Here is a 110,192-nt window from a genome sequence, read left to right on the forward strand (position 1 = left end):
GTTTCCCTATATGCTGACTATTTTAGCTACTAACTCATGACTAAAGTCACGAGTGTGCGTAGCTATTTTTTAATCAAGCCTTTATTTTTCATAACATCTAAAATTCTTGTTGTATTAGATTTATCCTTACATGATTTTTCGCACAAATCTATTTGAGAAATCCCATCTTGTTCCCATAGAAATCTTAATAAAGCATAATGATCAGTTGTTATGTCATATCCATTTTGCTTAAACATTTTTTTTAAATCTTCTTTTACTTTCAATGAAGTACTTATTAATTTACTTGTAACTTCATATAATTTCTCAAAATCTCTCATATTACCTCCATCTAAATAATACCTTGCGCCTCCCATCTATCAATTATTCCTTTATATTGCTCAATATTTTTAAATGCCATTGGCTTTAAAATAATATTCATAGCAATAAAGTCGTAGATTTGAGAAAACACAGGTGGATTTTTCTTTTCCTCTATACAATAAACAAATTTTTTAGATACTTTTTGTATCTTTGACTCTACTCTTTCAACTATAGGATTTTGATTAAATCCAATCTTTACAGATAAATGACCACAAACATAACCTCCTGAATCTAAAACCATTGATTTCATAAAAGAAATAGCTTTTGAACCACGAGCATTTTCATATGCTGTAACCGCTATACATGGTTTATGATACAATAGTCGCTCTAACATCATATGAGCTCTATCTGTAAACACCTTAAAAAGACCAGTTACACTACTTCCATAAGTTGGACTACCAAATATAACGCCATCACTCTTAGTAATTATATCATGAATATACTCTACTTTATCATTTTGATTAATACACTTACCTATTTTATAACAATTTAAACAACCAATGCAATATGATGGATTGACTTCACTTAGATTAAAAAAATTGATTTTGACATTTGGTTTAATTCTTTTTATATCTTTGCATAAATGATTCAAAACCTTTGATGTTGCACCGTTTTTTCTAGGGCTTCCGTTTATAACTGTAATTATCATAATTTATACCTCCATTTTAGTTGTTATATCAACAATAAGTATATCAACCGTTTTTTTAACTGTCAATATAATCCTTAATTTTATTTTTTTACCATATCTATATAGCTTAATCACTCATGCCTCTAAAGCTTAATTGATGCTATTTATATTTAAATACATGTACTTTCTAGATGACTGAAAATGAACTATTTAAAAAAATTGACAAACCAAACTAATGATAATATACTTTATGTATTACAAATGTAAGTATAAGGAGGTATCTTATGAAAAAACTACCACAGATTTCAGAAGCAGAATATCAAGTAATGAAAATTATCTGGAAATATGCTCCTATTAGTACGAATGAAGTGATTGAAAAGCTAGTAAAAACAAGTAAATGGAGTCCTAAGACTATTCAGACAATGTTGTTGCGTTTGGTTAAAAAGGGAGCTTTGACATATGAAAAAAATAGCAGAGTTTTTGTTTATACTCCAATTGTTAAAGAAGAAGAGTATGTAGCTACAGAAAGTAGTTCTTTTTTAAATCGTTTTTATAATGGCACTCTTAACTCTATGGTACTAAATTTTTTAGAGAATGATAAATTATCAGAAGATGATATAGAGGAATTAAGACATATTTTAGATAAAAGGAAAACTAAGGAGGATAAGTAAATATGTACGCTCCATTTTTTATGCGATTTTTACTTAGCACACTAACCTTATCTTTTTTAATTATTATAATCCTACTTGCTAAAAAAATATTTAGAAAACATATTTCTGCAATGTATCAATATAATATTGGGTTTATATTACTTATAATGTTAATAATCCCATTTATTCCGCTTAAATACATTAATCATTTAAATATATTTAGCTATATATCTAGTTTTACTCATATTGAAAATAGTACAGCAAATACTTCTATTGTAAAAAATTCTTCAGACAATATAATTAATAATTCAAATGCATTAAAAGATTTTTCAGTATCTTTGAATCAATTTAATTTTGATAATTTAAATATTTTATTGCTAACATTATGGATAATTGGAATTACAATCATGATAATTATTACAGTTCATTGTAATTTTAAAATAAGAAATATAAAAAAATCAGTACAGATTTTAGAAGATGAAGAGATTCTTTCACTTTTTAAGCACTGTAAAAAAATTATAGGTTTAGATAAGGATTTTATATTATGTAAATCGTCTATTATAAATACGCCTATTACATTTGGATACTTTAGACCACATATTATATTACCAAGTGAATCTATATCTAAATTATCTTTAAAAGACATACGATATATTTTACTTCATGAATTACAACACTCTAAAAACAAAGATATTTTAGTAAACTATATAATATGTTTTTTCCAAATATTATATTGGTTTAATCCTCTTGTCTGGTATGCACTTAAAGAAATGAGATTAGACCGTGAGATTGCATGTGATATTTCAGTTTTAAAGAGACTTGATGAAAATAGCTACATAGAGTATGGACATACCATAATAAATTTTATAGATAATCTCTCAAAACCATCTAATCTCACACTTACTTCAGATATTGGTGGTTCAAAAAATCAAATAAAAAGACGTATATTAAAGATAAGAGATTTCCAAATTGAGTCAAAAACTTTAAAACTTAAAAGCATTTTAATTTTTACAATAGTAGCTTTAATTGTATTTGGAAATAGCTCTACACTATCCATTATGGCAGATGTCAATGAAAAATATAATCTTATAAGTAATCAAACTTTATATGAAGATTTAAGTCAGTATTTTAAGGGTTTTGATGGAAGTTTTGTAATGTATGATTTAAAGTCTAATCAGTATCATATTTACAATGAAGAAAAAAGTAAAATGAGAATTTCACCAGACTCTACTTATAAAATTTATAGTGCTTTGTTGGGATTAGAAAATGGTGTAATAACAAGAGATAATTCATACATTCATTGGAATGGGAAGTATCACGCTAATGATTCTTGGAATAAAGACCATGACTTATTTTCTGCTATGGAAAACTCTGTTAACTGGTATTTTCAAGATTTAGACAAAAAAAATGGTATAAAAGACATACAAACTTATCTAGAAAAAATTAACTATGGAAATCGTGATATTTCATCTGGGATATCAAACTATTGGCTAGAATCTTCTTTGAAAATCTCACCTATTGAACAGGTAAATTTACTTAAAGATTTTTATACAAATAAATTTGAATTTAGAGATGATAATATAAAAACTGTAAAAGATTCATTATTGATATCTAAAGAAGCTGGAGTATCACTTTATGGGAAAACTGGTACTGCTAATATAAATGGAAAAGATGTAAATGGTTGGTTTATAGGTTATGTAGAAAAAGATGGAAATGCTTATTTATTTGCAACAAACATTCAAAGTAAAGATTATTCTAATGGTAGCACAGCAGCCAAAATAACATTATCTATTTTAAATGATAAAAAAATATATAAGACAAATTAATGCAAATATACTTTTTAATACATTTTCTTTAAGATTTAAAAACTTCACATAATATTCAAATTAACTCTCTATAAAATTCATATACAAGGGTTATTATATAAACATAGAAGATAGTAAAACTAGCTTAAAAACATAATATAATACCCTATATAAATAGTGGCAACTCTCCCTCACATCCTCAATTGTTGCCACTATTTTATTTTTTGAACTAATAAAAGACTTCATCATATAGTGAAGTCTTTTATTAATTTGACTTTTATCTAAAAATAAGATGTCAAAAATATAAATCCCAAATACATCATATTAATCTTCAAATACTGATTTTATAATAGGTATAACATAATGGCTTCCTCCACGATGCTTCACATCTTCAACCATAGCTAATGCTAGATACTGTTTGTCACTATCTTCATCAACTGTAAACGCATTAAACCATCCAAGCTCTGTTCCAGTAGTATCATCTTTTGATGCTTTAATTTCTGCTGTACCAGTTTTTCCAGCAATAGTAATTCCTTCAGTTTTAGCACCATGACCTGTTCCATTAGGATTTTCAATAACTTGAATTAAGTCATCACATATAATTTTCACAGACTCTTTAGAAAACACATCTTTTTTCCAGAATTCAGCCTGTGGATTTTCTTTAAATTCAAGATAAGGCTTTATCATACTTCCATCATTGACAAAAGTTGAATATATTGATGCCATATGTACTGGATTTACAAGTACTTTACCTTGACCATACCCACTATCTGCTAATTGTATTTCTGTATCAAATTTATTGTCAGTACCAAATTTTGAAGAAGCTAATCCAAATTCAAATGGTATACTTTCTTCAAATCCTAGTTTTAACAGTTCTTTTGATAATACATTTTCACCTATTTTTAATGCTGCTTTGGCAAAATAAATATTATCAGAATAAATCAATGCATTTTTCATATTTACAGTATTTCCATAATCCTTTAATGTAGTTACCTTATAACTTCCCCAACTAGAATCTTTTTGCCAACTAAGACCACTATGACCAAAATTTTCATTAGGATTAATCTTTCCTGTTGTTATTCCAATACCAGCAGTAACTGGTTTAAAAGAAGACCCTGGACATAGTCTGGCTTTAAATCTATTATACATTGGTTTATTTTCATTTTCATTGAGTTCTTTCCATCTATCCTCTGACATACCTAGTATAAATTCATTTGGATTGTATGATGGACTACTTATAAGAGATAAAATCTCTCCTGTTTTAGGATTCATAACCACTGCACAACCCTTATCATTTTTCAACTGGTCATATAATTTACTCTGTAGCTTTGAATCAATAGTCAGTTTGACATCTTCCCCATCTTGCTTTGGAACAATTGCTAAAGTTTCTTTTTTATCTCCATATCTATCAGCTATAATAATCTCACACCCATCAATACCACGTATTCTGTCTTCTAATAGACTTTCTAAACCAATTTTACCGATTATGCTATTAGCATTGTAGTTCTTTCCCTTTTTTTCTTTTAATATTTCTGCATTCACATTTTGAACATACCCAGTTAAATGGCTAGCTTTTTCACCTAGTGGATATGCTCTTACCTCTGTATTAGATATTTTAACTCCTGAAATGCTAAGTAGTGATTCTTGTAATAATTTATCTTTTCCTTTTACAGAGCCATCTGGATTTTCTTCTATTTTTTCAATAGTTTTTATAGGGACCATTGAGTTTTCTTTTACCCAAGATGCATCTAATTTTTTTTGGATTTGCTCAACTGGTATATCTAGTAAATCAGATAGTTTTTTTAGGTCTTCTACATTATTACTCATCTTTCCAGGCACTAATCCTATAACAGATGCAAGACCTTTCCCAGCAAGTACTTCACCATTTCTATCTAAAATATTTCCTCTTTTAGCTTTAAGTGTTGATACTAGAACCTTATTATCATTTTCAAGTTCTGGAAATATAACGTTTGACTGCCATCTTATTTTATAGTTTTTTTGTTTGTCTTTAGTCAATAATACTTCATTTGAAAATGAGATTTTTCCTGCTAAAGTGTCTATTTTAGAATCATAATTTATTTTTGTACCTTCCTTTTCATCTTTTTTAATATCCTTAATATCAATACTTATATTATGTGCACTAATTCCTCCGTATATTTTTTTATTTCTAGAGATAAAATCTTCTTTTTTGTTTTCTAGTTTACTTTTTTCGTCTAATAGATTGTACATTTTTTCATATTGTCTTTCATTTGCGAAAGACATATACTGTTTTAATAGTTCATCTGGTTTGATTTTATTAAATCCATTCAATGCAAATTTAGTTGTAATACCAATAATAACTACAACTAAACAGATTAAAGCACCAAAGATTAATAATTTTTTTGTTTTTATCTTTTTTTTCATACAAACCCCCTTATTCTTCAATATATTACATATGTAAGCTTTAAAATGAAAATACTCCCATAAATACATCAACTATCTATTTTTTATTATTTTATTGTTTTTAAATATCCTAATAAAAAAAATATATATTAAAATAACATAATTGATAGTAATTTATATATTACATACGTAAGTTTTAAAAGTCAATATTATTATTACTATTTTAATAAACTTTCATCTTAATTTAAAAATAAATTAGAGTTATTTTATTTACTAACCATTTTATTTGCTGGCTGTTTTATACTATATAAATTTAAATTGACAAAGCGACACAAATGTCTTATAATTAAAAACGACATACATGTCGCAAAGGAGGAAAATCTATGGCAACAAAAGGAATGCAAACTAAACAATTTATTATTGATACTTCAATAAAGTTATTTTCTGAAAAAGGCTACAGTAATGTAACTATGAAAGATGTTTGTGAGGCATGTAATTTAAGTCGTGGTGGTCTATACAGACATTTTAATTCAACAAAAGAAATTTTTATTGATATGTTAAATTCTCATAAAGATAATGCTAAAAATTTATTAGATGAAAGTATCAAGGAAGATATATCAGCTAGGCAGATGTTAGAGTATTTTCTTAATCAACAAAAGTCAGAAATACAAAGTGAATACTCTGGATTAGATTTTGCAATCCATGAATTTGCTTTTGTAGAAAAAGACCAGCGTGATTATATGAACAAAAGATATAATTCAGCCATTACAATGCTTTCGAAGTTAATTGATTATGGGCAATCTAAAGGTGAATTTAAAAAATGTAATTCTATGACACTTGCAACACACATAATGTTCTTGTTTGATAGTATGAAGACATCAGCACCTGTTTTAGTACTTACAGATGACGATATTGATAAGCAAATAAATCTTATAAAGGATATGGTGATTTTATATGAATAAACAACAATTCCATAAAATTGACTTACAAAACTGGGAACGATATACACATTTTTATTATTTTTCAAAGATGACAAATGTAGGATTTGATTTAACTATAGAAATAGATATTACTCGTTTACTTGATGAAACGAAAAAGAGAAATATCAAATTTTATCCAGCATATCTATATATAGTAACAACTTGTTTAAATCGATATAAAGAACTAAAGATTGCATATGATGAAAATGAACTTGGATATTGGGACACTTTAACTCCATTTTATGCAATTTTTCATGATGATAATAAAACTTTTTCATCAATATGGACAGAATACAATAAAGATTTTTCAATATTCTATAAAAGTTATTTAAATGATATTGAACAATATGGAAAAAATTATGGTTTTTTAGCAAAACCTAATCCTCCAAAAAATTGCTATACTGTTTCATGTCTTCCATGGATTAGTTTTAAAAGCTTTACTGTACATAATCATGGTCTTGAAAATTATTTTTTCCCTACAATTGAATCAGGCAAATATTATCAAAAAGATGAAAAAATACTTCTCCCTCTTTCTATAACAGTACATCATGCAGCTACTGATGGATACCATGTAAGTTGTTTTATTGATGATATACAAAAAATGTGCTTTAATACTGATACATGGTTATTCTAAAAAATAATCTGTATTATAGACATATATTATAATATTTATAATCTAAAATAAACAATCACATTACATGAATAAGATAATGTGATTGTTTACTTATACTCATATTTTTACTTATTTTAATTATAATTATTTATTTTTTCTTCAATTTTATTTAGTTCTCAATTTTATTTAAATACTTTACTCTCTTAGTACATCCCACAGTTAACAAAACTAAAACTACTATTATTGATGTTAAAATATAAATATAGTTCATATTAGAAAACCATCCTTTACCATCTTCCATGTAAGTCGAAATACTTATAAACCATCGTATTGGACTTATGATACTCATATTTTGCAACATAGCAGGCATTTTATCAATTGGAATAAATGAACCACCAATAAGTGATAGTATAAGAGATATACCAGTAGCAAATAAATTTGCATACATCTCCTTATTAAACAATGAAGATACAAATGTTCCAAAAGAAGTTGCCAAAGCCGATATCCATACACCCATTAAAAGTAAATTTATATAACTGATACTAATATCAATATTAAGCAATTTAATGATAGTTATTGAAACTAAATATTGAAAATATGTGATTGCAAAGTTATATAGTATATTCCCTAACACATATCCTCTTATATTTTGTGGTGAATATAATATTCTTGTAAATGTACCTGAATTTTTATCTTTAATAATCATTGATGCTGTAACAGTAGAGGTTATCATTAAAAATAATACAATAAAAGCAATTATTCTTTGCAAAACGCCTAAGGTGTTTTCTTGTAGTTTATTTATATTTATAGGTGTTGAATCTTCTTTATATGATTCTATTAAATACTCTAATATATTATTTGTATTTTTATCTTTTATCGAATACAGTTTGAAATTACCCTTATTGAAATATATAACAGCAGAATATTTTCCAGTTATAATATCAGTTTTGACTGTTTTAAAGTCTGCAATTTCAACATCAATTCCTTGAGTGCTTTTTAATGCCTTAACCATATCTGTATAAATCTTCTTTTCAGATTTATTTAAAACTTGTTCATTTTTATACTCACTCAAAATACCAATATTAAAAGATGGTTTACTTATGTAATTTGCTAGTACTCCAAGTATTACTATAATTATTGGAAATAAGAGTATAACTAAAAAACCCGATTTTTTATTTATATTTCTTTTAAAATTATTATTAAAAATACCTATTAAGTTCACTATATAAATGCCTCCCTTTTAAATAATTTGACTGTAAGTACTGTCATTAAAATACTTATCATTACAAATATAGATGATATATTAAAAAGGGGTTGTAAGCTATCATCATAAATACAAGTAACTATACTCCTATTGACCCAAGTTAATGGTGATATATTAATTGCTAATGAAACAACTGGATTTAATGAACTAACTGGAAAAAATACGCCTCCTAAGAAACCAAAAATCACTATTGGTATATTAATGATATTACGTAGTATATCTAAGTTTTTGCATGCAAGACCTAAAAACAAACCTATAGCTGATACTACAGTTGACTCACACACTAAAAGAAAAATAATAGCTAAAAAATTTCCACCAAAACTTATCTGAAAAACGCCTTTTATTATAACTAAAGTTATTAAATTACACAGTGAAAGTATAATTGTGCAAGAGAAAAGTTTTGAAAGTACTAACTCTTTTATGGAAATCGGAGAGATCATATAACGATAGGATGTATTAGAAATTTTCTCATCTTGTGCAGCATATGAAACACTAATGATTCCCATAAGAACACAAAATGGTATTGTGACAATAGTATAATAGTTATATGATGTAAATTCTGTTCCATAAGACTTTGATGTTAAATATCCTAATAACATTATGATTATTAATGGAAAAACAATATTATAAAATAAAATAAAAAAATCTTTACTTCTTCGCTTGATTCCTAATCTAAACAATGGCAAAAAATATCTCATATATTATTCCTCCAAATCTCTCAAATTTGTACCTGTAAGATATAAAAAAATATCCTCCAGTGTCTTGCAACCAAGTTTTAAATACTTATCTTTATATAAGTTCTTATCTAAATCTTCTAAAATTACTCCTTTATCAATTAAAACAATCCTATTACATAAAGCTTCTATTTCCTCCATATAGTGACTAGTATAAATAACTGTTGTACCATTCTTATTAATCGTTTTAATTGCTTCCATAATCTTATTTCTCGATTGAGGGTCAATTCCAACTGTTGGCTCATCCATAATGAGAATTTTAGGGCTATGTGCGATTGCACAAGCTATATTTAATCTACGTTTCATTCCTCCAGAAAATTTTGATGGTAGTTCTTTATGTCTACCCCAAAGTTCAACAAACTCCAAAGCCTCTTTAGTTCGAGATTTAAGTTCATTTCCTCTAAAACCATACAATGAACAAAAGAATTTAACATTATCATATGCACTTAGGTCTTCATATATCGCCAGCTCTTGTGGTACAACACCAAGAGCACTTTTAAAGATATTTTGCTGAGTTCTGATACTTTTACCCCTATAATATATATCTCCACTATCTGGAGATACAATTGTAGTAAACATATTAATAGATGTGCTTTTTCCTGCTCCATTTGGTCCAATAAAACCTAAAATATCTCCTTCTAGTATTTTAAAACTCTCTCCTGATACAACTTCCTTATTGTTATATCTTTTAGATAACTTTTCAATCTCTAATAGTACATTTTCCATTTATAAAACCTCCTAATATTTTAACCAATATTATATATCCAATGTTGTATATATTATTTTTTTAAAACACGAGTCTTTGACTCGTGCTATTATAAATAAACTTATTTTTTATTTTGTAATTTTAGTATTATTTTATCTATATTCTCGATAGCTTTGTCTGGATTATTAATTATTTCATCTCTAAGTTTTTGAACCTCTAATAGTTCACTTGTTGCCTCATTTTCAAATAAAAAATCGTCTTCTATATTTGAAAAATCTATAGATTTAATTACGTTCTGTGTTTCATAACCAACAGATATATACTTATCAATATTATTGAGTATTTCCTCATGCCATAGTATTTGATAATTCAAATTATCTATTGTCATATCAAAGGCAATTCTTTCTGTTGGAAGACTTTTTTTATCAATATTTTTAATTTCTTTCCAGTTTTCCCAATACTTTTTCTGCTCTATCAGATGCTTTATATGCTTTTCAAGATTGATTTGTATAGTATCTCTTGGTAATACATCTAAAATATTATACAATAGGAATTTATTTGAACCTACTGGAACTATAGGCATCTGTAATTCTTTTTGTAGCTCTTCTTTTAACTCCACTTTACCACTTTGTGTAATCTCATAAATCTTACGAATTCTAGCACCAGTTTTTTCTTCTCTCAAAACTCTGACTGCCCCATCTTTTTCTAGCTTTGTCAATGCATAGTAAATCGAACCTGATTGTATTTTTGTCCATCTATCTGCACCAGAAACCTGTAAAAATTTTTGAATCTCATATCCATGTGTTGGCTTAATATTTAAATAATATAAAATTAAAGTACGTATCAGAAAAATTCACCACCTTATACTCTATCTTGGATATTATATTATCACCAACGTTGTATATAGTCAATAGTTGTTATTTAAATAAATATATCATGACTTACTATTTTTATTGTTTAGCACAAGGAATCCCATGAGACATACATATCCAATTGTATTTTAAATTTTCTATCTCACTTACAGATTTCATCATTTTTTCAGAATCCCAGTTCCACAGATTAGGATATGGGATTATATTTCCTTTCTTATTCTTAACTAAATCTCCTGCAAACAATACATCTTCAAAAAGCATACATACATGTCCTGGTGTATGTCCAGGAGTATGAATAATTTTTATATTCCCGACTTGCATATTATTTCCATAAGGCTCTACATCTTTAATAATTCTTTTTGAAATTGTCTTTCCAATAAATTTTTTAAATCCAGGTCTATCCTTCTTCCCTATAATAAAAGGTATATCTTCCATATGAGCCCACACTTTTGCTCCTGTATGTTCTTTCAATAACTTAATATTAGATATATGGTCAACATCATGATGAGTCAGTAAAATATGCTTAATATCAGTTAGTTGAATCCCAAGTGTTTTTAATTCTTTAATTATACTATTCCCCATAAAAGGAAGTCCTGTATCTATCAATGTAATCTCTTCATCAAACACAATAAAACAATTTGCACCACGAGTACTATCTAACAACAATACATTTTCTTTTATTTTCATAAATAAATCCCCCTTATTTTATATTTTACCTATATAATTAATTAGTAAAGTTATAATAAATTATAGTGCTTTACATTAACTTTATTTTTAAAAAGTATACTATCGTTATACAAGTATACCATCAGTATATATTCTTATCAATATAATCAGTAGAAAGGAGTATTTTATATGTCGGAATTATCAAGAAGAGATAAAGAAAAAATCCAAAGAGAAAATGAAATTATTGTTAAAGCAGAAAAATTATTTTGTCTTAATGGATTTGATAACACTTCTATGAATGAACTAGCAAAAGAAGTAGAATATACAAAACGTACTATATATAAGTATTTTTCATGCAAAGAAGATTTATTTTTTGCTGTTGTACTAAGAGGGTATAAAAGACTTTGGGATAGTGTTAAAATAGAAAGTTCAAAAGGTAAAACTGGATTTGAAAAATTAAAATTTTCATATTCTGCATTTCATAAATTTTATTGTAAGGAGCCTTCTTTACTAGCTTTAATGGGAATGATTGGACTTTTACAATCTAAAAATTCAGACTTAGAGATACCTTTTAAAGAAAAGTTTTTTTCTTTCAATAAGTTTATGTTTGAAGAAATACAAGAACTATTTGAAATGGGAAAAGTTGATGGAAGTATTAGGTCAGATATTGAGATACCTACTCTTATGTATTCATCAATATTTACACTTACAGGATTTTTTAATTTATTATCTATAACAGGAAAATCGTATATCAACAATTTTAATATAGAAGAGAAAAAATTTATTGAAACCACACTTGGTCTTTTAATAGATTCACTTAAAGCGTAGTTTTAATTTATAAGTTTTTGACAGGGATTTTATTTTACACTATAAATTTTTTTAAATGAAAGGGCTGAAAATAAATGGCAAAAATACTTCTTTTAGAAGATGATGATACAATTGCATTTGGAATAAAAACTTCCCTAGAAAAGAAAAAACATGTAGTTTGTTGTTATAGTACAATTACTGAAGCTAAGAAAAAATTTGACAAAGATATCGATTTAATTCTACTTGATTTAAATTTACCTGATGGGATTGGATATGAATTTTGTAAATATGTTAAAAATATAAGAGATACTCCAGTGATATTTTTGACAGTGCGTGATGATGAAAAAGATATTGTACAAGGTCTGGATATGGGTGCAGACGACTATGTGGTTAAGCCATTCTTGCTTTCAGTACTTCAATCTAGAATTAATGCTGTACTTAGGCGTACTCATTCTAACACTACTAGCACTCTTACATGTGAAAATATAAAATTGAATAAAGATGAAGTTAAAGTATATTTGGATAATATTGAAATCCCTTTGACAGCAGGAGAATACAAACTACTCCTAAGCTTAATGGAAAATAAAAATAAAGCACTTACTCGTGCAAAACTATTAGAAATGCTCTGGGATATAGATGGCAACTTTGTAAATGATAATACTCTTACTGTTACAATAAAGCGACTTAGAGAAAAACTAAAAAATCCATCCTGCATAAAAACCTTGAGAGGTATAGGATATAGAATGGAGGACAGCTAGTGAAAACTCCAAGAAATATCAATAATACTGTTGTTTTTATAGTATTCTGCTTAGCTATCACTATTTTGTTAAGTATAATTCTAACAACTATAACTTCTTCTGAAGAATATAATATGATATCTAAAACCATTGGTACATCATATCAACTTAACCCTAAATCTACAGAACATATTTTAGAATCACTAAAAAATTCAAGTTCTCATGACTTTAATGTAGGAAATGAGATTTTATTAAAACATGGTTATACTAAAAATACATTTTGGTATAAAAACTTTTTTTATTTCATTATAGTATCCTTTGTTATAGTGTCAACAATGGCTATAGTAGTGTTCATAATTCAGTATAGAAAAAAAAGACATAATATGATTAGAATCAATACTCTTACTCACTATTTGGAAGAAGTCAATTTAGGGAAAGAATCCATACTTTTACGATGTGAAGATGAGTTTTCACATCTTGAAGACGAGATATATAAAACTGTGGGAGAACTTCGTTGCTCAAAAGAATTTGCTTTAAAAGAAAGACAAACTCTTTCAGATAATCTTGCAGATATTGCACATCAACTTAAAACTCCAATTACTTCTATGTCGCTTATGGCACAATTACTTGCAGAAAGTTGTCCAGATGAAGAAATAGATTACCTTAATAGACTTACAAACCAAATATTAAGATTAGAAAGATTGGTGTCATCTTTACTTACTTTGTCAAAATTAGATGCAAGTACTTTAATATTTGAAAATAAACTTATAGATGTCCATTCTCTTCTTACTAATGCTGTTGAACCTATAGAAGGAATTTTAAAAGAAAAAAATCAGACATTTATTATTAAAGACTCTTCGTTCGTAGAATTTGAGATTGATATTAACTGGACTTTGGAAGCTCTTTTAAATATTCTTAAAAACTGTAGTGAACATGTAGAAGATGGTGGACAGATTGTTGCTTATTATAGTAAAAACCCTCTATACATTGAAATTATTATAGAGGATAATGGGAAAGGTTTTGCTCAAGAAGACCTACCATATATTTTTAATCGATTTTATCGTGGTAAAAATGCTAGTAAAGACAGCATTGGTATAGGTCTTGCTCTATCAAAGTCTATTATAGAAGGTCAAAATGGTACTATACATGCAGAAAATTGTCATCATGGTGGTGCACGATTCATAATTAAGTTTTATACATAAAAGACTGGATTATAGGAGAACACCTATAATCCAGTTACATTATATCCTATTTATCTATCATTTACACATTATCTATCACTTACACACAATATTCTTTAAAGTTGCTTTTAAAAAATATTCAATAAATCTTGTTTATATTGTCTCATTTTTTATAGATTCTACTATGTTTTCACTCTTTAATTGTTTACATCCCATAGTATACGACGCTATTACTACAATAAGTATCAATATGGTAAAGCTCGTCACTATGGATATTGGTGCAAATAATAAGTACTCCATAAAACTTATTTCATTTATATGGATGAAAGCATACAGTATAGCTATTTGCACAGGAATACTGAGTAATAATGGTGTAAGACCAAAAAATAATCCTTCTAGGATAAGCATCTTTTTCATACCCTTTGGAGACAATCCTGCAGAACGTAACATAGCAAATTCTTGTCGTCTACTTCTAAGATTCCCTGAAACAGTCGCCCATACATTTGATAAACCAATTGCAGCTAATAATGCTGTAATAAATCCTACTATCAAATTCATAGTTATTTGTCCACTCTCACTTAATTCTTCATTTTCTACAACATCATTAATACTATAATCACCTGACCCATAATATTTATTGCAAATAGATTCAAACTCTTTTCTTACTTTAGAAATATTATCATGATTATCTATTTTAAATAACCCTGTTATTCTATTTGATTTTAATCTACGGTTTTCATGATAGTTTTTGGACACATCCTGTACTATAGACATTGGTACTATTTGAATTAAGGTGTATCTACCAAGATTTTCTGCTATTTGTGGAAGTGTATCTGTAATAGTTCCTACTTTCATATTAAAAGTATAATTTCCCTCATCTTCATCATATACCTTTTCATTTAATGTAATGTTATCTCCTACAGAAAGATTTAAATAATCTATATATACTTTATCCCTACGTGTACTACGCTCAACATCTTCCTCACGATTATATACAATCGAAATCGGATTTTTTGTATCATAATATGGTTTTGGGTCTATAGAAAGTTGTTTACAATATTTTGCAAAACTCTCATCATCAAGTCCAATCATAGTTGAAGTAATACGAAACTTACCATCACGTTCTATAGGAGCATATTTTTTAGCTGAGACTATCTTTTTAAATCCTCCACTCTTTGCAAGCTCTTTTGAAGCGTCTTTTTCAGTTAACCAAGTGATTGCAGACATTTTTAGATAATATAATGAACTCTCTACACCTTGTGTACTGTTTAATTGTTCTAAAAACTGTTTTTCTGCAGGTTCACTATTTTCCAGATGCAATGATATATCCCTTTGATTAGCATAAATATCACTACCATAAACACGCTCTGCACCTCTTTGACATGCAATTATATTTAGAAAGCTCGTCAACAATAAAAAAGAAAGTGTTAAAGATATTGTTGCGGTACGATAAGATTTTTTACGGGAACGAAGCGCATTTACTGCAAGCTCTCCTTCTATACCAAATAAGTTTGTTAGTGAATATTTATGTGACTTTTTGATTTTAATACTATCACCTTGTCTAATTGCTTCTATAGGTGATATTTTTGATACTTTACGCGCTGGGATAAGTGCAGAAATCCATACTGTTATTATTGTAAGTAAAACAGCTGGCAAGAAAGCAATAACACCATAAGTAAAGATTACCTGTTGATTATTATTAACAGTATCGACTGAATTAATATAACTTACAAGACCCTTACACAATGCCCATCCTAAAAATAAGCCTATAGGCAAAGGAATAATTGTCAATAAAAACCCTTCAAAAACCACAGACTTTTTAATCTGCTTTGGTGATGCTCCAATACTAGCTAGTATACCCAATTGAGTAAGTCTAGCATTTGCTGATAGTGCAAAAGCATTATAAATCACCAGTACAAATACGGCTACTGTAAAGATTGCTATTGTTAGATACATAATAGGTGTTGAAAATTTTTCTATACTGTTCATAGATGCTTTCTGCTCTGGAGAAAAAACTAACATTTTTAAAAGATAATTACTATTATACTTAAGATTGTATTTTCCATATTCATTCATTTTCCATCCTAATGATTTAGCAAGCTTTGGAAGCTCTTTATATGTATCTCTAATATTTTTAAATCGTAAATATACAGTAATATTATCACTAGGCTTTATACTTGCTCTATCAAGATAACCAAGAGCTGTATATGCAGGTACAACTGATGAAGTAGTAACATCTATTTTCCCTACTATTGTCAACGTAGTCTCTGAAATCTTCTTAAAACTTTCACCTTTAGATTTTGGAGCTACGGGTTCAAGAAGATTTCCATTTAAAACCCTATCTCCTATTGGTATAGTAATCTTATCACCAATTTTTACATTTGGATTACTCTCAAAATATTGTTTTGATAGTGCAATTTCATTAGCATTATTTGGTCGATGACCCTCTAGTATAGTGTCTTTCTCTGGCATAGAATTCCAATATTCTGAGGTAGCATTTCTATAAATTATGTAATCCCTTTTATCATCGTCAATTTTACCTACATACCACTGTCCTTTAATCATCACATCATCAACTGAAGAGAAATTTTCAATTAATGATAAGTCACTTCCATGAGTTTCATCAAATAACTCTCCATGCCAATTACCTTCTTTCTCAATTGAAAGCCTTATAAAATCACTCCACATTGTATATAATAGTCCACACAAAGAAGACATCATAGTTGTAGTAAGTAATATAGCTAACATTATAGCCATACTACTGCGCTTATTACGACGTACAAAATCTAAGGTGTATTCTTGAAGAATATTCATTTCTTCACCACCTTTTCAGAAACTATCATACCATCTTCCATAGTTATAATACGATTTGCTTCTAATGCTATTTTTTCATCATGAGTAATAAGAAGTATTGTTTGATTAAATCGTTTATTTGATAAGTTTAGTAAATCTACAATTTCTTCAGAATTTTTTCTATCAAGATTACCTGTTGGTTCATCTGCTAATAAAATAGCTGGTCTATATATTAAACTTCTAGCTATAGCTACTCTTTGCTGTTGTCCACCTGAAAGTTGACCTGGAAGATGTTTAAGCCTATCAGTTAATCCAAGTGTAGATACAATTTCAGAAAACCTATCTTCATCCACTTTCCTTTTATCAAGTAACATTGGTAATAATATATTTTTTCTAACATCAAGAGTAGGTATAAGATTATAAAATTGATATATAAGCCCTACTTTTCTACGTCGAAAAATTGCCAATGCTTCCTCTTTTAAGCTTGCTATTTCAGTGTCTTCAATATAAATTTTTCCAGATGTAGGTCTATCTACTCCTCCAAGCATATGAAGTAATGTAGATTTTCCAGAACCAGAGGCTCCTACTATAGATACAAAATCACCTTTTTGAACTGATAAATTCAAATTATTAAGAGCTATCACCATGGTTTGATTTGAGCCATATGTCTTTGTTAAATTTTCACATTTTAGTATTTCCATATACAATCATCTCCTTTATAGTTAAAGTTTAGCAATCCAAAATGACATTATAGTGACACACCAAACTAAATGTTGACACTCTTTTAAAATACTCTTTTCAATTAAATATGATACTTTACATAAACACCTTATAATTTTTAACCAATATAAGATTATTTTTTATTAAATTTTGTTCATATCTTTTTACATCTACTTAAGATAATATAAATAAAATAAAAACTATGCAATATATTTATCAATTCATTGCATAGTTCCTTAAATTTACCTATATTTTAGTATAAAGTTATGTCTATTATATAGCACTATAATATTTCTTAATTATATCAATTGCAATCTCTTTTACTTTTGGTCCTCCAATTTCTTTATTAGAATCATCTGATTTAATAGCAAAGTAATATGTATCATCTTCATTTTCTACCATACCAACAAACCATGCATCAACACATTGCTTCTTTTCATCAAATCCTGTTCCAGTTTTACCATATACATTCATTTTCTTATCATTTATATCTATTTTCATAATGTCCTTCAAGAGATTAATATTCTCTTTTTTAAAGCTTGTATCACCCTCAAAAATTTTAGCTAATACTTGTGTTTGCTCTTTAGGAGATATTTTTAATGAAGATTCTAACCAGAACCCATTTAAATCTTTACTTCCATTTTTTAAATTTCCTTCCCACTCACTAATGTCACAATTTCCATATTTTAGATTATCTAGTGTGTTTTGAACAAATTTAGCATCAACTTGATTCATCAGTTTTCTATGATACCAAACACAAGATGCTTTAAATGCTTCTTCTAGATTAAGATTTCTATTCCAATCTTCAATCTCATAAATTGTGCCATTATACCCCATAACTGATTCTTTTGAGTTTACTATTCCCTTTTCTAGACCAATTAATGTTGAAATTATTTTGAAAGTAGAACAAGGTGAAGCCCTTGTTTCAATTAATTCTTTATTGTATATGTTATATTCTTTATTTTTACTACTGTAAAAAATAGCTCCTCCACTAATATCTTTAAAACAATCACTATAATCAACTACATTAACTTTATCTTTTTTCTCCTGTGTACTATCTTTAGCCTCCAATTCATTTGATTTAAAATTTGTATTGTTACTCTTAATATTTTGTTCTTTATTATTTTGATTACTTCCCATTAGATATTTTGCTATAAGCACAATGACTAATAGAATAATTATTAAAATAAAACTTGTTTTTCTTTTCATACCTTACTACTTCCTAATATGTATATCTATAATCCTCCTCTAATATTATAAAAACCACTATTATAACTATCAGTAACATTATTCTCTCCTTTCAATCAGTAAAATTATATCTGAATACACACCTAAAACTTACTATTGTAGTATTTAAAATATTACAATAGTAAGTTTTAAAAGTCAAGTTATTTAAATCTTTTAAACTCGCTCATTTTTACTAAATTTTAAATAAGTTCTATGATAGGATTTTTGTTTTTTATATGTAACATCACTAATTAATACTGTTTACAATGTAAACAAATTTAAAAATAATATCTGTAATATAGCAGAATATATCAGGAAAATAGGTTTTAATCTTATTATAATATAACTACATAATATAATTACGCTACTCAAATATATAAAGAAAGGACTTAGTATTTATGTCATATATCATAATAAAAGGACTTACACATAATAATTTAAAAAACATATCACTTAAACTTCCCAAAAACAAAATCATTGTCTTTACTGGAGTTTCTGGCTCTGGAAAATCAAGTATTGTATTTGACACAATTGCAGCAGAATCACAAAGACAAATGAATGAAACATATTCAGCATTTATTAGAGGTCGACTTCCAAAATACAAAAAACCTCATGTAGAACTGATTGATAATTTAACTGCTTCTGTAATCGTGGACCAGTCTCCTCTTGGTGGCAATGCACGTTCTACAGTAGGAACTATAAGCGATTTGTATTCTTCACTAACAATATGAGCAAACACACCAAAGAAAAGTCGGAAAGACTTATAACTGATGAGGAATGTCCTCAATGTAATGGAAAAAGATTAAATAAAGATGCACTTAACTGCACTATTTTAGGGTATTCTATAGCAGATATGGGTAATATGGAATTTACTGAACTTTATAATTTACTCTCTCAAATAAATGATAAAAAAGTTGAAACAGTTGTCAACGCTCTTACTGATGGCTTAAAAAGAATGATTGATATTGGACTTCCTTATTTACATCTAAATAGGGAATCAACTTCTCTATCTGGAGGAGAAGCCCAGAGATTAAAACTTGTACGCTATATGGGAAGTAGTCTCACAGGTCTAACTTATATTTTTGATGAACCCAGCACTGGAATGCACCCAAGAGATGTATATTGTATGAATCAATTATTAAAAAAACTTAGAGACAGAGGAAATACAGTTTTGGTAGTAGAGCATGATAAAGATGTCATATCTATAGCCGATGAGATTATAGATATTGGCCCAAATGCTGGTAAACATGGGGGAAATATTATATTTCAAGGTACCTATAATGAATTACTTCTAGCAAATACACTTACTTCAAAAGCTATGAATTTATCATTATCTCTAAACTCTAATACTCGTAAAGCAAAAAGCTTTCTTCCCATTAGAGGAGCTTGTTTGCATAATCTAAAAAATGTTGATATAGATATACCAGTTGGAATCATGACAGTTGTTACTGGAGTTGCTGGTTCTGGTAAAAGTACTTTGATTTCTCGTATTTTTGCAAAAAAATATGAAAAAGATGTTATTAAAATTGACCAAAACCCTATCACAACTACAAATCGCTCTATGCCAGCTACATTTCTTGGTTTTTTTGATGAAATAAGAAAACTTTTTGCTAAGGAAAATACTGTTGGCGAAAGTTTATTCAGCTTTAATTCTAAAGGGGCTTGTCCTATTTGTAATGGAAAAGGAGTACTTGTTACAGAACTGGTATTTATGTACCCTGTTGTTAACACATGTGAAGCTTGTAAAGGTACTCGATATAATGAAGAAGTCCTGTCTAAATTGTACAAGGGTAAAAATATAGTTGAAGTTCTTTCTATGACAGTGGATGAATCTCTTGAATTCTTTACAGAAAAGAAACTTTGCAAAATACTACAAACTATGAAAGATGTAGGATTATCTTATATGACTTTAGGGCAGCCACTTAGTACACTGTCTGTTGGAGAATGTCAAAGAATTAAACTAGCAAAAAATCTTAATAAAAAAGGTAATACTATAACATCAGACTTTCTTAGAAAATCAATAAAAAAATAAGAATAATGGTGTAAATAAAACTACAGAATAAATGCTTTTTCATTTTAAAAAATATATATTAAAGTATGAAATAAGAATATGCATAATTATATATTTTATTTATGGCTTGTACAGTTCTAATTACCTCAAATAGTACTGCTGATATTTTGTTAATTCTATAGAAGATACTTTAATCTATAGAATTAACAAAATGATTAACAAAATAATTGGTAAAATAAAAAAATTTCAACAAATACAATTATATACACAAACGTTAAACTTGTATAATTGAATAATTTATAGAGTAATCTTAGGTAAGCTTATATAAACTATATATATCTCAATTAAGTTCTATCAACTGCGTTAAATTTCCAGTGTATGTAAGCTTAAGTCTATGCATAGCCCGTGTACAAGCAATATATAATAAACTACGGTCGTAATCATTGTAATATGTTTTATTATTTACTGAAGGAATAACAACTTCATCAAACTCCAACCCTTTTGACATTTTAATAGAAGTAATTGATACGCCTTTTACAAAACTAGAGCTTTCAGGAGATATTAAATTAACATCATATTCTTGCTTAATAACATCATAGATTGCTTTAGCCTCACTGTTGGTTTTTAGTATAATACCAAGGGTAGCATTGTTGCTTTCCTCAAACTGCTCAATCTCCATTTTTATCTTATCTATCTCATCTTGTTCATTGATGCATTTAATTAAAACTGGCTCCTCACCATGTCTTTCAATAACTTCCAGTGAAATTATATTTTGAATTTTCTTGGCAAAATTAATAATCTCAAAAGTAGAACGATAACTCTTATTTAACATTACTAGCTCTCCACCATCATAAATCTGCACCATATCATCTAACGTATGTAGATGATTAGGGTTGATTAGTTGTCCAAAATCTCCAAGGATAGTCTTTTTACATTTGAAAAGCAAGTTTATTACAGCATATTGAATAGGAGTATAATCTTGCATTTCATCAATAACAATGTGTCTTATCACTTTGTCTTCTTGTAATCCTTCATAGGCAGCATGAAGATATATAAATGGATACACATCTGCCCACTCCAGAGTCTTCTTTGATGGCATTACAAACATATCTTGAATATTCATCTGTTTGAAGAAGTCCTTATACAGTGCCAGAGTATTTTTTATTGTTAGCATTCCATTTAGACTTTTCAGTATATTTTTTACTTTTGGTAAGTCTTCTTCCATAATATTATCTGATTCAAATCTATAATGAATATCTTCTGCTACCATCTCCAGTCTTTGCTTAACTGGATATTTGTTATATGCATCAAATCTTCTTCGTATCCAGTCACTTGTAGCTGTAAAACTTCCAAAAGTATAATCTTTAGGAATAAAGACCATATTTGGCATTTGCTTTATGTATTTGTCCATAAGCTTTAAAAAATCAAGTGTAGACTTGAAACGTACTCTTTCATCCCATTGTACATCATTTATTTCCAGAGAATCTTTTTCTCCTTCAAAATCAATAATTCGTTCTAATTGAACTTCGGCTATATCTTCAAAACTTAATTCACATAGGGGTTCTTCTCCTAGCTCAGGAAGTACATTAGAAATATAGTCACCAAAGACTTTATTAGGTGATAGAATAATTACATTATTTGCTGATATCTTATCTTTAAATCGATAAAGAAGAAAAGCAATTCGATGTAATGCTATAGATGTTTTTCCAGAACCAGCTACTCCTTGAATAATGAGAGTGTCAGCCTTGTCATTTCTAATAATTTGATTTTGCTCTTTTTGTATTGTTGAAATGATGGATTTCATCTTTTCATCTGAAGTATTACTAAGTTCCTGTTGAAGAATATCATCTTGTATATTCATAGAACTTTCAAGTACATATTCCAGTGTTCCATTTTTAATTTTAAACTGTCGTTTACGTGTTATTTCTCCATCTATCCATCCTAGTGGTGCATTATACCCTGCTGGCCCTATCTTACAATCATAAAACATACTGGCCATTGGAGAACGCCAATCGAGTATTAGAAGTTCATTTTCATAATCAAATGCAAATCGACCAATATAATACTTTGAATCATCATCTTCATCTTTTAGTTTAAAATCTATCCTAGCAAAATATGGCGAATCTTTCATTTTAGCAATCTTGTCTCGAACTTTTACCATAAAAGCCCCATAACTATCTATTTGCTTTAGTGCCAGTTCATTCTGAAACATTTCATGTGGGTCTATCTCTCCACGATTCTTTACCATATATAATTTAGCATCCATGTAATCTCTATCAAGTTTATCAACTGAATTTTCTGCTTTCTCCAAAGCATTATCCAACTTGTTATTTATATCTATAAGATATGAAATCTCATCTGGAAAAGATGTTTTTAACTCTATCTTTTGTTCAGATATATTATGTTTAGAAACAGATGTGATAGAATTACAACTTTCTAATTGCTGATTTTTAGACATTTGAACCCTCCTTGTCAACTGAGTATTATCTTAAATCATTATACTGAATTGAACTTTAAATTTTTTAATCATTCTTGCTCTTTGGTTCAAATTTAGTTAGCTCATTAGTACTATTCATTGTCTTTATCATTTTCAGAAGACAGAACAAATTTTTGAGTAGGATACCCAAATTCAGTCAGTAATTCAGCTTCTGCAAAACCTAACTTCTTTATCATATTCCGATGTCCTGTATCAGCTTTATCTCCTTCTCTAAAAGTTGTGATTGAGATAGATGTATCTATCAAAAAATTCTCAATAACCTTTTTCAGAAACACCTGTGCAATATCTGAATTACGATATTGAGGGTGTATTCCAAAAAAGTCAATACTTCCAGTTTCTTTATTAAATATCATATTTGCAATAGCAATGTTATTAAATTTTAATATCAAGGCTCTTTCTTCCAAAATATATTGTTTTAATTGAGAGATATACTCTTCCTCCTGTAAATTTGGAAAGCCATCTATAACCAATCTGACTAAATTCATCCATAATGGTATATCAGATATCTTAGCAAGTGTAATATCTTTTTCTAATTCCGATATATTTTTTGAAAATAAATTATCTTTTTTCAAAACAAATCTTAGCTGCAAAGGATAAAATTCTTGTTCTTTTCGATATTTATTTGGAGATTTTTTATACATATCTTTAAATACAGAAGTAAATGCTTGTTGACTTTCATAGCCAGCTATCAATGCAATTTCAATAATCGATTTTTTAGAAAATACTAATAGTTTTGCTGCCTCTGTGAGTTTTCTTCGTTTTATATAATCATGCATTGTCAAACCAACAGAAGTTGTGAAAGTTCTATGTAGATGATATTTTGAATAATGAACAGCATTAGCAACTATATCTAAATCCAGCTTTTCTGATAAATGTTCCTCTATATAATCAATAGCAGTTATAACATTATTTACTTTATAAAACATTGCAGCTCTCCTCCTTTTATCCATGAGACATTATATCAGTTACTTCTTAGTCATATTTAATAAATCTTGCTCTTTTTTATAATGTAAAAATTATTGTTTATACGTCTATCTCATCCTATAACCTATTTTCAAATTTTCTTACATATTCCTAACTTAATAATATCCACTTCTTCATATAATATAATCATAAAAAAGTAAAGTAGAGTATTTCATTTGAGATTCTTAATATTCTCTTGAAATACTCTTCTTTATATAAATACTTCTTTATTTTTAAATATACACTTAATTTATTTAGCTTAAAATAAAATTTCAACTTTTAAATTTACTATCTTTTCTTCTATTCTTTAATTAAAGACTCCAATCCTTTAATTTGCAATAGATTTTCGTTTAATAAAGCTAAAAATTTGTCTATTGTTTCCTGTTTATTAGATTCTTTAACTAAGTAGTAAATAAATCTATCTGGTGGTGCATCCTTTATATAATGTACTTCAATATTAGATATTTCCTTAAGATGATATGCTACTGACACTGGCACAATTGCCCATACATTTTCTTGTCTCATAAAATATTCTAAAAGAGACATCTGGTCTAAAAATACTTTAGGTTGAAGAGTTGAGCGAAACCAAAAATTATGCCACAAATCATATTCAGGATTCCATGGAAGTCTTATTTCATCCGCAACATCTAAAACAGATGGGTGCAATTCCCCATTGTATTTTGAGCCATAACTTGTTACCAGTAACATGGCTTCTTTAAATATTGGTATTGTTTCTATGTTATTAAAAAACATATCATCTGAAATAAGGGCTATATCAACTTCACCCTTGGAAACATAATCGTATGCTTCATAAGAATGATAGTTGTAAAAGTTTACAACTTAGTGCGGAAAGCCCACTCCTTTAGGCGTGGGATGGATAGCATAAATAATGTATAAAAAGCATTAACACATACACATAAAATGTTAATATAAGTATATGGAGAATAAATATAGAAGAACTCAAACAACTGTTAGTTTAATTAATTATCATTTTGTATTCTGTCCTAGATACAGAAGAAAAATATTTAATATAGAAGGCTTAGAGGATAGATTTAAAACATTGGTTAAAAATAAGTGTAAAGAGATTGATATTGAAATTATTGCAATCGAATGTGATAAAGACCATACACACATGTTTTTAAATAGCCTTCCAACTTTAAGTCCTTCTGATATAATGCAAAATATAAAAGGTTATACAAGTAAAATATTAAGAGAAGAATTTATTGAATTATCAAAAATGCCTAGTTTATGGACTAGAAGCTATTTTGTATCTACAGAAGAAAATGTATGTAGTGAAACTATTAAAAAATATGTAGAAAATCAGAAAACAAGATATTAGAAAGTGAGGTGAACACTATGTCAAATTATATATTAACATTGCAATTAAAAACAGAAAAGTTTCAAGAAGATATTATATGTAATATTTTTGATAAGTATAGAAAAGTATATAATTCATGTTTATCAGAGCTATTTAAAAGATATAACCACATGATAGAATCTAAGGAGTATCAAGCAAATTGCAAATATAAGGGCAAAGATAGAAATAGAATATTTAGTGATATTAATAAAAAATATAATTTAACAGAGTATTCACTTCATAATTTTGTTAAACCTATTTGTAAATATTATAAACTACATTCTGCCATATCTCAGAAGATAGCTACAAGATGTTTTAATGCTTTTAGTAAGTACATATATCATCAAGCTAAACGGGTTAATTATATTAGATATAATGAATTAACGTCAATAGAAGGGAAACAAAATTCAACTGGTATTAGCTACAAAGATGGTATTATTAAATTTAATAAAATGACTATTCCAGTAATAATAAAGAACAATGACAACTATGCTCAAAGGGCAATTCAAGATAAAATAAAATATTGTAGAATACTTAAAAAAGAAATTAAAGGTAGGACTAAATGGTATGTACAATTAGCTTTACAAGGAGTTCCACCTAAAAAAACAACCAATCAAGGAAAAATAAAAGGGCAAATTGGTTTAAGTAATGTAGGTATAGATATTGGAACTCAAACTATAGCTATATCTAGTAAATGCGATGTTAAGTTATTGGAGTTAGCCCCTAATGTTAATAATATATATAGGCAATTAAAATTAATTCAACGAAAAATGGATAGAAGTAAACGTGCAACTAATCCTAATAAATTCAATGATAATGGTACTATAAAACAAGGAAATAGAGATAAGTGGATATTTAGTAATCACTATATTAAATTAAAAACACTAAGAAAAGAGTTATATAGAAAGCAGGCTGAAATAAGAAAGCAAGACCATTATGTGTTAATTAACAAATTACTAAATTTAGGTGATAAGTTTTATGTTGAAACGATGAGTTATAAAAGACTTCAAACTAGAGCAAAGGATACTACTATTAATGAAAAGACTGGTAGAATCAATAAGAAGAAACGTTTTGGAAAATCATTAGCAAATAAAGCACCATCAATGTTTTTGAATATGTTAGATAACAAGTTAAAATGGAGTGGAGAAAAATTATATAAGATAGATACTGCTAAATGTAGGGCTAGTCAATATAATCACTTTTCAGATGAGTACAATAAGAAGGAATTAAAAGATAGATGGAATAATGGTATGGATATTCAAAGAGATTGCTATTCTGCATTTTTAATAATGAATGTTAATGAAGATTTAAAATCAATCAACAGAGAATTGTGTATTAACACATATGATAACTTTAAAATACTACATGACAAAGAAATAAATAGATTAAAAAAGATAAAATCAAATGGTTATAAATTAATATCTAGTATGGGGATATAAAAACTATACAGGTTGAGAAATGAGCCTAATGTTAACGTTAATGGTATCAACAGATACTTTGTTAATAAAAGTTTTAGGGAATATGATTAGTGATAATATGTTGTAGGTCATGATTCATTATAACTGAGAGTATTGTAGAAATTCATGTAGTACCTAAGAACCCTACACCTTTAGGTGTAGGAGTTTCAGTAAATCTAATTCATACACCACAAGAAGTTTCAAGTATTGCGATATCATACCTAAATATTATTTTTGGTGGATTTATCGCAACATATTTTTATAATTTATTATCAGCAGCCTTGAGAGCTGTTGGAAATACTAAAGTTGCTCTAATTATCTTAATGTTTTCAATGATAATAAATACTATCTTAGATATAATTTTTGTTGCAGTATGTGATTTTGGAATTCAAGGAGCAGCTTTTGCAACTGTACTTTCACAGACTCTTGTATCCATTCTTTGCTTTACTTATATAAGAAAAAACATTTCATTTCTTTTGTTTGGAAGGGAAGATATGAAGTTTGAATGGAAATTACTAAAATTAACTATATCCTATAGTCTAATTTCAGCTCTTCATCAATCCAGTTTATATATTGGAAAATTACTAGTACAGGGAGCTGTAAATCTAATGGGGACAGACATGATTACAGCATATACTGCTACTACAAGAATTGAAGGCTTTGCTAATTCTTTTGGTGATAGTGGTGCTGAGGCTATTTCTATATTTGTCGCACAAAATACTGGAAATGAAAATAGAAAAAGAGCAAAACAAGGATTTTATACAGGATTGATTATCCTAGTGTGTCTAGGAATTGGATTATCTTTGATAATGTATTTCTTTGCAAAGACTACTATTGAATTTATGATGAATAATGCTAATAATAAAATTATGATAAATGGCATAGAGTACATGAAAACTATCGCTATTTTGTATGTTTTGTGTTTTATAGGGAGTTCATTTGTTGGATGGTATAGAGGAAGTGGAAAAGTAAATATTCCTGTGATTGGAACTATCTTACATATATCAATTCGCGTTATTCTTTCTTATTTGTTTATTCAACAATTTGGTTTAAAGACGATTGCATTTGCTACTGGCATAGGGTGGGTTTCTGTTGTAACATTTCAGTATATTATTTTTTATAGGTCAAAAAAATAGAAAGGTGGACTCTATCAAAAGTTCACCTTTTATGTAAATAACTTTTTATTTTTTTTAAGACATATTAATGGATGTAGAATATAAATGATTAATGATGATGTTCGCAATAACCTAGCTCGAGGACCTTTCAAAAATGTTAAAGCTGTAAATAAGAAATACATACATGGCAATAACATAATATACATACTGTCATGACGTTGTACCCCTAGTTTATGTAAAAGAATTCCTTCACAAAACATAAGTAAGAATGATATAAGAAATCCAATCAAGCTATTTTTAGGTGACATGTAATTATATTTATTAGCTACTATCCCTCCAAGTATGAAAAATACAGGGGCAAAAAACACACCATTTCGTGTATAATCTGATACTTCAAAAACATACTCATATAAATTCTTTAATAATGGTAATTTTTCTGAAAAGCCATAATAACTATCACCAAATATAGCAATTACGTAAAGAATAATAGTAATTACAAATGAGTACTTTAAACCTAATTTTTTTACAAGAAAATATGCAATACTTGCTCCAATAATTGATGCAGGAAGATACCATAAATGATATAAAGTCCCATCAAATACAATATCCTTAATAATATTAGGTAACAAATTATTCATGGAAAAATATCCATTGTAAATATTTAAAGGAATATAAATTACAATAGCTATTCCATAGATAAATAATGCATTTTTTAGAAAAGATTTCAATTTATCATAATTATAGTTTGGTAAAATCAAATGTTAGATAATCACAAATAGCTTGGTAACTAATTTTTATAGAAAATAATACTATATTTAATTATCCATCATTTATAATAATCCCCCTAACAAGTCCTTATTATCGCATAACAGGTAGTAACTTTCAATAAAAACGTCTGTCAGTCACTCATTAAATAACAATTTAATCGGTCATATCATAAACAATCCATATAAAAAACAAGTTAACGACCATTCATAGTAAAATGGTCGTTAACTTGTTTTTTATTACAGTTAAACCTATGCATCCACAGACATTCCTAAAATTTTCATGCTGTTTTATTATTTATATAACAGGTAACATCATTTTAGTGAGATATTCACTTGCAGGACGATTTAAATCATTCAAATATTGATAATAGATATCTCCATGAAGTTCATATCCACTGTCCTTCGCCCACGAAAATAATTCTTCAAGTGTAGGGTCTTGCAGTTCATATGGTCCTAAATCAATTGCAGTTATTATTTTCTGTGCTGGAACAATCCTTTGCAAAATCTCATTTTTTCTGTTCATATTATTAGATACAGAATGATTAGTTACAGGAAAACCTACTTCAACATCTAATTTTTCCAAGTCCATGTTATGAAAACATACAATTGGTGCTCCTGCAGACAATATTCCCTTTTCTTCTAGATAGTTGGAAATTTTTCGAAAACTTTGCTGTGAAAACTCTGAAAATTCTACCATAAAGTCAATAGTTTTTCGTATTGCTAAAATGCAATACTCAGGCTGTTCAGCCATCGTTATATTAGATATTCTAGCCATTTCATATCCTCCATTATTTTATTTTTATTTCTTAGCCTCTGTTTTGTAGTTTTTGTTTTTAGTTGCATTTTTTATATTAATAGTATAACAAAACCAATATTATGATGCTTGTCACACAGTGCTCTTATTTTAAGTAGATATATACAAAATAATGGATAATTCAAATAAAAAATAGTTCTGCTTGTTAAATAGCTAGTATTTATCATTTAAAGTCATAAAGAAAAGTAAAATTGACTTTGTAGTTCTTCTAATATATTAATAACATTAAGATTAAACATATTTGTTAAATTGCTTCTTTTATAGGTACCTTCTGCATAAAATTAAGAGATAGTTTGACAACTATCTCTTAAAATAATTCCATTATTTAAATTTAATTAATTCTTATTTTTATTATCAAGTTACTAATATACTAAAACATTCTAACAGTTTTCATCTAATTCACCTAGAATCTTATGAATATGAATCATTAAATATAATTCCTCCTGCCTAGGCAATTCTCTAGAATATTCCTTGTATATATAAGCTCCTATTTTTTTTACACATTCATATTCTTCTTTACAATTTTTGCGTACTTGATTATATATAAAATCTATCTTTTCTTTTGATGGTTCATTAGACAGAAATCTTTGAGAAAAGGCCTTTAGATGCATTACAAATCTCATATAATAAAAGGATTCTTTATTATATACAATAGAAAAGTGATAATGAACTATTTGTAAAATGGCATTTACAATTTTAGCACTTCTCTTATTTCTATCACTATAAGGATTGTCTTGTTGTGCATTTATAAAATGGCCCGCTATATTACCAATTTCCTCTTCTGGTAGTTCTAAACCAAGAACCTCCTTAAAAACAGTAATCGCATATTTTCCTATATCATATTCTTTTGGATTAAATTCTTTAATTTCAAACAAATAGTAATTCTCAATCATTATACCTTCTTTAAATCGTCTCACTGCAAAGGCGATGTGGTCAGTTAAAGCCAAGTATATATGGTTCATAAGTTTTAAGTTGTACTTTTCTATTCCATATGAGATTATCATTTGAGCTATACCAAAGTATTCTGCATCTATTTCTGATGCAAGTTGTATAATACTCTTTTTTATATTTTCATCATGAAGAACGAAAGTTTTTTCTATATCTTCTTTATTTAACTCAGACCCAATCTTATAATTATGACCAATTCCTTTTCCCATCAATATTATTTCTTCGTCATTATCATCCTTTGCAAGTAGCAACGAATTATTTAATACCTTTGTAATGTACATACTAAAAACCTCAATATATTATATTTATTTTATTATTCCATTACTCTCTATGACTTCTTTATACCAATAAAAACTATCTTTCTTTATTCTTTTTAAATCTAAAGTTTCGTGGTCTGTTCTGTTTATATAAACAAGCCCATAACGTTTATTGAAACCTTGTGAAGAACTTAAAAGGTCTGTAAATGACCATAGACAATATCCCATCATCTCTACACCATCTTCAATAGCTAATTTGCATGCATTTATGTGACTGTTTAAATAATCTATACGATAGTCATCATGAATTTTACCATCTTCAAGGACATCTTTAGCTCCAAGCCCATTCTCCGTTATTATAACAGGTAAGTGATACCTTTGCCAATATTCATTTAATGCAACTCTAAGACCTGATGAATCTATTGATGCACCATACTCTGAAGCCTTTAGATTAGGATTTAGCGACATTTTAAATAATCCATACATACTAAAGTCAACTGTTCCTTCTCTTAACCCAAATGGATGTTGTGAATCCTCAGGTAAAGCCTCTGCACAGTTTGTTCTATAATAATTTACAGCTATAAAATCCATTTTAGCTTTTTTAAGTACTTCTTTATCTTCATCTTCCATATGAGGAACTATATTTCTTTTCTCAAGATAATTCATATAATACCCAGGATATTCTCCATAATAATGCATATCAAGCATGTAGTACACTTTAAAGTTATCATTCATTCTTGCAGCATATACATCTTCTGGTTTAGATGTAAGAGGATATGTTACAGATGATGATACTGCTGCTCCAATCTTGCTTCCTTCTATCATTTCATGGCATGCATTAACAGCCAATGCATGGGCTAAACAAAGATTATAATCCATTTGAGCACGCATTTTATCTATCTTCCATGGGTCTGTTTCATTGTATATATTAATTCTCTCTTCTACTCTAACTATTAAATTCTGTTCATTATGAGGTTGCCAATATTTCACTCTATCTCCAAAGTGCTCAAAGCATACTTTGGCAAATCTTTCAAAAGCATAAACAGTCTCTCTACTTTCCCAACCATTATACTTCTCCACTAGTGTAAATGGCAGGTCAAAGTGATATAAAGTTACGAATGGTTCAATGTCACACTCTATTAATTTATCTATTACTTTATTATAAAAATCTAGCCCTTTTTGGTTTATTTCTCCTTCACCATCTGGAATTATTCTTGCCCATGAAATTGAGAAACGATAAGTTTTCATTCCTAATTCTTTCATCAATTCAATATCTTCTTCATAATTATGATAAAAATCTGATGCTACTTTAGTGTCTGCTTGCAAGTGAGACTTTTTAAAAGAATTGTAATCAGCCACTGTTTTTCCTTTATTGTCTTTATCCCAAGCTCCTTCTACTTGAAATGCTGAAGATGATGCTCCCCATAAAAAATTTTTTGGAAATCCTGTATTCATAAATGTCACTCCCTTTATATTAATTTTTTAATCGTTTTATTTATTAATTTATTACGCTGAGTTAATCTTTATAGTTCTAATCAACTTAATTATTAACTAATGAAATTATTTTATCATTTGTAGATACATGACTAGATTTACAAGAAATCACTTGCGCAAAATCAAACGTATTATTTACTATAACTGGTGTAGTTACATCATATCCAGCTTTTTTTATTTCATCTATATCAAAGGTTATCAGTTTAGCACCTTTTTTAACTAAATCGCCCTGATTAACATGTTTTACAAAGTGTTTTCCATTTAACTCTACTGTATTAATTCCAACATGTATTAACATTTCTGCTCCATTATCTAGCTTTAATCCTATTGCATGTAATGTTGGAAATAAAGAAGCTACTTCACAATCAGTAGGAGCTATTATTACTCCTTTTGTAGGTAATACAGCTATACCTTCTCCCATAGCTTTTGATGCAAATACATCATCTTTCACTTCTGATAATTCTATACAATCTCCTTCCACAGGTGAAGTTATATCAATAACGCCATCTTTTGTTTCTACTTTTATAGTAGAGCTATTTCCTTTAGAAGATTCTTCTAAGTCCTCAAACCCAACCAAATAAGTTAAAATTGCTGAACCAAAAAATGCTATAGCACAGCCTCCTAGATAACTTAAAAAACCTAACGCTCCTGCTTCAGCATATACAGGTATAGTTAAAACACCTTGGTTTGCAAATGCGTTACCATAAGAGCCACCCATTCCCATTATGCCACCTCCGATTGCACCACATATTACAGCACATACCATTGGTTTTTTTAACCTAAGATTAGCACCATATATTGCAGGCTCAGTTATACCAAATAGTGCCGTTATAGTTGCAGACATAGAGATTGTCTTTAATCCTTGATTTTTAGTTTTAAAGAATACCCCTAGAGTAGCTCCTGCTTGCGAGAAGTTTGCAGCTCCTGCAAAAGCCAATAAATTCTGTCTTCCTGTTTGAGCAACATCACTTATACCTATTGGTAGTAGTGCTCTATGTGCACCAAATATAACCAATACACACCATAATCCACCTATGAATGCTCCACACAATGCAGGACTTAGTTCATAAATATACTTGTAAACAAAGTTTATAACATTTCCTACGTATATCCCAATTGGTCCAAATAAGAATAATGTTGCAGGTAACATTATAACTAATGATAAAGTTGGAACCATTATTATTTTAATTACTTCAGGTATATACTTTTCCAGTATTTTCTCAACATATGAAAGAGCCCATATAGCAATAATTATTGGAATAACAGATGATGTATATGTGGCCTTTGTTACTGCCAAGCCTAAAAATCTAACTGTTTCTTCTCCTGCCATCAAAGCTGTAAAAGTTGGATAACAAAGTGTTGCCCCTAATACCATAGATATTATTTTATTTGCATTAAACACTTTAGCCGCAGTATACCCTAGTATGATAGGCATAAAATAGAATATAGAATCAGCCATAGCATTTAGAATAATATAACTTTGAGTCTCTTTTATATCTACACCATTTTTATTCATATAATACATAGCAAGAACTGATAAAATACCTTTAATCATACCAACCCCTGCTATAGCAGGTATTGTAGGTGTAAATATTCCAGCTACAGCAGATAATATAGAGTTCATGATACCTTGTTTTTCTTCATTTCCACTTTTCTTATCTATTTCACTTGATTGAGGTACCATTTTTACAACCTCATCATACACCTTTTTTACTTTATTACCAATTACAACTTGTATCTGACCCATACTCTCTACAACAGTTATTACTCCTTCAGTTTTAGATAACTTATCCTTATTGACCTTAGAAGTACTTTTAACTTTGAATCTAAGTCTTGTCATACAGTGAGTAACTTCATTTATATTCTCTTTTCCACCTACATTTTGTAGAATTTCTTGAGCTACTTTTTTATACTCCATATATAAATCCTCCATCTTCAATTATAGGCTTTTTGTTTTTATGGCCAATTAAACAAAAAAATCGAACCAAATAAATAGATTATACCCATAGTACTATATAGGTAACCTATAAAAATTGATTCGATCTTGCCTGCATCACCAGTAACACGTCTACTGTAATATTCAAATTTGTTAACTTTATAGTAACATAAGCGTTTTCTTAATTCAACTATAAAATATAATTTTTCAACAAATAATTCTTATTGTTATATTGAAATTTATTTTTTAAATTTTAAAATACTTGATTTAATAAACAAAATGGTATATTATTTCCATTATAAATATACCACTTGGAGGATAATATGAAAAAAATATTTAATCAAAAATTACTTTTACTTTCTATTGTTGTATTTTTCTGGTTTTCACAATACGTATACATACCTTTTCAAAATCCATATTTAAGTATATGTAACGTATCTACAAACATGATTGGTATAATAATAGGCTCATATGGAATCTCACAATGCTTACTAAGACTTCCTGTTGGAGTTTTTGCAGATTCCGTAAATAAGCATAAACTATTTATACTATCAGGAATTTTATTCGCTGGTTTAGCATCTCTGATAAGAGTTATTTCTCCTAGAGGAGAAGGATTTCTTATAGCTAATATCTTATCTGGAATAGCATCATCGACTTGGATTTCTTACATGGTTCACTACACTGATTTTTTTTCCATAGAACATCAACAAAAAGCTACAAGTACGATAATATTGGTAAACAACCTAGGAATGTTAATTGGATTTGTCATGAGTACCTTATTTTATGAAAAATTAGGAATGGTAAATTTGTGTATTATGAGCGTAATATCTTCAATCATTGGTACTCTTCTAGCCTTAAATGTAAAAAATCATCACTCAAGAAAAACAACCGAAAAAATACCATTTAAGAATTATTTATCTATATGCAAAGATAAAAGACTTGTATTTTTTTCTTTTATGGCATTGATTCAACAAGGCATCCAAATGTCTACAACAATGTCATTTACTACTCAAATTCTTAAAGAACTAGGCTCTAGCTCCACCATTATAGGCTTATCTTCTATATTTTATATGGTATGTGCTGTTGTATCTTCTGGACTTGCTTCTACTAAATTTTGTACAAAACATGGACCAAAATTTTGGATTCCATCAGTATTTTTTTTGATTTCAGTTTATTGCTTTCTAGTTCCAACAGTAAAAAGTATTAATATAATATTTATGCTACAATCGTTACCAGGAATATCTACGGGCATACTTCTTTCTTACCTTACTAGCGAATCTATGAAAAATGTACCAAAGTATCAAAAATCTACTGCAATGGGGTTTTTTCAAGCAGTTTATGCTATAGGAATGTCTATATTTCCAATGCTAGTAGGTAAAATATCAGATTATATTTCAATACAATATGGTTATTTTACCTTAGCTTTTATTGCTGTAATTGCTTCCATATTGTCTTATACATACTATAAAAAATTAAATTTAACTCTTAACTGTGATATAATACAATCATAAAAAAATTATATGTTTAGGAGTTTTTATGACAAATTTAAATGCCACTGAACAAATTATTGATTATATTAAAGAAAATATTCTAAATGGGACTTTTAAAGTTAATAGTAAATTGCCAAGTGAGAGAAAAATTGCTGAATTATTTAATATAAGTAGAATTCCTGTAAGGAATGCTATAGACAAACTTTGTAAAGAAGGAATACTTAGGTCTATTCCCTATTCAAGTCCCATAGTTGAAGGATTTAAAAAAGTTGACCTTTTTTCTGATAACGAAGTTTATAAAAATCATAATATACAAGAATTTTATGTTGAATCTTTAAGAGCAAGACAACTTATAGAAAGTGAAGCCACTAAGTTAGCCATTTTAAATGCTACCTCTGAAGAACTTCAAAGAATAAGATATGCTTACTTGAAATCTGTAGAAGAACTAAACAAAGTTTCTCAAGGCTTAATAGAAGAATGTTATGATGCTGACCTGCAATTTCACAAAGAAATAATTTTAGCTTCTCACAATCCAATTTTTATAAAGTATTATGAACTAATACCTAAAACTGTGTCTTCTAACCAATACTTTGGTTTTAAATATAGAAACTCACTTCAAGATATGATTAGTCATCATCATGAGATAATGATGGCTTTTGATAGTAAAGATGCTAATTTAGGTTATACATCAATGTATAACCATTTAGAGGGAGTTATTCAGTTATTTCAGCGTGATTAAACTTCTATTTATAGGTCTGATAGTTCATACTTATGAGAACTAAATATTTTAATATGTACCACAAAGAGCTTGTTTTAACATACTACTAAACATAGTGTCCAAATAAGCTCTGTTTTACTATTCACAGATTATTTTATTAAGTATTATAATTAATATTAGATTATATATAATCGTTACTTAAAAATAAAATTGACTATAATATAAACAATTATAAAGCATTCTTTTGTAGATTTCTTTTTTCCTAGTTTAGTGTATTTTTAATGATTATCATATCATTTCTTTAATTATGCATATAAAAAACAGCAAATCATGAGAATTTACTGTTTTATATTTTGATATTCAGACTTACTTAATTTGATATTCAGATTTACTTAATCAGCCATAATTTAGCCTTGTAAAATTTGATTAACATCATCAATAGTTATATCCATTCTTGTAGCTATTTCAGTAAGATTCATACCTTGTTCTTGGAATCTATTAACTACTGATTTCATGGACTCACCTATTTCAATTAAATGGTTATCCAAGTCATAAATTCGAACTACCTTTTGCCCCCATGGTGCTTCTTCTACACCATGAAGTAAAGTAACATCATTTCTTTTATTTAGTTTTAATATAAACTCTTCAAAATGTTCTGCTTCAAAAAATATTTCACAGTTATTCTCTTTGCTCTTCATATCTTCTTTTGAAATTCCTGTCAACCAATCAAAGTCTTCTTGTAATGCTAACCCACCCTCAAATACAATGTTTTTTCCATAGTCAACAATAACTTTTAAATCAAATAATTCTTCATAGAATTTACGGGCAATTTTAATATCTTTTACTGCAAATAAACAACCTGCATATTTCATAAGTTACCTCCATTAAAATTAGTACATAGATTATAACATTGTACCAGAAAAAAATATTGTAAAAAACGGACATGCTTTTTGTATTTTTTAAGTCAACAAATGTGAGTGCTCTAAATAAATGTAAGTTCTCTAAATAATAGTAATATACAAAATAAACACTACTTTATAAGCGAATGGATACAAAAGTGCCATCCTGAGTTTCCACATGAACAATCTCAAGTCCCTTGTACTGTTTAAGAACAGACTGACACTCTCGAACGAGTTCCTGTAGAAATTTTTTGGTAATGACTTCCTGATATGGCTCTGGAAGTGATTTTTTAATCTCTGCAATAACCGATTCTGGCAACAAAAGAACTGCAGTATTTGCTAAGAACAGTGGTATGGGTAACCACAAATTTGTTTCTTTTGAGCGGACAATAATGCGCATAAATCTATTCTCCTAGTATTATTTTATAAAAACTTTAACTGTAGTACCATCAGCCGAATCAACCTCTACGATATTTCCAAGTGTTTCATTATCCAGACATTCAAGAATAGAGGTAGTAAGAGCATCTAGGTCTATACCTTGCAAATCTTCATTCTTAATTGGCAACTTACCTGTCATTTTCAATATTTGACGTATAATCTTTACAGGAAGTTGCACATTTACTTTATCACCCTCTGGAGTATCCACAATAATCTTCAACATCTTATTTTCATATGAAGTACTGCTTTGTTTGGTAAAAGCTTGACTATCAAAGTCTTCTGAATAATTCGTAAACTCCTCTTGAGGTGTAGTTTCTTCTAATGCATCAATCAAATCAATTGCCTCTTTGGCAGAGAGCTTTCCCTCCTCTACCATTGTTAAAATTCTCATTTTTTCATCCATATTATTTTCCTCATTTCTGCTCTTCTGCATCCATTCCAACAGAAATAGCCTCGTATTTTGGTGACTACTTCTGGCTATTATCAGGGATAGAGATAGAGCTTCATTTATTTTCTTTCATTTGCTCTAATGCCTCTGCTGGAGAGATTTCTCCTTTTTCCAGTGCATCTAAAATCTCTTTTTTATGTGAATCAGAAGAAGATGTCACATTAGGTTTTCCGTCTAGTTTTTGTATAATATCATCTAACCTAGAACGAACAGTTGGATAAGAAATCTTTAATTCTTTTTCCACTTCTTTTATATTGCCACGACATTTTAAAAATGTTTCTGCAAAGAATAAATCATCTACAGATAGATAGTCAAATGCACTGAGGCAGAAATCATTTTCAATCACTGTATCACAGTTTTCACATTGTAGCTTGACAACTTTAAGTTTTCTTCCACAGACAGGACAGCGGCTGATAACTTGATACATCATATCACCTTCTTTCCATCTAATATCTATAATATAAATCAAAAAATTAATAAAGTCAATATGTATATTAAAATAATTAATATTAATATTAAAATAATTAATATGCCACTAAAATATTAATCAATTTATACTTATAAATTGATTATCGAAATACTAGTTTCTATATCCTTATTTCAAATTCCTTTTTGTTTATAAAAGAATATAATCAAAATACATAAATACCATCATATCCTAAAAATGGGCGACTTTATTACACCCTCCGCAATTCTTCTTTAGAAAATGGCGGCTTTGATTTTACTTCAAAACCGCCATTTTACTAACACCTATGTTTAAGAGCAAGCATTTCTATTACCAAACAACGGTTTTTAACCTTTGAACAGTTGTTCATAAAGTGTTGATTTATATAACCTGATGTTTGTTATAAGCGTGTATAGCAAGAAAAAGAAATATAGGAATTTCAATTATTGCTGCCACTATTATGACATACGGTACCCAAATGCTTGCCTGCCCAATATGCAGATAATTAAAGCTAATTAATTGGTACAATAAACTATTTTGCATACCTACTCCTGCTGATGGTAAGATAAAAGTAAGCCAATTGGCTCCAGCCGAATACGTAAATATTGGAAGTAAGCATGTTACAATAGCAATTTGGATAACAGAAAGTGAATCCTTGCATTTAGCTGATAAAAACAGTGTGAAACTGACAGTTGCCAACAGAGAAATAAGTCCTCCTATTGCCAAGGTAATCTGAAGCTGCCCTAAATTGAGTGCAGGCAAGCTGATAACCGAAAATAGCATCTGCATAGATGTTTTCATACACTCGGTTCCAAATGCTAGATTTGAAATTATCAAATGAATTGAAATACATATGGCGAATGTTGCAGTAAAAATAGTAAGTGCAGCCATAATCTTTGCAATTGCCAATCGAGAATGTCCATGTTTTGTGCAGCGCAAAATGCTATCTGAACCCGTTTGGTATTCATTAGAAAACGTAGGGGTCACAGCCGCCGTACAAAGAATGACTAGAAGAAAAATAAATAGAATAATATAATCAAATGCGTCTCTTGAATATCCAGCGTAAAGCTTAAAAGGCGTATTTACTTCTACATATTTTTGTATAGCATGTTCCTGTGCGGTTGGATATTTCTTTTGCTCCATCTGCATGACATCTTTCAGATGTTGCGTCGTCTGATCATAAAAGCCATCTAATTTATCAGGAGAAATATCCATTAAGCTTATTCCCTCACCAGTTTTTGAATTAGAATAGGCTTCTGGCAGTCTTCCCAATAGAGATTGAATAGGGAATACCTTTTTTATATAAACATCTGTAGGGAATTCACCACTATCAAGGCTGTCTTCTCCATACACCGAAACTGCACTTTGATAGCTATTCAAAGCCTCTTTAAGTTTTTCTGGATTAACTTCTCCATTATTTTCAGAGCGAAGTGATTTTTTATAAGCAATTGCTTCCAGCCCATTTAGCTCTGCTACCTTGTTGCCGTTTTTATCATATTGATTGATATCCTCATACAAGACTGGAAGCCAAGCCATCACCACAGACATGAATAATGCGATAAGTAATAAAATGATAGAACGACGTGATTTCAACACACGTTTTATTTCAAGACGATAAATACGCATCATTTACTTTCCCTCCTCACTGATTTCCTCTTGTGGAAATAACCATAAATATAAATCCTCCAAACGGGGTGGAGCCATTACTGAATCACTTGTTTTGGCTTCATCTGCCAAATAACGAACTGATACCTGATTATTACCTTCACTGCGTTGGTTAATAATACGAAGCTGCATTTCATACATAGGCATCTTTTCAGCAGGTATGATACAATTCCAAACTTTACCTGTAACTTGCTTGACCAATTTATCGGTTGTCCCTACATCAAGAATTCTTCCTGATTTCATAATGGCGTTTTGAGTGGCAATATACTCAATATCAGATACGATATGAGTTGAAATAAGGACAATCCTGTCATGAGAGAACTCTGAAATAAAGTTGCGAAAACGAACCCTCTCTCCAGGGTCAAGCCCAGCCGTTGGTTCATCCATTATTAGAAGTTTAGGGTCGTTCAACATTGCTTGTGCAATTCCCACTCGACGTTTCATTCCACCAGATAACTTGATAATTTTTTTATTTTTAACATCAGTCAAGGTAAGTGTATGTAGCAGGCTATCAATCTTTTTTCTTGTTTCTCTAGCAGGAACATCCTTTAATGCAGACACATACTCCAAATAGTCCTTTACTGTAAAATCTTGAAAGAAGCCAAAATCCTGCGGTAAGAAACCGAATAGATTTCTGTATTCTTCTCCCATCGAATGAATATCCTTACCATCAAAAATAATTTTCCCACTAGTTGGTTTTAGAATATCCGCAATCATTTTCATAAGCGTAGTCTTACCAGCACCATTAGCTCCAAGAAGTCCCCACACGCCAGGTGTAAGATTTAAACAAACATCATCAACTGCGGTTTTATCCTTAAAGTTTTTTTTAAGATTTGTAATTGTCAATTCCATGCCTTTTCTCCTTTTTTATAATACAAAGACAAACGTCCTTGTTCAGTTTTATTTTACTGAACAAGGACGTTTTAAACTTTAATATTAACAGGATAAATTCCTAAGAAAATCCTAATATCCAATTAATGTTTTCCTAAGACTGAGTTGGAAGTAATACAGTAAAACTAATCCTATCATTTTCACTTTGAGCCAAAATTTCTCCGCCATGCAAAAGAATAATTTCATTGGCAATAGAAAGCCCAAGACCTGCACCACCACTATCCGATTTACGAGCCTCATCTAAACGGTTAAATTTTTCAAAAATTGTAGATAATTGTTCTGTTGGAATAGTCTGCCCTTGGTTTTCAAATTTAATTTTAATCTTATCCTGTTCCCTTCGAGCGTAAATCAGAATTTCTGTATTAGGATAGCTGTATGTAACAGCATTTTTGAGCATGTTGTTAAACACTCTAGCTAGTTTTTCAGAATCAGCATAAACCGTCAGATTCTCATTTGCGTTAAGTACAGCAGAATTTCCTTTAGCAGATAATACAGGATAAAATTCATCAATGAGTTGTACAAGCATATAGTATAAATCTACATTTGTTTTTGTTAGTTGAATTTGCTGTGTATTGTACCTCGTGATTTCAAAGAATTCATTAATGAGCTTTTCCAGACGTATAGATTTCTTCAAAGCAATTCCAATATATTTTGCTTTCTGTTCTATTGGTATGTCAGGTGCTTCATCCAGTAGACTTAAATAACCTATTACAGAGGTAAGAGGTGTGCGAATATCATGAGCTAAATACATAACTAATTCATTTTTTTTGTTTTCAGCTTCTTTTACAGCTTGCTGGCTAATCAGAACAGCCATTTTTATTTGGTTCATCTGCTTCTCCATATCTTTGAGTGGTTCAGATAATTCAATGGTGCTGTCATTTGGTTGATATATTGTTTTAGTGGCATTCATTACTTCCTGCAAATATTCCCACGGTTTTTTCCAGTAATGATAAAAAATACAGAAAAAACCTATAATCAAATATAGAAAATAAATGACTTCAACTCTAAGATGTAGCCACGTAAAAAATGTATTTGAAAATCTACTGAATCCATAGTCAAATAATATTGTCAAAACATACCCAACTAAGGTATAAATAATTAAGGTTATACAGAGTTTCATACGTAATTTCTTTTCTATACCATTATTCGTCATTGCTATCACCTCCATATCTATACATTCATTAATTGGATAACAGAAGAACTGTCATCAGCACTAAAAAAAGAACTGCAACGATTCCAGCTAGGGTTGAAATTACTGTATCTGTTTTTTGCTTATCTTTTAGTATTTTCAGCAGTAATGCATATAGACTAATACCAATTATTCCACCGAACATATTGGTGATTAGGTCTGTAATATCTGTACTTCCAATAGCAAGAATATACTGAATCATTTCAAAGATAAAACTGGTTCCAAAAATAATAAGAACTTTATTTTGCAGTTTCATTCTTGATGACAACATAGAAAGTAAAACTCCGAAAGGAATAAAAATTAAAATATTATCTATTACTTCCTTAAAGTGAAACTGTTCTCCAACAGAAGTAGAGTAATGAAAGGGAATCAAGTTGATACTCCTTGTGTAACCTATATCGCTTATTCTGAATTGTAGTTTAAACAATATAATCCATACTAATAAGACTAAATAAAGCATGAATAATACACAACTAATTATTTTTAAATGTTTATTTTTTTTCTTCATAGCGTAACTTTTCCTCTCATCATGTTGAGTTTTAGTTAAATTTTATAACCCACTCCCCATATAGTTTTGATATATTTAGGTTTTTCAATAGTGTCACCCATTTTTTCACGTAAATGTCGTATATGAACGGTGATTGTATTGTTACTTTTGCTATAATACTCATCTTGCCATATTTTATGGAACAATTCCTCAGAACTAACAACATTTCCTTTGTTCTGTAGCAAAATACAAAGTATAGAATACTCTGTTGGTGTAAGTGAAATAGGATTTCCGTCAAGTAGACATTCATATGTCTTAATATTAATTTCTAAACCTGAATAACACAAAACAGAACTTGTATCAGATTCTTCTTGTATATGATTGTACTTTTTGTATCTGCGCAGCTGAGCCTTTACTCTAGCAATTAATTCAAGGGGACGAAAAGGCTTTGTGACATAATCGTCAGCTCCTAAAGTTAATCCTGTAATTTTGTCAGTTTCTTCATCTTTTGCAGTTAACATAATAACTGGAAAAGTGTCCTTCTCACGTATTTTTCGACAAATATCAAATCCATTTACATCAGGCATCATAATATCTAAAATAGCAAGGTCAAGCTCTGTATTTTCTATACAAGCAAGGGCTTCCTTAGCTGAATAATACTTAAATACAATATAATCTTCATTTTGCAGATAGACCTCTATTAAGTCTGCTATATCATGTTCATCATCTACTACAAGAATTTTATCATTCATAACTGTTTTCCTCCTTTCGGGCATATCTAAGATATTTTATTATTATATCAAAAGAATCTTTACTATTTATGATTTTCTGCATAAGAAATTATTAAGAATTTCTTAACCTTATAACTTTTTGTGGCTATCTTTCGGTTTTTCTGCTTCTTTTGGTAGCAACCACATACGACTAGAATGTATAGTGTCTGGTATTCAATTTTCAAACAATCTTGCTGAATAATAATTGATGAAGTAAAGAATGTTGTTTGGATAAATGAAAAAAACACTCCCCCTCAAGAGAATGCTTAGTTATGACTATATAAGATAATGATAGAGAAAGTATAATGATGTTCAAAGATGAATATAAAACACGACTAATGAAAACAACTCATTTTCATTTACTCTAAAATTAAAATCTTCAATTCTTATTATATAAAATTTATGTAATGCTTGTAATTGCTTGTTTTTTAAATTTATAAAATAAAAGTAATGATATAACAGAGATAATAAAAGCTGGAGAAATAACACGTAATGCAGTAATTCCTATAGATTTCATTTCAGCATCAGCATTAAATAAAGTAAGTATTTGTGCTGGAATAAGTTCAAATAAAATCATTCCAAATAGCATTATACAACTTATAATTACAATAGAAATTTTTATTGCTTTTTCAGCTCTAAACCATTTTTTTGCGCCATAGTTATAACCAACAACTGGTCTCAATGCTTGCATAAGCCCGTATGATGGCATATATACGAATGTTTGAAGTTTAAAAAAAATCCCGAATGTTGCAACAGCTGTCTGTGAAATTGTAGCAAGAATACCATTTAATATTGATACCATAATGGAAGGTACCGCCAACATTAATGTTGATGGTATAGAAACGCTATAAATGGCTTTTAAAACGGAACTACTTATACGAAAACCTCGAAAATTTATACGTACTTCTTTTATCTTATATTTTAATATAAAAACTGCCAAAAGCATACCTGCAATCTGTCCTATAACTGTTGCGATAGCTGCTCCACGTACTTCCATAGCAGGAAAACCACATAAGCCAAAAATTAATATAGGGTCTAATATAATATTGGTAATTGCGCCTAGTCCTTGTGTCAACATTGGTAAAGCAGTTTTTCCAGTTGCTACAAAGATATTTTCAATAGCTACCTCAAATAGTAAAGAAAAAGAAAATAAAATAATAATAAAAGCATAATCGTATCCCCATTGGGTTATAGTTGAATCTGATATGAACTGGCTTAAAAAAGGATTTATTAGAAATAATCCTAACAGAATAGAAATGATATAGTGAATCCCTACAAAAACGATACCATGTGTTGCTATTTTATTAGCTACTAATGTTTGTTTTGCTCCTAAGTAACGTGATATACAAGAAGCAAGACTTATTCCGAATCCTAATGCTATTGATAAGATAAGGTTTTGAATTGGATATACTAACGACACTGCTGTAACTGCATCTTGCCCAATTTTAGCAACGAAAATACTGTCTACAATATTATACATAGACATAATTAGATTAGAAATCATTGGAGGAATTGCCATTCTCATCAATAATGGTAATACTGGTTTTTCCTCTAACATATTCAATTGTTCCATAATAAATAACTCTCCTTTAAACTTGATTAATTTATAAATTAGTTTGCAGAGTTATCCATCGATATCTTCCTTGCCATGGACATAGTCTGAATCTCTTTTTTGACGGAAGAATTATATTTTTTTTGTAGTTTACATTACTTGTCAAAAACATAGACTCTCTCTCCTTATAATGGTTACAATGTGTCTTTAAAACTATATCTCAGTGCAATATACTTAAGTTATCGTTTGCCTATTTCTTTTATAGAATTCTCCATTATTGCTTTTACATTTGCACCCTTAATATCCAAATTTTCAGCTTTATAGCATATAACTTCTGGTATTCCATAGAAAATATGGCATAGAGCTTTAATGTAATCATATCCTAAATTATATTCTGAAATTAATCCTCCAGCAGTAGTTACATATATGATTCTTTTAGCTTTACAAAGACCTTGTGCTGTTCCATCTGAGGCATATTTAAAACTTAAGCCACAAACTGTTACAGCTTCAAAATAAATTCGGATAGATGCTGGAAATGTCAAATCCCAATAAGGAGCAGCAATTACTATTTCATCTGCATCCACAAATTGATGAGCATATCTAAACATTGGTGCAGAAAAGTCATGATTTTGAGAATATATATCTCTTTTTTGTAAGGTTTCCCAATTCAAAGGCATAATCTGCTCTCTTTCTAATTTCACTTCCTCAATAATACCATCCATTTTATCTAACACATGTTGAGCTAAAATATATGTACGTGACTCTGGACGCACACAAGCATTTAAAAATAAAATTTTACTCATTTTTTCACCTACAATCTTTGATAAGCACTATTTCCAATAAAGACACAATTGTAGTATATCATATCAATTCTTCTTTTTCTATGATTTCTTTCAGTGCTAGACCTTACTAATTGAAATTTTACATAATAAATCAGCAAACATACTTGCAATACTAATACCTTAGTATCTTACATGTTAGTCTATTGGTACTTATATACAAAATCATATCATAGTGCTACTAATCTTATGTTTAACAAAAAGGAATTACTATCATTGAATAAAAAAAGGTAACAACTATCTCTCTAGTTGCTACCTTCCTAATCATCAATTCTTGAGTTTTGATATACTAAAATTTTTAACTTGAGATTTGAATAACTTTTCAACTTCATCAACTATACTTTGTATATTATTTTCATATTCTAAGTCATAATATACATTTATCTCACCTATACTATTTATACTCATAGAATATTCTTTTCTTTCTATTATACATATACTGCCACAATCTGATAAATCATTCTTATATATTGATTTTAATTGTCTTTTTATCTTAGGAAAATCTATCGCTGGATAAACATTGTTTGGATAAAAACTCTTATCATATATTAACATCTTATCCACCCCTTATCATTCTATTTATAAAAATTTATACCTTATTAAAATCATATTAAACATATTTTTCCATATTTTTATAATTATTATAAAGTCTTCACTCCATCTATTGATATAATCTACTAGAATTATTAGTTGAGGATGTTAGATGTATCTCATATGAATTGGTTATGAATTACATCATAATAAAAACTGAATCTAGACGTGATATCAACGCTGGAATTTTCCAATTTATTTGCTTTATAGCATATATTATATCATTGGCTAAAAATGAAATTGAAATATACAGCACTATACCTGAAATAAGAATTTCTTTTATATCCATCTTACTTTATTTTGAACATAACTAAATATTAGAGTTGCTTTTTTGATTTATTTAATAAAGAAAAAAAGAGCGGAATGAATTTCCACTCTTTTACTATATATAAAAAACTAAATTATTCTTTTACAACATCTTTAGTTGTTTCTTTTTTATAAACACCATCATCCAAAATTGTATTTCCTTTTTCTAGAGTGTCTTTAGTTGTTTCTTTTTTATAAACATCTCCAGATACAGGAGTATCTGCAAATGATTTATTTGCAAGTAATCCAAATCCGCTTAAACCAATTAATCCTGATAATCCTAGAACCATAAATTGTTTTTTTATAATTATTATCTCCTTTTCTTTATCTTATTTTCTAAATAATACCATAATAATGTTTACCAAATGTTTACCATATTTAAAAACTATAAATTCATCTAATTCTTTTATTATCTTTTCTCTTAAACCATTAATCTTATCATTCTCCTTTTTAATTTATTGTATAAAAAAAGACCATCTACAAAGATGACCTTTTGGGTTAATCTATTTTTTTATCTTCTTTATTCTTTTTACCTGCCAATCCTTATCAGTATCTTCCATTATGTATGTTCTAACTATTTCACCACACTCTAAACATAAATCAGAATATACTGTTGCCGCCCCTAGTAAATTGTATCTTAATCCAACATTGCCAGTATCACTTTTTCCTCCCCATTTAATATTTTTTTGAATTTTCTCACTACCGCAGTTAGGACATTTCATGTTTATACCTCCTAGTAATTATTTTCTTTATAAAAAAGTTAGAAATTAACCTAAACCTCTTACTATCTATGCAGCATATTCGTATTTCTTTTTATATTCTCTAACAGCATCATTCCAAGCTGCATCTACAGTTATACCCTTTTTATTAGCAATCTTTTGTGCTATTTCTATTATCTTCATAGCTCTTCTTGATATGTTCATACTTATTCCTCCTAAAGTTCTCATATATTTTATATACAAATATGTATATTTAAATTCATTTAGTATTTATATAACCTTTAGCTTACTTATATATTATCAAAAGTTTGTGTACTGAATGTGAACTGTATTAGAAGAACTTTAGAATTTTAAAAAATAAGAAAATAATATTAAAGCAAATTCATGTCATTATTTTCCATATGCCTATTTTTAATAAATATTGGCAATGTGTTAACAAAATTTTTAAAGAAACATAAGAAGTTACAAAAATAAATAAAATTAAAATTCTGTGAACAATATATAAACTCCAACTTTGTATGTAAAAAAGAAATGGGTGAACGTGTAACAATAAATAGTTTAAAATATTTAAGTAGAGTTGCTAATTATGAACTTGGTATAGATTTTAATTTTCATAGTTTAAGACATACACTTTGCCACCGAAAAACAATTACGGTGGCAAACTGGTGGCAAATCCAACCTTATAACATGATACAAACAGTCGAAACCCTGTTATTCTCTAATAAGTTTAACTACAGTCTCACAATGTGGTGTATTGGGGAACATATCCATACACTTGACCAATTTAATCTCATAACCATAACTCTTAAAATCAACCAAATCAACAACCAAAGACTTAGGATTACAAGAAATATAAACAATCTCCTCTGCACCAAATCCACAAATATCTCTAATAGCATCCTTATGAATACCTGGTCTAGGAGGGTCAACAATGATTAAATCGGGCTTATCTTTCAAATCTTTAACAACCTTAGCCACATCTCCAGCAATAAACTCACAATTAGTAAGTCCATTTAACTTTGCATTCTCATTAGCTGCAACAACAGCTTCCTCAACTATTTCAATACCATACACCTTCTTAGCTGCACCAGCCATAACCTGTCCAATAGACCCAGTCCCACTATATAAATCAAATACAACCTTATCATTGTAATTTCCAATAAAATCCCTAGCAATACTATAAAGAACCTCAGCTCCTTTAGTATTAGTTTGGAAAAATGAGAATGGAGAAATCTTAAATTTAAGCCCTAAAATCTCCTCTTGTATGTAATCTCTTCCATATAAAACTCTCAACTCATCACATTGAACAGCATCTGCCAGACCATCATTAATAGTGTGAAGTACACCTACCAACTCAGCTTTTAAATTAAGTCCTAAAAGCATGTCTTTAAATTCATTCATATTAAAATCTTCCTGAGAAGAAGTAACTATATTAACCATAATCTCATTAGTATGAATCCCTTTTCTAACTACAAGATGTCTTAAATATCCCTTGTGATTCATTGTTCTATAATAAGGAAGATTTTTTTCATTGAAAAATTCCACACTAGATACTAATACTTTTGAGAAGTCTTCATCAACCAACATACATTCTTCAACAGTTTGTATATCTATATGCTTTCCTTTTTTATGAAGTCCTAATGTTAAAGGTCCATTTTTTACTTCATCCCCAAAAGTATACTCCATTTTATTTCTATAGTACTTGTTTTCAGGACTTCCTTCTATTCCTAAAAATTGAAATCCAAATAAGTCTTGCTTTAAAAATAAATCCATAACTTGTTTTTCTTTTATTTCTAATTGCTTTTCATATGGCACTGATAGTAATGTACATCCTCCACATTCTCTAAAGTGCTTACAAGGTATTTCAGTTTCAAGTGGGGAATGTTCAAGCAACTCCATCATCTTAACTTCTGCTTTTTTGCTTCTAACTTTTTTAACAGCAGCTTTTACCTTTTGACCACTTATCCCGCCCTTCATATGAATAACTCTATCTCCAACTTGGCTTAAAGATGTACCTCCAAACTCCATTTTATCTACTTCAAATTCTATAATATCCTTTTTCTTCACAAATTCTCCTCCAATTTACTATAGTGTCTTTATTATCTTTCTTCAATCAATTTTACTTCTTCATCTGTCAACTCTCTATATTCGCCTAACTCTAAACTCTCATCCAACTTTAAATTACCCATAGACAATCTTTTTAAGTATACTACTTTTTTATCTACGCTTTCAAACATTCTTTTAACTTGGTGAAATTTACCTTCATGTATTGTAAGTTCTATCTCTGATTCCTCATCACTCTTTAATATTTTTAACTGAGATGCCATAGTTTTGTACCCATCATCAAGTACTACTCCTTCTGCAAAAGCTTCTATATCTTTTTCAGTCACTATCCCATCAATTTTTGCATAATAAATCTTAGGCACATGCTTCTTAGGCGATAAAACTCTGTGAGAAAGCTTCCCATCATTAGTTAAAACTAATAATCCTTCTGTATCTTTGTCTAATCTTCCAACAGGAAATGGTTCAAATGCTAAGTATGATACATCAATCAAATCTAAAACTGTTGGGTCGTATTTATCTGTAGTCGCTGATATATATCCATCTGGTTTATTCATCATTAAATATATATATTCTCTATAGACAACTTCTTCTCCATTGAATAATATTTCATCATTTTCAGTATCTACTTGAGTCCCTGGGTTTGAAGCTTCACTTCCATTTACTACTACAGACCCTTGCTTACAATATTTCTTTATCTCACTTCTGCTTCCATAACCTAAGTTTGAAAGAATTTTATCTATACGTTGCTTCTTAGCCATTAAAAATGTTCTCCATTCTCATAATATTTTTCTTTTTCAAATAATGTAAATGCTAAATCCATACTTTCAACATCTAAATTATTTCTTATGCTATCAGTTATTATTCTTGCTACTATGTCTTGTACTTCTTGTCCTCTATCAAACCATGCTATCTCGACAAAAGGATATACTTCTACTATTTTACCATCTCTTATTGCAACTGATTTTATACATTCTATCTCAAAGTAATCTCTTGGACATTTTACAGCTTCAACTAAATCATCTATCATTTTTTCACTTATTTTACATATATCATTTTCATGAATTCCTCTTATCTTTATCTGTGGCATATTGACTCTCCTTTATTTTAAACCTTTCTTTATTTTAATTCTTCCTAAATCGTTTCTATTCTTTATTATTCTACCTAATCCTATTATCTTCTATTTAACATTATACTTGTAATTTATAGTTATTACAATTTACTATATACTTTTTTTGATTTAACGTTATAATATAAGTGATGGGTAAATTTTAAAAGTTAATAGGAGGAGTTTAAAATGGCATTAATTACTACAAAAGAAATGTTTAAAAAAGCTTACGAAGGTGGATTTGCTATAGGTGCATTTAACATAAGTGACTTAGAACAATTACAAGGTGTTTTAAAGGCTGCTAAAGCTAAAAATTCTTATGTTATGATACAAGCTTCTATGTCAGCTGTTAAATATGCTGGACCTCATACTTTAGTTGAGATGGTTAAAGCTGCTTCTGATGAAATAGGTGTAGATGTAGCTCTTCACTTAGATCATGGTCCAAATATGGATGCTATTAAAACTTGTATTGATGCTGGTTTCTCTTCAGTTATGATAGATGGATCTCATTTTGACTTTGAAGAAAATGTTAAAATAACTAAAGAAGCTGTTGAATATGCACACTCTAAAGGTGTTGTTGTTGAAGCAGAACTTGGTGTTTTAGCTGGAACAGAAGATGATGTTACTTCTGATGTTCATAAATATACTCAACCTGCTGAAGCAGTTGAATTTGTTGAAAGAACAGGAGTTGATTCATTAGCAATAGCTATAGGAACTTCTCATGGTGCTTTCAAATTCAAAGGAGAAGCTAAATTAAGATTCGACATACTAGAAGAAATCCAAAGTAAATTACCAGGTTTCCCAATAGTTCTTCATGGTGCATCTGCTGTTGACCAAAACGCTGTTGCTACATGTAATGAATTTGGTGGAAATATAGCTGGAGCTAAAGGTGTACCTGTAGACATGTTAAGAAAAGCATCTTCTATGGCTGTTTGTAAAATAAACATGGATACTGACTTAAGACTAGCTATGACTGCTGCTGTTAGAAAATTCTTAGCTGAAAATCCAAAAGAATTTGACCCAAGAAAATACATTGGTGCTGGTAGAGATGCTATACAAGCTGTAGTTGAAAGTAAAATAGATGATGTTTTAGGTTCTACTAACTCTATAAACTAATATAACTTTTAAATATTTATAAAAGAAAAGAGATGACTTAGAATAATTAAAATTATTTTTAAGCCATCTCTTTTAAGTTGTATATAGGTTATGTATTTAAAATTATATTATATTTATTCAAATTACTCTATTAACTTATTTATTAAACTCGAATATATCCACTTTTTATCTTTCTATGTATTGTAGAAGGATATATTCCTATCACTTCGGCTGCCTTTGTTATTGACCCATATTTATTTATAGCTTTACTTATCATTATTTGGTCTACCATTTTATATGCATCATTCAGATTCATAATTCCATTTACCACTATTGGTGATAAATCATCTGATTCGTTATCAATCATATCCAGATTTATAAGCATATTAAATTCATCTTCTCCAATTACGTTTTTGGCTGATAATACTACAAATCTTTCAATAATATTTTTTAACTCTCTTATATTTCCTGGCCAAGAGTATTCTTCCAATAACTCAATAACCTTAGGTGAAACTTCTACTTCTCTATTGTACTTATCATTATAAAGTTTTAAGAAATACTCAACCAATGGAACTATATCTTCTTTTCTTTCTCTAAGTGGTGGTATCTTTACTGGAATAACACTCAATCTATAGTACAAATCTTGTCTAAATTTGAGGTTGTTTCTAAGGTCCTCATGAGAAATATTAGTGGCACTTATATATCTAACATCTATCTTTATAGGTTTACTTCCACCAATTCTAGTAATTGTATTTTCTTGTATGACTCTAAGTAATTTTTTTTGCATTTGCATTGGCAGTTCGCCTATTTCATCCAAGAATATAGTTCCACCATTTGCTTCTTCAAAAAGTCCTTTTTTACCTTTTTTCTTAGCTCCAGTAAAAGAACCTTCTTCATATCCAAAAAACTCTGATTCTAATAATTCATTTGGTATAGCCCCACAGTTTATAGCTATAAAAGGCTTTTCCCTTCTTGAACTATACTTATATATTGTCCTAGCTATAATTTCTTTTCCTACACCTGATTCTCCATTTATAAATATAGAAGAATCTGATGCTGCAGCTCTCTTGACAACTTTTTTTATATTGTCCATAGTCTTACTTTTGCTTATATACTCTGTATCTTCTGATACATCACTATATCTTATCTGAGATTCAAGTTTAATAACCCTTGATATATCTCTTCCTGTAAGTACTCCTCCTGTAAGTTTTCCTTTTGAGTCCCATCTTGGAACAGCTGTATAAGCGATAAGTTTTCCATCAGGATAAACAATATTTCTATAAATCTTTTTCTTTACCTTAAGCATATTTAATATTATTGGTTCTTCAACTAATCCCTGTCTGACAAGATCTGTTATATTTCTACCAAGTACTTCAGTTCTTTTAAAAGGTAAAATCTCATCACTGACAGTATTCATCTTTTCAATTACTCCATCTTTGTTAAATACAACGACAACTTCATCTATATGTTCTATTATATCCTCAACTACTTTGTCAGATATTACAGACTTCTCAAATAAATAAACTATGTTATTTTCATTATCATTATCTTTCATATTATAAATATGTGCAGTCATTCTTAATTCTCTAAAAGCTATTTTCTTTTTATTATTCACCAGTATATCTTTTTTGTCAAAATTTGAATCTAATTCATTTATATTTTTAGGTCTTTTTATATCGAGAAAACTAAAAATATTATCTATTAGATGATTACAGTATATTATTTCGCCTGACTCTTTACATAAAATAGCTGGATTTTCTACATATTCTATAAGCCCTATCAAATTATTATCCATTAATATTCGCACCTTTCATTAAGTAATTTATTGAACTACATACAAAATTTATTGTTTGCTTACAATAAATACTATTAGCACATACAACCAACTCCTTATTTGTCTTTTTTTTAATATCTTCCTTCATTAAAATACAACTTACAGATAATTTTAATGGTCATAGTTTGTTAAAAATTTCATTTTGCTTTTAATTGTATTTTATCACATATTCAGTAATTATTTGTCTATTTAATACAATTTAATTAAAATTAATACTTATTTTTGAAAATAAAGATAATCCTTATAGAATACGACTCACATTTTGTAAGTAATATACATATAAGGATTATCTAGATATCTTGTATTATAAAATTTTATTCAAACAGACTTTTTAATAACTGACAAATACGATTTAGCAATAACCATATTATGTAATAATATTTATGTTACTAACTAATAAGGCTTATTTCATCAGTAGTATTTAGGTACTTGTTACCTATTAAGCTTTTATAGCTTCTAATAAATCATCAACGCTATCTAATTTATCTATAAGCATTGGAACTATTTCATGTAAGTCTCCAACTACTCCATAATCAGCAATTTCTAATATTGGAGCTGCTGGGTTTTTGTTTATAGCAATTATGAAATCTGATGATTGCATACCTGCTAAATGTTGTATTGCTCCTGATATACCACAAGCTATGTATAGGTTTGGTTTAACAGTAGTTCCTGTTTGACCTACTTGGTGAGAATGGTCTATCCATCCAGCATCTACAGCAGCACGAGAAGAACCAACTACTCCACCTAATTTGTCAGCTAATTGTTTAAGCATTTCAAATCCTTCAGGTCCACCTAATCCTAGACCACCTGATACTATAACATTTGCATCTGTAAGAGATACTAAATCTTTTTTACTCTTAACTGTTTCTAAAACAGTAGTTCTTATATCATCTTGAGTTATTTTGTAATCTAATGCTATAACTTTACCAGTTCTTGTTTCGTCTTTTTCAGCTTTATCCATAACACCAGGTCTAACTGTAGACATTTGAGGTCTATGGTTTGGACAAATGATTGTAGCCATTATGTTTCCACCAAATGCTGGACGAGTTTGTTTTATTTTCTTATCTTCTGGGTCTATTTCTAATTTAGTACAGTCTGCTGTTAATCCAGTTCCTACTCTTGAAGCTATTCTAGGTGCTAAGTCTCTACCTATATGAGTTGCTCCGAAAAGCATTATTTCTGGTTTTATTTCATCTATTGCATCTTTTATTACTTTTGTATATGCATCAGTTGTATATTTTTCTAAAAGAGCATCATCTGCAACATAAACTTTATCAGCTCCATAAGAAATCAATTCTTTAGCTAATCCATCAACATCTTTTCCTAATAATACTGCACAAAGTTCTGCATCTACTTCTTTAGCTAATTTTCTTCCTTCTCCTAATAATTCGATAACTACTGGAGTTATTTTTCCATCTCTTTGCTCTGCAAATATCCATACGTTTTTATAAGAACTTAAATCTTTTATATCATTCATAGTTTGTACTCCTCCAACTTATATAATGTGCTTTTGTTTTAGACCTATTATTATTTTGTTAGCTATTTCGTCAGCTTTACCTTCTAAGATTTCTCCTTTTCCTCTTGGTTCAGGAGTAAATGATCTAAATACTTTAGTTGGTGATGCTTTTAAGCCAACTTCTTCTTTATTTACGTCTAAATCATCAATTGTCCAAACTTTTACATCATGTTTATATGCTTTAACTATTTTATCAACAGACATATATCTAGGTGCATTTAATTCTTTTACTGCTGTTAAAAGTACAGGTGTACTTACTTTAATTAATTCATATCCATCTTCTAATTGTCTTTGAACTATTATGTCTTTTCCTTCTATTTTGAAGTCTTGTACATATGTAACTTGAGGAATGTCTAGTTTTTCTGCAATTTGTGGTCCAACTTGTGCAGTATCTCCATCTATTGCTTGTCTTCCTGCAAATATTATATCATAATCGCCTATTTTAGATATTCCTGCTGCGATAGTATTTGATGTAGCCCAAGTATCAGCTCCTCCAAATGCTCTATCACTTAATAATATTGCATCATCAGCCCCCATAGCTAAACACTCTCTTAGCATAAAATCTGCTTGAGGAGGTCCCATTGTTATAACTGTTATAGTTACATCATCATGCTCATCTTTAATTTTTAATGCTTCTTCTAATGCATTTGCATCATCTGGGTTTAATATACTAGGAACCCCATCTCTTATAAGAGTACCTGTTTCTTTATTTATTCTTACTTCGTTAGTATCTGGAACTTGTTTTACGCAAACTAATATTTTCAAAGTCTATACCTCCAATTTCATTAGATTATTTATTATTTTAATACGTTTGATGAAATTACCATTTTTTGAACTTCTGATGTTCCTTCGTATATTGATACGATTCTAGCATCTCTGTAAATTCTTTCTATTTCATAATCTTTTATGAATCCATATCCACCGTGAAGTTGTAATGCTTTATAAGCAACTTCATTTGCAACTTCTGCTGCATAGTATTTAGCCATCGCAGATTCTTGAGCAACTCTCATTCCTGCATCTCTCTTTTGTGCTGCGTCATAAACTAATCCTCTAGCTGCACAAACTTTTGTTTCCATATCAGCTATAGTAAATTGAGTATTTTGGAATTTAGCTATAGGCTTACCAAATTGAACTCTTTGTTTTGTATATTTAACAGCTTCATCTAAAGCACCTTGAGCAATTCCTAAAGCTAAGGCAGCAACACCTATTCTACCTACTTCTAAAGTACCCATTGCTATTTTAAATCCATTACCTTCTTTTCCTATAAGGTTTTCTTTTGGAACTTTAACGTTTTCAAATATTAAGTCAGAAGTTTCAGTTCCTCTTATACCCATCTTATCTTCATGAGCTCCTGTTGAGAAACCATCCCATTTGCTTTCTACTATAAATGCTGATGTCCCTCTAAGACCTTTAGATCTATCTGTAACTGCTATTACTATAGCTATATCGCAGAATGGTCCATTAGTTATGAAAGTTTTTCTACCATTTAATATGTAGTGGTCTCCTACTAATTCTGCTGTTGTTTGTTGTCCACCAGCATCAGAACCAGCTCCTGGCTCAGTTAAACCAAATGCTCCTATTAACTCACCTGTTGCTAAACCTCTTAAGTATTTTTGTTTTTGCTCTTCAGTACCATTGTAAAGTATTGGTAATGTAGCAAGAGAAGAACCAGCTGTTACAAAAGTAGCTGTTGAAGCACATCTTCTAGCTATTTCTTCCATTATGATAGCGTAAGAAACATAACCTGCTCCCCCTCCACCATATTCTTCTGGGATATTACTGCTTATAAATTTTGTCTCAGCTAATTTTTTGATTAATTCCTTAGGCATTACACCTGTTTTATCCATTTCTGCTGGTAAAGTATCTAATTCTTTACTAACAAAATCTCTTACTGCTTTTCTTAAAAGTTCTTGCTCTTTGTTATATAACATAGCTTCCTCCAATTTTCATATTTTATAGTAAATTTATTTTAATGAACTTAAGCTAAACTCATCATCTCAGCAAATGTTTGAATACGAGTTCTTGCTTGTTCATTATTCTGAGTTTGTTGGTCAATTTCAACATATAAAGTAGGTATTCCACTATCTTCTATATCTTTCTTAACTAAAGGATAATCGTATTCTTCTGGGTCACAGAATTTCATCATACAGAAGATAACACCATCTACATCTTTCTTTTTAACTTCATCTACTATAAGTGACCCACGTTTTTTCTTAGGGTCATAAGCTAATGAACAACCTTCTATGTTTGACCATTGTCTTGCTAATCTTTCTAATGCATCATCACCTGCAGGTACATCTGTTCTGAATTGTCTTGTTTCTTGAGCTAAATCATCTGCTACTACTGCTATATTATTGTCTTCTAAAATATCTAATATATCTTTAGAATCTGCTAATATACCTGTCAATAAAACTTTCTTTCCAGAACAGACTTCTTCTGGCATTGCGTTTAATTTTGCTATTAAATCTTTTACTAATTTAGTGTGTTCTTCTTTTCTCATAAAGAATCCACTTTTAATTACTAAGCTTCTTATTGATGGTTTTATAGTATTAGAATGTTTATAAGCTACTTCAACAAAGTCTCTCATAGTTTTTCTATGTTCATTGTAAATTTCTATACTGTCATGAATTTTTGCTTCTTCTATTTCATAACCACATATTTCTTCAAGTTCTCTTTTTACACCTTTGTACTCACTGATTAGGTATTTTACACCAGCTTCAAGTTTTCTGTTTTGTGGGTGTACTAATGATATATATTTTATGTGAGGTACTGCTGATTTCCAGTTTTGTCCTAAACAAATTAATGTGTCACACATACCTGGTATGATAACTCCAGATAATTCATCATATGCACCTTTTAATCCATATTCTAGACATGATTGCATTATTGAACATGCAAATGCAGGGAAATATTGTTTAGCTAAATCTAATTCTGTTTGTCCACCCCATATACCAACTGGAAGCATTCCAGCTGCATGTATAATTTCTTCTGGGCAATAAACTGGGAAACAACCTATAGCTTTTTTACCAGTTGCATTTTTATATTCTTTTACAGCCTTATTTGGATTTTCAACTACTTCTTTCATTTTAGATAAAATAGCTTCCATTATATCTCACCTCTATTAAGTTTTTTTCTTTCTTCCATTACTTCAACTAAACCTTGAATTCTTGTTTCAAATTGAGCATTAGTAAAGGCTCTAGGGTCTGCTTGGTCACCATCAAATCCAGCATATGGTAATCCAGTTTCTTCAGCTGCTCTTCTTTGCATTTCATATTGTATTAAACTCATAAGTTTACAGCTTCTGTTCATATGATAGAATGCTCCATCACATTTACCCTCTACTAAAGAATCAACTCTATATTTTGTCATACGGTCTAAGTTTACATTGTTAAACATAGTACTGTATGCTACTGCCATTCCATCTAAATCATTAACTTCATATTGTAATGCCCAAGCATGTGGGTAAACACTACCTGTCATATTAACTCCAAATTTAGCTAATGTTTTCATTTTATATCCAATATATGGCCAGCAAGGTATACCTTCCATCATTATTCTGTATTTTTCTTCTCCTCTGAAAGAAGATTTTCCAGTTTTCATGTTGTCTTCTAACTCTTCTATAAGTAATTTAAATGCTTCTGTAGTTTCTTTTTTACCTCTAGCACAAACTATTACAGCCATGTAAGTAAATAAATCAAATCCATTCATTGGTGAAGGAGAAGAATCTGCTGGTAAACTCATAGAATATTTCCATAGTCTTCCGTTTTCAGCTGATATTTTCATTACTTCTTCAAATTTCTTAGGGTCAAATTTCTTTCCTGATATAACTTCTAATTGTTTTATAGCTTCTTCAAATTGAGCTTTTATATAGTCTATTCTTGATTGAGTTACTTCATCTTCATTATTGAAAGTTGTATCAATCATTATTAAAGGTATATCCAATTCTCTTGAAATATTTTCATACCATTTTATAACTTGATTACATATATTATTACAGCAAAGTAGGAAATCTGGAGCTGGCATATCTAAAGCTTCGCATCCACCATTTTCTAAAAGACCAAAGTTTGTTCTTGCATATGCACATAGGTCGATAGAATATCCTTTAGATTCAGCCATTTCACATAATTCTAAAGAACCTTTTTTAGCCGCTACCCCAGCTGCTTGATTTTCTGGATATAATACATTTAAGTCAAATACTTCTGCTAACTCTTGAGGAAATACTGATGTTGACCAACCTACAGGTCTTCCTTCTTCTTTAGCTTTAAATGCATTTGCATATTGTTCAGCTAATAAATCGTTTATTACTACTCTAGCTTCTTTTTTTTCAGACATTGTCATCCCTCTTTTTATATATTTTTCACTTCTTTTTGTGATTCTTTTGCTTCATCAAAAGCATATAATGCTGCTCCTAAAGCACCAGTTAATTGAGGTATATCAGGTACAATAATTTCTGTATTGATTTCTCTTGCCATAGCTCTTACAATTCCACTATTTCTGGCAACTCCACCAACCATTACTACGTTTCTTTGTACTCCTATTCTTTTTGCTAGGCTAGAAACTCTCTTTGCTACTGAAGTGTGAATACCTGCTACTATATCTTCAATTTTTGCATTTTCTGATAAGTGTGATATAACTTCAGATTCTGCAAACACTGTGCATGTACTACTTATTGATACTTCATTTTGAGAATTCATAGATATACTTCCGAGTTCAGATACATCAACCTCTATTATTTTTGCCATTACATCTAAAAATCTTCCTGTACCTGCAGCGCATTTGTCATTCATAAGAAAGTTTAGTAATCTTCCATTCTTATCTAGCTTTAGTACTTTAGCATCTTGACCACCTATATCAATAATGGTTCTTGTCTCTGGAATTATGAAGTTTACTCCTCTAGCATGACAACTTAACTCACTTATCTGTTTGTCAGCATCAGAATATTTCATTCTCCCATACCCTGTAACTACTATTTTCTCAATGTCTTCTCTTGCAAGACCTGACTCACTATATAATTTTTCCAAAACTCTTGATGGTCCAGTAGTCCCAGTACCAGAAGATATAGTAGCTGAAGCCACAATATCCTCTCCATCTTTTAAAATTACTCCCTTTGATGCAGTTGAACCTATATCTAATCCCATTGTATACATCTTTAGTATTCTCCTTTCCCAAAATCTAGAAATACTAATTAGTATCTTACAACTTTATCTTCTTTTAAGTTATTTATTTTTGATTCGTCATAGCCTAAAGTTTTTAATACTTCTATAGTATGTTCCCCTACTTTTGGTGCTGGTGTATAATCTTTTATTCCTTCATTTCTAAACATAACTGGAGTATTAACTAAGACACCTGTATTTCCACTATCATATGTCTTCTTAAATAAGAAGTCATTTGCCCAAGCTTGTTCATCATCTAGTAAATCTTCACAGCTTTGGATTTTTTCAAATGGTAAGTCTGCTTCTTCTAATAGAACTGACCACTCATCTAATGTTTTTTCTAACATAGCTTCTCCAACTATCTTAACTAAACCTTCAATGTGATTAACCATTGAATCTATGTTGTTGTATCTGTCATCTTCTAATATATACTCTCTATTTATAACCTTACAGAATTTGCCTAACCACTTGTTGTATTGTATTAAAGCTAATTGAATCCATCTTCCATCTTTACATTTATATGTAGTCATTAATGGGCTGTTTGGATTTTCTCTTGATAAAGGCATTTCATTTCCGTATTGTGCTGTTGTTATCATTGTTCCCATTCCATATATAGCTGTATGGAAAAGACTTACTGTTACTCTTTCACCTATACCAGTTTGACCTTTTTTATGTAATGCTGCTAAACTACCTGCTGCTAATGCTAGACCTGCATAGTGGTCACCAAATCCTGCTGCTGTATTTGCTGGAGATGTTCCTTTTTCCATTACAGATTGGCTAACTCCTCCTCTTGCAAAGTATGCAGTATAGTCAAATCCTGGTTTATCTTTTAAAGGTCCTTTTTCACCATATCCTAATATTTGAGCAAATATTAATCCTGGATACTTATCTTTTATTTGATCATAAGCTATACCCATTTTTTCTAATGCTTGAACTCTAACATTAGTTACAAATATGTCTGCTTCTGATATTAATTTATGTAATATTTCTATTCCTTCTTTTGATTTTATATTAATACTTACACCCTTCTTATTTCCATTTTCTAATTCAAACATAGGGTTTTCATCATCTGATGCTGGAGATTTAAATGTTCCACCCATAACTCTTATTCCATCACCTTCTATAGGCTCAACTTTAATAACATCTGCACCCCAGTCACCTAACATTTTTGCACAACATGGTGCTGCGATGAAACTTGAAAGTTCTACTACCTTAACTCCTTCTAAAAGCATAACGTTTTCCTCCTTAATAGTATCAATTATAAAAATTCAATTAAATCACACATAAAGTACTTTTTTCTGATATTAACTATTTGGTGTCAAAGTTCCTAATCTTATTAAGATAACTTATAAAATTATTAAAAGTTATAAATGATTATTTTTTATATTTTTTATTGTCTTACACCTATATTGTTAAGCATTTATCGTGCCAACTTTATATTTAATCAAAATATCGCTTGATTTGAATGTTTTTTAACAATATACAATTGCATTATTAATTCCATTTCATGGCATTATGCAACTCTCCATTGCATCTTGCTATTTTTTCCATGCATTTAAAAGTTTTTTTTATATATTTTTTTATGAAAAAGCTTGACATTTCAAAAAAAGTTTTCATTGCTAAACTCAAAAACACATGTTATCATTGTAATTAATCAGCAAGTTAGTTAACTAATTTCAGACTTAGATAATTTTTTAATAATATTTAATCTAAAAAATAACAATTTCTTTGATAAATTTTTAAAGCAATTATTCTATTAAATAAAAAATGACTAGATATAAAAATGACACAGGGAAAACAATTTCAAAACTAAATTTTTAACCTTAAAAATTTTGTACAAAAATATAACCTTATATGCTACATATTATTTCTAAATGAAAGATTACCATATAATTTAATAATTACAGGAGGGTATTGATATGAAAATACTAGTATTTGGAGCACGCGATTATGAAGAACCAGTAATAAAACAATGGTCTGAAGAGCATAAGGATGTTCAAGTGGATATTTATCCTGAAAACATGACTGAAGAAAATATCACTAAAGCTAAAGGATATGATGGTATATCTATACAACAAACTAACTATATAGATAATCCTTATATCTATGAAACTTTAAAAGATGCTGGAGTTAAAGTTATAGCTTCAAGAACTGCAGGGGTTGACATGATAGATTTTGATTTAGTTAATAAAAATGAACTTATTGTTACAAATGTTCCTTCTTATTCACCTAATGCAATAGCTGAATTAGCTGTTACTCAAGCTATGAACCTTTTAAGAAAGACTCCTTTAGTAAAGAAAAAAGTCTGTGAAGGTGACTATCGTTGGATAGCTGAACTTCTTGGAACAGAAGTTAGATCTATTACAGTTGGTGTTATAGGTACAGGAAAAATAGGTGCTACTTCTGCAAAATTATTCAAAGGCTTAGGAGCTAATGTAATTGCATTTGACCAATATCCAAATAAAGATTTAAATGATATATTAACTTATAAAGATTCTTTAGAAGACCTTCTTAAAGAAGCTGACCTTATAACATTACATACTCCTTTACTTGAAGGAACAAAACATATGATAAATAAAGATACTTTAGCTATAATGAAGGATGGAGCTTACATAGTAAACACTGGTCGTGGTGGTTTGATTAAGACAGGGGACTTAATAGAAGCACTAGAAGCTGGAAAAATAAGAGCTGCTGCCCTTGATACATTTGAAACTGAAGGATTATTCTTAAATAAAAAAATGAACCCAGGTGAATTAACTGACCCAGAAATAAACAAACTTCTTTCTATGGAACAAGTTATATTTACTCATCACCTTGGATTCTTCACTAGTACAGCGATAGAAAATATAGTTTATTCTAGTTTAAGTAGTGCTGTAGATGTTATAAGCACAGGAACTGCTGCTAACAGAGTAAATTAGTATTTTATAAATATATTTTTTCATTAATTAGCTATTATCTAACAAAATAGCCTTTAATTTCCCAAATATAAGAGAGTCTATTCAATATACATTGAGTATGACTCTCTTATATTGCTTTTCTTCTTTTATATTATTTGCATACACCTACTATTTATTATATTTTATATCGAATTTACAACCATCTTTATAATCATCCTATTAAATTACCCTAATTACAATCTACTTTTCCATCAAAAGACTTTGAATGGGTACAATTCACTTTTTACCAGAAAAATACCAAACAAACTATGAAAATTGTATGATTAATATTAATATATTTATAAGAAAACATTACAAGAATGCTAGTTTGGGATTTTTGAGGAGGGATTATATTGGAAAAAATGAACAAAGCTACTTCTAAAAAGACGACCTGTATCGTCACTTCAGCGTTATTTGCATCTATAATATGTTTGACAATAGCTTATATATTACATATTCCAGTTGGTGGAAACAACGGATATGTTCATATAGGAGATGCCTTTATTTATCTAGCTGCAACTATTTTACCAACAAACTATGCTATAGCGGCCTCTGCAATAGGTGCTGGTCTAGCTGATTTATCTATAGGAGCTGCAATATGGGTAATACCAACTATAATTATAAAGCCAATACTTGTATTATTTTTCACTTCTAAAAGTGACAAGATAATAAACAAAAGAAATATAATTGCTTCATTTGTAGCAGGCATAGTAGGTCTAGTTTTATATATGTTTGCTGAGGGAATAATTATTGGAAGCTTTACGAGTGCTTTCGTAATGAGTTTACTTGGTTTGTTACAACCAATAGGAAGCTTTATTGTGTTTGTACTTCTAGGGATGGCACTTGATAAACTTGATTTTAAAAGACGTTATTTTAACTAAAGACTTAAATTTATGGAGGGAAAATTATGAATATCTTATATACAATTGAAAACAGTATCTATGTAAATATAACTAATACATGTCCATGTAAATGTGTGTTTTGCATAAGAAATGAAAAAGACGAAGTAGCAAATAGTGGTAGCTTATGGTTAGAACACGAACCAAGTATTGATGAAGTAAAAGAAGCCTTTGACAAATATAATTTAGATGAATATGATGAAATTGTATTTTGTGGATATGGTGAACCACTAATGAGAATAAATGAATTAATAGAAGTTGCTAAATTTATAAAGGAAAAAAGTAATATCAAAACAAGAATAAATACAAACGGTCTAAGCGATTTAATACACAATAAAAAAACTGCTATCATGTTAAAAGATGTAATAGATGCAGTATCAATAAGTCTTAATGCTCCAAATAAAGAAGCTTATAATAGAGTTACTCAACCAAAATTTGGAGAAAAATCATTTAACTATATGTTAGATTTCGCAAAGGATTGTAAAAAATATATAAAAGAAGTTGCTTTTTCAGTAGTAGATGAAATATCTCCAGAAGAAATAGAAGAATCTAAACAATTAGCAAAAGAACTTGATATACCATTAAGAGTTAGACATAAGAATTAACAATTATAAATTAGTATTTAAAATTTTAATACAAGATTGACAACATAAAAATAGTGACTATAGGGTTTTTAAAATAAAAGGGAGGCTGTAAGTAGATTTGTGTAAAAACAAATTTACCTATAGCCTTTTATACACTTTCATTATCTCTCTGATTTATCAATTAAAGCAATAATAACCATCCACCAATTAATATCAGAATTGAACCTGGTATTTTCTCCTTAATATTTTCTTTAAATATAAAGTGAGCAAGTATTAAAGTTATTATCATAGATACTTGAGAAAATGGTTCTGCTATACTGAGTTCTAAATTATTTAAAGCAATTAATAATGCTAGATAAGAATACCCATTAATAGCACCACTTAAAATCGAAAGTCCTTTCTTATTACTAAAAATTTCATAGATTACTTTTTGTTTCTTTTTAAATGCTAAAAAAACAAATAGATTTAATCCGACAAAAAAGTAAAGTATCGTTGAATACAGTATAGGAGATACTTGAACATAAAATGCCTTATCTAATACCCTTCCTACGGATTGAAAAAATATGTACAAAAACATCAATCTACATGGTAGATTATTTAAAATGGCAGATGCATTTTTTAATAAAGAGCTTACATTTTTTAATATAAATACTCCACCAATCATAATTATAATTCCTGCAACTTTTGCTAAACTAAAACTCTCACCTAAAAATACAACTGATAAAAGCAATAGAAATAGTGAGTTTAAACTGTTTATTGGAGTTACAAGTGAAACTTCACCAGTTGCTAGAGATGTTACATATGCTACTGACCCAATTGAATAAACTAAGCTACTTATATAGCATGGTAGTAAAAAAGACCAATCTCCAACTTTACTCGTTATACTAAATGGTAGTAAACATACTCCACCTATAAAGAAAAATAAAAATGATGAAGCTATATTTTTATAAATATCACCTTCTTCATCACCTAATAATCTTACAACTACTCTTTCAAAGGCTAATAGCACTACTCTAATTAATAGTGCAAAATAAGATATTATCATTTTTGACCTCACTTAAAAATTAATCTGACTTACTGAATATACTTACTAAATCTCATTATTATAAATCAAATCTACCATATGGGCAAATCTTTTGGGGTTTTCAATGTCTTATGTTTAAATACAGGCACCTTAAGCTTTTCTCCTAATTTACGACATTGTTCTTTATAAGCCCCCTTTAACTTATCATGAAAAACTATACCATCAATTCCACCATCAATACTGTCTACACACTTTTCTAATTTTTCAAATCCATCTTCATTATCATACATTCCACTTACAATCCATTGATTTGGTAATACATGTCCAATTGATATATTGTATTCTCTATTTTTTATAATATCTGCAAAAGAATTTTCAAAGTGAACTCCTCCTACACACAGTAAAGTTTTTATAGACTCATCATTATCAAATACTCTAATTAGAGATTTCGATAATACTTGTATTGCCGTCTTATTATTAAAACTATTACTATTACTTCCTATCTCAATATCTAACATAGGTACAGAATATTCTGTAATTAATTTAGATACTTCCCCATATGTAGTTCCAGACCAGTGAGTTGCTTCTGTTAATGTAGTGAATTCATCAAGAGAGTTTTCATTTTTTATATCTTCAATTGCATTAATTAAGTTTCTAAAATATTTTGGATTTGAATTTCCAAACTCGCCTGTTGGTACATCTCCAATAGTATGAGCTGTTAGAATATTTGCTGGAGCATTCTCTCCTTCATGCCAATTCACAACTCCTGCAAAATCAAAATTTTTGAAATACTTATTTAAAATTGGCAGATAATATTTATAATCATGACTTATTACATTTTCCGTTTTTACAAACTGGAATAAGTTATTATTTTTATCTATAAATTCTAATACAAAATTATCATCAACAATAATATCAGTCTGCTTTAAATCCATTACTTCCTCACAACAGTTAATTACATTCTTAGCCACTGGGTCTTTATCTAAATTATTACAAAAGAAGAAAACTGCTTTTTTGTTATTCATCTATAAATCACACTCCTATTATTCAAATACTAAATACTCTCATACTTAAAATCATCTAAATATCACTATATACTCCATTCAATTATTATACATAATATACTACCATACTTATTTTAGCTACACCTCTACCTGAGTTTCTATATATATGTGATACATCAGCTTTAAATCTTATAGAATTTCCACTAGATACAATATAATCCTCTCCATTTATTTTAATAGTTATTTCACCACTAAAAACTGTAATAAACTCTTGAGTTCCTGGAAGTTCAGCATTTGAATCCAATGTTCCACCCTCTTCTATCTCAATCATAAATATTTCAAATCTTCTTTTAGAATCAAATGGAAATATCGGATAACTTACATATTTTCCATCATCCTCAATAAAATGGTCTACATCCTTTTTATCAACCAATTCTATATCACTTTCTTGTCTTTCCATCAATGATGTAAATGATATTTTTAATCCATTCGTTATTTTCTTGATAGTAGATATAGTTGGATTCACTTCGCATTTTTCAATTTGAGACAACATACTCTTACTTACCCCACTAAGTTGAGAAATTTTATCTAAGCTAAGATGTTTTTCTTTCCTTATCTTTTTTAAATTCTCAGCAATTATTTCATTTAAATTCTGCATAAATTCACCTCTAATATACTTATATAATCCTAAGTATATTTAATTATTTTATCTAAAGACAGTAACTTACTTTAAAATATTTTATTCGATATACTGTACATTATGTTTAATATATAATATTCTTTTAGAAATGTAAATACTATTTTGAAATTTCCTTTAAAAATGAGCAAATAAAAAAGCCAGTAGCCCATATTTTTTAAGCTACTAGCTTTTATTATCATAAAATTATATTTTTATATTTTAACTATAAAACTTAGATGCTCCTATCAGTTGTCTTTTGGAAACAATCTTAGCTAGATTAGCTAATGAAGATATTTTTATATCCTTAAAAGAAACTAAAAATACAAACTTAAAATCAGTGAATTCTTGATTTATATTATATATATCAAAATAGCATCTCAAATTATCAAATAGGTAATTTTCTTGCAAATCTGCCTCTATTTCATCAGTAGCATCTTTTAAATATGCTCTTACATCCTCAAATAAGACATTGAAATAAGACTCATCTATTTCCTCACCTAATTCTTCTAATATTTCTTCTATATCTAAATCATCCATATCAAAAGAATTTCCTGTTAATTGACAATCAAACACCAATATATTCTCCTGATTTATAGTATTTGATATATCTTGTACATATTCAAAATCTGGACGTAATTCTAAAATATCTTTTATCTCACTACTCTTTACATGAATTTTTCCTTTTCTGTTTTCTAGTTTTAAATCTATCATATGCTCCCCCTTTCAATTTATAAGTCTTTTAATTACTTTGTTCTATAATCTTTTTAATATCTATCCAGTTATTAACTCTAATTATGTTTTGATGTTCAATATTTTTATTATAGTTAGTATCTAAAAGTATTACTTTAACACCTGCATCAGCTAATTGGACTGAGTTTAAAGGGTTATCTTCTATAAATATATCACAACTCAGTTCTCTTGCCTTTTCAACTTTATAATCACTTCCTAATAAGTAAACATCTATATCTAAAATTCCTTGTCTAATTAACCAGTTTTTAGTTACATCAGTTAAACATTCATGTCTAGCAGTTACAAAATATAAATTATGCCCCTTAGATAATTCATCTATTACTTCAATAGCTCCTTCTACAATTTCTGCTTCATCATATGAATGTACATACTTATCATTAAATTCTGTATATACATCGCTTATTCCTGAACCATATAATTCTTCCCAATTGTGAGTTATACACTCTGACTCTGTAATGTTTTTATTGAAGATATCATTTAGGTATGGAAGAAAATGATAAGGACTAGTTATTGTTCCATCTATATCAATACATATATTTAATTTGTTCATTTTTACCTCCATGTAACATTTATTGATTTTATTAATCAAATATTATAGCACAGCTTTAATTATAAATCAAAATCACATATATGACTATACCTATATAATACCAAAAAGCTTGCATATTTAAGCAAGCTTTTTATAAATTTTACATTTTCAACTAATATATAAGTTTTTCTAAAGTTGGTTCTACTCCAAATTGTGTTTTTAGTTCTCTATATTCATTTAATGCTTTTTCATTATTTATTTTAGTTTTTATTGCTCTTATCATTAAATTTTTTGGTGTATCTAATGGGGATATGTATTCTACCACAGAAGTATCGTATCCATTTCCTTCTAACAATAAAGTTCTTAAACCATCAGTTATTAAGTCTGCAAATCTAGCTTTAAATACTCCATGTTTTAATATTGGTTCCATAGCTTCATATTTATATTGTCCTAATAACTCCTTATGACAGCATGGTACTACTACTATAGCTTCTGACTTTGCTCTAATCCCTAGTCCTATAGCCATATCTGTTGCTGTATCACAAGCATGTAAGCTTATTACAAGGTCAACATCTCTATTAGGTGTATAATTAGTTAAATCCTCTTTTATAAATAACATATTTTTATAGCCTAAATTTTTAGCCATCTTCTTTGAAGCTTCTATAACTACATCTGAATAATCTATTCCTATAAAATAACAGTTTTTCTTTAATACTTCTTTTATATAGAAGTTTAGTACAAAACTTAGATATGATTTACCACAAGCACAATCTAATATTGTTATACAGTCTTTGTCTTTTATTTCTTTTAAAATATTGTCTATAAGCTCCACAAAGTGGTCTATTTGATTATACTTTCTTATTTTATCGTTTTTTATTTTACCATCTTTTGTAAGTACTCCAATTTCTTTTAAAAGTGCATTTGCTTGTCCTACTTTTACATAGTACTCTCTGTTTTTTATTTGAGATGCTGTAAATTCATCTATTTTTGGTACTTCTTCTTTATTATCTAGATACTTTACATTTACTTTTTTATTGTCTCCTTCTATTACGACAATAGTACCTCTTTCAATATATCTAAATACTAGTGCATCATAATTTTCAGCTTCTTTAGATATAATTTTTAACAATTTACTAAATGTATATAACTCTGATTTGCCTTTAAAATTAAATTTGTACTTACCTTCTTCTTCTGTTGCAATTCCTTTAAATTCTTTTCTTCCTGATTTAAAAACTACTTCTAATTCAATAAAAAAATCTTCATTTTCAAGGTTTCTCTGAGTAATCCCCATAAAAAACATATTTAGTTTTCCTATACTCTGCTTATTCATCCTAATCTCCCTTTTAACTTATCTCTTTAACTCTTATTAATCAATAGTATTTGACCCATCTATTTCTTCATTTAAATCATTCAATCTATTTTTAAAACTTTCTATCTGCTTATCTGATAAATCAAGATACTCAGTTATCTTGCCTATATATTTAGGACTTTTAGTATTTATTAATTTTAAGGCACTATCCATGGACTTTTGTCTAAGTTCATACGCCTTTTTTACATCATCTCTAGCACTGCTTAATACCTTTGTATATTCATCCTTAGAAAGTTCTGGGATTTGCATATTCTCATATTCTTCTATAACTTCTTTACATTTATTTCTAGCATTTGTAACATCTTTTTTTATACTAGATAATTTAGTTATGTTTTTTGCAATATCCTTAGTATAAGGTATACATTCTCTCATTGGTACTAAAGCTACTCTTTCTATATTATAAATTTCTTTCTTGAAAATTCCTATACTTTCTAGGTCTATTTTTTTAATATCTTCACTATCATTTTCTTTACTTGTATAATTATCATTGTTTTCTTCAGTATTTCCTTGTTTTTCTGATTCACTATTTGTTGAAGTATTTCTTTCTAAATCATTATTCTTTGTTACATCTTGTTTATTTTCTTCTTTATTATTTTCTGTACTTTGTGTATTTTTATCTTGTTTTAAATCACTATCTTCTTTTTCATTAAAATTTGATACATATTTTTCATCATACGTCTCATCAGAAATATAATTATGATAATACATAGATTCTTTTATCTTATTAAGTCCACTCATATATATGTTGCTTATCATTATTGTTGTAGCTAACACTACATAAATACTACTGTAGATACAAGACCTCTTAAAATTCTTGTAATTTCTGAATATCACTATCAAAGGAATAAGATATAAAAATATAAAAACTAATATCCACCTCATAAATCGTGTCTCCTTTCTCAAAACCGAAATCCCTCAAATATTTATTTTTAATCGTGTATCTTATAGTATTTACCAATTTATGTTTTTTAATCGTGAACTTTTATTAAATTAAATTCTGTATAATCACAAGATGCTAATATATATTCAACTCCATTTCGAATCCCTTTTAGACCCATTTTAAAAGACTCTTTACCATGCAAGTGACCATAAATCACCTTTTCAACATTATATTCTTCATATAATTTTGTAAACAAAGACTCCTCTAATCTATCATTTGTAGGAGGATAATGAGTGATTACTATTATTTTAGAATAACCTTTTTTATGTGCAGACTCTAATGACAGCCTTAATCTATTTTCTTCTCTTTTATAAACTTTTTCATCCGTCTCATCAAATTTAACATCATTAGGACATATCCAACCTCTGCCTCCACAAATTGCATAATCTCTATATTCATAGAAATTTGTTTGAATAAAACGCATATTTTCATATAGCTTATTCAAACTTGTAACTGTTGTCCACCAATAGTCGTGATTTCCCTTTATAAGTATTTTTTTACCTGGAAGTTCATTTATTATGTCTAAGTCTTTTTTAGCTTCTGATAAATTAATTCCCCAAGACGTATCTCCTAATACTAATACTACATCTTCCTCTGTAACAACCTCTTTCCAATTATCTATAATCTTTTTTTCATGACCATCCCAATTACTGCCAAAGATATTCATTGGCTTATTTACCGATGTTGAAAAATGTAAATCACCTATTGCATATAAACTCATAACATCATTCCTTCCTTGATTAAACTAAATAGGCTGTCTCTTCTTAGAAATTATTTTCCATTAAGAGGCAGCCCCATTAATATTTAGTAAATTTTCTATAAGTAGCTTTATTGAACCACTCTATCATCTACCTTAGTATCCTTATATTGCTCTAATAACATATCTATTTCTTGTTTTAATTCTAAAATTTCGGTTATGTTTTTGTCTGTTTCAGTTCTATCCAACTTTCTTTGATACTGCATAGCTTTATGTGTATCACCTAAGTCATATAACTCTTGTATTCTATTTAGAGTGTCTCTAATTGCTATAGACTTCATTTGATACATAGCCTGAGCTTTCATTATATCCTCTCTTATTTCACTCATTTCTTGGTCTAAGAGAAACGCAGCATCAGAAGCTCTTCTAAGTCTTTCTGCTAGAGTCTCAGGTATGTAATGGTCATATTTATATTTTAATGAATGTTCTATTGTAGCCCAGAAATTCATTGCAAGAGTTCTTATTTGTATTTCACATATAATTTCTTTTGAGCCCGCAATTGAGTTTATAGGATATTTTATTATAACATGATAGCTTCTATAACCACTATCTTTGTAGTTTGTAATATAATCTTTTTCTCCTATTATAGTCATATCGTTTCTTACTTTTATCAAATCAACTATAGAATATATATCTTCAACAAACTGGCACATTATTCTTATACCAGCGATATCATCAATTTCAGTTTCTAAATCTTTTGCATTTAGCCTTTTTAACTTAGATATTATGGAAGATATTTTTTTTGTCCTTCCTGTGACAAATTCTATGGGAGAATATTCGCCTTTTGCTAAATATTCTTTTCTTATATTTTTAAATTTTATTTTCAATTCTTCTACTGCATGTTCATAAGGCGCTAGTATTTCATTCCATTTTTCGTATTCCATATTGCTCACCCTTTATTTGTTTTTTATGACCTTCTTTATTTTATCATAATTTATTTTGTTTTTGTATAGTAAAGCAATTCTCCATCCTCTAAGATATACCCTATTTCGTCTAAATCAATTAGGTAACTTATAACAGATACCAATGAAGATTTAAAAAAATGATACTCTTTATAATTATTGCTTAAATTATTGTTATTTATAATATTTTTTAGTAAAATTTCTAAAGATTTTGGTTTTTCAAGTAACTGTCTTATTTGGTATAAATATTTATCTAAAGCATTCAAATGCTTTTCTATTAATTTATAAGCATCTTCTTTTGATATCACTTGTTTTCCATGACCCAAAACTAAATACTCAAAATCTATACCTTTTAACTTTTCTAATGAGTTCATTTGTTCTTGTATATCATATAAAAATAAGAAATCATATTTTGATAGAATTTCATCTCCTATCAAAAGGTCTCCCACAAAAATCACCTTATCTTTAGTTAAAACAGCTATACTTCCAGGTGTATGTCCCTGAAATTCAATTATATCAAACATTTCATTATTTAATTCCAGCCTACCTCCATCTATAGTTTTATCTATTTCTATATCATCTAACATTTTACTTTTTAAAATATTATCCATAAATATATTGCTTTTCCCCCCAACAATATACTTTGAAAATAATTCTGGGTTTTCTATATATAACTTATCGTATTTTGATGACATTACACACACATCTTTATAATGTTCTTTAAATTGATTACATGCCCCATAGTGGTCATCATGGCCATGAGTATTTATAATATATCTAACTTGTATTTTATTTTCATCCAATACTTTGGTTACTCTTCTGGGCCTCGAACCACATAATCCTGGGTCTATCATAAGTGCTGTATTATCCTCAAACACATATATTCCTGTATTTGTACCACCTTTTATAAAGAAAGTATTCCCTTTTACTTTTGTTAGATTCACCATCTTCACCTCATTTTGACAATATTTATACTACAAGTTATTATTTATTTAATATAAGACTCTAGTAGAATAAGCCTTTTTATTCTATTAATAGTTCTTTTTTTTATTTTAGGTTCTTTAGATATCCTTATTTTTACATTATATGCTAAATCTCTGTAAAATAGCGATTCTATAAAATATTCAACTATACCTCTATCCTTAAAATCTATATCTATAATGCCATTAGAATAAAGTTTTGAATCTAGTATCATAAGTTTATCAAAAAAGCTTAATCTCTCAGATTTGCTCAAATAACCTTTGCCTGGAATAAAGCTTTCACAATAATCTATTCTATAATTTACCACTTCATCATTTATTTCAAATCCAAATTGTCTCTTCATCAACTCTTTATAGTCATTATTTTTCTTAGTGACATTATCTAGATTTTTGTTATAGTCTGCTTTTTTCCAATGTCCAAATAATCTGCAATTTAGTGGTCTAACTTCATATATTAAACACCTATTATCATCGTCTTTGAATGGACATGAATTTTTTTTGGAATACTCTTCAAAATAATAGTCTACTATTTTACTTATACATCTTCTTCTTAAATCCGCTCTATCTTCAAGATAACAAAATATATTCAAAAACTCAATTAAATTTATACCTACTGATTCCATACAACAATTACCACAACCAGAACAATTTCCAGTTGGTAAGGATTCATATACATCATTTAGTTCATTAAAGAGCTTATTTTTAGTGGAATAATCTATACAATTTAAAATATCTTTATTTTTTATACTAGTCATTATTATTACTCCTTGTTATAATTATTAAGTTAATACAAACAATTATTATAACATATTTTTTAAATTTAATCGCATGAGGAGGCATTTTATGAATAGATATACAAAAATCATTAATATGATGGGAAGTTACTATACAAAAGACTTTGAAAAAGAAAAAAAGAATGTAGTAAAAGTTAGAGAAGTTAAAGAAGACACGGTTAAAAAATTTTTCTTACAGGGTGACTGTGAAGTTCTAGTAGTATTTGAAGATACTGGCAAAGAAATACTTATTGACGATTTTTCTCCTGAAGAGGATATCAAAAAATACTTAGGAATAAAATTTATAAATAAAAAAAGATAGTTATTAAAACCAATCATCTAAAATATATAATAATAACTACATGTAGTTATTATTATATATTTTCACAATCAAAAGTTATCTTTTATCTCTTTTTTAGACTTTAAGATAGCTTTTTTTCTATTTTTTGTAAAATAATTCCATAACCCACACTAATATTTCACAAAATGATATAATATAACAAATAGATAAATTTTTTAAGTTTCTTAATACTTAATATTTTGCGAGGTGATTTTATGCAAATTTATTTTAGAGTTAAAGCTGTTGGCAAACGTAGACCTATGCTAGAACTTACCCCCTTTGATTTATCTGACAACATCAATTGCCTAAAAGAGGCTATCTCTGAAATTGTATCTAAAAATGTTCTTGAATATAATGAAAAGACCCCAGAAAAATCAATAATAAGCTTTTTAACTAGTGAAGAGATTGAGTCTCAAGCTACCATTGGAAAAGTTGGATTCGGCTCTATCTACAATGAGAACAAACAATCTGTAGAAAAAGCCATAGAAGTTGCACTACAAGCATTTGAAGATGGAATCTATAAAGTTCTTATAAACGAAGATGTTATTGAAGAACTCAATTCTCCTATAAATTTAAAAGATGGTGATATATTCACTTTTATAAGACTCACTCTACTTGCTGGAAGAATGTTTTAAAATAAATAAATTGGAGGTACATAAATGTCAGAACGTACTAGAGTAGAAAAAAATACTAAAATAATTGAAGATTTTAAAAACAATTTTACTAAATCTTCTTCAAAACCATATTACGACTTAGCTAAATCTCTTTGGGATTGTGTAAAAGATGAATCATACTATTATGATGTAAAAGATGAAAATAAATTCTTAGATATGATAAAAAAATACTATAATTGTTATTACTACGAAATTGAAAGTGTAGACACTTTACTTTCTGGTCCTTTAAAAAATGCCTTAGAATTAATGTTTTCTCCTGAACAAGTGGAAGAACTTTGCCAATTAATTAAAAGAAAATTGAATTATCCATATTCAGGAGGATACTATCGTAAAGGATATCGCTCAAATAGACTTAAAGATTATTTTAGAAGTATAATTAGGCTTATTTCACATTATGTTAGTTTGATATATTATGATTTTTCTGTCTTAGATTATCTTACACTTCCAGATAAAGTTCTTCAATATGACTATATAATGAGTGATAAAATCGCACTAGAAATAGATAAAGGAAATAATGATGTAATCAACGCTTTAGAAGAAGTAATTTTTGGAGAAAATCAAACCGCCCTACTTACTAGACAAATGATAATTGGTATTATGAAAAGTCATAGTGAAAAGTGCTATGAAATGCTTTCTAAACTTCTTTTGGCTGCTAAACAACAAGAAGGCCTTAGACAACAAATTGTAGAAAGTCTAGATGAAGGTACAATTCCTGCATCTGTCTATATGTTAAAAACTATCTTAGATAACAATTTAGAAAGATTTAGTTCTGTTATAAGAGCTTTGGATACATGGACAGGACTTGGTTTTTCAGACCAAAAACCTGGAATAATTCGTAAGTGTTTAGAACTTTCATATAAATCATTGACTGATGAAGAGTTTCGTATAGAGTCAATTAATAGTAATGATAACCTTGAAATTTATTTTGCTTTATGGGCAACTGCAACTTACAATATCTACGATTCCTACTCTCTTATTGAAAAATTACTTTCACATGATGAAAAGTACAAAAAGCTTGTGGCACTTTACTTCTTATCAAACACAGAAAGTACATATTTTAAACACTCTGTTGCATCTAAAAATATTAAAGGTGACGATTTAGAGATACTTGCATGGGTAGTTAGAAACTTCTATGTAGAAAGTTCTGTTGGCTACTATTATAATTGGCAAAACAGAAAAGTTGATTTTGACTTATCAGATTCTCCTATTGATAAAAACTTTGAAGCTAGAAAGGAACAATTTGAAAATCTAAAACATACCTTAGAACTTTTAAATTCAAAAACTAAGGAATTTTCTGGCAGTGTATTTCCATGGTCTTGGGTTGAAATTTCTTCTCACAATATACTTAGATGCATGATGACATTAACAGCATATGATATGAATACTCAATTTATGGATGTTCTAATGGACAACTGTCATCTTATGAGTTCAGATTTAAGAGCTTCACTTATAGCTAATTTTATAAATGAGCCAAAAACAGATAAACAACGTAGTTTCTTATTAGAATGTTTGAGCGATAAGAGTGTTTCCAATAGAGAAATTGTATTAACTTTACTTAAAGAACTTGACTTATCAGATGTAGAGTTAGACAGAATAAACAACTTGCTTACTTTAAAAACAAGTTCCATCAGACAAACAGTAATAAAGATTTTACTTGAACAAGATGATTTAAAGCTAGAAAATATTGCTTCTTCTCTAATAAAATCTTCAAATTCGCAAAAATGTCTTGGAGGACTTGAAATTGTAAACTTATTAAAAGACAATACTGATAGACAAGAGCTATATAATAAACTTATTTTATTAGTGGAAAGTGTTGATAAGTCTAAAAAGAATACATCTCAAGTTCAGATATTAATTGATAATTTATTAGGTAAAGCAAAAAATGATTATTGTAAAGAAAATGGATTTGGCATATACAATCCTGAAAATAAGGTTCAAATTCCTGAACAATTTGATTTTAAATGCGATTCCTCTAGTCCATCAAAACTTAATAAGATTATTTCTAATTTAAGCTTATCTTCTAATGAGGATTCTGTTTCTATATCAACTAAAAAAGAAGCTAAGAAGATTCTCGATGTAGATATAAATAAAATATTAAAAGTATATGAAAAATTTGATGAACTTATCATTGAAAATGCAGATTATGAGTATGAAGTTGAGAGATGGTCAGGTAATATGGATAAAATACTTTTAGGTTACTCTACATATAATCTAACTCCTATTAAACGTATAACTGGAAATAATAAGGATACTATTGATAATTATCCATTAGCTGAGCTTTGGAGAGAAACTAGCAAGAAACTTAATTTAGATTATAAAACAATCCTTGAGATTTTATTTTATAGTATACGCCCATGTGCTTATCATGAGATAGAGAAAAGTTGGTTTTCATCTATATATTCAAATGTCCTTGATGAAAAAAAACAAAAGAAATTATATTCAAAATTAGAGAAATTAAAATTTGATGTTCTTACAAGAAGAATACTTTCAGTATTACTAAATGAATTTGACCAGAAAGAAATGTTTGAATACTGTTTGGATACATATTACAAACTAAGAAACCTATTAACTACTGAACAGTGTAAAAAGCAAAGAGTTGAGTTTACTAAAAACTACTATAGACAAAATGAATACTGCCCTGCTTTAGATGCCCCAATTTTGAACTATTGGCTTGGAAAGGCACATTCATTTATTCATGATGATATTTCATTTACTAAGTTCTTCTACACTACATTTGCAAATTATCAACTTCTAGAATATAAATTCCCATTTTATACTAATATAGATATATTTGCTCGTGCATATGAATTGGGATTAATGACTGAGGAACAAATCAATCGAGAAATTGTAACTGGATACAATGCAACAAATATAGTACGAATTTTAACAAATCCTAGATGGAGTGGTGATACATTAGAAAAACATCCATGGCTTGAAAACAATATAAAAACTGTTACAAATAGGATTATAGAAATTGAATCACGTAGAGGTGATATGCCAACAGAAGTTTCTCATCTAGCTGATAATATACAACATTTTGAAGGTATGAATTATTTTGTAAATATCTTAGTTGCTCTTGGTAAAGAAACTTTCCAGAGAGGATATTCATATGGCAGTAATTATTCAAAAAAAGATGTTTTGAGTTCTCTACTTAAAAATTGTTATCCTACTAAAGAAGATAATTCTAAGGAATTAAAAAATTTACTTAAAACTACTGATATTACTGAATTAAGATTAATAGAAGCTGCTATGTATGCTCCTCAATGGGTAAACATAATTGAAAAATATTTAAACTGGAAAGGTTTAAAGAGTACAATTTGGTATTTCCATGCACATATAAATGAAGGATTCTCTGCTCAAAAAGAATCAGAGGTTGCTCTATTCTCTCCTATATCACCACAGAGTTTCATGGATGGAGCATTTGATGTAGATTGGTTTTTGGATTCATATAAAACTATTGGAGAAGAAAGATTCAATATCCTTTACAAATCAGCTAAATACATAACTAGTGGCGGAAACTCTCACAGACGTGCACAGCTTTATGCTGATGCTACACTTGGAAAGCTTGATAAAGACATGCTGATGAAAGAAATTGAAACAAATAGAAATCAAGATAAATTGAGAAGTTTCTCTTTACTTCCTATGAAAAAAGGTGACCTTAAAGAAGCAACTTTCCGTTATGAATTTATTCAAAAGTTTGCTAAAGAAAGCAAACAATTTGGTGCACAACGTCGTGAAAGTGAATCAAAAGCTTGTGCAATAGCAATGGAAAACTTAGCTAGAAGTGCTGGTTTTGAAGATATCAATCGTATGATGTGGGCTCTTGAAACGGAAAAGCTAAATGAAGTTGCTCATCTGTTTAAACCAAAAGATATTGATGGAACTTCACTTTGGATAGATGTTGATGAAAAAGGAAAAACATCTATAAAAGTCCAAAAAGGCGATAAGGCTTTAAAAAGTGTGCCAAAAGCACTTGCAAAACATCCATATGTACTTGAACTTAAATCAGTACAAAAAGATTTAAAAAGTCAGTATTCTCGCGCAAAACAAAGTTTAGAGCAAGCTATGAAAAATGAAACAGTATTTACAGTTAAGGAAATCTCCAATATTTATAAAAACCCAGTTATTTGTCCTTTAGTTAAAAATCTAGTTTGGGTATGTGATGATACTATTGGATATATATATAATGATAAGTCTAAGTTCTTTATTTGTGATACAACTGGTGAATCTTATAGATTAACTGCAAAAAATAAATTAAAACTTGCACATCCAGTTCATCTATTTGAATCTGGTAAGTGGAGTGAATTCCAACATGACTTATTTGATAAGCAAATTGTTCAACCATTTAAGCAAGTGTTCCGTGAATATTATAGAATAAATGCTGACGAATTGTCTGAAAAAACTATATCTCGTAGATATGCTGGTCATCAAATCCAGCCAAAGAAAACGGTAGCACTTCTTAGAAATCAACTTTGGACTGTTGACTATGAGGAAGGTTTACAAAAAGTATTCTACAAAGAAAATATAGTAGCAAAGATGTTTGCACTTGCAGATTGGTTTTCACCAGCAGACATTGAACCTCCAACTATTGAAACAGTAGAATTCTTTAATAGAAAGACTTATAAAAGCTTAGAACTAGCTTCTATACCTCCAATTCTTTTCTCTGAAGTTATGCGTGATATAGACCTTGTTGTAAGTGTTGCTCATGCTGGTGGTGTTGACCCTGAGACAAGCCACTCTACTGTAGAGATGCGTATAGCTATTGCTAAAGAGCTACTATTATTATTAAAGATTAAAAATGTCAATTTTGAAGGCTCTCATGCTCTTATAACAGGTAATTTAGGCGATTATTCTGTACACATGGGTTCTGGTATTGTACATAAAAAAGGAATGGGTGCTTTAAATATACTTCCTGTACATTCTCAAAGTAGAGGTAAGATATTCCTTCCATTTGCTGACGAAGACCCTAAGACTGCTGAGATTATGTCTAAGATATTATTGCTTACTGAAGATAATAAAATTAAAGACCCTAGTATCTTAAGTAATTTATAAATATAAAACTGTCTCTAAAATATATTGGACTTTCTAATTTTTTAAAGAAAGTCCAATATATTTTACACTATAACTTATATAAATTAGTTCATAATTATAAATAATTTATATAAATCTTTCTTATATATCACCTTCATAGTACTTGCTGTATCACACTAAAAGAAATTTTCCTTCTTCCTTTACTAAAATCTTTTAACCCTATAAAATCTATATAGAAAATCTTTTTCTAGAGATTTGTTTAATATGGCACTTTCTTGAAAATTTATAAACCTTATCTCTAATGAAGATTTATTTATAGGTATAACCTTATGTATAAACCTTAAATTTACTATGTATTGTCTATGAGTCATAAAGAAATTAGGAGGTAGGCGTTTTTTTAAGTCATCAAAGTTCTCATAAAACTTTATTATATCTTCATCTTTAGTATATAGATTAATAGCTCTAGAATTTTTCTCAAACATAACTATATCATCAAAATTAATCATATGTACCTGTTTCCTTATTTTATATACAAAAAGAGTGTCTTCTATAAAATTATTCTTAGCAATTTTATGAGAGTTGATATGGTCTATTGCTATATTAATAGAATCAAGTATTTTTTCTTTTTTAAATGGCTTAACTATAAAATCTATAGGATGCACTTTAAAGCTTTCTAGACTATAATCAGCAAAACCTGTTACAAATACTATATGTATATCCTTATCTATAGAAAGAATTTCTTTAGCAGAATCAATCCCATTTTTATATGGCATATCAATGTCAATAATCAATAAGTCTATTTTCTCATTTTTTATAAATTCAATTGCCTCTATACCATCCTTAACTTTTTTAACATAATCTACATATCCAGACTCTTTAACTATATTTGCTATATCATCTCTTACAATTTTATCATCGTCGCAAATCAAAACTTTTATCACAGACTTTTCTCCTCCTAACTAATAATATTTTGGGATTAAGATTACAAATTCAGTAAAAAAATCATCACTATTTACAAGTATACTATAATCATACTTGTCTAATATGTTTTTAACTAGATGTAACCCATAACCCCTATCTTGCCCTTCTTTAGTACTAAAACCATCCCAAAATATACTTTCAACATTATGTATTTTAGGACCATTATTTTTTATAGCTATAATATACTGAAATTCATCTTCATATGCATGTAATCTTATATATTTCTTTTCCTTTTTTATACCAGACAAAGACTCTATTGCATTGTCTATTATATTTAATAGTACTGAACTCATATCATTAGGTTCAATCTCTAAATTATCCATAAAATCTTGAATGTAGACATCAAAAGATATATCCTTTTCAAGACATTCCTCATATTTTAATGAAGCTATAGCATCTAAATAAGATACTTTTCCATACCTTGAATTTTTTGATTTAAAACTATTTGATATATTCATTATATATTCTTTGGCATCTTCATCTAACCCAGTATTTAATAGAGAATACACTACTTGCAAATGTTTCAAATAGTCATGTTTTTGACTTCTTAATTTGACGATTATATTATCCTTATGATTTATTTTACTATCTAGTTTTTGTAGTTTAGATTCTTGTTCATTGTTATTATTTATCAATCTTATAAATTTAAAGCCTATATAACAACTTAAAATAATTAAAATTAAAAAAAGTATAATATTTAATACTCCTTCAAGTAAAGAATTATATCCTAAACTTAATTGTATATGTTGAATACCCCCCATGAATAAAATCCATACAAAACACGATATAAAAAATGTTAATAGTCCTCTTTTTAATATGTCTAATTCTTTGTAAAACCTGTACTTATTCATTATAAGGTTACTAAATATAAACAAAGCTAATATTACTACAGGAAATATAAAATTGTTCTCCATAATTCCCCTCCCCTCTGCAATTTATATGAGAATTATATCATTTTAAAAAAAATATGTAAAAAGTCAAAATTTACATATAGCTTAATTAAACTTGTAAAAATACATATAAATTTATACAATTAACTACTTAAAACTTGAAAATACTTACTTTGCTATATATTTTAAATAAATATATAATTGATTTAGTTAAGAAAGGAAGTGGTAAATATGAAAGATAATCTGAAAATAGTAGTAAGATACATAAAAAGTTATAAAGCTAGATCTTTAGCAATTGCTCTGAGTATAATTCTTGCTACATCACTTATTGTTGGTATTGGTACCCTCTCAAGAAGTGCTCAGCAAGCAGATGTAGATAGAATGAAAAGAGAAACTGGAGCTGACCATGTATACTTTAAAAATGTAAAGAGAAATCAATTAAAATCCATAAAATCTAGCAAAGATATTAAAAATCTGGGTATAACATCTTACTATGCGTCTACAGATGTTAATGAAAAATTACCTATAAACATACTACATGCAAATAAAAATTACTTGACTAGTCATTCTAAACTTATAAAAGGTCGATTTCCAAAAGCTAGCAATGAGGTGGTAGTCGAGAAATGGATTTTAAATAGTATGGGTTTAAAACCAGAGACAAATCAAGACCTTACTTTTAAATTATATCAAAAAGAAAATCCAGAAACTTTTAAAGTTGTTGGAATACTTGAAGATAGATTTATAGAGAAACAAAAGGGGATGTGTGAAATTTTTTTGAATCTCAATGAATCAAAATTGGATAATTTTACAACTTATATTGAATTTAATGAAGACAGTAATATAAATACAAACATAGACAATATAGCAAAAAATGCTATATTGGATAAGGAAAGTGTGAGAAGAAACTCAATGCTTATAGAGTCTACCATGAAAAATGGTACTTTAGATGACTCAAGTAAATATACTGCAATTGCTATGAGCCTATTTTCTGGTATTGTAATATATAGTATCTATGTTATATCAATATACCAAAGAATACAGGAATATGGTGTCTTAAGAGCTATTGGATCCACTAATTTTAGGATTTTTAAACTTATGTTTTATGAACTTTTCATACTTGCTTTGATAGCAATGCCTATAGGTATATGTACAGGTATGGGGGGTGCACAAATATTTAATAGGTCTGCAGGAAATATTCAATTTGAAGGAAATATAAAGGTTACACCTTTTGTTATTCCAGATAAAATAATCCTCTTATCAATTGCATCTACAATACTAATAATACTAATTATAAGTTTCTTTACATACTTAAAAATAAGAAGAATTTCTCCTATTGATGCTATCAGAAAAACTTTTGGAACTAATAAAAATGTAACCAAAGTTAATTCTTTAATATCAAAATTAACTTTAAATATATCAGTAACAAAATCTATATCTGCAAAAAATATCTTTAGAAATAAAAAGGGCTTCATTATAATTATATTATCTATGAGTATAGGAGGTATAATCGTCATAAAAGACAATTATAAATCTTCTTTTTTAGATGTCCAAAACAAAAGCTCTCAAGAACAAACATATATGAATGCAGATTTTATTCTATCAAATACTTTTTCTAATGAAACTGGTAACAATACTTCTTTCAAGGATATAAAGGGTTTTAATGATAATCAGATAGATAAAATAAAAAATATAGATGGAATTGACAAAGTCAAAACTGCTAGTATCTTAAACACGAGAATAGAGGTAGATAAAATAAATAGATTAGATTACTACGAAGCTATAAATTCAACTCCTTATTATAAGGAATATCCTCTATTTACAAAAAATAATACTACTGGAAAATATACACTAAAGCAAAAGCTAAGAGGTTATAATGATGAGATGATAAAGTCATTAGAAAAATACTTAGTAAGTGGAAATATAAACTTGAAAAAAATGAAAAAAGAAAACTTAGCTATAGTATACGTACCAGAAATTTCTAAAACGAAAAAATACCAGAAGACTTTTACCCATGGTAAAGGAACACCAGTTGTAGATATAAAAGTAGGCGATACTATAAAAGTCAAATATCCAAATGGTAGAATAGATATGGACCTTTATGAAAGTCAAAAAGATAATTATGAATACCTAGAATATGAATTTAAAGTTGGAGCTATTGTAAATTATCCTTTTGCAGATAGTAATACGTACTCTGGAGATGATGGTGTAGATGTAATAACGAGTAGCGAATATCTAAAAAAATTAACTGGTGTAGATAAGTACAACTTAGTTTATGCAGACCTTAATGAAAATGCAAACAGTAAAAAAATAAATAAACTTTTAGGTAAAATTGGAAGTGAAGTCTCTGGAACTACAACAATAGATATGATGGTAGAAAAAGAAAACTCTGATAAGATGACATCTAGATCCATGATTTATAATTATGGCATAGTAGCAATAATGTTCATAATTAGTGTGCTTAACATAATAAATAACATAAGTTATAACTTAACTTCAAGAACTAGCGAATTTGGAATGTTAAGGGCTATTGGTATCTCTGAGAGAGAATTTAAAAATATGATACTCTATGAGGGAATATTATATGGAGTACTCTCAAGTATAATTACCATCGTGTCAGGACTTATAATACAATTTAAAATGTATTATCTACAGGACTTTGCATCATATGGATTAGATTTTACAATAGATTACAAAATATATATACTAGTTGTTTTAGCAAATATAATTGTAGGTATTCTAGCTACATGTATTCCATCAAGGAAGATAAATAAAATTAGTATAGTTGAAGCTATAAACATCACAGAATAGGAGGGGTAATTATGCCTATATTGGAAACTATTAACTTAGGTAAGATTTATGGAAAAAAGGAAACATCTGTACATGCACTAAAGGATGCAAATTTAAAAATAAATAAGGGTGAATTTGTTGCGATAATTGGTCCAAGTGGAAGTGGGAAAAGTACATTTCTACATTTAGTAGGAGGTCTTGAGAGACCAAGTAATGGTACTATAAAAGTCGATGGTAAAGATATATGTTGTCTTTCAAATAAAAAACTAGCAAAATACAGAAGACAAAAAGTCGGATTTGTATTTCAACAGTATAACTTAATTCCTGTATTAAATGTAAAGGAAAATATAGAATTGCCATTAAAGTTAGACAATAAAAAAGTCGATGAAGAATACATCGAAGACCTTATAACTTTATTGGGACTTAATAAAAGGAAAAATCATCTTCCCAATCAATTATCTGGTGGACAACAACAAAGAGTTGCTATTGCACGTGCTTTATCTGCAAAACCAAGTATAATCCTAGCAGATGAACCAACAGGAAATTTGGATAGTAAAACTACAGAAGAAGTTATGGATTTACTAAAAAGTTCTATAAAAAAATATAACCAAACTCTTATCATAATAACACATAATGAAAATATTGCTAGAAAAGCAGACCGAATTATATCTATAATAGATGGAGAGCTTAGTTAAACTAACACTCTAAAACTACTTATAGAAAAGAGGATTTAAATGTTATTAGTTTTAGGTAATTTAAATTTAGACTTGGATTTTGACTACAGAATAATAAGAGAAGATAATAATGATGTAGATATATTTATAGATATTAATTATCGTAGCTTAGATATAGATACTGATGGCTCTAACTTATTTAATTCTAGAATCCAATTCCCATTTGTAAGAGCATTAATTCTAAGGTTGAATAAAAACAATCATTGCATGACAATTCATTTGTTAAGAGATATAGATTTATTTTCTGCCTTTGCTAACTTCGAGGTAGATTACAGCGACTCTGTAATAAATATAAAAAATCAAAATGAGAAAGTAGTTTTAAATAAATCTATCAAAAAGTAGTAAGGGGGCCTTAATAGGCCCCAGTTTTTTTGTTTTCTATACCTATTATATCATGATAAATAGATTAGTCAATAGAATTTTCTGAATATTTTTATAATTTTTTCATAAAGTTTTTTATATATTTTGCTTTAAAATTATATGTAATAAAAAAATTTTGTGACTAATTTTAAAGTTAATTGATTAAATATACATATTCAAAATCAATATGAATTTTCTTACCTTTTATCATTTTTATTTAGGTTTTAAGTTATAATCTATTATTAACAAATTATTTATATAGTTCTAGTAAAATTCTATTTATATGCAAATCGAATAATTTATATACAAATCTAATAGAATCGATATTCTAAAATGAATATTATTTACCATAATAAACTTTCAAATATATCTCTTTTAATTCACTCATCAATGGATATCTAGGATTAGCACCTGTACATTGGTCATCAAATGCTTGTTCAACCATAGCATCCAATCCCTCTAAGAATTTAGCTTCATCTACTCCTGCTTCTTTTATAGTCTTAGGAAGACCCACTCTTGCCTTTAATTCATCTATTGCTTTTATAAGATTATCCACTTTTTCTTGGTCTGTATTCCCCTTAATTCCTGCAAAAGAAGCAAATTCAGCATATCTTTGTATACAATCAGGGTGTCTGTATTGTGAAAATGCACCCATTTTATTTGGAGCCTCTGCACAATTGAACTTGATTACTTCATTTATTAATAATGCATTTGCAACACCATGTTGAACATGGTGGAATGCACCAAGTTTATGTGCCATAGAGTGGCAAATTCCTAAGAAAGCATTCGCAAAAGCCATACCAGCCATAGTAGATGCCATTGCCATTTTTTCTCTTGCTACTTTATCAGTCTTTCCATTTTTATATGCACGAGGTAAATACTCAAATATTATTTTACCTGCTTGAAGTGCTAGTCCATCAGCTGGTTCAGTTCTTAACATAGATACATATGCTTCTAGTGCATGTGTTAAGGCATCAACACCTGACGCTGCTGTTAATCTTGGTGGCATTTCCATCATCATATCTGCATCAATTATAGCCATATTTGGCATTAATTCATAATCTGCTAATGGATATTTTACACCTGAATCTTGGTCAGTTATAACTGCAAATGGAGTTACTTCTGAACCAGTTCCTGCTGAAGTCGGAATAGCTGCAAAGTATGCTTTTTCACCCATCTTAGGGAATGCATATACTCTTTTTCTTATATCCATAAATCTCATTGCTAAATCTTGGAAATCTATTTCTGGATGTTCATACATTACCCACATTATCTTGCCGGCATCCATTGCACTACCTCCACCTACAGATATTATTAAGTCTGGTTGGAAATCAGCCATAGCCTTAGCCCCTTCTCTTGCACAAGCTAGTGTTGGGTCTGGAGCAACATCAAAGAATGTAGTATGCTTAATTCCCATTTCATCTAATAAATCAGTTAGTTTCTTAGTATATCCATTATTGTAAAGGAAAGAGTCTGTTACTATAAAAGCTTTCTTTTTGTTCATAACATCTTTAAATTCTCTTGCTGCTACACCTAAACATCCTTTTTTAAAATAAACTTTTTGTGGGGCTCTAAACCAAAGCATATTCTCTCTCCTTTCAGCTACTGTCTTGATATTAAGTAAATGCTTAACTCCTACGTTTTCTGATACAGAGTTTCCACCCCAAGAACCGCAACCAAGAGTAAGAGATGGAGCCAATTTAAAGTTATATAAATCACCTATACCACCTTGTGATGATGGAGTATTAACTAATACTCTACAAGTCTTCATAGCATTTACAAACTTCTCTACTCTCTCTGGTTGATTTATAGAGTCTACATACAATGATGAAGTATGACCATACCCACCATCAGCAACTAATTTTTCAGCCTTAGCAACTGCATCTTCAAAACTCTTAGACTTGTACATTGCAAGGACAGGAGAAAGTTTTTCATGTGCAAAAGGTTCCTCTACTTCAACAGATTCAACTTCGCCAATTATTATCCTAGCTGTTTTTGGTACTTCTACATCTGCCATTTTAGCTATTACATGAGCTGGTTGCCCAACTATTTTGGCATTTAAAGTTCCATCAATTATTACTACTTTACCTACCTTTTCTGTTTCTTCTTTATTTAAGAAATGTGCGCCACGATATTTAAATTCTTTTTTAACTTCTTCATATATTTTTTCTGGTACTATTACTGCTTGCTCAGAAGCACATATCATACCATTATCAAATGATTTTGATACTAATATTGAACTTACAGCCATTTTTATATCTGCACTCTCATCTATTATTGCAGGTACATTTCCAGGTCCAACTCCAACAGCTGGCTTACCTGAAGAGTATGCAGATTTAACCATTCCAGGTCCACCAGTAGCTAATATAAGGTCTGCTTCTGCCATAACAACATTAGTCAATTCAATTGAAGGCACATCTACCCAACCTATAAGACCTTTTGGTGCTCCTGCCTTAACTGCCGCATCATGTACAACTCTAGCCGCTTCTATAGTACAGTTTTTAGCTCTTGGATGAGGTGAAAAAATTATACCATTTCTAGTCTTTAGGGCTATTAGTGATTTGAATATAGCAGTTGATGTAGGGTTAGTTGTTGGTATAACTGCTGATAATACACCTACTGGTTCAGCAATTTTCGTAAATCCAAATGCCTCATCTTTTTCTATGACACCACAAGTTTTAGTATTTTTATAAGCATTGTATATATATTCTGAAGCAAAATGATTTTTTATAACTTTATCTTCAACAATACCCATACCAGTCTCTTCAACTGCCATTTTTGCTAGAGGAATTCTCTGTTGATTTGCTGCTGTTGAGGCTGCTAAGAAAATTTTATCTACTTGTTCTTGTGTAAATGTTGCAAATTCTTTTTGTGCTAATCTTATTTCTTCTAGCCTTATTTTTAATGTTTCAACACTGTTGACAATCTCAGGACTACATACTTCAACATTTGACTTCTCTACAATCTTTTCTTTTTTATCCATACCAAAAACCTCCCTAAAATAATTATGCATCCTCATATTTTTTATAAATCTTAAATGCATTATCTATATCTTTTAACCTATACTTAAAATAATTTTATAGATTTAATCTCTACACTTTAGATTTTATTTCCTTTATTGTTCTAGGTCAAGAAGTTTTTTTCTGAATATTTCGTGAATTTATTTTTTAACAAATACATTATTTTTTTTACTATTATTAAATTTTTTTACTTAAATGAGATATATTTCATTTAAATAATTTAATTTAACTAAATAAAACACTAAAATGATAATTTATATCTTTCATTTTTTTAACTTATTAAATTTTATATGTTATTTGTACAAGTAATATATAATATTTGGATTCATTTTCATAAAATAATACTTATTTTTGGTTTATATATACTTTTTATTTTTAATAATAACTATATAATTTTAAAAAATACATAATCTAAAATTATTTTAATTTCTATCAGTTATTTTTAAATCAATATTTTAGAATAATATTTTTCATATAGATAAATAATTTTTATATAGCACTCGTTAATTTTTTACTTATGAGATACATACAAAAAAATTTATACTATAAAATTTTCATAAATTTTTATTTACTCATCATATTAATTAATTTTTTCGCAGCTATCTTCAATGAATTAGTTGTTAATAAACCCCAATTTCATTGAATAAAAGTATAAATCATAAAAATTTTTATATTAAATTTGTTATATATGTAAAAGATAAAATTGCATATAATATTTTTTTCATTAAATTTTTTTCTTTTTACAACAAATACTCACTACCTTTTGATATAATATTTTTATCAATTATTATTATATTCAAGTTTTGAAAGGAGTTTTAAAATGAGTTTATTAGTTTTCGGACATAAAAATCCAGATACAGATTCAATATGTTCTGCAATTTCATTAGCATATTTAAAAAACAAGCTAGGAATAGAAGCAACAGCTTATGCTTTAGGAGATATCAGAAAGGAAGCTAAGTATGCCTTAGACTACTTTAAGGTAGATGCACCTGAAATCTTAGATAACGTTAGAATACAAGTTAGAGATTTAAATTATGATAGGGTACTACCTTTAACTCCAACTTCTTCTATATTAGAAGCCTATAATCTTATGGATGAAAAAAATGTTAAAACATTACCTGTAACTTATGAGGATGGAACTTTTGCTGGTATTATTACTATGAAAGAAATAGCTAAAAACCTTCTTCATCAACATTTTACAACTATACACACATCACTATCAAATATCTGCAAAAACCTTAATGGTACTATCCTTGTAGATTGTGGTGAAGATGTAAAAGGTAGAGTTGTTACTTTATCATTTGGTATGGAAACCCTAATAGAGACTTTAAAAGAAGGGGATATAGCTATTGTTGGTGATAGATATGATAGTATTGAATACGCCATCGATACAAAAGTTAAACTTTTAATACTTACTAATCATACAGAAATTTCAAAAGATTTACTAGCTCTTGCTAAAATAAATGGAGTGTCTGTTGTTTCTGTTGAAAGTGACAACTACAAAACTTCTAATGTCATAAATCAATGTAGCTTCTTGGATTCTATAGAAGCCACAGACAACTTGATTACATTTAAAGAAGACGACTATATGGATGAAATAAAAGAAATTATGTTAGAAACAAACTTTAGATCTTATCCTATATTAGACGATGACAATAAGTTTTTAGGATTAATTTCAAAAGGGCATCTATTAAATCCATCTAAAAAGAATGTTGTTTTAGTTGACCACAATGAATATGCTCAAAGTGCTGATGGAATTGAACAAGCAAATATAGTTGAAATAGTTGACCATCATAAACTTGGTGGTATTTCTACTGATGTTCCTATGTCTTTTAGAGTTATGCCTGTTGGATGCAATAGTACTATAATTTATCAAATGTATAAAGAAAATAACGTTGAGATACCTTATGAAATAGCTGGTCTTCTTTTATCTGCTATATTATCTGATACATTATTATTTAAATCTCCAACAACTACTGATATGGATAAGAAAGCTTGTGAAGAATTAAGTAAAATAGCAAAAGTAGACATGGAAAAATATGCTATGGATATGTTTAAATGTGGTACTTCTTTAGATGAGTTTACTATAGAACAAATAGTAAATATGGACTTTAAAGAGTTTAACATGAGTGGACATAAAGTTGGTATTGGACAAGTATTTACTTTAGACACAGACTCTATATTTGCTAAGAAGGATGAATTTTTATCTTATATAAATTCAACTGATTATGACAAATTAGTTCTTGCAGTTACAGATATAATAAAAGAAGGTTCTTATTTAATTTACAAAGCAGAAGATAGATTGATTGCTGATGCATTTGGTATTGAAGGAGTTCAAGGAACATTTGCTCCAGGTGTTGTATCTAGAAAGAAACAATTAGTACCTAACTTAACTACTGCAATTAAAAATTTTAAATAATATAAAATCTTTAGACAACACAAAAACTGTTTCAAATTTAAATTTGAAACAGTTTTTTTCTTACATAACAATAATAAATTCTATAAAAAAAGAATACACTATTAGAAAATTCTAATAGTGTATTCTCTTCTTATTATATATTACACTTTAAATTATTCCTTGACTGGTCTAGCTGGTGTAAACTAAACCAGTCTCTCTCAAATATTAAGCACTTTTTTCTTATTATGTTTTTAGGATTTATTGTCTCTATTATTGTAAACCAAAGTTATGAAATTGTAAATAGAATATATTACCATTATAATGTTTTTTCTTAAGTAAAAACATACAAATAACTTTCTTTTTTTAAACAAAATCATTAAATTAGCTTTAAAAAATGTTAAAATAAATGTTTTCCACATATCTTATATATTTATTTTAATATCTTATATATTAAAAACCTAATCATAAATAATTTAATAGAATTATTTTTCTATAATACTATTAAATAATATTCTAATAAGATTATTGGAGCTATTTAGTATAATAAAAATTTAATATATAACTAAATTTCAGTAAAATAAATTAAATTAAAAAGTGAGATGTATTCATATCCTCTAGAAAATATAATAACATCTCACTTTATATTTAAGTTGTATAGATTTTTACTTTTATCTATCTATGACCTAGTTTTTTTCTACATCTGAGTAATCTACTCCAAAAGTTTCTACAGTCACAGCTTTCATAATTTGTGGAGTCTTTGGCTTGTCCGCTGCTCCTGTTCTAACTGATGCTATTTCATCAACTGTATCCATACCTTCTATAACTCTACCAAAGCCTGCATATTGACCATCTAAATGTGGTGAATTTTTATGCATTATAAAGAATTGAGAACCAGCTGAATTAGGTGCCATAGTTCTAGCCATTGATATAACTCCTCTTTCATGCTTTAGATTGTTAGTAAATCCATTTCCACTAAATTCACCTTTTATAGAATGGCCTGGGCCACCCATTCCAGTACCATTTGGGCATCCACCTTGTATCATAAATCCTGGTATTACTCTATGAAATGTTACTCCATTATAATATCCATCATCTACTAATGATACAAAATTCTTAACTGTATTTGGTGCTATATTTGGGTATAACTCAATTTTTATTTCTTTTCCATTTTCCATTACTATAGTTACTATAGGATTTTTATTTTCCATGACTTATTACCTTCCTTTTTATTAATTAAATTACACAATTACATTTATTATATTATACTCTAAATTAAAGTCTATCAAGTATATTTTTTCCTATTTCATATCCTTCTTGATATATAGTTTTACAAAACTCATCATCAAAGTTAAGAGTATCTTTAGGTGCAAATTGAGTGTTAGGTCTAACTACTATTATTTTATCTTCATTATATATTTTTTTGATGTCATCTGGTAAATCATAATTATACTTTGTGGATATCAAAATAATTTTATCCACATTATCCACAATTAAAGGCTCAATTAATGCACTCCTAATTAGACCTCCATCCAATTTAAAACCATCGTAAATACCATCTTGCACATCCTTCATAAATTGTTCTTTAAATCCAAGAGTAGCATTTGGATTTGATGGTAACAATCCACTATATGAAATGCTTAAGATTGCTTCGCCTTTAGGCATTTTTGACACATTTACAACCTTTTCTGATACTACCTTATTATTAACTTCTACATAATTAACATAGAAGTTCATTTTCTCTATTTTACTATCATCTAGTTCTTTCAGATTGTCTATAGCAGGAGAATTATCCACAGTATTATTTACTATTTTCACATTTCCGTTCTGGATATCTTTTATATTTGTCCACATTTTTTCCAAGTTATCAACATTGCCTGTGTATAAATAATATCCATTTATCGCTCCTATTGATGTTCCTGAAATCGAATAAAAATTATTTATTCCATTATCATATAAAGCCTTAACTACCCCCGCTTGGTAAGCTCCTTTTGCTCCTCCACCTTCTAAGCATAGTCCTAATTTCATAGTTTCATCTCCAAATTATTTATCTTATATTTATATTTCAAAAAATTTACTAAATGTTTTATATATACTATAATGGTCTTCAACATTACCTAATTCTCTTACAGAATGCATTGCTAAAATTGGACTTCCTACATCAACAGATGGTATATCTACATGAGTAGAAGATATTGGACCTATTGTACTTCCACCCCTCTCATCTGACCTATTTACAAATTCTTGATACTCGACATTAGCTTCTTTACATATATTTTTGTAAACAGCTATAGAATATCCATCGCTTGTATATGCTTGACTTGCATTTATCTTTATAACAGGCCCTTTCCCCATAACTGGTTTATTAGTTGGGTCATGTTTTTCTGGAGTATTTGGATGAATAGCGTGAGCTAAATCTGATGATATCATGAAAGACGAATAAATAGACTCAAAAAATCCTTCTCTATCTTTCCCTATTGATAAACATATTCTCTCCAATATATTTAGTAGCATATTTGAATCTGCACCTTGTTTAGTGGAACTTCCAACTTCTTCATTATCAAACACAGCCATTACATTTACACCACTTTGTCCTTTAGTATCAACTAAAGCATTTAAACTAGCATGTACCATTGCAAGATTATCTTGTCTTCCAATAGATATAAATTCATCATTAGCCCCTATTAAACTTCCTTTTTCAAATTCATATAAGAATAAATCAAAGTCTATTATATCTTCCATCTTTACATTTAAATTAGACGATATTTGTTTTAAAATAAAGTTATCTTTTTCTAATGTATCATTTAATAATCCAACTAGAGGTAACATATCTTTTTGTTTATTATATGAATGACCATCATTTATACTTCTATTCAAATGTATAGCTAGATTTGGTATTATACAAATTGGCTTTTTAAAGTCGATAAGTTTTTCCTTTGGCTTAAGTACACTATCTCCTTTTAAGACTACTCTCCCAGCTATACCAAGTGGTCTATCTAACCACGTACTTAATATTGCTCCTCCATAACATTCTGTATTCAGCTTCAAATAAGCTTTCTCAGCTTCTATTTCTGCATTTGGCTTAATACTAAATGTAGGAGAATCTGAATGAGAACCTATTATTCTAAATCCACCTTCTTCTATATTATCTGAGTTAACTACAAAAGCTACTATAGCAGATAAATTTTTAGTCATGTAGTATTTTCCACCTACTTTTAGATTCCATTTCTTATTTAAAGCTAACTCTTCAAATCCATTTTTATCTAAGACTTCTTTGGCACTATCAACTGCGTGAAAAGATGATGGGCTATCGTATATGAAATCTATTAAATTTTTAGCAAAGCTTATACTATCCATTCCTAATTTTCCTCCATTATAAAATATCTAGTGTTGTATATTCTTTATTTATTTTTTTAATTCCTTGTTTATCAAAGGCTATAGTAACATCTGTTCCAATTATAGACACGACTGTTCCAACCCCAAATTTAGGATGATGTACTTTAGAACCAAGCTTTATATCTTCTGGATTAGTCTCTTTATTTGAATCTTTTATTGTAGCATTAACGTTATCTGCAACTTTAGATTTACTTATAGTATTCATATACTTTTTAGTATATTTATCTAACATATTATAACTTGCTTTAGAATAACTTAATTCCTTTTTCATTTTGTACAATCTTTCTATACATTCTTCTGGTAACTCTTCCATAAATCTTGAAGCTATTGCAACATTTGTTTTACCATATAGCGTTCTCTTTTCAGTTAGTGACATGTATAGCTCTTCTTTAGCTCTAGTTATACCAACATAACAAAGCCTTCTCTCTTCTTCTATTTGAGATTCACTCAGAGACTTTATAGCTCTTGATATAGGAAATAGACCTTCTTCCATACCTGTCAAAAATACAACTGGAAACTCTAACCCTTTAGATGTATGTATTGTCATAAGAGAAACTCTATCATTGTCCTCTTCATCATTAGATTCAGATGTAAGTGCTATACTAGTTAAAAATGTCTCTAAATCTTTATTTTCATAAGTATCATCACTACTACTTTCAAACTCTAGTGCTATAGATATAAATTCTCTTAAATTATCAATTCTATCTTGAGCTTCTTCACCTTTACCAGTTAAATCTTTTTCATTTTTATTTCTTATCTCTACAAGTTCATCCATATATCCTGTAGTATCCAAAACTTTTTCTATTAATTTACTAACAGGATAGACTTCTTTTATGGTTCTAAGTGTACCTATAATATCAACAAATCCACTTATACTTGCTCTAGCTTTTGTAGATATATCAGAATTTGTTTCTATATCAATTAAAACTGAATATATACTCTCTTGTTTCAGATTGGCTCTATCTTCAATTTTTTCTATAGTTCTAAGCCCTATACCTCTTCTAGGAACGTTTATAATTCTTTTTATAGATATGTCATCCTGTGGATTTTGAATAACTCTTAAATACGCTACTAAGTCCTTTATTTCTTTTCTCTCATAAAACTTTGTACCACCATATATATTATATGGAATTTGACTTCTGTTTAAAGCGTCTTCTACAGGTCTTGCTTGTGCATTTGCTCTATAAAGTACTGCAAAATCTTTGTATGGTCTATTCTCTTTTCTAGCTATTTGTGCAATTGAGTCAGCTATAAAATCAGCCTCTTCTATTTCACTACCAGTTAGTTGTATCTTTATAAGTTCTCCTTCTTTCTTTTCACTCCAAAGTTTCTTTCTTTTTCTTTCTATATTATTGGATATAACTTTGTTAGCTGCATCTAATATTACTTGTGTTGACCTATAATTTTGTTCTAGTTTAACAACATGTACATTATCATAATCTTTCTCAAATTCAAGTATGTTTCTTATATCTGCGCCTCTCCATCCATAAATACTTTGGTCATCATCTCCAACAACACAGATATTTTGATGTTCTCTAGCTAATAATTTTATTAGTTCATATTGAGCTTTACTTGTATCCTGATACTCATCTACCATTATGTATCTAAATCTACTTCTATAATAAGCTAACACTTCATCATTAGCCTTAAAAAGTTCTACAGTTTTAAGTATTAAATCATCAAAATCAAGTGCACTATTTCTCTTTAAACGGTCTTGATATAGAGCATAAATATCTGCAATCTTAACCATTCTATTATCTGCCATGTTGATATCTTTAAACTGTTTTGGAGTATAAAGCTTGTCTTTTGCTCCTGAAATGGCGCTTATAACTGCTTTTGGTTCAAATACCTTATCACTTAAATTTAATTCTTTAAGACAGTCTTTAACCAATGTAACTTGGTCTGCAGAATCATAAATTACAAAACTCCTATTGTAACCAATCTTATTTATATCTTTTCTGAGTATCCGAACGCAACAAGAATGGAATGTACTTATCCACATGTCCTTAGTTTCAGGACCTATGTTTTGCTCAACTCTCTCTCTCATTTCATTTGCAGCTTTATTTGTAAATGTTATAGCTAATATATTTGGTGCTTGTACACCTTTATCTTCTATAAGGTATGCTATTCTTGTTGTTAATACCTTAGTTTTACCTGAACCAGCACCAGCCAGTATAAGTACTGGACCTTCAGTTTTTTCTACTGCTTCTCTTTGAGCAGGATTTAATGTATCTAAATTCATATTTCTCCTCCTGTTAACAGCCATAAATATATTTTAATCTAAAATATGAATTACTTCAAATTATAATTATGTATTATATTAATAGATTATTGTCAAATTTTAACAATTAGATAACACTTACTTATAAAATTTATTTTTATTCTTTATAAAAAAAATAACCTTATGATTTGGGGAATCATAAGGCACCTTTAAGGGGTCTAGGTTAAGGGTTATTATATAAATCTATTTTTTTAAAATAGGTTTAGGGCTTAATTATTTATTTGTATTAAGTCTCTTTCTTTCCAGTACTTATACAAATCTTCTTCTTTCTTAAATAAAGGTAAGTTCATATTTTTATGTACCTTTACTAACCACGGAGATTCTAATCCAGCTTGTATAATATTGTTCTCATTTACAAATACACTTTCTGCGTTTCCTTCATCAATTAAAATCCCCTTATCCAGTACATATATATAATCGCATATTTCATACATTAAATTCATATCATGACTGGATATTACTATTTTTATATTATTTTCATCTAATCTCTTTATTATATCTACAATAGACCTAGTACTTACTGGGTCTAATCCAGCTGTAGGCTCATCAAGCAATACAATTTCATTTTCCATTGCTATAACTGATGCAATTGCTACTCTTTTTTTCTGACCATAACTTAAAAAGTGTACTGGTCTATCTATAAAATCTATTCCATTAACAGCTATCAAAGCTTTATTTATTCTCTCTTTAATAATTTTTTCATCCATTCCAATGTTTCTCATCGCAAATGCTATATCATCATATACTTTTGAGTAAAATATTTGTTTTTCTGGGTCTTGAAAGACAATCCCTACATTTTTTCTAAGATTATACAAACTCTTCTTATCATACTTTAACTTTTCTTCTTTGAAAAGTATTTCTCCAGACGTAGGCTTTAGTATTCCCATTAAGTTCATAAATAAAGTTGATTTTCCTGAACCATTTGAGCCTATTATACCTATAATATTTCCCTTTGAGAAATCCATATTAATGTTCAATAATGCATTAGCATTTTTTTCATATTGATATGTTAAATTATTTATTTTAAACATCATTATCCCCTACTATGTGAAATTTACCATCATACAATTTTATGTCTAATGATATACACATATCATCATACCTTGTCATAAGCCTTTTGTACAGCATACTTCCAAGAATCCCTAAAGATTTATATGAAGTTTTTAAATTTATGTACCCAAATCTTAATTCTTGTGACTTATATATCTCTGAAAATTCTTCTAAAAATATAAATATAAATCTATATATCAACATTGATAATTCAACAAAGGTGTCCGGTAAATGCAATTTCTTAAAGAAAAATATCAACTGATTAAAAGGTGTTGTAAGTATACAAAAATACACACAAGTTAAACAAGACATAGCTCTAAATAACACATGAATAGACATGTCAATAGATGCCTTTGATATTCCTACATAAAAACTAAAAAACTGAAAACTATATAGTAGGTCTGTTTTATTAAAAGATATATTCACAAGAGTTATACCTATACTAAGAAATAAAAAATACATCGGTATTTGAAGTAATTTCAAATAATTTTTTAAATCTATCCCTGCTACACAAACAACTAAAATACTCATTAAAATCATAATTCCACTTAAGATAAATATATTTTTTATTATCATAGAAGCAATTAGAAAAATTGCTCCTATGGCTACTTTTTTATTTGGATTTACTTTACTTAATCTATTTGTATATGCATATTTATCAATGATAAGCATAATTAACTTCTCTTTCCTTTTTGAAGACCTAATATGTATCCTATTACACCTGCACCTAGAGCTGCTTGTGCAGAGAATAATAAACTCTCTATTTCTCCACTTGGTGGCTCATATGGACTACTAAACCAAGGCTCATAATTTGGATTTATCTTAGTAATTTCACTTTCAGCTTGACCATCTGCTCCTCCATATTCAGCACCTGAATTTACAAGTAATGGGAATATGATAAGAGCTACTACTAATAAAAGTAGTAATATGTTAGTTTTTGTTTTTGTTTTAGCACTCATTAGCTTTAACTCCTTTATCATTATTTTCTAGTATGCTTTTTTCTCCATTTTCTGTAATCAAATTATATACAATTACAGTAAGAATACCTTCTGCTATTGCTATTGGTATTTGAGTCATAAAGAAAATTCCTAAGAATTTAATTGCTGAAGCCATCACTCCACCTGATGGGTCTGGGAAAGCAAGTGCTAGTTGTATTGAAGTTATTGTATATGTGGCTAAATCTCCTATTGCTGCTGCAAGAAATACTGGTATAGCATTGTTTCCATCTTTTTTCTTTAATGCTTTAAATATTAAAAATGATATAATTGGCCCTATTATAGCCATTGAAAAAGCATTAGCTCCTAAAGTAGTTATTCCCCCATGTGCTAGTAATAATGCTTGGAATATTAGAACTATAGTTCCAAGAACAAACATTACACTTGGTCCAAACATTATTGCTCCAAGACCTACTCCAGTAGGATGTGAACAACTTCCTGTTACTGAAGGTATTTTTAATGCTGATAAAACAAATACAAATGCTCCACATAGAGCTAATAAAACTTTCTTCTTAGGGTCTTGCTTTACTATTTTACCTATTGATTTTAATCCCACTAAGAAAAATGGTATAAATATAACTCCCCATGTTATAGACCATTTTACTGGTAAGTAACCTTCCATTATATGCATTGCATTTGATGTAACTGGAGTTAAAATGATTAACATAAGTGCAGCTATAACCCCTAATTTGATATTTTGTTTCATTTGAGTATCCCCTCTCCCTTTCTAATAATTAAAATATGAATAATATATGTAACCTTATTCTAGCAAAATAAAAAAGCCTAACTCGATGGCTAGGCTTCTAATTTTCGACAATCTAAATACAAACACATAAAATAAACATATCTGTATAATTATTATAAGAAACTTTCTCCATCCCCGAAGAAATCACTTTAATATTTTAGGCAGGTCTCCTGACTTAGCTTCATCCTACTCCTCTTCCTTCCCATGAAATATAAAAGCATATTATCATAGTGGCTAACAAAAGTTTCGTCTGCATCACAGTAGCGGGGGCTGTAAAGGAATTTAACCTTCTTCCCTATTAATCTTGCTTAAAGAACCTATAATATTATATATTTAATTTTTAATATTACTTTATTTTTAATTCATTTTCTATATAAATCATTGTATACCTTTTCTGTGAAAATTTCTACATTTTTTACAAATTTTATTCATTTTTATATTTTTATGTATATAAATTCTTTTTTATAAATCAATTAACTCCTAATTATCTTTTTTAAATACATTGAAACCACATCAGAAAATCTAGTTATGTCTCTTGAATATATAAAATCGTTTCCATATATTAATCTTTCAGCTTCAAGTTCTGATTCTTTACCTGTAAATACTCCTAATACTAAAATATTTTGTTTTCTAGCTTTTCTTACTTCATTAGCTGTATCTCTTAAACCAACAATACCTCTATAAGCTTTTTCTCCTCTTAAAGTTCTCTCGCTATTTTTTCCTATCTTTACATCATTTGGCCTTCCATCACTAAGAACTATCAAAATTTTATTTTCTTCGTCTCTATTTATCAAACCACTACATATGGATTTTATAGCTAAACCATCTCTATTATTACCAGCACAGAAGTATTCAAAGATGTTTTCACTATTTTTAATACTGTCATCATAATCCTTAAATCTTTTTAATATCGTGTAATCTAAGAAACTAGAAAAACCCATAACTCTATTTGGTATTCCAACTTCTGTCAAGGCATTTGCAATTATGTAAGCTTGAATTGCTACATCTCCTTGGTTTCTACTTTGAGAACCACTTGCATCCAACAATATATCAATAACATATTTCCCTTTTTCATTTTCTATATCTTTATAAAATATTTTATTATTGTTACTCCTTCCAACTCTCCAAGCTCTATTTGCTAGGATAGTTCCACAATCAGAATACACTCTAGTTTTAGCATTTTCTTCTACTAAAATCCTAGCAAGGCTTTCTTTTAATCGCTTTATTTGTTGTCTATACATCCTAGCATGTTCTCTAAATTTGCCTAAATTATTTTCTTTTTGTCTTGTCACATATTTTAGCTGAAAAACGTTATTACATTCACTTCTAAGAACACCGTCTGTAAAGTGAATTCTGCATCCCTCATGTACGTTTCTGCAATTTTGTGTTTCAAGCTTTTTAATTTCACCCTTACTTAAATAAGTTTTCCCATAATAATGTTCTATTTTTGAATATATTTTATTTACAGTCTCTTCATCAACATATATAACTCTGTCTGCTGAATTGCTAGATTGAGAATCATCAAAATCCCCTACCCCTTCTACAAGCATCGATGAAGATATTGAGTCTATATCACTTTCAATAATGTTTTCTTCTTCATCACTATAAAGTTCTTCATACATAAAATCAGCAAATGTATCAAAGTTTACTTCAACATCCTTTACATTGTTTTCATCATATGTAAAATTGCTTTCTTCTCCGTTTAATATATATTCAAAATAAGTTAAATATATAACATCTAATGCTTTTAAAATCTCCATAATATCTTGATTCGTATCTATATTCCTTATGTCATTAACTATTCTTCTAGTTATACTGTCTAATGCTGGATGCTTGTCCATATTATAAAGTACAAATGCATATTTAATTTTATCCATAATATTGTCATTGTTTATTTTGGTAAAACGTGAAACAATATCTTTATAAGCATTTCTTCTTATATCTTCTATCCCTGGCCTATCTTTAATGGCCTTTTCTTCAACTATTGTATTTAATATAACTTGAATTAGACCCAATATAATATCTTTGTCATATCCTTTTCGTATTCTGTTTGTAAGATATTTTTTAACTATGTCCCAATCTACATATTTTCTTCTAGCTCCTGCAATTATTGCAAAGTATAGACCTATTTCTTTTGAAGAATAATCTTTTTCTGATATATCTATACTTTCATTGTAATCACCAGCTATTGTCCAAGATAAGTTATTTGCTCTATTTTCAAATTCATAATCATCATATATCCATTTCATAATCTCACCTATATTAAATATGACTTATTGGAAATACATCTGCACTCTCCCATTTATTAGGTATTCTCGTTTTAATTACATCTCCAACCATTTCTTTTTCATATATATCAAAAGTCTTTCCTGTCAGTCCCATATTAATTGCAAGAGTTGGTTTCAATCCTCTCCTTATAGTCTTAAGAGATGCCATAAGGCCACGTAGGTCAATAGCTTTACTAGATATCTCACCATTTTGAGATTTCAATTGTAAATCTAAAAATATTCCTGCAAAGTGTATTAATTTCTCTTCATCAGCATCTGAAAATTCATTTTTTAAAATCATCATTAACTTATCTTCTTCTATTGGAGGAATATCTATTACCATAAATCTAGATACTAGTGCTTCATTAAGTTCTTTTGTTCCTGCATACTCGTAATTCATAGTTCCAATAAATCTTGTTGCTGGGTGCAGATTAACTCTCTCATAGCCGGGTACATCAATCACTCGACGATAATCTAAGGCTGAATGAACTACAACTATAGCATCATTTTTTGCCATGTTAATTTCATCAAATACACCAAAGCCTCCATTAATAGCACATTCATAAACTGAACCTCTTCTAAGTTTAACTTCATTGTCTATAAATGTATCTGTACCTATAAGTGTTGAACTATCTGTGTTTATATGAAATGATGTATTCCACTGAGGTCTATTAAATATCTCGCCTAAATTATCAGCAAGTAAATTTTTTCCTGTTGCCTTTGGTCCTGACAATAAAATATTTTCTTCTTCTAAAATCGCTGCTATACACATAGATAATATGTCTTTTCCATAAAAATAAGTTTTAGACTTTGTTACTCTGTATTCTAAATCTTTTTCTAATCCATAATAATTTCTAAAATACAGTACATCTTCAATAAGCTTTCCATCTACCCCTTGTACCCTTAGATTATCTATTATATCCATATTCTTACCCCTTTTATATAAATAGTATTTGTTTCATTTCTTAACATCATTTTAACATAAAAGGATATAAGCTAGAATTGATTTTTTGAACTACCCCACCTTAACTACCTTCGGTAATGTTTGAAGATGTAGATTTCTATTCGATAGCACTTTTGAACTAAGCATTCATAGGCTCTAAGGGATATTCCATCCCCAATAATCTTAATCCTTCTTTTAGTATATTTACACTAGCATTTATATCTCTGTAATGCTGTGTATTGCATTTTTTTCATTTGCAATAAGTGTACTTGGATATTCACGAAAAAATAGCCATATATAAAAATAAATCGGATAATCAATTATATATTAGCTACTGCATATTATTTGCTGATGTTTCTTGATTTTATTCGGTTACACGTATATAATATATGCTGATATATTACGAGGAAAGGGTGGTTGAAATATGGAGTATATGTCTTGCCCCGAAGCAACAAAAAAGTGTGGCATTTCCGAAAGACGAGTACAAAAACTATGTGAAGAAAGTCGCATACCAGGCGTTTCAAAACTCGGGTATATGTGGCTGATACCAAAGGTCGCGGAAAAACCTGTTGACGGCAGAACAAAAAGAAGAAAGGAACTACAATATGAATAGTGTTTTGATTATAGATGATGACAAAGAACTTTGCGCTCTTATGAAAAAATGTGTTGAGCAAGAAAATTTATCTGTTATTACTTCATATGGCGGTGTAGAGGGGTTGGATTTGGTCGATAAAAATAGACACACACTCTCTCTTGTAATTTTGGACATAATGATGCCGGATATAGACGGTTTTCAAGTTCTAAAAAAAATTAGGGAAACAAGTAATATTCCAGTGCTTATGCTTACAGCTAAAAGTGACGAGGACGATAAAATTTCCGGGCTACGTTTAGGTGCTGACGATTATCTAACAAAGCCGTTCAGCATAAACGAACTTATGGCTCGTGTCAATTCTCTTATTCGCCGGTATACTATGTTAAACCCTGCTTTTATAACAGACATGGATTGCATAATAATAAATGGCATGATTATTGACAAGATAAACCGCATTGTTTCCATCAATAATATTCCTGTTCAACTTACAAGCAAAGAGTTTGATTTACTTTCTTTTCTGGCTTCTAATAAGGGACGGGTGTTTACCAAAAAACAGATTTATACACAAGTATGGGAAGAAGAATATGCTTTTGACGATAGTAATATCATGTCTTTCATCAGTAAACTGAGAAAAAAAATTGAACCAGACCCCAACCATCCATTTTATATTTTGACAGTCCGAGGTGTCGGTTATCGTTTTAATAAGGAGGCTTAACATGAATACAAGTGTTTATCTGCTTTTGGTATTTGTTCTTAGCCTGATTATTATAGCGTATCTTGTTTCTGTCCTACGACGTGTCCGAACACAACTTACACTTATAAAAGATGCTTTAGAGGATATAAAAAATGGAAACCTTAATCGCCGTATTTTAACAAGGGAAAGCGACATGACAAGGCAAATTTGCTATGATATTAACGAAATGGCAATCAATGGCCAATCACAGCTTATTCAGCAAAAACAATCAGAACAAGCCTACAAACGTCTAATGACAAGTCTCTCCCATGATGTAAAAACTCCTCTTGCTTCTTTGGTCGGTTATTTGGAAGCATTAGAAAGCAAAATTGTTGTAGGAGAAGAAAAGGACGAATATATCCATGTTGCGTCCGATAAGGCTCATTACTTAAAGCATTTTGTAGAAAATCTATTTGAATGGGTAAAATTGGATTCTAAGGAACAGGTTTTTCATTTTGAGATTTTTGATTTGAATGAGTTATCCCGTAATATTATAGCTGATTGGGTTCCTGTTTTAGAAAGCAGTCATTTTGAATATGAATTTGATATACCCGAAATAGAGTACTTCTTACGCATAGACGCAAACGCATATACCCGTATCCTTAATAACCTATTACAAAATATTATTACTCATAGCGAAGGTGACAAAATGACACTACGAATTTTTGAAAACAAACAGCAAGCTCAAATTATAATAACAGACAATGGGAAAGGTATATCTTCTGACAATCTCCCACATATTTTTGAAAGGCTGTACCAATGCGACCATTCAAGGTCTGCAAAGGGAAATGGTTTAGGCTTGGCGATTGTAAAAGAACTTATTAACGTTCATAAAGGAACTATTACCGCCAACAGTACCCCCTGTATGGGAACAGAATTTACAATATTGCTTCCTAAAGCCCTGTAAAAATACGGGGCTTTCTTACTGCTAAAACAAGATAAAAACAAGGTTACGGCAAGGTTTTGGCAAGGTTCATGTTTTATAATTCTAATTGTAATTGCTTCTGATGTTGTATCAGCTATGATATTGCTGAAGTAAATTTATTGAAAGTGAGGAACTTATATATGAATGATTTTTTGATTGAAACAAAACAACTGACAAAAATTTATGGAAAGCAAATAGCAGTTGATAAAGTCAATCTCCATGTAAAAAAAGGCCGAATTTATGGTCTGTTAGGGCGCAACGGAGCCGGAAAAACCACAATTATGAAAATGATTTTAGGGTTGACTTCAATCACGTCTGGAGAGGTAGATATATTCGGAGAGAGTATTAAAGGCCAAGAAAAACGAATATATCCCCGTATCGGTGCAATTATCGAAACGCCAGGATTTTATCCCAATCTGACTGGGACGGAGAACTTAGAGATTTTCGCAAAGCTACGCGCTACAGCCGCCCCCAATGCCGTAAAAAGCGCATTAGAAATTGTCGGCTTACCTTATAAAAATAAAAAACTGTTTAGTAAATATTCGCTTGGCATGAAGCAGCGACTTGGTATTGCCAACGCTATCCTGCATGACCCAGAACTGTTGATTTTGGACGAGCCAACCAATGGTCTTGACCCTATTGGCATTGCGGAGATGAGGGAGTTTATTAGGAATTTGAGCGTTGAGCGCGGAAAGACAATTCTTATTTCCAGTCATATTCTTTCGGAAATCTCATTATTGGCTGATGATATTGGAATTATCGACCATGGTATTCTTCTGGAAGAAAGTAGCATGAGCGAACTGGAAAAGAGAAACAGTAAATATATACTGTTACAAGTTTCAGATATTCCGAGGGCGTCATTGATTTTAGAGCGTCAATTCAACTCGAAAAATTATTCCGTTCAAGACGACCACACCCTACGCCTTTATGACACTACTCTGGATATGGGTGAAATCAATAAAGCACTTGTAATGCAGGATGTAACTGTTATTAGTTCTCAACTTTGTAATGATACCTTAGAGGACTATTTTAAAAAAATCACAGGAGGAGAGGGCATTGCTTAAACTTATTCAAACAGAATTTCTTAAACTGCGTCGCAGGAAACTTATTTGGCTCATGTTGTTGGCCGCCCTCATTATGCCGTTTTTCGCACTACTATATTTCAATTATTTTGGGGAAACAGGGGTTGACCCGATACAGTTTTATAAATGGTCTGCATTTGGTTACACACTTTGGATTATTTTGCCCGTTGTTTTGGGTATGCTTTGCACCATGCTTATGCACGAAGAAAATCAGTATGATATGCTCAAACAACTTTGGATTGTACCTATCAGCAAAATGGGATACTTTTTTAGTAAATTTTTTGTTGTTTTGATTTACTCTATTTGTTTTATGCTGATTACAGCCGTTGCTTCCGTGCTATTTAGTGTACTTTCTGGATATGTCGTATTTAAATGGGGAAGCATTTTATATTTGTTGGAAAAATGTTTAGAAATTGGTGTAATCACTGCTTTTGTAATGTTGCCGATTTTGGCAATCGCTACATCTCAAAAAGGATACATTCTCCCAATTTGTATCACATTGGTATATGCCTTTTCCGGTTTTGTTCTAATGACAATAAATATGTATTTACACCCATTATCCAGTATGGGAGTTATTATCATGAGAAATAAAGACATTCCAGGTCTTATATTTTCACAGGAAATTAATGTCCCATTAGCATTTCTTTGTATTTGTATTTGGAGTATTGTATCAGTATTGTTTGCAAACATTGCACTAGGAAGAAGAAAGTGAGGTGTAGATAATGTGGAAATTACTTTGGGCTGAATGTCAAAAAATTCGTCGTTCAAAAATTGTTTGGATTACAGTTTTTGCATCCATTATGATAGCAGTCATAGTTTTTGCAGGAGGGCAGGATGTATATAATGACCTAGATTTACATTATGGCTTAAAGAGCGTTTATGACGGTTCACGGTATATAGACAATGCAGGTTGGTATATGGATGCGGTACAACCTTGGTCAACTTTTTTTGTTCTTCCTGCTGTCATTGCCCTATTAGGAAGCTATATTATTTGTCGTGAAGAAGAGGAGGACACTATTAAATCCCTGCGTCTTATTCCCATAAATGAAACAAAATTAACCATAGCAAAAATGATTATTACTTTTATATTCAGTATACTTCTTTATTTGTTACTCTTTACTATAACATTTTTGACTGAATCCGTTTTACATTTTTCCGATTTATCGATAAAACTGGTTTTAAGTTGCATGAAAGAGTATTTTCTTGATGGCATAGGTGTATTCCTTGCAATTTCTCCCATTATTGCCTTGGTATCGCGCATGAAAAAAGGATATTGGCTTGCATTAGTATTCACAGAAGTTTATTCTATTGCTGGACTATTTGCAGGTATGTCAAATGTCTTACAAACCTTTTTTCCTATTGCAGCAATATTTAATCTTTCTGGATACTATATAACTACTGGAGAAAAAATTATGGGGAGTATCATAAGTTTATTACTTTGTGCCTGCCTTTCTGCATTTATACTGAAAGGGCTAAAACACAATGAAAAAAATTGAAATAGGTATATCAAAATGAAAAAGATAAAAAAACTGATTATTCTAATTGTATTCTTGTTTCTTTTTGGTATGTTACACTGTTATACTGAATGGAAATTCAACAATGACCCACCTAAAGGGGTAATAGAAAGAATAAATGAGTGGACTGATAAGATTGGACTGGATTAGTAACTTATGTTAATTATAGTGAATGTAATATTAGCAAGTTATTGTTTCATATTTTAATACTATAATTTTAAATATTTGGTTTTAATCTGCCAAACGAATGTAAAAAAACTGTCACAGAAGCAACATATTTTTGAACATTTATAAAGTGGTAGTTTTGATTTTCAAAGCTGTCGCCTTTTCTTCTATATAAGCAAACTTACCCTCAACAAAGTGTAAAACATGGTACATTTTAAGAAAAAAGTACCACAGACACAAGCGATAAAAGAAACGCCGAGAACCTACAAAAACGTAGTGTTTATGCAGATTTACGACGCCTTCTATTTTCTCAACCGTCTTAATGACCTTGTACAAAAAAAATTTTCTAATATTTTTTATAATCTTATCTTGTGATGTTTTTTATGTATATATGACTTAATACCAATTCCAATAAAAATTATGGATATTGGTATAATGAGAACTAGGAATTTATAATCATTATAATGTGACATTATTTTTACCCAACTCTCTGAAAAAATATACCCAATACTAATTAACGAAGTATTCCATATGGTGATACCCACAATAGAGGATATAATAAAAGTTATAATATTCTGACCTGCAATACCTGCTATAAAAGATATGTATGTTCTACATAGAGGAATTAACCTACATACACAAACAGAAATAGAAGAGTATTTGTTAAAATAATCTTGTGATGTAAAAATTCCCTTTTTTGCCTTGGGACATATCTCTACTATCTTATTTATGATAGATTTTCCTCCCAAATTGCCTATTGTATAACAAAATATTGAACCAAGTATACCTGCAACTATACTTAAAATTAAAATAGTTAAAAAACCAAAATGATTTCTTGCTGCAATAGCTCCACAAAGTGGTAAAACTACTTCACTAGGTAATGGAAAACAAGCATACTCAATCATAATTAATACAAATACAGATATTAATCCATATTGTAAAATAAAACTATTGATTACAGACACCTAATTATCTATCTCCTTTCTTATTTAAAAGTACATACCTATAAAACCTCACATCCTACATTAAAAGAATTAATTTATAAAAAACTCTTTTAAATATTATATGTGTTTATATAAAGCATTTATAACAGACTTATCCTTTTTAAATAAGAAATTTGAAAATAAGAAACTTGACAACAAAAAATAAAAAAAATTACGTGGCTACGTCCTACTCTCCCAGGCAGTTTCCCACCAAGTACCATCAGCGCTAGA

Annotated in this window: 102 protein-coding genes and 1 riboswitch; of the genes, 32 read left to right on the top strand and 70 right to left on the bottom strand. The window is 29.0% G+C overall.

Features of this window, described 5'->3' with window-relative positions; all coding sequences use genetic code 11:
• Positions 1–62: 62 nt before the first annotated feature.
• Both KGF36_RS14670 and KGF36_RS14675 read right to left on the bottom strand, forming a co-directional pair.
• A complete protein-coding gene (locus KGF36_RS14670) occupies positions 63–317 on the bottom strand; it encodes a MarR family transcriptional regulator (RefSeq protein ID WP_227829372.1) in 255 nt (84 codons plus the stop codon).
• 11 nt (positions 318–328) lie between these two features.
• Positions 329–1,006, bottom strand: a complete 678-nt coding sequence (locus KGF36_RS14675) for a flavodoxin family protein (protein WP_227854808.1) — start codon at positions 1,004–1,006, stop codon at positions 329–331.
• Between the two features lie 263 nt (positions 1,007–1,269).
• On the opposite strand from KGF36_RS14675, the gene KGF36_RS14680 reads away from it, so the two are divergent.
• A complete protein-coding gene (locus KGF36_RS14680; protein WP_227829370.1) occupies positions 1,270–1,656 on the top strand; it encodes a BlaI/MecI/CopY family transcriptional regulator in 387 nt (128 codons plus the stop codon).
• A gap of 2 nt (positions 1,657–1,658) precedes the next feature.
• Positions 1,659–3,461, top strand: a complete 1,803-nt coding sequence (locus KGF36_RS14685) for a BlaR1 family beta-lactam sensor/signal transducer (RefSeq protein ID WP_227829369.1) — start codon at positions 1,659–1,661, stop codon at positions 3,459–3,461.
• Positions 3,462–3,764: 303 nt separating this feature from the next.
• On the opposite strand, the gene KGF36_RS14690 is transcribed toward KGF36_RS14685, so the two are convergent.
• A complete protein-coding gene (locus KGF36_RS14690) occupies positions 3,765–5,843 on the bottom strand; it encodes a penicillin-binding transpeptidase domain-containing protein (RefSeq protein WP_227854809.1) in 2,079 nt (692 codons plus the stop codon).
• A 362-nt stretch (positions 5,844–6,205) separates the two neighbouring features.
• Here KGF36_RS14690 and KGF36_RS14695 point away from each other — a divergent pair, with 362 nt between their 5' ends.
• Together KGF36_RS14695 and KGF36_RS14700 are read left to right on the top strand one after the other, a co-directional pair.
• Positions 6,206–6,784, top strand: a complete 579-nt coding sequence (locus tag KGF36_RS14695) for a TetR/AcrR family transcriptional regulator (RefSeq protein ID WP_227850879.1) — start codon at positions 6,206–6,208, stop codon at positions 6,782–6,784.
• Positions 6,777–7,436 carry a chloramphenicol acetyltransferase gene (locus tag KGF36_RS14700; RefSeq protein ID WP_227850880.1) on the top strand — a complete coding sequence of 220 codons (660 nt, stop codon included), beginning with the start codon at positions 6,777–6,779 and terminating at the stop codon, positions 7,434–7,436. The genes KGF36_RS14695 and KGF36_RS14700 overlap by 8 nt, the downstream gene beginning before the upstream one ends.
• Before the next feature lie 148 nt (positions 7,437–7,584).
• Here KGF36_RS14700 and KGF36_RS14705 read toward each other — a convergent pair whose 3' ends face one another.
• The 5 genes from KGF36_RS14705 to KGF36_RS14725 form a co-directional block, all read right to left on the bottom strand.
• The gene (locus tag KGF36_RS14705) at positions 7,585–8,637 is read right to left on the bottom strand and encodes an ABC transporter permease (RefSeq protein WP_227829365.1); all 1,053 of its coding nucleotides are present in this window, start codon (positions 8,635–8,637) and stop codon (positions 7,585–7,587) included.
• Positions 8,637–9,377, bottom strand: coding sequence for an ABC transporter permease (locus KGF36_RS14710; protein WP_227829364.1), 741 nt, complete (start codon positions 9,375–9,377; stop codon positions 8,637–8,639). Before KGF36_RS14710 ends, KGF36_RS14705 begins: the two co-directional genes overlap by 1 nt.
• Positions 9,378–9,380: 3 nt before the next feature.
• The gene (locus KGF36_RS14715; RefSeq protein WP_227829363.1) at positions 9,381–10,139 is read right to left on the bottom strand and encodes an ABC transporter ATP-binding protein; all 759 of its coding nucleotides are present in this window, start codon (positions 10,137–10,139) and stop codon (positions 9,381–9,383) included.
• Between the two features lie 101 nt (positions 10,140–10,240).
• Entirely contained in the window at positions 10,241–10,972 is a 732-nt protein-coding gene (locus KGF36_RS14720) for a PadR family transcriptional regulator (RefSeq protein WP_413894743.1), read from the bottom strand.
• Between the two features lie 97 nt (positions 10,973–11,069).
• Entirely contained in the window at positions 11,070–11,678 is a 609-nt protein-coding gene (locus KGF36_RS14725) for an MBL fold metallo-hydrolase (protein ID WP_227854810.1), read from the bottom strand.
• Between the two features lie 168 nt (positions 11,679–11,846).
• On the opposite strand from KGF36_RS14725, the gene KGF36_RS14730 reads away from it, so the two are divergent.
• From KGF36_RS14730 to KGF36_RS14740, 3 genes are all read left to right on the top strand, one after another.
• Entirely contained in the window at positions 11,847–12,485 is a 639-nt protein-coding gene (locus KGF36_RS14730) for a TetR/AcrR family transcriptional regulator (protein ID WP_227854811.1), read from the top strand.
• A gap of 74 nt (positions 12,486–12,559) precedes the next feature.
• Complete coding sequence (locus KGF36_RS14735) at positions 12,560–13,222, top strand: response regulator transcription factor (protein ID WP_227829360.1); 663 nt, start codon at positions 12,560–12,562, stop codon at positions 13,220–13,222.
• Positions 13,222–14,403 carry a sensor histidine kinase gene (locus KGF36_RS14740; protein ID WP_227829359.1) on the top strand — a complete coding sequence of 394 codons (1,182 nt, stop codon included), beginning with the start codon at positions 13,222–13,224 and terminating at the stop codon, positions 14,401–14,403. Before KGF36_RS14735 ends, KGF36_RS14740 begins: the two co-directional genes overlap by 1 nt.
• Before the next feature lie 132 nt (positions 14,404–14,535).
• On the opposite strand, the gene KGF36_RS14745 is transcribed toward KGF36_RS14740, so the two are convergent.
• The 3 genes from KGF36_RS14745 to KGF36_RS14755 form a co-directional block, all read right to left on the bottom strand.
• Positions 14,536–17,196, bottom strand: coding sequence for an ABC transporter permease (locus KGF36_RS14745; protein ID WP_227842916.1), 2,661 nt, complete (start codon positions 17,194–17,196; stop codon positions 14,536–14,538).
• Complete coding sequence (locus KGF36_RS14750; protein ID WP_227829357.1) at positions 17,193–17,876, bottom strand: ABC transporter ATP-binding protein; 684 nt, start codon at positions 17,874–17,876, stop codon at positions 17,193–17,195. Before KGF36_RS14750 ends, KGF36_RS14745 begins: the two co-directional genes overlap by 4 nt.
• Before the next feature lie 292 nt (positions 17,877–18,168).
• Entirely contained in the window at positions 18,169–19,104 is a 936-nt protein-coding gene (locus KGF36_RS14755; RefSeq protein WP_227829356.1) for a penicillin-binding transpeptidase domain-containing protein, read from the bottom strand.
• 416 nt (positions 19,105–19,520) lie between these two features.
• Here KGF36_RS14755 and KGF36_RS20520 point away from each other — a divergent pair, with 416 nt between their 5' ends.
• Together KGF36_RS20520 and KGF36_RS14760 are read left to right on the top strand one after the other, a co-directional pair.
• Positions 19,521–19,853 (top strand): hypothetical protein, encoded by a 333-nt coding sequence (locus tag KGF36_RS20520; RefSeq protein WP_413841167.1) that lies wholly within the window; start codon positions 19,521–19,523, stop codon positions 19,851–19,853.
• A complete protein-coding gene (locus tag KGF36_RS14760) occupies positions 19,850–21,154 on the top strand; it encodes an ATP-binding cassette domain-containing protein (protein ID WP_413926886.1) in 1,305 nt (434 codons plus the stop codon). Before KGF36_RS20520 ends, KGF36_RS14760 begins: the two co-directional genes overlap by 4 nt.
• A 319-nt stretch (positions 21,155–21,473) precedes the next feature.
• Here the strand turns inward: KGF36_RS14760 and KGF36_RS14765 are convergent, their stop codons facing one another.
• From KGF36_RS14765 to KGF36_RS14775, 3 genes are all read right to left on the bottom strand, one after another.
• The gene (locus KGF36_RS14765; protein WP_227854812.1) at positions 21,474–23,591 is read right to left on the bottom strand and encodes a UvrD-helicase domain-containing protein; all 2,118 of its coding nucleotides are present in this window, start codon (positions 23,589–23,591) and stop codon (positions 21,474–21,476) included.
• 110 nt (positions 23,592–23,701) lie between these two features.
• Positions 23,702–24,556 carry a helix-turn-helix transcriptional regulator gene (locus KGF36_RS14770; RefSeq protein ID WP_227838876.1) on the bottom strand — a complete coding sequence of 285 codons (855 nt, stop codon included), beginning with the start codon at positions 24,554–24,556 and terminating at the stop codon, positions 23,702–23,704.
• A 337-nt stretch (positions 24,557–24,893) separates the two neighbouring features.
• Positions 24,894–25,346, bottom strand: coding sequence for a hypothetical protein (locus KGF36_RS14775; protein ID WP_227829353.1), 453 nt, complete (start codon positions 25,344–25,346; stop codon positions 24,894–24,896).
• 184 nt (positions 25,347–25,530) lie between these two features.
• Here KGF36_RS14775 and tnpA point away from each other — a divergent pair, with 184 nt between their 5' ends.
• The 3 genes from tnpA (at position 25,531) to KGF36_RS14790 (ending at position 28,543) form a co-directional block, all read left to right on the top strand.
• Positions 25,531–25,932 (top strand): IS200/IS605 family transposase, encoded by a 402-nt coding sequence (gene tnpA / locus KGF36_RS14780; protein ID WP_227842914.1) that lies wholly within the window; start codon positions 25,531–25,533, stop codon positions 25,930–25,932.
• Between the two features lie 17 nt (positions 25,933–25,949).
• Positions 25,950–27,389 carry a transposase gene (locus KGF36_RS14785; protein WP_227842913.1) on the top strand — a complete coding sequence of 480 codons (1,440 nt, stop codon included), beginning with the start codon at positions 25,950–25,952 and terminating at the stop codon, positions 27,387–27,389.
• 197 nt (positions 27,390–27,586) lie between these two features.
• A complete protein-coding gene (locus KGF36_RS14790; protein WP_227854826.1) occupies positions 27,587–28,543 on the top strand; it encodes an MATE family efflux transporter in 957 nt (318 codons plus the stop codon).
• A gap of 29 nt (positions 28,544–28,572) precedes the next feature.
• Here KGF36_RS14790 and KGF36_RS14795 read toward each other — a convergent pair whose 3' ends face one another.
• The 5 genes from KGF36_RS14795 to KGF36_RS14815 all read right to left on the bottom strand — a co-directional run bounded on the left by KGF36_RS14795 (position 28,573) and on the right by KGF36_RS14815 (position 34,720).
• Positions 28,573–29,280 carry an acyltransferase family protein gene (locus tag KGF36_RS14795; protein WP_413926597.1) on the bottom strand — a complete coding sequence of 236 codons (708 nt, stop codon included), beginning with the start codon at positions 29,278–29,280 and terminating at the stop codon, positions 28,573–28,575.
• Positions 29,281–29,584: 304 nt separating this feature from the next.
• A complete protein-coding gene (locus KGF36_RS14800; protein WP_227842911.1) occupies positions 29,585–30,064 on the bottom strand; it encodes a GyrI-like domain-containing protein in 480 nt (159 codons plus the stop codon).
• A gap of 419 nt (positions 30,065–30,483) precedes the next feature.
• Positions 30,484–31,332 (bottom strand): PRD domain-containing protein, encoded by an 849-nt coding sequence (locus tag KGF36_RS14805; RefSeq protein ID WP_227842910.1) that lies wholly within the window; start codon positions 31,330–31,332, stop codon positions 30,484–30,486.
• A 24-nt stretch (positions 31,333–31,356) separates the two neighbouring features.
• On the bottom strand, positions 31,357–32,763 hold the full coding sequence (locus tag KGF36_RS14810) for a glycoside hydrolase family 1 protein (protein ID WP_227854813.1): 1,407 nt from the start codon (positions 32,761–32,763) through the stop codon (positions 31,357–31,359).
• An 85-nt stretch (positions 32,764–32,848) separates the two neighbouring features.
• Positions 32,849–34,720, bottom strand: coding sequence for a beta-glucoside-specific PTS transporter subunit IIABC (locus KGF36_RS14815; RefSeq protein WP_227854814.1), 1,872 nt, complete (start codon positions 34,718–34,720; stop codon positions 32,849–32,851).
• A gap of 341 nt (positions 34,721–35,061) precedes the next feature.
• On the opposite strand from KGF36_RS14815, the gene KGF36_RS14820 reads away from it, so the two are divergent.
• On the top strand, positions 35,062–36,249 hold the full coding sequence (locus tag KGF36_RS14820; protein ID WP_227829346.1) for an MFS transporter: 1,188 nt from the start codon (positions 35,062–35,064) through the stop codon (positions 36,247–36,249).
• A 25-nt stretch (positions 36,250–36,274) separates the two neighbouring features.
• On the top strand, positions 36,275–36,967 hold the full coding sequence (locus KGF36_RS14825; RefSeq protein WP_227829345.1) for an FCD domain-containing protein: 693 nt from the start codon (positions 36,275–36,277) through the stop codon (positions 36,965–36,967).
• 386 nt (positions 36,968–37,353) lie between these two features.
• On the opposite strand, the gene KGF36_RS14830 is transcribed toward KGF36_RS14825, so the two are convergent.
• The 18 genes from KGF36_RS14830 to KGF36_RS14910 form a co-directional block, all read right to left on the bottom strand.
• Positions 37,354–37,818 (bottom strand): VOC family protein, encoded by a 465-nt coding sequence (locus tag KGF36_RS14830; RefSeq protein WP_227829344.1) that lies wholly within the window; start codon positions 37,816–37,818, stop codon positions 37,354–37,356.
• 163 nt (positions 37,819–37,981) lie between these two features.
• On the bottom strand, positions 37,982–38,245 hold the full coding sequence (locus tag KGF36_RS14835) for a hypothetical protein (protein WP_227829343.1): 264 nt from the start codon (positions 38,243–38,245) through the stop codon (positions 37,982–37,984).
• Between the two features lie 18 nt (positions 38,246–38,263).
• Positions 38,264–38,716: an SHOCT-like domain-containing protein gene (locus tag KGF36_RS14840; RefSeq protein ID WP_227829374.1), complete on the bottom strand. Its 453-nt coding sequence runs from the start codon at positions 38,714–38,716 to the stop codon at positions 38,264–38,266.
• Positions 38,717–38,786: 70 nt separating this feature from the next.
• Entirely contained in the window at positions 38,787–39,161 is a 375-nt protein-coding gene (locus KGF36_RS14845) for a DUF2089 domain-containing protein (protein ID WP_413926887.1), read from the bottom strand.
• Positions 39,162–39,557: 396 nt separating this feature from the next.
• Complete coding sequence (locus tag KGF36_RS14850) at positions 39,558–40,805, bottom strand: ABC transporter permease (RefSeq protein WP_413926596.1); 1,248 nt, start codon at positions 40,803–40,805, stop codon at positions 39,558–39,560.
• Positions 40,806–41,693 carry an ABC transporter ATP-binding protein gene (locus KGF36_RS14855; RefSeq protein ID WP_227829341.1) on the bottom strand — a complete coding sequence of 296 codons (888 nt, stop codon included), beginning with the start codon at positions 41,691–41,693 and terminating at the stop codon, positions 40,806–40,808. It abuts the gene before it with no gap.
• Between the two features lie 133 nt (positions 41,694–41,826).
• A complete protein-coding gene (locus KGF36_RS14860) occupies positions 41,827–42,885 on the bottom strand; it encodes a sensor histidine kinase (protein ID WP_227829340.1) in 1,059 nt (352 codons plus the stop codon).
• Positions 42,886–42,913: 28 nt separating this feature from the next.
• Positions 42,914–43,429: a VanZ family protein gene (locus KGF36_RS14865; protein ID WP_227829339.1), complete on the bottom strand. Its 516-nt coding sequence runs from the start codon at positions 43,427–43,429 to the stop codon at positions 42,914–42,916.
• Positions 43,430–43,464: 35 nt separating this feature from the next.
• The gene (gene vanR, locus KGF36_RS14870; RefSeq protein ID WP_227829338.1) at positions 43,465–44,160 is read right to left on the bottom strand and encodes a VanR-ABDEGLN family response regulator transcription factor; all 696 of its coding nucleotides are present in this window, start codon (positions 44,158–44,160) and stop codon (positions 43,465–43,467) included.
• Positions 44,161–44,578: 418 nt separating this feature from the next.
• Positions 44,579–45,751, bottom strand: coding sequence for an MATE family efflux transporter (locus KGF36_RS14875; RefSeq protein WP_227829337.1), 1,173 nt, complete (start codon positions 45,749–45,751; stop codon positions 44,579–44,581).
• Between the two features lie 218 nt (positions 45,752–45,969).
• Positions 45,970–46,533 (bottom strand): NAD(P)H-dependent oxidoreductase, encoded by a 564-nt coding sequence (locus KGF36_RS14880; RefSeq protein ID WP_227829336.1) that lies wholly within the window; start codon positions 46,531–46,533, stop codon positions 45,970–45,972.
• Between the two features lie 303 nt (positions 46,534–46,836).
• Positions 46,837–47,124, bottom strand: coding sequence for a hypothetical protein (locus KGF36_RS14885; RefSeq protein ID WP_227829335.1), 288 nt, complete (start codon positions 47,122–47,124; stop codon positions 46,837–46,839).
• A gap of 437 nt (positions 47,125–47,561) precedes the next feature.
• A complete protein-coding gene (locus tag KGF36_RS14890; protein ID WP_227829333.1) occupies positions 47,562–47,756 on the bottom strand; it encodes a hypothetical protein in 195 nt (64 codons plus the stop codon).
• Between the two features lie 213 nt (positions 47,757–47,969).
• Positions 47,970–48,188, bottom strand: a complete 219-nt coding sequence (locus tag KGF36_RS14895; protein WP_227829332.1) for a hypothetical protein — start codon at positions 48,186–48,188, stop codon at positions 47,970–47,972.
• 66 nt (positions 48,189–48,254) lie between these two features.
• A complete protein-coding gene (locus tag KGF36_RS20250; protein WP_255287867.1) occupies positions 48,255–48,389 on the bottom strand; it encodes a hypothetical protein in 135 nt (44 codons plus the stop codon).
• Positions 48,390–48,896: 507 nt separating this feature from the next.
• Complete coding sequence (gene rlmD / locus KGF36_RS14900) at positions 48,897–50,252, bottom strand: 23S rRNA (uracil(1939)-C(5))-methyltransferase RlmD (RefSeq protein WP_227829331.1); 1,356 nt, start codon at positions 50,250–50,252, stop codon at positions 48,897–48,899.
• A 32-nt stretch (positions 50,253–50,284) separates the two neighbouring features.
• Positions 50,285–51,007 carry a pseudouridine synthase gene (locus KGF36_RS14905; protein ID WP_227854815.1) on the bottom strand — a complete coding sequence of 241 codons (723 nt, stop codon included), beginning with the start codon at positions 51,005–51,007 and terminating at the stop codon, positions 50,285–50,287.
• Positions 51,007–51,336 carry a DUF1904 domain-containing protein gene (locus KGF36_RS14910; protein ID WP_227829329.1) on the bottom strand — a complete coding sequence of 110 codons (330 nt, stop codon included), beginning with the start codon at positions 51,334–51,336 and terminating at the stop codon, positions 51,007–51,009. Before KGF36_RS14910 ends, KGF36_RS14905 begins: the two co-directional genes overlap by 1 nt.
• A 207-nt stretch (positions 51,337–51,543) precedes the next feature.
• Between KGF36_RS14910 and fba the strand changes: the two genes are divergently transcribed.
• On the top strand, positions 51,544–52,470 hold the full coding sequence (fba, locus tag KGF36_RS14915; RefSeq protein WP_227854816.1) for a class II fructose-1,6-bisphosphate aldolase: 927 nt from the start codon (positions 51,544–51,546) through the stop codon (positions 52,468–52,470).
• 142 nt (positions 52,471–52,612) lie between these two features.
• On the opposite strand, the gene KGF36_RS14920 is transcribed toward fba, so the two are convergent.
• The 8 genes from KGF36_RS14920 to hadA all read right to left on the bottom strand — a co-directional run bounded on the left by KGF36_RS14920 (position 52,613) and on the right by hadA (position 62,184).
• Positions 52,613–54,244 (bottom strand): sigma-54 interaction domain-containing protein, encoded by a 1,632-nt coding sequence (locus tag KGF36_RS14920; protein ID WP_227829327.1) that lies wholly within the window; start codon positions 54,242–54,244, stop codon positions 52,613–52,615.
• A 478-nt stretch (positions 54,245–54,722) separates the two neighbouring features.
• Complete coding sequence (locus KGF36_RS14925; protein ID WP_227829326.1) at positions 54,723–55,760, bottom strand: electron transfer flavoprotein subunit alpha/FixB family protein; 1,038 nt, start codon at positions 55,758–55,760, stop codon at positions 54,723–54,725.
• An 18-nt stretch (positions 55,761–55,778) separates the two neighbouring features.
• Complete coding sequence (gene etfB / locus KGF36_RS14930) at positions 55,779–56,564, bottom strand: electron transfer flavoprotein subunit beta (protein WP_227829325.1); 786 nt, start codon at positions 56,562–56,564, stop codon at positions 55,779–55,781.
• 32 nt (positions 56,565–56,596) lie between these two features.
• Positions 56,597–57,730: a putative isocaproyl-CoA dehydrogenase AcdB gene (gene acdB / locus KGF36_RS14935; protein WP_227829324.1), complete on the bottom strand. Its 1,134-nt coding sequence runs from the start codon at positions 57,728–57,730 to the stop codon at positions 56,597–56,599.
• Positions 57,731–57,777: 47 nt separating this feature from the next.
• Complete coding sequence (hadC, locus tag KGF36_RS14940; protein WP_227829323.1) at positions 57,778–58,905, bottom strand: (R)-2-hydroxyisocaproyl-CoA dehydratase subunit beta; 1,128 nt, start codon at positions 58,903–58,905, stop codon at positions 57,778–57,780.
• Positions 58,905–60,131, bottom strand: a complete 1,227-nt coding sequence (gene hadB / locus KGF36_RS14945) for a (R)-2-hydroxyisocaproyl-CoA dehydratase subunit HadB (RefSeq protein ID WP_227452795.1) — start codon at positions 60,129–60,131, stop codon at positions 58,905–58,907. Before hadB ends, hadC begins: the two co-directional genes overlap by 1 nt.
• Before the next feature lie 14 nt (positions 60,132–60,145).
• Entirely contained in the window at positions 60,146–60,946 is an 801-nt protein-coding gene (gene hadI, locus KGF36_RS14950) for a 2-hydroxyisocaproyl-CoA dehydratase activator HadI (protein WP_227829322.1), read from the bottom strand.
• 38 nt (positions 60,947–60,984) lie between these two features.
• Entirely contained in the window at positions 60,985–62,184 is a 1,200-nt protein-coding gene (gene hadA, locus KGF36_RS14955) for an isocaprenoyl-CoA:2-hydroxyisocaproate CoA-transferase HadA (RefSeq protein ID WP_227829321.1), read from the bottom strand.
• A 687-nt stretch (positions 62,185–62,871) separates the two neighbouring features.
• On the opposite strand from hadA, the gene KGF36_RS14960 reads away from it, so the two are divergent.
• The 3 genes from KGF36_RS14960 (at position 62,872) to KGF36_RS14970 (ending at position 65,392) form a co-directional block, all read left to right on the top strand.
• Positions 62,872–63,870 (top strand): D-2-hydroxyacid dehydrogenase, encoded by a 999-nt coding sequence (locus tag KGF36_RS14960; RefSeq protein WP_227829320.1) that lies wholly within the window; start codon positions 62,872–62,874, stop codon positions 63,868–63,870.
• A gap of 371 nt (positions 63,871–64,241) precedes the next feature.
• Positions 64,242–64,769, top strand: a complete 528-nt coding sequence (locus KGF36_RS14965) for a TIGR04002 family protein (protein ID WP_227854817.1) — start codon at positions 64,242–64,244, stop codon at positions 64,767–64,769.
• Positions 64,770–64,795: 26 nt separating this feature from the next.
• Complete coding sequence (locus KGF36_RS14970; RefSeq protein ID WP_227842904.1) at positions 64,796–65,392, top strand: TIGR04100 family radical SAM protein; 597 nt, start codon at positions 64,796–64,798, stop codon at positions 65,390–65,392.
• A 160-nt stretch (positions 65,393–65,552) separates the two neighbouring features.
• Here KGF36_RS14970 and KGF36_RS14975 read toward each other — a convergent pair whose 3' ends face one another.
• From KGF36_RS14975 to KGF36_RS15025, 11 genes are all read right to left on the bottom strand, one after another.
• On the bottom strand, positions 65,553–66,416 hold the full coding sequence (locus KGF36_RS14975; protein ID WP_227829317.1) for an EamA family transporter: 864 nt from the start codon (positions 66,414–66,416) through the stop codon (positions 65,553–65,555).
• Positions 66,417–66,487: 71 nt separating this feature from the next.
• Positions 66,488–67,420 carry a D-aminoacyl-tRNA deacylase gene (locus KGF36_RS14980; RefSeq protein WP_227829316.1) on the bottom strand — a complete coding sequence of 311 codons (933 nt, stop codon included), beginning with the start codon at positions 67,418–67,420 and terminating at the stop codon, positions 66,488–66,490.
• An 85-nt stretch (positions 67,421–67,505) separates the two neighbouring features.
• Positions 67,506–68,057: a helix-turn-helix domain-containing protein gene (locus KGF36_RS14985; RefSeq protein WP_227829315.1), complete on the bottom strand. Its 552-nt coding sequence runs from the start codon at positions 68,055–68,057 to the stop codon at positions 67,506–67,508.
• Positions 68,058–68,297: 240 nt separating this feature from the next.
• Complete coding sequence (locus KGF36_RS14990; protein ID WP_054272357.1) at positions 68,298–68,789, bottom strand: hypothetical protein; 492 nt, start codon at positions 68,787–68,789, stop codon at positions 68,298–68,300.
• Between the two features lie 28 nt (positions 68,790–68,817).
• Complete coding sequence (locus tag KGF36_RS14995) at positions 68,818–69,378, bottom strand: 5' nucleotidase, NT5C type (protein ID WP_227829314.1); 561 nt, start codon at positions 69,376–69,378, stop codon at positions 68,818–68,820.
• A gap of 151 nt (positions 69,379–69,529) precedes the next feature.
• Complete coding sequence (locus tag KGF36_RS15000; protein ID WP_227842902.1) at positions 69,530–70,687, bottom strand: class I SAM-dependent methyltransferase; 1,158 nt, start codon at positions 70,685–70,687, stop codon at positions 69,530–69,532.
• A 36-nt stretch (positions 70,688–70,723) separates the two neighbouring features.
• On the bottom strand, positions 70,724–71,608 hold the full coding sequence (locus KGF36_RS15005; RefSeq protein ID WP_227829312.1) for a hypothetical protein: 885 nt from the start codon (positions 71,606–71,608) through the stop codon (positions 70,724–70,726).
• An 86-nt stretch (positions 71,609–71,694) separates the two neighbouring features.
• Positions 71,695–72,387, bottom strand: coding sequence for a metallophosphoesterase (locus KGF36_RS15010; RefSeq protein WP_227829311.1), 693 nt, complete (start codon positions 72,385–72,387; stop codon positions 71,695–71,697).
• Positions 72,388–72,494: 107 nt separating this feature from the next.
• Entirely contained in the window at positions 72,495–73,307 is an 813-nt protein-coding gene (locus KGF36_RS15015) for a GTP pyrophosphokinase family protein (RefSeq protein ID WP_227829310.1), read from the bottom strand.
• 50 nt (positions 73,308–73,357) lie between these two features.
• Positions 73,358–74,269 carry an MBL fold metallo-hydrolase gene (locus tag KGF36_RS15020; protein WP_413841143.1) on the bottom strand — a complete coding sequence of 304 codons (912 nt, stop codon included), beginning with the start codon at positions 74,267–74,269 and terminating at the stop codon, positions 73,358–73,360.
• Positions 74,270–74,313: 44 nt separating this feature from the next.
• Positions 74,314–75,060 carry a YkgJ family cysteine cluster protein gene (locus tag KGF36_RS15025; protein ID WP_227829308.1) on the bottom strand — a complete coding sequence of 249 codons (747 nt, stop codon included), beginning with the start codon at positions 75,058–75,060 and terminating at the stop codon, positions 74,314–74,316.
• 88 nt (positions 75,061–75,148) lie between these two features.
• Here KGF36_RS15025 and KGF36_RS15030 point away from each other — a divergent pair, with 88 nt between their 5' ends.
• The 3 genes from KGF36_RS15030 (at position 75,149) to KGF36_RS15040 (ending at position 81,144) form a co-directional block, all read left to right on the top strand.
• Positions 75,149–75,400 (top strand): hypothetical protein, encoded by a 252-nt coding sequence (locus KGF36_RS15030; RefSeq protein WP_227829307.1) that lies wholly within the window; start codon positions 75,149–75,151, stop codon positions 75,398–75,400.
• Between the two features lie 233 nt (positions 75,401–75,633).
• Positions 75,634–76,053: a hypothetical protein gene (locus tag KGF36_RS15035; protein ID WP_227829306.1), complete on the top strand. Its 420-nt coding sequence runs from the start codon at positions 75,634–75,636 to the stop codon at positions 76,051–76,053.
• A gap of 24 nt (positions 76,054–76,077) precedes the next feature.
• Positions 76,078–81,144 (top strand): DUF4132 domain-containing protein, encoded by a 5,067-nt coding sequence (locus tag KGF36_RS15040; protein ID WP_227854818.1) that lies wholly within the window; start codon positions 76,078–76,080, stop codon positions 81,142–81,144.
• Positions 81,145–81,326: 182 nt separating this feature from the next.
• On the opposite strand, the gene KGF36_RS15045 is transcribed toward KGF36_RS15040, so the two are convergent.
• Positions 81,327–82,064, bottom strand: coding sequence for a LytR/AlgR family response regulator transcription factor (locus KGF36_RS15045; RefSeq protein ID WP_227829304.1), 738 nt, complete (start codon positions 82,062–82,064; stop codon positions 81,327–81,329).
• Positions 82,065–82,082: 18 nt separating this feature from the next.
• The gene (locus tag KGF36_RS15050) at positions 82,083–83,018 is read right to left on the bottom strand and encodes a sensor histidine kinase (protein WP_227829303.1); all 936 of its coding nucleotides are present in this window, start codon (positions 83,016–83,018) and stop codon (positions 82,083–82,085) included.
• Between the two features lie 207 nt (positions 83,019–83,225).
• Here KGF36_RS15050 and KGF36_RS15055 point away from each other — a divergent pair, with 207 nt between their 5' ends.
• From KGF36_RS15055 to KGF36_RS15065, 3 genes are read left to right on the top strand one after another with little or no spacing between them, the layout of a single operon-like run.
• Positions 83,226–85,802 carry an ABC transporter permease gene (locus KGF36_RS15055; RefSeq protein ID WP_227854819.1) on the top strand — a complete coding sequence of 859 codons (2,577 nt, stop codon included), beginning with the start codon at positions 83,226–83,228 and terminating at the stop codon, positions 85,800–85,802.
• Between the two features lie 11 nt (positions 85,803–85,813).
• Positions 85,814–86,476, top strand: a complete 663-nt coding sequence (locus KGF36_RS15060) for an ABC transporter ATP-binding protein (protein WP_227829301.1) — start codon at positions 85,814–85,816, stop codon at positions 86,474–86,476.
• Positions 86,477–86,515: 39 nt separating this feature from the next.
• The gene (locus tag KGF36_RS15065; protein WP_227829300.1) at positions 86,516–86,857 is read left to right on the top strand and encodes a hypothetical protein; all 342 of its coding nucleotides are present in this window, start codon (positions 86,516–86,518) and stop codon (positions 86,855–86,857) included.
• 358 nt (positions 86,858–87,215) lie between these two features.
• On the opposite strand, the gene adhE is transcribed toward KGF36_RS15065, so the two are convergent.
• Positions 87,216–89,858 carry a bifunctional acetaldehyde-CoA/alcohol dehydrogenase gene (gene adhE / locus KGF36_RS15070; protein ID WP_227842898.1) on the bottom strand — a complete coding sequence of 881 codons (2,643 nt, stop codon included), beginning with the start codon at positions 89,856–89,858 and terminating at the stop codon, positions 87,216–87,218.
• A gap of 857 nt (positions 89,859–90,715) precedes the next feature.
• Here adhE and KGF36_RS15075 point away from each other — a divergent pair.
• Positions 90,716–92,314, top strand: coding sequence for a putative manganese-dependent inorganic diphosphatase (locus tag KGF36_RS15075; protein ID WP_227841488.1), 1,599 nt, complete (start codon positions 90,716–90,718; stop codon positions 92,312–92,314).
• Positions 92,315–92,976: 662 nt separating this feature from the next.
• On the opposite strand, the gene KGF36_RS15080 is transcribed toward KGF36_RS15075, so the two are convergent.
• From KGF36_RS15080 to KGF36_RS15125, 10 genes are all read right to left on the bottom strand, one after another.
• Positions 92,977–93,501, bottom strand: a complete 525-nt coding sequence (locus KGF36_RS15080; RefSeq protein WP_227830372.1) for a peptidylprolyl isomerase — start codon at positions 93,499–93,501, stop codon at positions 92,977–92,979.
• A 64-nt stretch (positions 93,502–93,565) separates the two neighbouring features.
• A complete protein-coding gene (locus tag KGF36_RS15085; protein WP_227830373.1) occupies positions 93,566–94,318 on the bottom strand; it encodes a patatin-like phospholipase family protein in 753 nt (250 codons plus the stop codon).
• A gap of 30 nt (positions 94,319–94,348) precedes the next feature.
• The gene (locus tag KGF36_RS15090) at positions 94,349–95,647 is read right to left on the bottom strand and encodes a M18 family aminopeptidase (RefSeq protein ID WP_227843059.1); all 1,299 of its coding nucleotides are present in this window, start codon (positions 95,645–95,647) and stop codon (positions 94,349–94,351) included.
• Positions 95,648–95,663: 16 nt separating this feature from the next.
• The gene (locus KGF36_RS15095) at positions 95,664–97,928 is read right to left on the bottom strand and encodes a DUF3553 domain-containing protein (protein ID WP_227843058.1); all 2,265 of its coding nucleotides are present in this window, start codon (positions 97,926–97,928) and stop codon (positions 95,664–95,666) included.
• A 248-nt stretch (positions 97,929–98,176) separates the two neighbouring features.
• Positions 98,177–98,998 carry an energy-coupling factor ABC transporter ATP-binding protein gene (locus tag KGF36_RS15100; protein WP_227854820.1) on the bottom strand — a complete coding sequence of 274 codons (822 nt, stop codon included), beginning with the start codon at positions 98,996–98,998 and terminating at the stop codon, positions 98,177–98,179.
• On the bottom strand, positions 98,991–99,689 hold the full coding sequence (cbiQ, locus tag KGF36_RS15105) for a cobalt ECF transporter T component CbiQ (RefSeq protein WP_227840786.1): 699 nt from the start codon (positions 99,687–99,689) through the stop codon (positions 98,991–98,993). Before cbiQ ends, KGF36_RS15100 begins: the two co-directional genes overlap by 8 nt.
• A gap of 2 nt (positions 99,690–99,691) precedes the next feature.
• A complete protein-coding gene (locus KGF36_RS15110) occupies positions 99,692–99,976 on the bottom strand; it encodes an energy-coupling factor ABC transporter substrate-binding protein (RefSeq protein ID WP_227830378.1) in 285 nt (94 codons plus the stop codon).
• On the bottom strand, positions 99,966–100,718 hold the full coding sequence (locus KGF36_RS15115) for an energy-coupling factor ABC transporter permease (protein WP_227854821.1): 753 nt from the start codon (positions 100,716–100,718) through the stop codon (positions 99,966–99,968). The genes KGF36_RS15110 and KGF36_RS15115 overlap by 11 nt, the downstream gene beginning before the upstream one ends.
• A 181-nt stretch (positions 100,719–100,899) precedes the next feature.
• A riboswitch (cobalamin riboswitch) is annotated at positions 100,900–101,093 on the bottom strand.
• Positions 101,094–101,230: 137 nt separating this feature from the next.
• Complete coding sequence (locus KGF36_RS15120) at positions 101,231–103,006, bottom strand: nitric oxide reductase activation-like protein (protein WP_227843056.1); 1,776 nt, start codon at positions 103,004–103,006, stop codon at positions 101,231–101,233.
• 13 nt (positions 103,007–103,019) lie between these two features.
• Positions 103,020–103,949 carry an AAA family ATPase gene (locus KGF36_RS15125; protein ID WP_227843055.1) on the bottom strand — a complete coding sequence of 310 codons (930 nt, stop codon included), beginning with the start codon at positions 103,947–103,949 and terminating at the stop codon, positions 103,020–103,022.
• A 442-nt stretch (positions 103,950–104,391) separates the two neighbouring features.
• On the opposite strand from KGF36_RS15125, the gene KGF36_RS15130 reads away from it, so the two are divergent.
• From KGF36_RS15130 to KGF36_RS15160, 7 genes are all read left to right on the top strand, one after another.
• Positions 104,392–104,580 (top strand): helix-turn-helix domain-containing protein, encoded by a 189-nt coding sequence (locus KGF36_RS15130; RefSeq protein WP_227843054.1) that lies wholly within the window; start codon positions 104,392–104,394, stop codon positions 104,578–104,580.
• Positions 104,573–105,274: a response regulator transcription factor gene (locus tag KGF36_RS15135; RefSeq protein WP_227830382.1), complete on the top strand. Its 702-nt coding sequence runs from the start codon at positions 104,573–104,575 to the stop codon at positions 105,272–105,274. Before KGF36_RS15130 ends, KGF36_RS15135 begins: the two co-directional genes overlap by 8 nt.
• 1 nt (position 105,275) lies before the next feature.
• Positions 105,276–106,199 (top strand): sensor histidine kinase, encoded by a 924-nt coding sequence (locus KGF36_RS15140; RefSeq protein WP_227854822.1) that lies wholly within the window; start codon positions 105,276–105,278, stop codon positions 106,197–106,199.
• A 158-nt stretch (positions 106,200–106,357) separates the two neighbouring features.
• A complete protein-coding gene (locus KGF36_RS15145) occupies positions 106,358–107,281 on the top strand; it encodes an ABC transporter ATP-binding protein (RefSeq protein WP_227854823.1) in 924 nt (307 codons plus the stop codon).
• Positions 107,274–108,011 carry an ABC transporter permease gene (locus KGF36_RS15150; RefSeq protein ID WP_227854824.1) on the top strand — a complete coding sequence of 246 codons (738 nt, stop codon included), beginning with the start codon at positions 107,274–107,276 and terminating at the stop codon, positions 108,009–108,011. The genes KGF36_RS15145 and KGF36_RS15150 overlap by 8 nt, the downstream gene beginning before the upstream one ends.
• 10 nt (positions 108,012–108,021) lie before the next feature.
• The gene (locus KGF36_RS15155; protein ID WP_227854825.1) at positions 108,022–108,795 is read left to right on the top strand and encodes an ABC transporter permease; all 774 of its coding nucleotides are present in this window, start codon (positions 108,022–108,024) and stop codon (positions 108,793–108,795) included.
• A gap of 15 nt (positions 108,796–108,810) precedes the next feature.
• Complete coding sequence (locus KGF36_RS15160) at positions 108,811–108,963, top strand: hypothetical protein (protein WP_009888176.1); 153 nt, start codon at positions 108,811–108,813, stop codon at positions 108,961–108,963.
• A gap of 371 nt (positions 108,964–109,334) precedes the next feature.
• Here KGF36_RS15160 and KGF36_RS15165 read toward each other — a convergent pair whose 3' ends face one another.
• Positions 109,335–109,943: a DedA family protein gene (locus KGF36_RS15165; RefSeq protein ID WP_227840778.1), complete on the bottom strand. Its 609-nt coding sequence runs from the start codon at positions 109,941–109,943 to the stop codon at positions 109,335–109,337.
• Positions 109,944–110,192: the final 249 nt, after the last annotated feature.

Origin of the sequence: Clostridioides sp. ZZV14-6009 (genome assembly GCF_020658095.1) — a bacterium.
Lineage (GTDB): Bacteria > Bacillota > Clostridia > Peptostreptococcales > Peptostreptococcaceae > Clostridioides.

Coding starts and splice junctions, on each gene's coding strand:
- KGF36_RS14670 (WP_227829372.1), bottom strand. CDS start 317: ATGAGAGATTTTGAGAAATTATATGAAGTTACAAGTAAATTAATAAGT.
- KGF36_RS14675 (WP_227854808.1), bottom strand. CDS start 1,006: ATGATAATTACAGTTATAAACGGAAGCCCTAGAAAAAACGGTGCAACA.
- KGF36_RS14680 (WP_227829370.1), top strand. CDS start 1,270: ATGAAAAAACTACCACAGATTTCAGAAGCAGAATATCAAGTAATGAAA.
- KGF36_RS14685 (WP_227829369.1), top strand. CDS start 1,659: ATGTACGCTCCATTTTTTATGCGATTTTTACTTAGCACACTAACCTTA.
- KGF36_RS14690 (WP_227854809.1), bottom strand. CDS start 5,843: ATGAAAAAAAAGATAAAAACAAAAAAATTATTAATCTTTGGTGCTTTA.
- KGF36_RS14695 (WP_227850879.1), top strand. CDS start 6,206: ATGGCAACAAAAGGAATGCAAACTAAACAATTTATTATTGATACTTCA.
- KGF36_RS14700 (WP_227850880.1), top strand. CDS start 6,777: ATGAATAAACAACAATTCCATAAAATTGACTTACAAAACTGGGAACGA.
- KGF36_RS14710 (WP_227829364.1), bottom strand. CDS start 9,377: ATGAGATATTTTTTGCCATTGTTTAGATTAGGAATCAAGCGAAGAAGT.
- KGF36_RS14715 (WP_227829363.1), bottom strand. CDS start 10,139: ATGGAAAATGTACTATTAGAGATTGAAAAGTTATCTAAAAGATATAAC.
- KGF36_RS14725 (WP_227854810.1), bottom strand. CDS start 11,678: ATGAAAATAAAAGAAAATGTATTGTTGTTAGATAGTACTCGTGGTGCA.
- KGF36_RS14730 (WP_227854811.1), top strand. CDS start 11,847: ATGTCGGAATTATCAAGAAGAGATAAAGAAAAAATCCAAAGAGAAAAT.
- KGF36_RS14735 (WP_227829360.1), top strand. CDS start 12,560: ATGGCAAAAATACTTCTTTTAGAAGATGATGATACAATTGCATTTGGA.
- KGF36_RS14745 (WP_227842916.1), bottom strand. CDS start 17,196: ATGAATATTCTTCAAGAATACACCTTAGATTTTGTACGTCGTAATAAG.
- KGF36_RS14750 (WP_227829357.1), bottom strand. CDS start 17,876: ATGGAAATACTAAAATGTGAAAATTTAACAAAGACATATGGCTCAAAT.
- KGF36_RS14755 (WP_227829356.1), bottom strand. CDS start 19,104: ATGAAAAGAAAAACAAGTTTTATTTTAATAATTATTCTATTAGTCATT.
- KGF36_RS20520 (WP_413841167.1), top strand. CDS start 19,521: ATGTCATATATCATAATAAAAGGACTTACACATAATAATTTAAAAAAC.
- KGF36_RS14760 (WP_413926886.1), top strand. CDS start 19,850: ATGAGCAAACACACCAAAGAAAAGTCGGAAAGACTTATAACTGATGAG.
- KGF36_RS14765 (WP_227854812.1), bottom strand. CDS start 23,591: ATGTCTAAAAATCAGCAATTAGAAAGTTGTAATTCTATCACATCTGTT.
- KGF36_RS14770 (WP_227838876.1), bottom strand. CDS start 24,556: ATGTTTTATAAAGTAAATAATGTTATAACTGCTATTGATTATATAGAG.
- KGF36_RS14775 (WP_227829353.1), bottom strand. CDS start 25,346: ATGTTTTTTAATAACATAGAAACAATACCAATATTTAAAGAAGCCATG.
- tnpA (WP_227842914.1), top strand. CDS start 25,531: ATGGAGAATAAATATAGAAGAACTCAAACAACTGTTAGTTTAATTAAT.
- KGF36_RS14785 (WP_227842913.1), top strand. CDS start 25,950: ATGTCAAATTATATATTAACATTGCAATTAAAAACAGAAAAGTTTCAA.
- KGF36_RS14800 (WP_227842911.1), bottom strand. CDS start 30,064: ATGGCTAGAATATCTAATATAACGATGGCTGAACAGCCTGAGTATTGC.
- KGF36_RS14805 (WP_227842910.1), bottom strand. CDS start 31,332: ATGTACATTACAAAGGTATTAAATAATTCGTTGCTACTTGCAAAGGAT.
- KGF36_RS14810 (WP_227854813.1), bottom strand. CDS start 32,763: ATGAATACAGGATTTCCAAAAAATTTTTTATGGGGAGCATCATCTTCA.
- KGF36_RS14815 (WP_227854814.1), bottom strand. CDS start 34,720: ATGGAGTATAAAAAAGTAGCTCAAGAAATTCTACAAAATGTAGGTGGA.
- KGF36_RS14820 (WP_227829346.1), top strand. CDS start 35,062: ATGAAAAAAATATTTAATCAAAAATTACTTTTACTTTCTATTGTTGTA.
- KGF36_RS14825 (WP_227829345.1), top strand. CDS start 36,275: ATGACAAATTTAAATGCCACTGAACAAATTATTGATTATATTAAAGAA.
- KGF36_RS14830 (WP_227829344.1), bottom strand. CDS start 37,818: ATGAAATATGCAGGTTGTTTATTTGCAGTAAAAGATATTAAAATTGCC.
- KGF36_RS14835 (WP_227829343.1), bottom strand. CDS start 38,245: ATGCGCATTATTGTCCGCTCAAAAGAAACAAATTTGTGGTTACCCATA.
- KGF36_RS14840 (WP_227829374.1), bottom strand. CDS start 38,716: ATGCAGAAGAGCAGAAATGAGGAAAATAATATGGATGAAAAAATGAGA.
- KGF36_RS14845 (WP_413926887.1), bottom strand. CDS start 39,161: ATGATGTATCAAGTTATCAGCCGCTGTCCTGTCTGTGGAAGAAAACTT.
- KGF36_RS14850 (WP_413926596.1), bottom strand. CDS start 40,805: ATGATGCGTATTTATCGTCTTGAAATAAAACGTGTGTTGAAATCACGT.
- KGF36_RS14855 (WP_227829341.1), bottom strand. CDS start 41,693: ATGGAATTGACAATTACAAATCTTAAAAAAAACTTTAAGGATAAAACC.
- KGF36_RS14860 (WP_227829340.1), bottom strand. CDS start 42,885: ATGACGAATAATGGTATAGAAAAGAAATTACGTATGAAACTCTGTATA.
- KGF36_RS14865 (WP_227829339.1), bottom strand. CDS start 43,429: ATGAAGAAAAAAAATAAACATTTAAAAATAATTAGTTGTGTATTATTC.
- vanR (WP_227829338.1), bottom strand. CDS start 44,160: ATGAATGATAAAATTCTTGTAGTAGATGATGAACATGATATAGCAGAC.
- KGF36_RS14875 (WP_227829337.1), bottom strand. CDS start 45,751: ATGGAACAATTGAATATGTTAGAGGAAAAACCAGTATTACCATTATTG.
- KGF36_RS14880 (WP_227829336.1), bottom strand. CDS start 46,533: ATGAGTAAAATTTTATTTTTAAATGCTTGTGTGCGTCCAGAGTCACGT.
- KGF36_RS14885 (WP_227829335.1), bottom strand. CDS start 47,124: ATGTTAATATATGATAAGAGTTTTTATCCAAACAATGTTTATCCAGCG.
- KGF36_RS14890 (WP_227829333.1), bottom strand. CDS start 47,756: ATGGTTCTAGGATTATCAGGATTAATTGGTTTAAGCGGATTTGGATTA.
- KGF36_RS14895 (WP_227829332.1), bottom strand. CDS start 48,188: ATGAAATGTCCTAACTGCGGTAGTGAGAAAATTCAAAAAAATATTAAA.
- KGF36_RS20250 (WP_255287867.1), bottom strand. CDS start 48,389: ATGAACATATCAAGAAGAGCTATGAAGATAATAGAAATAGCACAAAAG.
- KGF36_RS14905 (WP_227854815.1), bottom strand. CDS start 51,007: ATGGCTAAGAAGCAACGTATAGATAAAATTCTTTCAAACTTAGGTTAT.
- KGF36_RS14910 (WP_227829329.1), bottom strand. CDS start 51,336: ATGCCACAGATAAAGATAAGAGGAATTCATGAAAATGATATATGTAAA.
- fba (WP_227854816.1), top strand. CDS start 51,544: ATGGCATTAATTACTACAAAAGAAATGTTTAAAAAAGCTTACGAAGGT.
- KGF36_RS14920 (WP_227829327.1), bottom strand. CDS start 54,244: ATGGATAATAATTTGATAGGGCTTATAGAATATGTAGAAAATCCAGCT.
- KGF36_RS14925 (WP_227829326.1), bottom strand. CDS start 55,760: ATGAATGATATAAAAGATTTAAGTTCTTATAAAAACGTATGGATATTT.
- acdB (WP_227829324.1), bottom strand. CDS start 57,730: ATGTTATATAACAAAGAGCAAGAACTTTTAAGAAAAGCAGTAAGAGAT.
- hadC (WP_227829323.1), bottom strand. CDS start 58,905: ATGGAAGCTATTTTATCTAAAATGAAAGAAGTAGTTGAAAATCCAAAT.
- hadB (WP_227452795.1), bottom strand. CDS start 60,131: ATGTCTGAAAAAAAAGAAGCTAGAGTAGTAATAAACGATTTATTAGCT.
- hadI (WP_227829322.1), bottom strand. CDS start 60,946: ATGTATACAATGGGATTAGATATAGGTTCAACTGCATCAAAGGGAGTA.
- hadA (WP_227829321.1), bottom strand. CDS start 62,184: ATGCTTTTAGAAGGAGTTAAGGTAGTAGAACTTTCAAGTTTCATCGCA.
- KGF36_RS14960 (WP_227829320.1), top strand. CDS start 62,872: ATGAAAATACTAGTATTTGGAGCACGCGATTATGAAGAACCAGTAATA.
- KGF36_RS14970 (WP_227842904.1), top strand. CDS start 64,796: ATGAATATCTTATATACAATTGAAAACAGTATCTATGTAAATATAACT.
- KGF36_RS14975 (WP_227829317.1), bottom strand. CDS start 66,416: ATGATAATATCTTATTTTGCACTATTAATTAGAGTAGTGCTATTAGCC.
- KGF36_RS14980 (WP_227829316.1), bottom strand. CDS start 67,420: ATGAATAACAAAAAAGCAGTTTTCTTCTTTTGTAATAATTTAGATAAA.
- KGF36_RS14985 (WP_227829315.1), bottom strand. CDS start 68,057: ATGCAGAATTTAAATGAAATAATTGCTGAGAATTTAAAAAAGATAAGG.
- KGF36_RS14990 (WP_054272357.1), bottom strand. CDS start 68,789: ATGATAGATTTAAAACTAGAAAACAGAAAAGGAAAAATTCATGTAAAG.
- KGF36_RS14995 (WP_227829314.1), bottom strand. CDS start 69,378: ATGAACAAATTAAATATATGTATTGATATAGATGGAACAATAACTAGT.
- KGF36_RS15000 (WP_227842902.1), bottom strand. CDS start 70,687: ATGAATAAGCAGAGTATAGGAAAACTAAATATGTTTTTTATGGGGATT.
- KGF36_RS15005 (WP_227829312.1), bottom strand. CDS start 71,608: ATGAGGTGGATATTAGTTTTTATATTTTTATATCTTATTCCTTTGATA.
- KGF36_RS15010 (WP_227829311.1), bottom strand. CDS start 72,387: ATGAGTTTATATGCAATAGGTGATTTACATTTTTCAACATCGGTAAAT.
- KGF36_RS15015 (WP_227829310.1), bottom strand. CDS start 73,307: ATGGAATACGAAAAATGGAATGAAATACTAGCGCCTTATGAACATGCA.
- KGF36_RS15025 (WP_227829308.1), bottom strand. CDS start 75,060: ATGACTAGTATAAAAAATAAAGATATTTTAAATTGTATAGATTATTCC.
- KGF36_RS15030 (WP_227829307.1), top strand. CDS start 75,149: ATGAATAGATATACAAAAATCATTAATATGATGGGAAGTTACTATACA.
- KGF36_RS15035 (WP_227829306.1), top strand. CDS start 75,634: ATGCAAATTTATTTTAGAGTTAAAGCTGTTGGCAAACGTAGACCTATG.
- KGF36_RS15040 (WP_227854818.1), top strand. CDS start 76,078: ATGTCAGAACGTACTAGAGTAGAAAAAAATACTAAAATAATTGAAGAT.
- KGF36_RS15050 (WP_227829303.1), bottom strand. CDS start 83,018: ATGGAGAACAATTTTATATTTCCTGTAGTAATATTAGCTTTGTTTATA.
- KGF36_RS15055 (WP_227854819.1), top strand. CDS start 83,226: ATGAAAGATAATCTGAAAATAGTAGTAAGATACATAAAAAGTTATAAA.
- KGF36_RS15060 (WP_227829301.1), top strand. CDS start 85,814: ATGCCTATATTGGAAACTATTAACTTAGGTAAGATTTATGGAAAAAAG.
- KGF36_RS15065 (WP_227829300.1), top strand. CDS start 86,516: ATGTTATTAGTTTTAGGTAATTTAAATTTAGACTTGGATTTTGACTAC.
- adhE (WP_227842898.1), bottom strand. CDS start 89,858: ATGGATAAAAAAGAAAAGATTGTAGAGAAGTCAAATGTTGAAGTATGT.
- KGF36_RS15075 (WP_227841488.1), top strand. CDS start 90,716: ATGAGTTTATTAGTTTTCGGACATAAAAATCCAGATACAGATTCAATA.
- KGF36_RS15080 (WP_227830372.1), bottom strand. CDS start 93,501: ATGGAAAATAAAAATCCTATAGTAACTATAGTAATGGAAAATGGAAAA.
- KGF36_RS15085 (WP_227830373.1), bottom strand. CDS start 94,318: ATGAAATTAGGACTATGCTTAGAAGGTGGAGGAGCAAAAGGAGCTTAC.
- KGF36_RS15090 (WP_227843059.1), bottom strand. CDS start 95,647: ATGGATAGTATAAGCTTTGCTAAAAATTTAATAGATTTCATATACGAT.
- KGF36_RS15095 (WP_227843058.1), bottom strand. CDS start 97,928: ATGAATTTAGATACATTAAATCCTGCTCAAAGAGAAGCAGTAGAAAAA.
- KGF36_RS15100 (WP_227854820.1), bottom strand. CDS start 98,998: ATGTTTAAAATAAATAATTTAACATATCAATATGAAAAAAATGCTAAT.
- cbiQ (WP_227840786.1), bottom strand. CDS start 99,689: ATGCTTATCATTGATAAATATGCATATACAAATAGATTAAGTAAAGTA.
- KGF36_RS15110 (WP_227830378.1), bottom strand. CDS start 99,976: ATGAGTGCTAAAACAAAAACAAAAACTAACATATTACTACTTTTATTA.
- KGF36_RS15115 (WP_227854821.1), bottom strand. CDS start 100,718: ATGAAACAAAATATCAAATTAGGGGTTATAGCTGCACTTATGTTAATC.
- KGF36_RS15120 (WP_227843056.1), bottom strand. CDS start 103,006: ATGAAATGGATATATGATGATTATGAATTTGAAAATAGAGCAAATAAC.
- KGF36_RS15125 (WP_227843055.1), bottom strand. CDS start 103,949: ATGGATATAATAGATAATCTAAGGGTACAAGGGGTAGATGGAAAGCTT.
- KGF36_RS15130 (WP_227843054.1), top strand. CDS start 104,392: ATGGAGTATATGTCTTGCCCCGAAGCAACAAAAAAGTGTGGCATTTCC.
- KGF36_RS15135 (WP_227830382.1), top strand. CDS start 104,573: ATGAATAGTGTTTTGATTATAGATGATGACAAAGAACTTTGCGCTCTT.
- KGF36_RS15140 (WP_227854822.1), top strand. CDS start 105,276: ATGAATACAAGTGTTTATCTGCTTTTGGTATTTGTTCTTAGCCTGATT.
- KGF36_RS15145 (WP_227854823.1), top strand. CDS start 106,358: ATGAATGATTTTTTGATTGAAACAAAACAACTGACAAAAATTTATGGA.
- KGF36_RS15155 (WP_227854825.1), top strand. CDS start 108,022: ATGTGGAAATTACTTTGGGCTGAATGTCAAAAAATTCGTCGTTCAAAA.
- KGF36_RS15160 (WP_009888176.1), top strand. CDS start 108,811: ATGAAAAAGATAAAAAAACTGATTATTCTAATTGTATTCTTGTTTCTT.